Origin of the sequence: Pseudoxanthomonas kaohsiungensis, from assembly GCF_010211765.1 — a bacterium.
GTDB lineage: Bacteria > Pseudomonadota > Gammaproteobacteria > Xanthomonadales > Xanthomonadaceae > Pseudoxanthomonas > Pseudoxanthomonas kaohsiungensis.
The window spans coordinates 1-99,290 of record NZ_PDWO01000015.1 but is presented as its reverse complement, the minus strand read 5'-3'; the positions used below and the strand labels follow the sequence as shown (position 1 = coordinate 99,290).

Below are 99,290 nucleotides of genomic sequence, written 5' to 3'. Positions count from 1 at the left end.
GCACCTCCGGTGGGATCGTCACCGCTGCCTGCGCTTGCACCCCCGTCCCCGGGGTCTTCTTCCTGGCCATGGCCTGCTCCTCCTGCCTCAAGAGTAGGCCCTGCACACAAAAATCCTGACACCCTCGAAAGAAGCTCCGTTCTGTGGATAACCCGGCCTTGCAACGCAGGTTCCACGCGCCGTGGAGCCGCCGGCAGGTTCCACGGTCGCCCGTCCAAGCGTGCACGACTAGACTGGCGGCATCTTTCATCCACTCCAAGGATCCGCCCATGGCTTTCACCACCACCGCGTCCGGCCTGCAGTACGAGGACACCGTCGTCGGCACCGGCGCGGAGGCCGCGCCCGGCCGCAACGTCACCGTGCACTACACCGGCTGGCTCTACCGCGACGGCGAGCGCGGCGACAAGTTCGATTCGAGCAAGGACCGCGACGAGCCCTTCATCTTCCCGCTGGGCGCGGGCATGGTGATCAAGGGCTGGGACGAGGGCGTGCAGGGCATGAAGGTCGGCGGCACCCGCGTGCTGGTGATCCCGTCGACGCTGGGCTACGGCGCGCGCGGCGCCGGTGGCGTGATCCCGCCGAACGCGACGCTGCTGTTCGAGGTGGAACTGCTGGGAACCTGAGCGGCGCTGCCGCGCCGGACCCGCATCCGGCGCTTCCGTCGGCGTATCCGCCGTTCCGTCGCACGCCGCTGCAGCCACGCTACGGCGAAGCGGTGCCGGTGCGCTAGCCGGCGCGGCCGGCCGGCTCCTGGCCGCGGATCCCGCTGCCGCTGGCTGGCGCCGAACCCCGCGGCCGGCCTGGGCCCGGAACCTCGTGCCCGCGGTGCGCGCGAGGGGCGGCGGTATGATGGGCGTCGACCCGCGCGCAGGCACGCACCACATGGCCAAGCCCAACCCACTCCAGGAACAGCTGCTCAAGGCCGGCCTGGTCAAGAAGTCCAAGGTGGCCGAGGTCGCGCGCGAACAGGTCCGCGCCCGGCATGGCAAGGGCCCGGTGGAGCCGGGCGAGATCCAGCGCGAGGCCGAGCGGGCGCGCGCGGAAAAGGCCGAGCGCGACCGTGCGCTCGCCGCCGCGCGCAAGGCCCAGGCACGGGCGGCGGAACTGCGCGCGCAGGCGCGGCAGATCGTCGAGGACCGCAAGCTGCCGCGCTCGGGCGACGGCGAGTACCGCTTCACCGTGGATGGCGCCATCCGCAGCGTGCGGGTCGACGACGACCAGCGCAGGAAGCTGTCGGCCGGCGCCCTGGTGATCATGCGCATCGACGACCGCTTCGAGCTGCTGCCGCGCGTGGCCGCGGACAAGGTGCGCGAGCGCGACCCGGACATGGTCGTGCTCGACCATGGCCAGGGCGCGGAGGCGGAGGCGGCTGCGCCCGACTCGGCGGACGATGCCTACTACGCACAGTTCAAGGTGCCGGACGACCTGGTGTGGTGAGACCGGTCGTACCGGTGCATGGCCCCGTCACGGGGCCTTGCTGAACTCCTCGTACGCGGCCATCGCGTTGGCGGCATACATCAGCGACGGGCCACCGCCCATGTAGACGGCGACGCCGAGCATTTCCCTGAACTCCTCCGGAGTGGCGCCCAGGCGCACCAGGGCCTTGGCGTGGAAGCCCAGGCAGGCGTCGCAGCGGTTGGCCACGCCGATCGCCATGGCGATCAGTTCCTTGGTCTTCTCGTCGAGCGCCCCCGGTGCGAGCGCGGCCTTGCTCAGGGCGCCGAAGCCCTGCATGACGTCGGCGTTGTGCGTGCGCAGCGGGGTCAGGTTGCGGGAGACCTCGCGGGTGAGGTCGGTGTAGGAGGGAATGGCGGACATGGAAGTTTCCTTGGTGGGCAATGGGGCCGGTGGTGGGGCGGTCATTTCTTGGGCCGGCCCGGGCGGCGCGGCGCGCAGTAGATTCCATGCAGGGTGCGGATTACCGCTTCGGCCGGGCCTGGTGCCAGCGCGTAGAAGATCGTCTGCGCCTCGCGCCGAGTGCGCACCAGGTCTTCGTCCCGCAGCACCGCCAGGTGTTGCGACAGCGCCGACTGGCCCAGGTCGAGCAGTCCCTGCATCTCGCCGACCGAACGCTCGCCGCCCGCCAGCAGGCACAGCACCTGCAGCCGCTTCTCGTTGGCGAGCGCCTTGAGCAGCCGCGTCGCCTCGCCGGCATGGGCGTGCATCGCGTCCAGGTCGAAGGCGGGGGGCGTCTGGTTTCGGGCCATCGTCAATCCATGCTCACGGGCAGGCCCGCATTGCGCCATGCCCGGAGCCCGCCGGCAAGCGAACGTACGTCCTCGAAGCCGAGCTGGCGCAGGCTGTCGGCGGCCAGTGCGGAACGCCCGCCGGTGAGGCAGTAGAGCAGCAGCGGGAGCGACGCTGGCGCCGGTGATCCGGCGGTTCGGCATGCCACAGCCGGATGCGCCCGGATCTGGAACTCGAGCACGCCGCGCGGCAGGTTCACCGCGCCGGGAAGGTGGCCCTGGGCGAACTCGGCCGGCTCGCGCACGTCGACCACCAGCGCCTCGCCGGCGAGGCAGTCGCCCGGCTCGACCTCGCGGATGCGTGACTGGGCGGCGGCTACCAGCTCGTTGATATCCACGGGCATGGGTGTTCCCATATAAATCAGTTGACGCTAATATAAGACAATGCTAATTTAAATGCAAGCCGGTGGAATCGCCCGCTGGGCGGGCCGGCTGCCGGAGGGCCGGGACATGGCACACATCATCGTTCTGGGCGCAGGCATCGGCGGAATGAGCGCCGCCTACGAGTTGCGCGACGCGCTGGGCAAGGACCATGCGGTCACCGTCGTCGGTGACGGCGACCTGTTCTCCTTCACGCCCTCCAACCCGTGGGTCGCGGTCGGCTGGCGAAGGCCGACGGATATCCAGATCAGCGTGCCGGCGCACCTGGCCCGCCACGACATCGGCTTCGAAGGGGCCGGGGCGCAGCGGGTCGAACCGGAGCGCAACCGCGTGCTGTTGCGCGACGGCCGCGCGCGGGAGTACGACTACCTGGTCATCGCCACCGGGCCGCGCCTGGCCTTCGACGAGGTCCGGGGCCTGGGGCCGGACGGCCATACGCAATCGGTCTGCACGACCGGGCATGCCGCCAAGGCGTGGGAGGCCTACCAGGCGTTCCTGGACGCGCCGGGCCCGGTGGTGGTGGGTGCGGCGGCCGGCGCCAGCTGCTTCGGCCCGGCCTATGAATTCGCGATGATCCTCGATGCCGACCTGCGCAAGCGCAGGCTGCGCGACCGCGTGCCGATCACCTACGTCGGCCCGGAACCCTATGTCGGCCACATGGGCCTGGGTGGCGTCGGCGACTCCAGGGGCTTGCTGGAATCGGAGTTCCGCCAGCGCCACATCCGCTGGCTGGCCAACGCGAAGATCACCGGCGTGCGCGACGGCGAGATGGACGTGGCCGAGATGGACGACGACGGCCAGCCGAAGAAGCAGCACGTGCTTCCGTTCCGCTACTCGATGGTGCTGCCTGCCTTCACCGGCGTGGACGCCGTGCGCGGGATCGAAGGCCTGTGCAACCCGCGCGGCTTATCGACCGGCACCAGCGCAATCCGGCGTACCCGAACATCTACGCGCTGGGCGTGTGCGTGGCCATTCCGCCGGTGGAGGCGACGCCGGTCCCCACCGGCGCGCCCAAGACCGGCTTCATGATCGAGTCGATGGTCACGGCGGTGGCGCGCAACATCCAGGCCGACATCGCGGGCGTCCCGGCCGCCGCGGAAGCCACCTGGAACGCGATCTGCCTGGCCGACATGGGCGACACCGGCGTCGCCTTCGTGGCCTTGCCGCAGATCCCGCCGCGCAACGTCACCTGGGCGCGCAAGGGCGGGTGGGTGCACATGGCCAAGGTCGCCTTCGAAAAATACTTCCTCATGAAGATGAGGTCCGGCAACACCGAGCCGGTCTACGAGAAATACGTGCTCAAGCTGCTCGGTGTCATGCGCATCCGCTGACGCGGAACCTTCCCTCAGGAAACAGGAGAAACACCATGAACATCGACCGTGCCGTCCTCGCCTTCGCCGGCATGATGGTCCTCGCCAGCGTCGCGCTGGTGTACTTCGTCTCGCCCTGGTGGCTGCTGCTCACCGCGTTCGTCGGCCTCAACCTGCTGCAGTCCAGCGTCACCGGCTTCTGCCCGGCGGCGATGGTCTTCCGCAAGCTCGGCCTGCCCGGCGGTTGCGCGTTCAAGTGAGGCCGTTGCCGTGCGCAAAGTCGTGATGCTCCCGTTGCGCCTGCCGGTGCTGGCGTTCGCGCTGGCCGCCGCGCTGGCCGCCTGCGGCGGCGCCGGGGACATGCCGGCGCAGGCGCCCATCGCTGGCCTGGATACGCTGGTGGTGGCCGCCGCCGGTGCCGACGGCCGCGGCCGCGAATGGGATGGCGTGGTCGAGGCCGTGCGCGAGGCCGGGCTGGCCGCGCAGACCAGCGGGCGGGTGGCCGAGGTCCGGCACGACGTCAACGACCGCGTCGCCGCCGGCGAGGTGCTGGTCCGGCTGACGGCGGTCGAGCAGCAGGCCGGCGTCGATGCCGCGCGCGCGCAGCTGCAGCTGGCCGAGGCCACCTACAAGCGCATGGCGCGCCTGGCCGAGAACCAGTACGTGTCGAAGATGCAGCTCGACCAGGCCCGCGCCGAACGCGATGCGGCCCGGGCGCAACTGGCCAACGTCGGCCAGCAGAGCGCCTACACCACCATCCGCGCGCCCTATGCCGGCATCGTCAGCGCGCGCGCGGTCGAGCCCGGCGAAAGCGTGGGCATCGGCCAGCCGCTGATGACCGTGTTCGCGCCGGAGGCGCTGCGCATCGAAGTGAGCGTGCCGCAGTCGGACGCCGAGGTGATCCGTGCGAACCCGGTCGCCGAGGTCGCCTTCGGCGATGGCCGCAGCGTGGATGCCGCCGATGTGGTGGTGTTTCCCGCGGCCGATGCTGCGACCCACGCGGTCCGGGTGCGCGTGCAGCTGCCACCGCTCGACCCGGTGCCGCAGCCGGGCACGACCGCGAAGGTCGCCTTCCCGGCGGCCAGGAGCGCGGCCTTCCCGCGCGTGCCGGCCACGGCGCTGGCGCGGCGCGGCGAGGTCGATGCGGTCTACGTGCTGGCCGATGGCCGCCTGTCGCTGCGGCAGGTGCGCCTGGGCGCACGGGCGGACGGCATGGTCGATGTGATCGCCGGCCTGGCGCCGGGCGAAACCATCGCCGCCGACCCGGTCGCCGCGGTGCAGGCGCTGGTGGCCGCGCGCAAGGGCGGGAACTGACATGGCAGCGCTGGAACCCGTCCGCCTGGGCCTGTCCGGGCGCATCGCCCGCACCTTCCAGGACAATCCGCTGACGCCGATCCTGGCGCTGCTGGGCCTGCTGCTCGGCCTGGTCGCGGTCGCGATCACCCCGCGCGAGGAAGAGCCGCAGATCGACGTCACCATGGCCAACGTCATCGTGCCGTTCCCCGGCGCGGATGCCCGCCAGGTCGAGCAGCTGGTCGCCTATCCGCTGGAGCAGAAGCTGGCGGAGATCGAGCAGGTCAAGCACACCTACTCGACCAGCCGGCCCGGCATGGCGGTGCTGACGGTGGAGTTCGAAGTCGGCGTGGAGCGCCAGCCGGCGCTGGTGCGCCTGTACGACAAGGTGTTCTCCAGCCAGGACTGGATGCCGCCAGGCGTGGCGGTGGGCCCGCCCATCGTCAAGCCCAAGGGCATCGACGACGTGCCGGTGATGACCCTGGCCCTGTGGACGGACGATCCGCAGCAGGGCGCGGTCGAGCTGGCCGAGGTCGCCCGTTCCCTGGAGACCGAACTCAAGCGCATTGCCGGCACGCGCGACATCGCCACCATCGGCGCCCCCGAGCGCGCGGTGATGGTCACCCTCGATCCGGCGCGCCTGGCCAGCCACGACCTGGCGGTGTCCGACCTGGCCGCCGCGCTGCAGGCCGCCAACCTCGCGCGCCAGGCCGGTGAACGGATCGGCCCGGAAGGCGTGGTCCAGGTCGCCGCCGGCCGCTTCCTCGCCGACCGGCAGGAGGTCGCGGACCTGGTGCTGGGCGTGGCGGACGGCCAGCCGGTGCGGTTGCAGGACGTGGCCACCATCACCGACGCGGCCGACCTGCCGGTGCGCTACGTCTGGCACGGTGCGCCGCCCGGCCGCGAAGGGCCGGCCAGCGGCACGGCCCCGGCCGTGACCCTGGCCATCGCCAAGAAGCCCGGCGCCAACGCCGCCGACATCACCCGCCAGGTGCGGGAACGGCTGGACGCGCTGCAGGGGCAGGTCATTCCCGAGGGCGTGCGGGTCACCGTCACCCGCGACTACGGGCTGACCGCCAGCGACAAGGCGCAGACCCTGATCAAGAAGCTGTTCTTCGCCACCAGTTCGGTGGTGCTGCTGGTGCTGTTCGCGCTGGGCCGGCGCGAGGCGATCGTGATCGGCTCGGCGGTGGTGCTGACCCTGGCGGCGACCCTGTTCGCATCGTGGGCGATGGGCTTCACCCTCAACCGGGTCTCGCTGTTCGCGCTGATCTTCTCGATCGGCATCCTGGTCGACGACGCGATCGTGGTGGTGGAGAACATCCACCGGCACATGGCCGAAGGCGGGAAATCGCTGCGCGAAGCGATCCCGCCGGCGGTGGACGAGGTCGGCGGGCCGACCATCCTGGCCACCTTCACCGTGATCGCGGCGCTGATGCCGATGGCCTTCGTCACCGGCCTGATGGGGCCGTACATGCGGCCGATCCCGATCAATGCCTCGGTCGGCATGTTGCTGTCGCTGCTGATCGCGCTGGTGGTCACGCCGTGGCTGTCGCTGAAGCTGCTGCGCCGCCATGCACCGCCGGCCGAGGCCGATGCCGGCGGCGACCGCCACGCCGGCGGTGGCATGGCCGCGCGCCTGCACCGCCTGTTCGCGTGGCTGATGGGGCCGTTCCTGGATCCGGACCGCGGCGCGCGGCGCCGGCGCCTGCTGTTCGCCGCGATGGCCGGCCTGGTGCTGGTCGCCGCCGGCCTGGCCGGCGTCCGCCTGGTGGTGCTGAAGATGCTGCCGTTCGACAACAAGTCCGAGCTGCAGGTCGTGGTCGACCTGCCGGAAGGCCGCACCCTGGAGGACACCAGCGCGCTGCTGGCCGAGCTGGCCGCCGTGCTCGACCGCACGCCCGAGGTGCTCGACTACCAGGGCTACGCCGGCACCGCCGCGCCGATCAACTTCAACGGCCTGGTGCGGCAGTACTACCTGCGCGAGGGTGCCAACCTGGGCGACCTCCAGGTCAACCTGGTCGACCGCCACCAGCGCCGGCGCAAGAGCCACGACATCGCCGCGGCGCTGCGCCCGCAGCTGTCGCGGATCGGCGAGCGGCACGGCGCCTCGGTGAAGGTGGTGGAAGTGCCGCCCGGGCCGCCGGTGCTGGCGCCGATCGTGGCCGAGGTCTACGGCCCCGACTACGGGCGTGCACGGGCGCTGGGCCAGGCGCTGGAGCAGCGCTTCCTGGCCACCGGCGGCATCGTCGACGTGGACAGCAGCGTGGAGGCCGAGGCGGCGCGCGAAACGCTGGTGGTCGACCGCGTGCGCGCCGCACGGCTGGGCGTGTCGCAGGCGGCGATCACCGAGGCCATCGCCTCGGGACTGGGCGGGCTGGATGCCAGCTACCTGGTCGACGACGGTTCCAGGCAGCCGCGTCCGATCCGCCTGCGCCTGCCGCCGTCGGACCAGGCCACGCTGGACGGGCTGCTGGCGCTGCGCGTGCGTGGCGGCCAGGGCCAGCTGGTGCCGCTGTCCGAGCTGGTCCAGGTGCGCCGCGACGGCTGGGATGGCGACATCCACCACAAGGACCTGCTGCCGGTGGTGTACGTGACCGGCGACGAGGGCGGCAGCGCCGACAGTCCCCTGTACGGCATGTTCGACCTGGTCGGGCAGGTGTCCGGCAACGCCATCGGCGGCCAGTCACTGGAACAGTTCTTCATCCGCCAGCCGGCCGACACCGCGGCGTTCTCGGTCAAGTGGGACGGCGAGTGGCAGATCACCTACGAAACCTTCCGCGACATGGGCATCGCCTACGCGGTGGGCATGGTCCTGATCTACCTGCTGGTGGTCGCCTACTTCCGCGATTACCTGGTGCCGCTGGTGATCATGGCGCCGATCCCGCTGACCGTGATCGGGGTCATGCCCGGCCACGCGCTGATGGGCGCGCAGTTCACCGCGACCTCGATGATCGGCATGATCGCCCTGGCCGGGATCATCGTGCGCAACTCGATCCTGCTGGTGGACTTCATCAACCACCTGGTCGCGCGCGGGCACACGCCGGAGCAGGCCGTGGTCGACGCCTGCGCGGTGCGCGCGCAGCCGATCGCCCTCACCGCGCTGGCGGCGATGGCCGGCGCGATGTTCATCCTCGACGATCCGATCTTCAACGGGCTGGCGATCTCGCTGGTGTTCGGCATCCTGGTCTCGACCGTGCTGACCCTGCTGGTGATCCCGCTGCTGTACTACGCCTTGCTGGGGTACCGCAGCCGCCGCTGATTCCGCGCCACCGGCACGCGGCGGATATCCTCGCTGCCGGGCCGCCCCGGAGCCACCGCCATGCCTGCCATCGAAATGCGGATCGACTCGCTGCCCCAGTTGTTCGACTCGCTGGATCCGGCGCCCTTCCACGACCGCGCCCTGGACCGCGAAGCCGAAGCCTGGCTGCGCGAATCGGTGGACGAGGTGCCTTCCAGGGAGCCGCTGGAGCTGGTGGTGCGGGGGCCGGAGGGGCTGCGCGGCAGCCTGCCGGAGATCGAGGCGGTGGTGCACGCGCATTTCCGCCGCGCGCTCGAGCACGAGGAGTGGAAGCTGCGGCGGCGGATGCGGATCGGTCGCCTGGCCCTGCTGATCGGCCTGGCGGTGCTGGCGGTGACGCTGCTCGCCAGGCACCTGCTGCACAGCGTGCATACGCCCGGTGCCGACGTGCTCGGCGAAGGGCTGCTGATCGTGGGCTGGGTGGGCCTGTGGCGTCCGGCCGAGATGCTGCTGTTCGAACGCCTGGAGAATTCGGCGGACCGCGCGGTGTTGCGGCGGCTGTCGCGGAGCCCGGTGCGGTTCCGGGCGCAGGTCGACGCGCCGGCGATGACCGCAGGCCGCTAGCCGCCGGTGCGGTAACGCAGGGTCAGGCCCTTGAGGAAGTTGCGCAGGATCTGGTCGCCGCAGGGACGGTAGTGCTTGTGGCCGGGCTGCCGGAACAGCGCGGTCATTTCCGGCTTGCCCAGCGGGAACCCGGCCTGGGCGAAGATCTCGTGCATGTCCACGTCCTTGAGCTGGAAGGCGACGCGCAGCTTCTTCAGCACCAGGTTGTTGGTGATGCGCTTCTCCACCGGGCGCGGCGGCTGGGTGTCGTCGCGGCCGCGGTAGTAGACGATCAGGCCATCGAGGAAGCGCGCCAGCAGCGCGTCGCCGCACGGCGCCGCGCCGGCCTCGTCTTCCTTCTTCAGCAGCGCGGGGATGTCGGCCTTGTCGAGCGGGAACGCCGGGTCGACCAGGTGCACGATCTCCACCACCTTGGCGTCGCCCAGGTCGAGCATGTAGCGGATGCTGCGCAGCACGTCGTTGTTGATCATCGGGGCGGCGCTCGTTCGTTGGCCAAAGCCTCGGGGGCGCGCAGTCTAGCGCGTGGCGGCGCGGGCGTCGCCGCCACCGCCCGCCGCCGCGCGCGGCCTCAGCCGCTGCCGGGCACGTTGCCGAACAGCCACAGCACGACCGCGACCACCGCCGCGCAGCCAAGGATCAGGCCGATCATCAGGCCCATGGCCATGCGCGGCGGCTTGCCGCCGTCGTGTGGAGCGCGGGCCTCCGGCGGCGTGCCGAGGCGGGCGTCGTCTTCCGGTTGCATGGAGCCTCCCAGGATCGGATAGAGGGGCGTGAGTGGGCGCGGCCGGGTCAGCCGCCGGCGGATCAGCACCGTGCGCCGGGAATGGGCGAGGGTGGGGCGGGGCTGCATGCGGTTCATGCGGCGATCTTCCCGGTAGCGGCGTCACGGCGATGTGGATTGCAGGCACGCAGGCGGCGGCGTGCGGTGCGGTCGCCGCGACCGGCGCGCATGCCGCAAGCCAGCCCCCATTCAATCGGGGCTTGCTAGCGTGGCCGCACGTCGCCCGTCCGGCGGCTTCCGGAACCGCCTCCATGCGCCTGATCGCCATCCCTGTCTTCGCCTTGTGCCTGGCCGCCGCTCCGGCCTTCGCCAGCGATGCGGTGGCGCTGGACCTGAAGCTGCCGGAGGCCGCCTCGCCGTATGGCAACGATCCTCCGGGCACCTACTACGGCGATGCGTCCGGCGTACCGGCGCCGGCGGCCAGTTCGCGGAGCGTTCGGCGCACCCTGTGCCCGACCTCGCCCGGCGGCAGCGAGGCCAAGGTCACCGGCAGCGTCTCCACCGGGATGGGTTACTCCTCGCATCTGGGCAGCAGTACCTTCGGCGGTGCCAGCCTGAACTACTGCGACAGCTACACCACCGACAGCGGCGACGAGCGCACGATCAACATGCGCCTGGACATGAACACCTACGACGGGCCGGGCTACCCCGGCCCCGGGTACTACCCGGGCCATCCGATGGGACCGCGCGGCTTCGCGCCCGAGTCCGGGCCCGGTCCGGCGATGCGCGGCGGTCCGCGCTGATCCACCCACTGCGCGATCGACGCGCCGCCCTGTTGCGACCACCGCCAGCGGCTGACGTTCGCCACGTGCCGGCGCCACACCGATACGGCGGGCGCCGTGGCATGGCCGCGCTGCAGGCGGCCAGCCTGGCCGGCGTCGCGCATTGCCGGTTGCCCCCTGTCGAATCCGGCCCGGGTGGTCCGTCGTTCCCGGGTCTACCCCAGGAGATGCCGCCATGCCGCCTTCCACCACCGCCGTCCCGGCCATGGACCGCAACTGGTCGCTGGTCGCCGCCGGCGCGGTGCTCGGCTGCGTCGGCGTCGGCGCGCTGTTCTCGCTGGCGGTGCTGCTGCAGCCGATGGGCAGCGACACCGGCTGGTCGCGCGCGGGACTGTCGGCGGCCATGACCGTGGCCTTCCTCGCCAGCGGCTTCGCCGGATTCGGCTGGGGCGCGCTGGGCGACCGGATCGGCCCGCGACCGGTGGTGCTGGCCGGTTCGGTGCTGCTGGGCCTGGCGCTGGTGCTGGCCAGTCGCGCGACCACGTTGCTGCAGTTCCAGCTGACCTTCGGCCTGCTGCTGGGCGTGGCGGTGGCCAGCTTCTTCGCGCCGGTCATGGCCGCCACCGCGGCCGCGTTCGATCGCCGCCGCAACCTGGCCATCGCGCTGGTCTCGGCCGGCGTGGGCGTGGCGCCGATGACGATGTCGCCGCTGGTGGCCTGGCTGCTGACCCAGGTCGGCTGGCGCGAGACCCTGCTGGTACTGGGCCTGCTGTGCTGGGCGCTCACCCTGCCGGCGGCCTGGTTCGTGCGTGCCGCGCCGGTGGGCGACGCGCATGCGACCGGCGGCGTGGCCGCTCCGGGCATGACGATGGCGCAGGCGCTGCGCTCGAAGCCGTTCATCGTGCTGGCACTGGCGTTCTTCGCCTGCTGCGCGGCGCACTCCGGGCCGATCTTCCACACGGTCAGCTACGCGGTCGGCTGCGGCCTGTCGGTGACCGCGGCGGTGACCATCTACAGCATGGAAGGCGCCGCGGGCCTCGGCGGGCGCCTGCTGTTCGGCCTGCTGGGTGACCGTTATGGCGCCAAGCCGGTGCTGGTCGCGGGCCTGGCGATCCAGGCGCTGGCGGCCGTGGCATACCTGGCGGTCGAACGGCTCGGCGGGTTCTACGCGGTGGCGTTCGTGTTCGGCCTCGCCTACGGCGGCACCATGCCGCTCTACGCATCGCTGGCGCGCGAGGCGTTCCCGCCGCGCATCCTCGGCGGCGTCATCGGCGCGATGACGATGCTCTCGGGGCTGGGGATGGCGCTGGGCCCGCTGCTCGGCGGCTGGCTGTTCGACCGCTACGGCAGCTATGCATGGATGTACGTCGGCTCGCTGATGCTCGGCCTGGCAGCAGCGGCGGTCGTCACCCGGTTTCCGCGTTCGCCTTCGCGCAAGCACGAAGCGGAGCCAGGCGGGGCCGGCGTGCCGGTCGCCTGAACCTGCGTCGCGGAGGCCTGCGTCCGCCATGCGGCTGCTGGCCAGCCAGTGACGCAGCGCTGTGCCGGGGGATACCCTGCGCTCCCCAACGACAGCCAAGGTCCACGCCATGACCCATCGCTTAGCCCTGCTCGCCGCGCTGCTGTTCGCCGCTTCGGCCGCGCCCGCCGCCAGCCTCGACGGCGCCTGGCAGTTGCAGGCCGGCGAATTCGTCGATGGCGCGGGCCAGCGCGTGGACTACACCGAGGCCAGGCTGCAGGGCATCAAGGTGCTGGACGGTGGCACGTTCGCCTTCACCACCACCCGCGACGGCAAATTCTGGGCCGGCGGCGCCGGCGGCTACGAGGCCGTCGATGGCCGGTACACCGAAACGCCGCGGATGGCGTCCTTCGCGCTCGAAGGCGATGGGCAGTACCGGTTCGACTACCGCCTCGAAGGCGACACCTGGACGCTGGAGCGTCGCGACGCGCAGGGCAGGGTGGTGGAGCGCGAGGTGTGGCGGCGGATGCCCGCAGCGGCCGCGAACGCGCACGCGCATTGACGCGGCCGCCCGGCGCAGGCGCGGTGCGCGGGATTGCGCTAGGGTCGGCGGGCGTCGCCGCGACGCCCCTGCCGCTGCTCCGGAAAGCCTGATGCCCTCGACCGACCTGCTTCGACACGCGCGCCTGCTGCACCGGCTGGTGCGCGCCGTCCTCTGCGCCGGCCTGCTGCTGGGTCCCGCGCTCGCGGTGGCCGGCGAGGCGATGCCCGGCTGGTCGGTGCCGGTCGCGCAGGGCAAGCCGGCCGCCCGCCACGAGAACGGCTTCGTCGCGGTCGACGGGCGTCTCTACCTGCTGGGCGGGCGCGATGCGCGACCGCTCGACATCTTCGATCCGGCCACCGGTGCCTGGACGCGGGGCGCGCCACCGCCGCTCGAGATCCACCACATGCAGGCGGTCGAACACGACGGCCGGCTATGGGTGCTGGGTGCGTTCACCGGCGGCTTTCCCGAAGAGCAGCCGCTGACCCACGTGCTGGTCTACGACCCCGCCAGCGACCGCTGGAGCGAAGGCGCGGAAGTGCCGGCGCACCGCCGCCGCGGCGCCGCCGGCGTGGTCGTGCACGATGGGCTGGTCTACCTGGTCGGCGGGAACACGCGCGGGCACATGGCCGGCTTCGTGCCGTGGCTCGACGTGTTCGATCCGGCGACCGGACAGTGGCGCGCGCTGGCCGACGCGCCGCACGCGCGCGACCATTTCCATGCCGTGGTGATCGACGGACGGATCTACGCGGCTGGCGGTCGCCGCACCTCGCACGATACCGGCGAGACGATGTCGCTCACCATTCCCGGAGTGGACGTCTACGACATCGCCAGCGGTCGCTGGAGCATGCTGCCCGCGCCGCTGCCCACGCAGCGCGCCGGCGCCCCGGCGGTGGCGATGGACGGCAGGCTGGTGGTGCTGGGCGGCGAGAGCCCGGCGCAGGTGCCCGGCCACGGCGAGGTCGAAGCCTACGATCCGGCCACGCAGCGCTGGAGCACGCTGCCGCCGCTGCCGAAAGGCCGGCACGGCACCCAGGCGACGATGCTCGACGGTGTCCTGCATGTCGCGGCCGGCAGCGGCGATCGCGGCGGTGGTCCGGAGCTGGACGACCACCTCACCTTCGGCGCGAAACGGTCGTCGCGGAACGATTGAGGACGCCGCCGGGCGCCATCCGGTAGCGACGGGCGTCGTCGCAGCTCGCTCCCTCTGCGATGGGCAGCATGCAGCCCACGGAAGGGCTGGGGTCGGCAACGCCGACGTCCTGTCGATGCACGTTGGTCCGTCGCCGACGGATGCATGGCGGTGGCATTGCCGCCGCCTGTCCGGTTCAGGTATCCGCGCTGTGCGCCAACGGTCCGCGTCCGTTGCCTGCCCGGCATCGCGTTGCAATCGATGGCAAGGCATTCCGCCCGGGGGGAGGCCAGACCGCAGGAGCAGCGTGATGAACGAGCAACAAGCCACCCTCGACCAGGAGCGCCTGGGCCAGTTCCTCGGCATGGCGGTCGGCGACCTCGGCGCCGCGATCAGCGCCACGCTGGTGCTGGCCGGCGACCGCCTCGGGCTGTACAAGGCGCTGGCCGACGATCCGGCGACACCGGCCGAGCTGGCGCAACGCACCGGCACCCACGAACGCTACGTGCGCGAATGGCTCGGCAACCAGGCCGCCGGCGGCTACGTCCAGTACGACGCGGCCAGCGGTCGTTACAGCCTCGACCAGGTGCAGGCGCTGTGCCTGGCCGGACCCGGCGGACCGGTGGACCTGCCCGGTGCGTACTACCTGATCGAGGCGACGTTCCACGCGCTCGACCGCACCATCGACAACTTCCGCAGCGGACGCGGCATGGAATGGGGCGAGCACCACGCCTGCCTGTTCCACGGCACCGAGCGCTTTTTCCGCGCCGGCTACAACGCGCACCTGCTCGGCGAATGGCTGCCGGCGCTGGATGGCGTGGTCGCCAGGCTGCAGCAGGGCGCCAAGGTCGCCGATGTCGGTTGTGGGCATGGCGCCAGCACCGTGCTGATGGCGCAGGCCTATCCGGCCTCGGAGTTCACCGGTTACGACTACCACGCCGATTCGATCCGCGTCGCCACCGAACGCGCGGCGGCAGCCGGGGTGGAGAACGTGCGCTTCGAAGTCGCCGATGCCACCGGTTATGGGGGCAAGGGATTCGACCTGATCGCCTTCTTCGACTGCCTGCACGACATGGGCGACCCAGTCGGCGCCGCGCGCCACGCGCGCCAGGCGATCGCCGACGACGGCACCTGCCTGCTGGTCGAGCCGTTCGCCGGCGACCGGGTCGAGGACAACCTCAATCCGGTCGGCCGCGTCTACTACGGCGCCTCGTCGCAGATATGCGTGCCGGTGTCGCTGGCGCGCAACGGGCCGGCGCTCGGCGCGCAGGCCGGCGAGGCGCGCCTGCGCGAGGTGATGGCCGAAGCCGGCTTCAGCCGGTTCCGTCGCGCCACGCAGACGCCGTTCAACCTGGTGCTGGAGGCGCGGCCGTAGCGGGCCTCCGCGCTGGCCGCACCGATCCGCGGAGGGTGCGCGGCCCGGTCGGGAGGCACCATCCGGCATCGATCCATCGCTGCCGATTGGCGAGTGGCGCACGCGCCGCCGAAGCGGGATGGCGCGCCTCGTCACCGGACCTGCACGCGGCCGGTCTAGCCTGTGCACACCATCCATCGCGGAGCTGCGCCATGAAGCCTTCCTCGCTGCTGCTGCTCGCCTGCCTGTCGGCTGCGGTGCTTGCGGCCTGCAACAAGCGCGACGATGCGGACATCCCGGCCGCCACGCCGTCGGCCGATGCCGCGGCCGCGGCCACTGCCACCGAGCCCGTGCCGGCGCCGGCCGGCTCCGCCACCGCGGCCGGTGACCAGTACCCCGCCGCGCGCGACGCATGCCTGGCTGAAGTGGCGCGCCAGGCCGGCGTGGCGAAGGAGCAGCTCGGCGTCACCGAGGTGCTGTGGGCCGAGGCCGGCGTCGGCGTGACCATCCAGGTGCCGGGTGCACAGGCGCCCTGGTCGTGCCTGTCGGACGAGAACGGCAACGTGCAGGGCGCGGCCTACACCGGCTCGGAAGGAAGGCTGTAGCGCAGGCGGCCGCACGCTGGCCACCGCCGGTGGGTTGGCGGCGCCGGGTGGGCCTTGACCCTGGACCGGGGTCAAGGGTTCAAGCTATGCCCATCCCCGCACGATGCCTCCCCATGAAGATCGGCGAACTGGCCCGCAAGGCGGGCGTGAACATCGACACCGTCCGCTACTACGAGCGCCAGGGCCTGCTGCCACCGGCGCCGCGCCTGGCCTCGGGCTACCGCGTGTACGCCGGCGCCGACCTGAGCCGCCTGCGCTTCGTGCGCCGGGCCAAGGCACTGGGCTTCACCCTGGAGGACATCGGCGAGCTGCTGTCGCTGTCGAGCCGGTGCGACAACGACATGGCCGGCATGAAATCCACCGCCGCCGCGCGGCTGGCCGACGTCGACCGGCGCATCGCCGAACTGGAGCGCATCCGGACTGCGTTGCAGTCCCTGGTCGAGGCCTGCCCCGGGCATGGCAGCGTGGAGGGCTGTCCGATCCTGAAGACGCTGGCCGGAGACCCCGCATGAGCCACGGTCACGACCAGCATCCGCTGCATTCCCACGGCCAGCACGGCCCCACCAGGCCGGGCGCCTGCTGCGACGGCGGCCATGGCGCCGGCCAGGCGGCGATGGAGCGTGATCCGGTATGCGGCATGGCCGTCGACCCGGCCAATGCCAAGGGTGGATCGGCGACGCACGGGGGCCACGCCTACCACTTCTGCTCCAGCGGCTGCCGGGCGAAGTTCGAAGCCGATCCGGAACGCTACCTGCAGCCGGAGACCACGTCCGCCGCGGCACCGGCGCCCGAGGGCGCGATCTACACCTGCCCGATGCACCCGCAGATCCGCCAGGCCGGGCCCGGCACCTGTCCGCTGTGCGGCATGGCGCTGGAGCCGGAGATGCCAGGCCTGGAGGACGAGGACAACCCAGAGCTGCGCGACTTCAGCCGACGCTTCTTCTGGACCCTGCCGCTGAGCCTGGCCGTGTTCGTGCTGGCGATGTTCGGCCACCGCTTCCACGGCCTGGCCGCGCCGACGCGCACCTGGCTGGAGTTCGCGCTGGCCACGCCGGTGGTGCTGTGGGCGGCGTGGCCGTTCTTCCAGCGCTGCGTGCAGTCGATCCGCCATCGCAGCCCGAACATGTGGACGCTGATCGGCATCGGCGTGGCGTCGGCCTACGTGTACAGCGTGGTGGCCACGGTGGTGCCGGGCGTGTTCCCGGCCTCGTTCCGGGAGCATGGCCGGGTCAACGTGTACTTCGAGGCGGCGGCGGTGATCGTGTCGCTGACCCTGCTCGGCCAGCTGCTGGAACTGAAGGCGCGCTCGCGCACCTCCGCGGCGATCCGTGCGTTGCTGGGCCTGGCGCCGAAGACCGCACGGCGCATCGCCGGCGACGGCAGCGAAGCCGACATCCCGCTCGACCAGGTGCAGGTGGGCGACCGCCTGCGCGTGCGCCCGGGCGAGAAGGTGCCGGTCGACGGCACGGTGCTGGAGGGCCATTCCAGCGTCGACGAGTCGATGCTCACCGGCGAGCCCGTCCCGGTGGACAAGGCGGCCGGCGCGCGCCTGATCGGTGCCACGCTCAACGGCACCGGCAGCCTGGTGATGCGCGCCGAGCAGGTCGGTTCGGCCACGGTGCTGGCGCAGATCGTGCAACTGGTCGCGCAGGCGCAGCGCTCGAAGGCGCCGATGCAGCGCATGGCCGACCGCGTGTCGTACGGGTTCGTGCTGGTGGTGCTGGCGATCGCGCTGCTGACCTTCCTGGCCTGGGGCTTCTTCGGCCCGTCGCCCTCGTGGGTCTACGCCATCGTCAATGCGGTCTCGGTGCTGATCATCGCCTGTCCCTGCGCGCTGGGCCTGGCCACGCCGATGTCGATCATGGTCGCCACCGGCCGCGCCGCGCAGGAAGGCGTGCTGTTCAAGGACGCGGCGGCGATCGAGCAGCTGGCGAGGATCGACACGCTGGTGGTCGACAAGACCGGCACGCTGACCGAAGGCCGCCCGGCATTCCGCGCGCTGCTGGCCGCTGGCGACGCTGGCGAGGACGCGCTGCTGGCCGGGGCGGCGGCGCTGGAGCAGGGCAGCGAGCATCCGCTGGCCGCGGCGATCCTGGCCGAAGCCGCGCGCCGCACGCTGGCGTTCGCGCCGGCCACCGGCTTCGAATCGGTGACCGGGCAGGGCGTGCGCGGGCACGTGGACGGGCACGCGCTGGCGCTGGGCAACGAAGCGCTGATGGCCGAGGCGGGCGTCGACCTGGCGCTGGTGCGCGACGCGGCCGATGCGCTGCGCGGCGAGGGTGCGACCGTCATGTACCTGGCGCGGGACGGCCGCCTGGCGGGCGCGATCGCCCTGGCCGATCCGGTCAAGGCCACCACCGCCGCTGCGCTCGCGGCCCTGCGCGGCGAAGGCCTGCGCATCGTCATGGCCACCGGCGATGCGGAAGCGACCGCGCGCTCGGTCGGCCGCACGCTGGGCATCGAGGAAGTGCACGGCGGGGTGAAGCCGGCCGACAAGGTGGCGCTGGTGCAGCGCCTGCGCGCGGAAGGGCGCAAGGTGGCCATGGTCGGCGACGGCATCAACGACGCGCCGGCGCTGGCCGCCGCGGACATCGGCATCGCCATGGGCACCGGCACCGACGTAGCCATGTCCAGCGCACAGGTCACGCTGGTCAAGGGCGACCTGCGCCGGATCGTGGCGGCGCGCGCGATCTCCGCGCAGACCCTGGCCAACATGAAGCAGAACCTGGGCTTCGCCTTCCTCTACAACGCGCTGGGGGTGCCGGTCGCCGCGGGCGTGCTGTATCCGCTGACCGGTTTGCTGCTCAGCCCGATGATCGCCGCGCTGGCGATGAGCCTGAGCTCGGTGTCGGTGGTGGCCAACGCGCTGCGCCTGGCGCGCGCGCGGACGGACGTGGCGTAGGCGGCAAGGCCTTCATGCAGCCGCGGTCGCCTGGCCGACCCGGAAGACGAGGAACTCGGCGGGCTTGATCGGCGCCACCCCGACCAGGCAGACGACCCGCCCGGCGTCGAGGTCGGCCTGGCTCATCGTGCTGCGGTCGCAGCGGACGAAGAAGGCCTGTTCCGGCGTTGTCCCCTGCAACGCGCCCGTGCGCCATTCGGCGAGGAGGAAATCGCCGATCCGCTGGCGCAGGCCGGCCCACAACCGTTCGTCGTTCGGCTCGAACACCGCCCACTGCGTGCCCCGCTCGATGGAGGATTGCAGGTAGTCGAGATGGCGCCTGACCGGCACGTACTTCCATTGCGGGTCCGATGACAGCGTGCGCGCGCCCCAGACCCGGTGGCCGCGTCCTTCGAACCAGCGCAGGCAGTTCACCCCCTCCGCGTTGAGTACGTCCTGCCGGGCCCGGTTGATCGCGCGCTCGAAGCCGACGGCCGTCCGCACGACCTCGTTGGCGGGCGCCTTGTGCACGCCGCGCTCGACATCGGTGCGGGCGTAGATGCCGCAGAGGAAGCCGGAGGGTGGTAGCAGCAAGGTCTCCGGAGGGCCATCGCCCGGGTCGGCGCTGGGCCGGGCGATGGCCACCCACGGGTAGTACAGGGCCGCATGCGCGGTATCGAGGCTGCGTCGCAGCGCCCGGACCTGGGCGATGTCCAGTCCCTGCGGCGGGTCCAGCACGGCGAAGCGCCGGTTGCGCGAACCGTCGACATGGGCGACCAGGGCCTGCATGGCAACGTCGGCACCGGGTGCCGCCACCGTGGAAACCTCCTGCAGCGTTCCGGCCAGGCGCAGTGCGTGTCCGTATTCGCCGGCCGTGGGTGCGGGACCGTCGCTGCCGCCGGACAGCGGCCACTGGCAACGCGTCGTCCCTTGCGCCCCGGCAGCGGCGTTGCCGAGCAGCATCGAGCGCAGGCTGGCCGCATCGACCCGTTCGCCCACCTGCAGGAGCAGCGGATGCCAGAGGCGCCGCGCGTTGTGGGAAGACAGCACCTCGCCGGCCCAGCGCGGATGGCGACGGTCGTAGCCGAGTGCGTGCCATGCCGTTTCGCTTCCATCCGCATCGACGAAGGCGATATCCAGCGCCAGCAACCGGGGCTGCCGGGACAGCAGTGCGCCGGCGTCGTGCACGACCGCATCCGGATCCGTGCAACCGACCCACCCGTCGCCGGTTTTGAGGAAGTCCGCGCTCGTGCCGTCGCCGCCCGTGCGCAGCCAGCTGCCCGCGGGAGCCGACGCCAGCATCGCCGCAGTGGCCGGGGTCGCGGTTTCGGTGACGGTGACCGTGCCGTTGCCCGCCTCGCCCGGGAAGGCGGCATGGATGGCCAGTGCCCCTGCCGCGTCGCCGGCGGCCAACACCGCCGATGCGGCCGTCGCGCCGTCGTCGCCGGGCGCCTGCGATACGGTCGCCACGCGCGCGACATGCAGGCGCGAACCGCCTTCCTGGAAATAGGTGCGCGCCGCGTGGGCCAGGTAGTTGATTGCCTTAGCGCCGTGGAAGCGGAGCGCGGCAGGACGGCCGTAGATGCGCTCGAAATCGGCAAGACTGGTCAGCAGCGGGAAGTCGTCGGATGCTTCCCCGGCGCCGGCGACGGGACCGCTCCGGGCGGGACCCACGAACAGGGCGGTCGTCGTGCCGACGCCTTCGATCGGGCGCGCCCTGAACGCGGTCTCTTCGACGTAGGCACCGGGAGCGGTGAAGTCGGGCATGGGGGCGTGCCGGCGGGTTGCGAGGTCAGTGGTATACACGACGGCTGGTAGCGATGCCGGCCGCCCTGCAGCCGGGGGGCGCGTCGATCGATGGACCGCGCGCTAGCGGGGCGACAGCCGCAGGACGACCACGCCGTGCGCGGGGATCGACGTGGCCAGCGCAGTCGCGGTGCTGCCGGTGCCGCCGCTCCAGATGTCGCGCCAGGCGAAACGCTCGCGGCCGAAATCGATGCTGCGCCCGCTGAGGTCGTCCTTCATCCCGTGGAAGCTCCAGTCCAGCCGGTGGTTGCGGGCGAGGTCGCCGCGGTTGAGCAGCAGCACCGCGTACTCGCCGCGTTCCAGCGGCTTGACGTAGACCTCGATGTCCCCCTCGTCGAGCCACTTCATCGCCTGGATGCCGAGGGCATCCTGGTGGATCGCGATCATGTCGCGATGGGTGAGGATGCCCCGGGTCGCCTCGCTCATCGTGCGCAGGTCGTTGCCGGCGATCAGCGGCGAGGCGAGCATGGCCCACAGCGAGAAGTGCGCGCGGTCCTCGTCCTCGCTCATGCCGTTGCCGACTTCCAGCATGTCCATGTCGTTCCAGTGGCCGGGGCCGGCGTACTGGCGCAGCCCGGCCTGCTTGTCCAGGATCGGCAGCACGCCCAGCGAGGACCACGAGCCATGGCTGTGCTCGCAATTCCAGCAGGGATGGATGTCGCCGGTGGTGCGCCAGGCATGGCCGACGTCCTTTGCCCATTCCCAGGGCTTGTTGTCGCCCCATTCGCAGATGCTGAAGAGCATCGGCCGTCCGGCCCGGTGGATCGCGTCGCGCATGGTGGCGTACGCCGAGGCCGGGTCGAGGCCTTTCGTGTCGCACCAGTCGTACTTGACGTAATCGATGCCCCAGCGTGCGTAGGTGAGCGCGTCCTGGTACTCGTGGCCGCGGCTGCCGGGCCGGCCGGCGCAGGTGGTGTTGCCGGCATCGGAATAGATGCCCAGTTTCAGGCCCTTGCCATGCACGTAGTCGGCCAGCGCCTTCATCCCCGACGGGAAGGCCCTGGGATCGGCCTGGATGAAGCCGTCCGCGTCGCGCCCGCCGTGCCAGCAGTCGTCGATGTTGATGTACTCGTAGCCGGCCTCCTTCATGCCCGAGGCGACCATCGCATCGGCGATCTGCCGGATCAGCCGCTCGTCGACCTTGCAGCCGAACGTGTTCCAGCTGTTCCAGCCCATCGGCGGGGTTTCGGCGAGCCCGGCGGATTTGCGCGCCGGCGCCTCCCATGGGAAGAGCAATGCGAGGGCAAGCATCGCGGGCCACGCACGCCGGATCCGGTTCACGGCCATCCTTGTCTGCGCCCGCCCGGGACCGGCGGAACTGGCAGGCCAGCATATCGGCGCAGCGAGGCGGGCGACGCGGCCGGACTATGAAGAGTGCGGATACTTCGCCCGTCGTTCCGGAATAGTGGCGCGGCCTACGCGCCGCACCAGCGATGCCGGATGCCCGGCGCGGGTAGGGCCAAGGGCCAATTGCCCGGTCGCGGCCGCCTGCGCGACGGTACCGGCGCCCACCGCGCTGGAAACCGCCGATGAAATGGCTGCTGGTACTCGTGCCGATCGCCATCGCCCTGGAGCATTTCGCCCCGGGCAACGACCTGCTGGTCTTCGCCGTCGCCGCCGGCGGCATCGTGCCGTTGGCCTCGATCATGGCGCAGGCGACCGGTTCGCTGGCCACGCGGCTGGGCCCGGGCCTGGGCGGGCTGCTCAACGCCACCTTCGGCAACGCGGCCGAGCTGATCATCGCCCTGGCCGCGCTGCGCGCCGGACTGCACGACATGGTCAAGGCCTCGCTGGCCGGCACCATCATCGGCAACATCCTGTTCGTGCTCGGCGTGGCGATGGTGCTGGGCGGCACCCGCCATGGCGACCAGTCCTACGATGCGCGCGCCGCGCGCACGCAGGCGACCATGCTCACCCTGGCGGTGACCGCGCTGATCATCCCCGCCGCCTACCTCGCCATCGTGCCGCAGGCGCAGGTGCAGATGACCTCGATGAGCGCGCTGATCGCCGGGATCATGCTGGCCGTGTACGTGGCCAACGTGGCCTTCACCCTGGTGCGCAGCCGCGCCGACGCGGCCGCGGCCGCCGGGCAGCCCGGCCACGGCGACCTGCACCATGGCCCGCACTGGACGCCCGGCAAGGCGATGGCGGTCCTGTGCGCGGTGACGGTCGGCATCATCTGGCTCAGCGAGATCCTGGTCGGCACGGTGGAAGCGGCCAGCGAGGCGATGGGCTTCTCCGACGCGTTCACCGGCGTGTTCGTGCTGGCTGTGATCGGCGGCGCCGCGGAGCAGGCCACCGCGATCGTGGCCGCGCGCCACAACCGCATGGACCTGTCGATGTCGATCACGCTCGGCGCCAGCGTGCAGCTGGCGCTGCTGGTCGCGCCGCTGCTGGTGCTGCTGAGCTTCTTCGTCGGCCCGCACCCGATGGGGCTGGTGTTCGGTCCGGGCCTGGTCCTGACCATCCTGTTCGCGGTGATCATCGCCGGGCAGGTGGCCAGCGACGGGCGCGCCGACTGGCTGCGCGGCGTGCAGCTGCTGGCGGTGTACCTGATCCTGGCGACGGTGTTCTTCTTCGTGCCCGACGCGGCGGGGTGAGCCGGTGCAGCCGAGCCCGCTGCCGCTGCCCGGCCCGCTCACGCGCCATCGCTACGCGATCCTGTTTTCCGCCCTGCTGGCGACGATCGCGGTCGGCCCACTGCTGGAGGCGCTGGACTTCGGCCGCGTGTTCATGGAGGTGCTGCTGACCGCCAGCCTGGTGGCGGCGGTCGCGCCGATCGGCGTGCTGCAGAAGCGGCGCGCGATGTTCGCCATCCTCGGCCTGGCCCTGGCGCTGCGCTGGTACGCCTCGCATTCGGATTCGGCGAGTGGTTCGGCGGTGGCCGCGCTGCTGTGGTGCGGGGTGGCGGTGGTTGCCGCCTACGGCGCCATCCGCTACTCGCTGTCCAGCGTGCGCATCGATGCCGAGCACCTGTGCGCCGCCCTGAGTGCCTACCTGCTGGTGGGCGTGTGCTGGGGCGTGATCTACGTGGCCGTCGTGCGGTTGCAGCCCGATTCGATGCTGTTCGCCGGCGCTCCGCTCGCGCACGGACTGGGCATGGGCGATGCGATCTACTTCAGCTTCGTCACCCTGGCCACGCTGGGCTACGGCGACCTCACCCCGGCCACGCCGGTGATGCGCGGGCTGGCGGTGTTCGAGGCGATCATCGGCCAGCTCTACCTGGCGATCATGGTCGCGCGCCTGGTCGGGCTGCAGACCGCGCTGCAGTCGCGCTAGGCGGCACGCGCCGGCCGATGGCGGATCAGCGCGTCGGTCGTGGGAAGCGGTAGAACACGCTGCCCACCGCCATCGCCAGCGCGACCGCCAGCAGGTGCGCCGCGCTCGCGCTGAGCAGCATCGCCAGCGACAGGACCAGCGCGGCGACCGGTACCAGCGGCCCGCCCGGCAGGCGCCACGAACCCGGCGGGTCGCCCAGGCGCCGGCGCAGCACCAGCACGCTCGCGGCCGTGCTGATGTAGGCCAGCAGGCGGGTGACCATCGACAGCAGCGCCAGCTGCACGAACGAACCGCTCAGCGCCAGCGCCAGGGCCAGCGCGCACTGGAAGGCGATCGCGACCGCCGGCGTGTGCAGCCGCGGATGCACGCGCGCCAGCACACGCGGGCCATAGCCGTCGCTGGCCAGCGTGTGCAGGAAGCGCGGGCCCAGCAGCATGGTCGCGTTGCTGGTGCCGAGGATCGACAGCGCCGCGCCGATCGTCATCAGCCAGGCCAGGGGCTCGCCGCCGAACATCGCGGCCGCGTCGGCGACCGGCGTGGCAGATTCCGCCAGCGCGGACAGCGTGCCTTGTGCCACCAGCTGCACCGCCGCATACAGCGCGGTGACCAGGGCGATCATCGCCACCAGCGCGAACGGCACGTTGCGCCGCGGGTTGCGGTACTCGCCCGCGGCCACCGACAGGTTCTCGAAGCCGGCGTAGGCGAACAGCAGCAGCAGGGCGGCCTGGCCGGTCTGGCGCCAGTCCAGCGCGGCCGGCACCTCACCGCCGAAGGCCAGCTGCCAGTCGACATGGAACACGCCGATGCCGAGGAACAGCAGCAGCGGCACCAGCTTGCCGAACACCAGCGCCATCGACACGTTCGCCGCCCAGCGCACGCCGGCGATGTTGATGCCTGCCAGCAGCAGCAGCGAACCGGCGACCACGGCGATGCGCCCTCCGGTTTCATTGGCCAGCGGCCAGAAGCGCCCGACCGCCGCGGCCAGGCCGTTGGCCAGCGAGGCGGCCGTCGCAATGCGGGTGAGCCAGATCATCCAGCCGACCTGGAACCCGGCGAACGGGCCGAACGCTTCGCGCGCGTACAGCGCGCTGCCGCCCTGCACGTCGAAATAGCTGCCGGCCTTGGCGTAGCACAGCACCAGCAGGCTCACGGTCACGCCGGCGAGCAGCACGCCCCACACGCTCCACGGGCCGAGCAGCGCGAACGCCGCCGCCGGCAGCAGGTAAACGCCGCTGCCGACCACGCTGTTGATCGACAGCCCCAGGATCTGCCAGCGGCCGACGGCGCGCAGCAGGCCCTGCGGCGAGTGTGGACCCGGTGCCGGTGTGCTCATCGCCGCTCCGTCGCAACCCGGGCTCAGGGTAGCCGCTGCCCGCGCCGGCCGCGCATCACTCCGATACCGGCGCCCAGCGGTAGGCGCGCAGGTGGTCGTCGCGCAGCATCGGCACCAGCAGCAGCTGGCGCTCTGGCAGGTAGTGCAGGTCGGCGGTGCCGATCGACAGGGTCAGCAGCGGGTCGACGCTGCCATCCGGGCCGATGCGCAGCAGCCGGCCCGGGGTGAAATCGCTGACGACCCAGCCGCCGCGGCCGTCGGGCTCGATGCCATCGATATGGCCGATCGGCGCGTTGCCGATGCGGCCGACCGCGCCGGTGTCCAGGTCGATCGTGGTGAGGTGGCCCAACTGCTCGCCCTGCGCAGCGGGGACCTGCCAGCTGCCCAGCAGCAGGCGGTCGCCGTCGGCGCGCACGCCGTTGAACTTGCCGGTGCTGTCCGTGTCGACCTTCGCCCAGGGCGCGAAGGCGCCGCCGGACAGGCGGAACACGGTGTCCAGGCGCCCGCTGAAGGCATAGACGTTGCCGCGCGCATCGGCGGTGACGTCGTTGAACTGCGCCGGGCTGCCGTCGTCCGGCGCATGGCGGGCGACGATGCGCGCGCCGTCCAGGTCCATCTCCACCAGCGCGTCGTCGTCGCCCGCATACAAACGGCCGTTCGCCAGCGCCAGTCCCTTCGGGTTCTGCAGGCCGGTGATCCACTTCAGCTCGGTGATGTTGCCGCGCCCGTCGAGCCGGCTGATGAAGCCGTCGCCGGGGATGGCGTCGTCGCCGCGCGTGGCCATGTTGGACACGTAGAAGCGGTCGCGCGCGCGGTCGTAGACCACCGATTCCGGCGCGGAGAAGCCGCCGACGGTCCACAGCAGTTCCGGCGCCGGCTGCGCGGCGGCATGGGCGTGCGCCGCGGGCAGCAGGAACGGCAGCAGTAGCAGGGCGAGGTTTCGAGAGGAGAGGCGCATGCGGTCCGCACCGGTTGCCGGGATCGCCGGCTAGGATAGCGAAAGGGAAGGACGGGCAACGGAGAGCGGGGGCAGCCATGGAATCGCAGCGCATCGCCATCGTCGGCTACGGCAGTGCCGGACAGGCCAGTGCCGTGCTGCTGGAACGCGATGGGCACGAGGTCACCGTGTTCGAGCGGGTCACGAAGCCGGGCCCGGTGGGCGCGGGTTTCCTGCTGCAGCCCAGCGGCCTGCAGGTGCTGTGGCAGATGGGCTTGCTGGAGCCGGTGTTGCGCCACGGCGCACGCGTGGACCGGCTGTTCGGCGACACGCCCTGCGGCCGCGCGGTGATGGACATGCGCTACGCCGGGCTGGACCGGCGCCTGCATGGCGTCGGCCTGCAGCGCGGTGCCCTGTTCTCGATCCTCGATTCGGCCTGGCCCGGCCGCGCGCGCGCGCTGCACGCCGGCCGCGAGATCGTCGCCGTGGACCACGCGCGCGGCCTGCTGCGCGATGCGCAGGGCGAGGTGCACGGGCCGTACGACCTGGTCGTGGTCGCCGATGGCGCGGCCTCGCGCCTGCGCCGGGAGGTGGCCGCCCCGCGCATCGACCGGCCCTATCCGTGGGGCGCGCTGTGGTGCCTGCTCCCGGTGGGCGAGTGGCCGGCGGTGGCCGAACTGCGCCAGCGCTACGTCGCCGCCCGGCGCATGGTCGGGCTGCTGCCGGTGGGCGGCTGCCCGGGCGACCCGACCCGTCGCCTGAGCTTCTTCTGGAGCCTGCGCACCGACGACTTCGAAGCCTGGGAAAGGCGGGGACTGGATGCCTGGCACGGGGAGCTGCGGCAACTGTGGCCGGAAGCGTCGGCCGTGTTCGCCGGCATCACCCACGCCGCGCAGCTGGCACGGGCGCGCTATCGCGACACCATCGCGCGCCACTGGCACCGCGGGCGCGTCGTGCTGGCCGGGGATGCGGCGCATGCGATGAGTCCGCAGCTCGGGCAGGGCGTGAACATGGCGCTGATGGATGCGGCCGCACTGGCGCGATCGCTCCGCGAGGCGCCGTCGCTGGCGAACGCGTTCGACGCCTACCAGCGCTCGCGCCGTTCGCACGTCTGGATCTACCAGTTGTGGAGCCGCTGGCTGACGCCGCTGTTCCAGTCCGAGCGCGACACCGCGGCCCGTTTGCGCGACGTCGCCTTCCTGCCGCTGGGCAGGATGCCCGGTGGCCGCGGCCAGATGCTGCGCGTGCTCACCGGCACCCGTCGCGGCGTGTTCGGGACCCTGGCGCTGGAAGCGGCGTTCGTCGACGCGCTGGCGCCGTCACCGCCGCCGGCCGCCTGCGCCGCGGCGGCCGACTGAGCGCGCATGCCGTTCGATCCGATGATCCATGGCGGACTGTTCCTCGCCGCCTTCCTCGCCGCCACGCTGCTGCCGCTGCAGTCCGAAGCGGCGCTGGTGGCGCTGCTGCTGTCCGGCTATCCGCCATGGCTGCTGGTGCTGGTGGCGAGCGCGGGCAACGTCCTCGGTTCGACCGTGAACTGGTGGCTGGGGCGGGGACTGCTGCGCTTCCAGGACCGGCGCTGGTTCCCGGTGCCGCCCGCGGCGCTGGCGCGCGCGCAGCGCAGCTACCGGCGCTGGGGCCGCTGGTCGCTGCTGCTGAGCTGGATGCCGGTCGTCGGCGATCCGCTGACCCTGGCCGCGGGAATCATGCGCGAGCCGTTGCGCGTGTTCCTGCCGCTGGTGGCGGTGGCCAAGGCGGGCCGCTACCTCGTGCTGGCCTGGGCGACGCTGCAGTACGCCGGCTGACCCGCGTCGGGCGATGGGTCAGCGCAGGCCGGCCAGCATCGCCATGCCGACGCAGGCGGCGACCACCGCCAGCACCGGCAGCCGCCCGCTCGCCAGCAGCCCGAACGTGGCCGCGGCGATGGCGATGTCGAGCGGGCCGTCGATCGCATGCGTCCACACCGGGTCGTACAGCGCCGCGGCCAGCAGGCCCACGACCGCGGCGTTGACCCCGGCGACCGCGCGCCGCGCGCCGGGGTGGGCCGCGATCGCCGACCACGCCGGCAACACCGCCAGCAGCAGGAAGCCGGGCAGGAACACCGCCAGCAGCGCGACCGTCGCGCCGATCCAGGCAGGCGCGTCCAGCTCCACCAGCGCGCCCAGGTAGGCGGACAGGCTGAACATCGGCCCGGGCATCGCCTGGGCGGCGCCGTATCCGGCCAGGAAGGCATCCTGCGCGATCCAGCCCGGCTCGACCACGCTCTGCTGCAGCAGCGGCAGCACCACGTGGCCACCGCCGAAGACCAGCGCGCCGGCACGGTAGAACGCCGCCGCGAGCCCGGCGAGCGTCGGCGCCCCGCCGGGGGGCACCAGCAACGAGGCGACCAGGCCCGCGAGGAACAGGGCCAGGCACACGGCCGCGGTGCGCAGGCCGTAGGGCAGCACGAACGCCGCCGCCGGCGGCGCCTGCGGGGTGCGGCAGGCCCAGCGGCCTGCCAGCGCACCGAACGCGATCGCCACCAGCTGCATCCAGGCCGTGCCGCCGGCCAGGACGAGCGCGGCCGCGACGATGGCGATCGCAGCACGGGGCACGTCGTTGGCCAGCTGGCGCGCCATGCCGACCACGCCATGGGCGACCACGGCCACGGCCACCAGGGCCAGGCCGTGCAAGGCCGCCGCGCTGGCCGGCGCGTCCAGCCGCGGCGACAGCGCGGCCAGCAGTCCCATCAGCAGCGCCGACGGCAGGGTGAAGCCGGCGAACGCCTGCAGCGCGCCGCGCCCGCCATCGCGCTGCAGGCCGATCGCCAGCGCCAGCTGGCTGCTCGCCGGTCCCGGCAGGAACTGGCATACCGCCAGCAGCTGGGCGAAGCGGGATTCGTCCAGCCAGCGCCGGCGCAGGACGAAGGCCCGGCGCAGGTAACCGATATGCGCGATCGGCCCGCCGAACGCCGTCGAACCGAGGGCGAGGAAGGCGCGGAAGACCTCGCCGGCGCGGACGGGCGGGGGCGAAGGCGAGGGGCTGGAAGCTGCCAACGTGTCTGGACCGTGCGGGGGGATGGAAGATTCAACGAGGGCCGGATGTGCGCGTGCGGCGGCACGGCCTGCCCCGGAAACGCGACGGCCCGGCGCCGTGGTGGCGACGCCGGGCCGTGCGCGGTGCGCCGGGCGAGGTCAGCCCAGCGCCTTGGCCTTCAGCCGGGCGAACTCGTCGGCGTTGATCGTGCCGGCGTCCAGCAGCGCCTTCGCGTCCGCGATCTGCTCGGCCGCCGACTTGCCGGCCACGCTGCGGATGTACGCGTCGGTCTCGGCGCGCGCGTCGCGCACCGCCGCCACCTGCCGCTCGGACATGCCGCGGCCGCGGAAGATGATGTACAGCAGCGCGGTCAGGAACGGCAGGAAGACCAGGCCGATGAACCAGATCGCCTTCGAGAAGCCACCCAGCTCCTTGTCGCGGAACAGGTCCACGATGATCTGGAACAGCACGAGCAGGTAAGCGACCAGGACGAAGGTCATCAGGATCAGCCAGACGGTATCCCAGAAATTGCTCATGGCTTCGCACTCCCTTGGCGTGGACAGCAGCGACGGGTGCCCGGTCGCGACCGCCTGTTCCCGGACGGTATGTGTGTGCCGCGGCCCACCCTAGCACCGGGGCCATGACAAGTCATTGGCCCGGGGAGGGCGGCGCGGGACGCGGATGGCCGCGCTCGCGCCATGACGGAGGCGGTACCCTGTGGACCTGCCTGGAGGAGGGATGGCGATGGGGAAAACATGGCGATGGCGTGGCCGGTGCGTGCTGCTGCTGGCGTTGGCGGCGGGCGGGTGGCTGGCGGCGGAGGTGCAGGCGCAGGCATTCGCCTGGCCCGGGGGAAGGAAGGCCGCGGTCAGCCTCTCCTACGACGATGCGCTCGATTCCCAGCTCGACCACGCGATCCCCGCGCTGGACCGGCATGGCCTGAAGGGCAGCTTCTACCTGGTGCCGGCCAATGCGCCGGTGCAGCTGCGGATGGGCGAGTGGCGCGCCGCGGCGCGCAACGGCCACGAGCTCGGCAACCATTCGTTGTTCCATCCCTGTTCGGCGCGCGGCCCGGGCCGCGAGTGGGTCCAGCCGGAGCGCGACCTGGATGCGCTGAGCGTGGCCCAGGTGCGCGAGCAGGTGCTGCTGGCCAACACCTTCCTGCAGGCCATCGATGGCCGCAGCGATGGCCGCACCTTCACCGCCCCGTGCGGCGACCAGCAGGCGAAGGATGGCAACTACATCACCGCGGTCAGCGACCAGTTCCTCGGCATCAAGCTGGTCGGCGGCACGGTGGTGCCGGACATGCTGGCGCTCGATACCCAGGCCGTGCCGGTGCACGTGCCGGTCGACGCCAGTGGCGCGGCGCTGATCGCGCTGGTCGAGGAAGCCGGCCGCCAGGGCACGATGGTCAACTTCACCTTCCATGGCATCGGCGGCGACCACCTGAGCGTGTCGACCCGGGCGCACGAGGAACTGCTCGCCTTCCTCGACCGCCATCGCGACACGTACTGGACCGCGACCTTCCTCGAGCAGATGCGCTGGGTGCGCGCGCAGCAGCAACAGGCGCGGCGCTCGCCCTGACCCGGCGGCGGGATTCAGCCGCGCGGCGGCTCGGCCAGGGTGATGCGGTTGCCTTCCGGGTCCTCGAGCCGGGCGATCGCGCCGAACGGGCCGCGCACGGTCGGCTCGAAGGTTATCCCGGCCGCGGCCAGGCGTTCGCGCTCGGCTTCGATGTCGGCCACCACCACCGTGGCCACGCCGCCGCCGGCGCGGTCGGCCACGCGCATCACCTGGAAGCCGAATCCGTCCAGGTACCACTGCGCCAGGTCGGGAATCGGGCGGTCGTCGGCGGCGCGGCCGAACAGGCGCGCGTACCAGTCCAGCGCGGCGGCCAGGTCCTGGACCGGCGATACGGCGAACAGTCCGACGCAGCGCATGGCGGTGCCCCATGGATGGCGGTGTCGCCATTGAAGCATGCGCGGTGTAGCCGGTCGTTGCTTCGCGGCAGGAAGTGGCGGTGCCGGCAGGCTCGGTTTCTTGTGCGCTGCAGCGGCGATGTGCCTGACATCACCGGGCGCGACCGGCGCATCGCCACCTGGGGCCGCCTCCTGGCGGCCCGCCACACCGTGGGGCCAAAGGCCAATTGAGCGGTTCCGGCCACGGCGAGTAGCGTCTGCCCGGTCCGGCGCGCCGCCGCCACGGACCACGGCATGCGCGGTTGCAGCGGGCTTCCCGACGAGGGGGAACCGGTGCCTCCACCCGGACTGCGATGGCCCGGATCGCGTCCATCGCGGCGCCGCCGGGCATTCCGTCCGCCGCGGGCCCGCCAAGCCGTCCTGCGGATCGAGCCGATCCCTACCACCGTCACGGAGCGCAGCACATGACCCACCGCCATCCCTCCCGCGCCCGGATCGGCGGCGCGCTGCTCGCGACCCTGCTGGTCGCCTTGCCCGCCTTCGCCGCCGATGGCGACAAGACGAAGATCAAGGGCCTGGTCACCGCCGTCCACGGCGACACCATCACCGTCAAGGACGCCAACAACGTCGAGCAGACCGTCACCCTCGATGCCGGCACGAGGTACAAGAAGACCAAGGGCCTGACCGGCGCGATCCACGAGAAGGTCGAACAGGGCGCGCTGATCCCGGGCCTGCCGGTCACGGTCGACGCGGTGGCCGCCGGCGGCGGCTTCACCGCCACCGAGGTGAGCTTCAAGTCCGAGGACTTCAAGGTCGCCCAGCAGGTCCAGGCCGGGCTGGCGCCGACCAGCGCGCGGATGGACGAATTTGGCACCTACGAGGCGCTGGCCACGGTCGACGTGCTGTTCGCCAGCGGCAGCGCCGCGCTGTCGGAACAGGCCCGGTCCGACCTGCTCGCCTTCGCCGCCAAGGCCAAGGAAACCGGCGAGTACCAGGTGGTGCTGCAGGGCTTCACCGACGCCACCGGCAATGCCGAGGCCAACCAGCGGCTGAGCGCCCAGCGCGCCGACGCGGTCGCCGATTTCCTGCGCCAGCAGGCCGGCCTGGCGCCGGGCCGGGTACGCGCGGGCGCCGGGATGGGCATCTCCCCCGATGCCGGCAGCGGCAGCAACGCCGGTGCGCGCAAGGTCGTGGTCAAGCTGGTGGTCGACAAGGGCGTGCAGGCAGGCAAGGCAAAGTAACCGATCGCGGCGATCGCGCCGCGTCGTACCGGCGGGTCGAAATCGATCCGCCACTGCGTCACTGGAGGATCCCATGCGCAACCCAGCGCCCCCGATGCTCGCCGCCGCGATCCTGCTGGCGATGGTCCCTGGTCCCGGCACGACTCCAGCCTGGGCCGCCCCGCAGGCGTCCGCCTCCGCCCAGCCGGCCTCGTCGGGCACCTTCAGCGTCGAGCAGCTGGACCAGATGATGGCGCCGGTGGCGCTGTATCCGGATTCGCTGCTGGCCCAGGTGCTGATGGCCTCGACCTATCCGGGCGACGTCGCCGACGCGGTGAAGTGGTCCGCCGCGCACAAGGACGCCAAGGGCGAGGACGCGGTCAAGCAGGTCGCCGATCAGCCCTGGGACCCGAGCGTGCAGTCGCTGGTCGCCTTCCCGCAGCTGCTGGCCGTGCTCGGCCAGGACCCGGCCTGGGTGCAGAAGATGGGCGATGCCTTCCTCGCCCAGCCCGATGCGGTGATGGCCTCGGTGCAGCGCCTGCGCAAGCAGGCCGAAGCGGCCGGCAACCTCAAGTCGAACGAACAGCAGAAGGTCAGCAGCCAGCCGGCGGCGGCCACCGCCACCCAGCCGGCCACCCAGACCATCGTCATCGAATCGGCCGACCCGGAAGTGGTCTACGTGCCCAGCTACAACCCCAGCGTGGTGTACGGCAGCTGGGCCTATCCCGGCTATCCGCCGTACTACTACCCGCCGCCGGCGTACTACTACCCGGGCGGGGCGCTGCTGAGCTTCGGCATCGGCGTGGCGGTGGGCGGCGCGCTGTGGGGCGACCTGGACTGGGGCCACGGCGACATCGACATCGACATCGACCGCTACAACGAGATCAACACCAACCGCCAGATCGACCGCAGCAGCGACAAGTGGAACCACAACGCCGCCAACCGCGACGGCGTCCCATACCGCGACAACGCCAGCCGCGAGAAGTACGCGCGGCAGAACAGCGGCGCCGCCAATCGCGACGCCTATCGCGGCCGCGACGGCACGCAGGCGCGCGACGCAGACCGCGACCGCGCCCGCCAGTCAATGGAGCGCAGCGGCCTGCAGGCGCCGGCGGCCAGCAATGCGGAGGCGCGCCAGCGCGCCGGCCAGGCCTCGCGCGACATGGGGCCGGAGCAGCGCGCCCGCACCCAGGGGAGTACCGCCAACGCCCGCAGCCAGGGTGGTGCCTCCAACACGCGGGCGCAGCAGGATGCCCGGCAACGCGCGAACACCGGCACCGCCAGCCGGCAGAACAACAGCTTCTCCGGCGCCGGCAACCCGGCCCAGTCGCGCGCCGCCTCCAGCCGCGGGCACAGCAGCTACTCGGCGTCGCAGCGGCCCGCCGGCGCCCGCAGCGGCGGAGCGCCCATGAGCCGTCCGTCGCCGCCGCGTGGCGGTGGTGGTGGCCGCCGCCGTTGACCAGGAGACCTGCCATGACCCGCTCCCTTCTTCTGCTCCCGGTCCTGGGCCTGTCGCTGCTGGCCTGCCCGGCGTCCGCACAGCAGGCCTATCCCACGCCCGAGGCCGCCGCCGAGGCGCTGGTCGGCGCGCTGGGCAGCGAGCGCGCCGACCCGGCGCAGCTGGCCACGGTGCTCGGCCCCGACTGGGGTCGCTATATCCCGCTCGACAACGTCGACCGCGACGACACCGACGCGTTCATCGTCCGCTATCGCGAAAAGCACCTCATCCAGCAATCCGATCCCGGCCGGGCCGTCCTCGCCGTCGGCAAGGAAGGCTGGACGCTGCCGATACCGCTGGTGAAGGGCGCCGACGGCTGGGCCTTCGACCTGGCGGCCGGCGAACCGGAACTGCGCGCGCGCCGGATCGGTCGCAACGAACTCGATGCGATGCAGGCCGCGCTGGCCTACGTCGACGCGCAGGAGGATTACGCCCGCGAGGACCGCGACGGCGATGGCGCGCTGGAGTACGCGCGCAAGTTCGTGAGCAGCGACGGCAGCCACGACGGCCTGTTCTGGGACGACGACGGCACCGGCGAGAGCCCGCTCGGTCCGCTGTTCGGCGACGACACGCCCGACGGGGTCTGGCACGGCTACCACTACCGGATCCTGGAAGCCCAGGGACCGTCGGCACCGGGTGGCGCCTACTCCTACCTGCTCGGCGAGAACATGAGCCGCGGCTTCGCCCTGGTCGCCTGGCCGGCGCGCTACGGCGACAGCGGGGTGATGACCTTCATGGTCAGCCACGACGGCGAGGTGTTCGAGAAGGACCTCGGTCCGGACAGCGCCAGGCAGGCGGCCGCCATGGCGGTGTTCGATCCGGACAGCAGCTGGCAGGAAGTATCCGACACCGCCGCGGCCGCCGCCTCGCCCTGAGCACGGCAGCCGACGCCGGTGCCGCCGGCACGGCGATGGCGCGCGATCAGCGACCGGTGCCGCGCGTCTTCTTCGCTGCCTTCGCGGGTGTCTTCTTCGCTTTCTTGGCGGTCGGCGTGCGCGCCTTCTTCGCCGCCGGCTTCCCCGCGGCTGCCTTCCTCGCCGTGGTCTTCTTCGCGGTCGCCTTCCTCGCCGCCGGCCTGGGGGAAGTCTTGTCCGCGGCCGGCGCGGCGGTCGGGGCCTTCTTCGCCACCGGCGTGCGCGGCGCGGCGGCCTTCCCGAAGATCGCCGTCCACTGCGTGTCCACCGCCGGCACGGCCAGGCCGAAGCCGGCCTCGTCCATCGCCGCGATGGTTTCGTGCTGCCAGCGGGCCAGCGCCTCCTGCAGGTCGCGGGCGAAGCTGGACTGGGCGGCCACCGCGATCTGCGCCGCCGCCTGCTGGTCGCCGAAGCGCTGCTGCAACTGCCGCCAGAACGCGTCGGCCGGCAGCGAGGCCAGCTTCTGCCAGTCGCCGGCGGCCATCAGCTGCTGCAGCTCGGCGCCGTTCTCGACCAGGCCATCGTTGACCAGGCGCTGGCCGAACTCGAGCCAGTGCCGGCCGCTGTCCTGCAGCAGTTCGCCGATGCGCACCTGCAGGTCGAAGTTGGCCTGGTACAGGGCGAGCGGAAGATCGGTGGGGTCGTTCATGCGGGTGTCCTCGTAAGGGGGGAGGAAGGCATGGGTGGTCGCTGGCGCACGCCACGGAAACAACGCTAGCGGCTGGGTAGGCGGCGGGCAACGACCGTCCATCCGGACGCATGCGGCTCAGCCCTCGAAGGTCACCTTCACCGAGTCCGCGCTGCGCCCGGCCGGGCCGTGGTACACGGCTTCGATGTTGTTGCCGTCCGGGTCCAGCACGAAGGCGGCGTAGTAGCCGGGATGGTAGGGACGCTCGCCGGGCGCGCCGTTGTCGCGGCCGCCGTGGGCGAGCGCGGCGGCGTGGAACGCATCGACCGCGGCGCGGTCGCGGGCCTGGAAGGCGAGGTGGTGGCGGCCGGTGAGCTGGCCCTGCGCCGCCTCGCTGTCGGCGGTCGAGACGAACAGCTCGTCGGCCCAGAAGTAGCCGTCGCCGCTGCCGCCCATCGGGACGCCGAGCGCGTCCAGCACCGCCTGGTAGAAGGCCTGGCTGGCGGGCAGGTCGCGCACCACCAGTTGCAGGTGGTCGATCAGGCGGCCGCGGTGCAGTTCCTGGGTTTCCATGCTCGGGGACTCCGTGTCGGGTGCGGGGCCCCACCTTGCCGCATGCGCGGTAAGCGGGCGTGAGCGGCCGGGCGCCGATGCCATCGCCGCCATCGCCCGGGGCGGGCCGGCAATTGGCTATGCTTGGGACGCATCCTTCGCGAAGTCAAAGGAGTCGTTCCGTGAGACCACGTCCCGTGTCCGTCCGCGCCACCGCTTCGCTGCTGCTGTCCTGCATGCTCGCCGCCACCGCGGCCTGTTCCTTCTCGCCCAGTGCGGCGCGCGCGCCCGCGCCCGCCGGCCACGTCACCGTGACCACGCAGGCCTCGGTGTTGCCGGGGCAGGGCTATGCCTGGGTGCCGATGCCCGCGCCCACCGCGCCCGAGCGCGACGCGCGGGTGCAGGATGCGCAGTTCCGCGAGGCGCTGCAGGCCTCGCTCGACCGGGCGCTGCAGGCCAAGGGCTATCGCCTGGTCGATCGCGCGGACGCGGCGTTCGTGGTCGCCCACCGGGTCGGGGTGCGCGACGTCAACGAGGTGCTGGCGGTACCAGGCGAGGCCGGCGCGGTCACGCCGATGGCGGGCGTGAAGTGCTCCGGCGGCAGTTGTTCGCAGTTGATGGTCACCGGCGAGGGCACGCCGGCGCAGCGCACGCGCAGCAGCGAGCGCACCGAGGGCGGGCTGCTGGTCGAGGTGATCGAGCCGCGTAGCATCCGCGTGGTGTGGCGCGCGCTGAACACCGGCACGGTGCGGCCGGGGGAGTGGACGCAGGACCGGCTCGATGCGGTGGCGACGCAGACGCTGGCGGGGCTGCCGGCATACGGTCGTTGACAGGCGGGTTTGCGGGCGTCGGCCGGGCGGCTATTCGCGTCGGCCGCCGCAACTGCAGCGTAAGGAATGAACGCCGGGGGTTCGCGCCTCCGGCGTTCCTATTTTTCCGCTTCTGTCGAGGCGTTGGACAGGTTGACCTGCTGGAGCGCCTGCTCTCCGGGCCCGGTTGCAGCGTCCGGAAACGTGAGCTCCAGGCGGGGCCGTTGAGCGGGGAGCGCCAGCTCCGGAAGGGGCCACCGCACCCTGGCGGTATGGCCCACCCTTCGGGACGACATCCTGTCTTTACGAAGGGCCGTGGCACATCCATGTGCCACTTGGGCCATACCGCCAGGGTGCGGCGTCCTTCGTGGGCTTGGAGGTCGCGGCTTCGTTCGAAGCAGGGCGCAGCGGGCGCGGTGAACTTCGCAGCCAGCGTGGCGATGGTGTATTGGTTGCCGCGCTGGGCGCTGCGCGCCGAATCGCTCGAATCCGCATGGCCGGTGTCGTCGACTCCCGTGCTTGCGGTGATTCCTTGCAGCTCACGACACGCCAGGAGCGGCTAGCCCGGTGGCTGGGCCCGCCGAACGGTCATAAAAAAGCCGTCGAAGGTAACGGAATGATCGAAGCCATGACCGCGACTTGCTGGACGACCCCCATGGTGGCAGCACGGCGGCCCCCTCCGGAGCCAGCGCAACCTTACACGGTCGCCCCCACCGAAGCCGACCACCCTCCGCCGCTTTGCGAAGACAGCTTTCCGGCGCATAAGAAAGTCCGCCTGCAAGCAGCAGGCGGACCGTGCAGATGACCTGCAGTGCGCTGGCTTACGGTTCGGTCGTGGTCGCCGGCTCGGGGGACTTCGGGTTGGTGGTCGGCACCGGGCGGCCCTTGGCGCGGACGTCCTTCTTCTCGCCCGGGGTCATGCCGCGCTCCTTGCCCACGTCGATCTCCTCGTCGTTGACGTAGCCGTCGCCGTTGACGTCGTACTTGGCGAAGTCGTCGGCGGTCTTGTGGCCGCCGGCGGTGAACTCGCTCAGCGACAGGCGGTTGTCGCCGTCGAGGTCCATCTTCCTGACCTTGTCGGTGCTGGACATGTTGCCGTCGCCGGCGAACGCGGCGCCGGCGAACGCGAAGGCGGCGGATGCGAGGACCAGGGGAAGCTTCTTCATCGTCGGTCTCCTTGGAAGGACGGCGACAGACCGTCCGGACGTGGGTCGATCTTCCTGCCGGCGCCGTGGCAGTGGCGCGAAGGCTGCGGCTGCAGCGCGTGAAGGGCGGCGCGCTGCTCGCCGTGCGTTCAGGCGACGCAGCGCAGCGGCCCGCTGCCCAGGTCCAGCGACTCCGGGCCCGCTTCCCAGGTATGGATCTCGAAGCGCTCGAGCGTGTTGGGGCCGAAGGTGCTGCTGATCGCCACGTCCGCCGCGTCGCGCCCGCGCGCGACCAGCACCCGGCCGATCCGCGGCACGTTGTGGCGCGCGTCGAAGGTGTACCAGTCGCCATCGAGCCAGACCTCGAACCAGGCCGAGAAATCCATCGGCGCATCCACCGGCGGCACGCCGATGTCGCCGAGGTAGCCGGTGCAGTAGCGCGCCGGGATGTTCATGCAACGGCACAGGGCGATCGCGGCGTGGGCGAAGTCCCGGCACACGCCGCGGCCTTCCTCCAGCGCGCGCGCCGCGCCGCGGGTGGCATCGGCGTGCGGATAGCCGAACTCGATCGCGGCGTGGACGTGGTCGCAGATCGCCTGCACCCGCGCCCAGCCGGCGGGGACATGGCCGAAGTGGTCCCAGGCGTACTGCATCAGCGCGTCGGTCTCGCAGTAGCGGCTGCCGCGCAAGAACACCAGCGTGTCTTCCGGCAGGGCCTCCACGGGCACCTGCATCGCATCGGGTTGCTGCCGGTCCGGCTGGCCGGAATCACGGACGACCGCGTCGGCGGCCAGGACCAGCAGCCCGGCGGGCGCATGCAGGCGCACGCAGGTGTTGCCGAATTCGTCGCGGTAGCGGCGCAGCGGCACCGCCGGGTCGGTATGGAGCGGCACCGAGGCGACCACGTCGCCGCTGCGCGAGCCGTGGATGTCCAGCATCACCACCATCGGCGTCGGCTGCACGAAGCGGTAGGCGATCTCGAAGCCGAGCCTGATCAGCATCGGACGTGTCCTGCGGTGACGGGGAAGCGCACAGTGGCGCGCGCGCCTGCAAGGCACCGTGAAACCGCTGCCGTGAAGCTGTCGCGTTCAGCTGCATGGATACGCGCGGTTCACGAGGCGTTGGCGATCGTCGGCCCACGTCGCACGCGAAGGGGAAGGGCATGGAGCATCGGCGACTGCGCTTCGGCCGTGGCTTTCGCGTGCTGTTCGACCGGCGCGGCGTGCAGGCCGCGCAGATGGTGATCGCGCCCGGGGCCAGCGAAGGCGGCCCGGACAACCGCCATCGCGGCGCCGAGCAGTGGCTCTACGTGGTGGCCGGCTCGGGCGTGGCGATCGTCGCCGGCGCGCGCCGCGCGCTGGCCGCCGGCAGCCTGCTGCTGATCGAGCGCGGCGAGGCGCACGAGATCCGCAACACCGGACGCACGCCGCTGAAGACGCTCAACTTCTACTCGCCGCCGGCCTACACCCGGGACGGCGACGAGCGCCCCGCCGGGCGGCCGCCGCGACGCCGCTGACCGGCCCGCGCGCGCGGCCTAGTGGGCGATGCTGACGCGGTTGCGGCCGTCGCGCTTGGCCTGGTACATCGCGCGGTCGGCGCGGCGCAGCAGGTGGTCGCGGTCCTCGCCGAGCTGGCGCGCGGCCACGCCGGCGCTGAACGCGAACGCGATGCGCTGGCCCTCGTGCACCGCCGGTTCGGCGGCCAGCCGCTTCTGCAGGCGCTGCACCACCGCCTGCGCCTCGGCCAGCGGCGTGCCCGGCAGCAGCAGCACGAACTCCTCGCCGCCGTGGCGGCAGATCGCATCGCCAGCGCGCAGCGTGGCCTGGGCCAGGCTGACCAGGTGGCGCAGCGCCACGTCGCCCCCGGCATGCCCATGGCGCGCATTGAGCCGGCTGAACTCGTCCAGGTCGATCACCGCCAGCGACAGCGGCCGTGCCTCGCGCTCGGCGCGCAGCGATTCGCGCGCGTACTCCTCCTCGAACCCGCGCCGGTTCAGCGCGCCGGTCAGCGGGTCGCTGCGGAGCAGGTCGCCGACGTCGCGCAGGCGCGCCTCCAGCTCGCGGATCCGGTCTTCGGCCGCGTCGACCTCGGCACGCGCGGCCAGCATCTGCTCGCGCGACTGCAGCGCCTGCGCCTGCAGGCGCGCGGTGTCGTCGAGCACGTCCTCCAGGCTGTGGCCGAGGTCGGCGATGGTGCGGGCCTGCCGGATCGCGCCCATGTGCACCTCCAGGCGCGACTGGAACTCGCCGGTGCTGGCGGCCATGCCGTCCAGCCGCTCGACGAAGGACACCATCATCACCCGCATCGCGTCCTTGGACTGGTCGATGCCCCGTTTCAGCAGCCCCTGCTGGTAGGCCAGCTCGCGCAGCCCCTGGCGGGTAGCCTCCAGGGTCTGGCGGTCGGGATTGCCGGCCAGCAGTTCGCGCACCACCGCCACCTGGCCGCGCAGCCAGCTGCCGTCGTCGAGCAGTTCGAACAGGTTTTCCAGCAGCAGGTCGAACAGGCCCAGCAGCAGGGCCTGCTGCTCGCTGGTTTCGCCGGCGTGCACGCCGACCTGGTGGCACAGCTCGCGTACGCGCAGCGCCAGCGGCGCCAGGTCGCTGCCGGGCCGCCACTGCTTCAGCTCGCTGCCCAGGGCGGTGGACTCGCCGGCCAGCGCCGGCAGCGGCTGCAGCAGCGAGGCCAGGGCCACGCCCAGCGCCTGCCGCAGCAGCTCGCGCAGCTGGTCGGATTCGGCCATCGCGCCGCTGTCCAGGCTGCGGGCGAAATCCTGCAGGTACTTGTCCAGGAACTGCTGCAGCAGGCGCTGGTAGCTGCGCCAGTCCTCGCCGCGCGCGGCCGACTGCAGGCGCTTGCCCAGCCCGCCCAGTTCCCCGGGCAGGGCGGCCATGCCGTCGGCGAAGGCGGGCAGCACCGCAAGCGGCCCGGTCGCGTCCGGCGCCGGGCCGGGATCGCGCAGGGAGGCGGTAAAGCGGCGATCGATGGACATCTGGGGCTCCGGGTGGATCGGCTCGCGCGTGCGATGCGGGCGGCCGGGCGGGATCACGGGGGTCGTCGGGATAGCGGCCGCCGCGGGCCGGGGTTTAGCGGCATTGGCGCGGCGGGGGCGCGCCGGTGCCCGTGGGTCCGGTCCGCCGCGCGCGGCACTGCCCGGCCGGCGGAGGGAGGGGTAGGCTCTGCGGGGCGGCAACGGCGCCGCGAGGGGAGGAGCTCATGCAGATGCAGTCCGGGCCCGTGCGGCCCAAGGCTTACTGGTGGGTGGCGATACTGGCCCTGGTGTGGAACCTGCTGGGGCTGGCCATGTTCGGGGTCCAGGTGACCATGGACGAGGCCCGGCTGGCGACGCTGCCGGAGGTCGACCGGCAGATATTCCTGGCCACGCCGGCCTGGTTGAACGTGATGTTCGGGATCGGCGTCATCGGCGGGGTGCTCGGTGCGCTCGGCCTGCTGCTGCGCAGGCGCTGGGCCGTGCCGCTGTTCGCGGTCTCGCTGCTGGCGGTGGTGGTGCAGTTCTCCGGCGCCTACGCGCTGACCCCGGCCTGGCAGGCCTATGGTCCGGCAGGGCTGGCGATGCCGGTGCTGGTGCTGGCCTTCGCCGCCGGGTTGTGGGTGTATGCCGGGCGCTGCCGCGCGCGCGGCTGGTTGCGCTGATCCACCCGATGCGCCGGCCTGGCCGGCCGGCGCATCTTCCCGTTCCCGCCTGCGGACTCCGTCATGACCCCCACGATCTCGATGTACGGTGCGTCCATCCCCGCCTTCGTGCGCGCCCTGCGCAACCTGCGGCACGTGCTCGAACGCGGCCAGGCGCACGCGATCGAGCGCGGCTTCGATCCGGCCGTGCTGCTTCAGTCCCGGCTGGCTCCGGACATGCGGCCATTGCTCAACCAGGTGCAGATGGCCAGCGACACCGCCAAGAACGGCGCCGCGCGCCTGGCCGGGGTCGAGGCGCCGGTGTTCGCCGACGACGAGACCGACTTCGCCGGCCTCTACGCGCGCCTGGACCGCGCCATCGCCTACCTCGGCACGTTCGCGCCGGCGCAGATCGACGGCAGCGAAACCCGACCGGTGGTGCTGCGCACCCCCGGCGGCGAGCATGCCTTCGAGGGCCTGGACTACCTCACCGGCTTCGCCCTGCCCAACCTGTACTTCCACTTCGCCACCGCCTACGCGATCCTGCGCCACAACGGCGTGCCGCTGGGCAAGCTGGATTACCTGGGCCGCAGCTGACGGCCGCGGTGCGAGGATTGCCTGCAATGGCAGTCTTCGCCAGGAGCGAGGTGCGCTTGGCGTGCCTCGCGACTCAACCGGGCCGAACTGGCTTCGCCATTCGGCTCATCTCGGCCATTAGGCCGCCCGGAACGGAGGGGTGCACGTGGAGATCTCCGCGCAGGTCCGGAACGAGCCGGGGCAGAACGCTGTACATGTCTCCACTGCCGGCTCTACCAAGTCGCTGGACGTCCCCTCGAAAGAATCGGGCTTCGGCAGTTCCGTGAATGGCGGCGAGCTCCTGATGCTCGCCCTCGCCACTTGCTACTGCAATGACCTGTATCGCGAGGCCCAGCGGCTCGGCATCGCCATAACCGGGTGTGAAGTAATCGCCTCCGCGCGGTTCGGAGCTGTAGGCCTGCCTGCGGAGTCGGTCACATACTCGGCGAGGGTGGACTCTTCCGCTTCGGATGAAGAAATCGAGTTCCTGCTGTCCGAGACGGATCGGCTTGCGGAGATACACAACACACTTCGCTCGGGCTGTCGGGTGCAACGGGTCGCGTGGCATGGGCCCGCGGCCTGACGGTCAGACCAAGCCGACGCAGCGGTTCCGGTTCGGCGGATACCCTGGCCCAGCCATGGGCGTGTCTCATCCGCGCAGGTGCGTGCCGCTCGAGCGGTTTCGCGACCTGGACCGTCGGCGGCCCGCCCGCACCGGAGCGCCCCCGATCGCGAAGGCGTTAGAGTGCCCGGTATTCGAAGATTGCCAGGAGAGCTCGATGCGCGCTTACGCTGTGGCCGTGATACGGGAGACGCGGTTCGGTCCGGAGATCATGGAGTACCTGCAGAGGATCGATGGCACGCTGGCGCCGTTCTCCGGCAGGTTCCGCATCCATGGCGGCCCGTACGAGCCGGTGGAAGGTGCGTGGTCCGGCGACCTGGTGGTCATCGAGTTCCCCAGCATGGAGCAGGCGCGCGGCTGGTACGAGTCCGACGCCTACCAGGCGATCCGTCCCTTGCGTGCCGGGCATACCGAGGGCGACCTGTTGCTGGTCCAGGGCGTGCCGGACGACCACAAGGGCGTGGACCTGCTCGGCTGAAGGACGGGGTGCGCGCCGGCGACTACGCAGGGAGGCCTGGCGCGTTCCGGGAAGCCTGGCGTGCTGGCCCGGCGCCGAGGGTGTCGCTGCCTCACCGTCGACGGCGGTGCTGCGTTCCAGCGCCGCGGGTGGTGTGCATCCTTCGCCCTGTGCGAGGCTTGGCCTTTCGCACGCGAGGAGGTCGCATGGACATCGGCATGGTCGGGCTGGGACGGATGGGCGCGAACATGGCCGCGCGGCTGAAACGCGGCGGCCATCGCGTGGCCGGCTTCGATCCGGGCGCGGCCGCGCGCGAGGCGGCGCAGCAGGCGCACGGGTTGGAGACGTTCGATTCTCTCGCCGCGCTGGTGGCCGCGCTGCCGGCGCCGCGCGTGCTGTGGCTGATGGTGCCTGCCGGCGCGGCCGTGGATGCGACGCTGGACGCGCTGGGCCCGCTGCTGCGCGCGGGCGACATCGTGGTCGATGGCGGCAACTCGAACTACAAGGACAGCCAGCGTCGGGCGGCGCAGTGCCGCGGGAGCGGCATTCATTTCCTCGATTGCGGCACCAGCGGCGGCGTGTGGGGACTGGCCGAGGGCTACAGCCTGATGGTCGGCGGCGAGGAGTCGGCCTGCGAGCGGTTGCGACCGCTGCTGGAAACCCTGGCGCCGGCGCCGGACCGCGGCTGGGGCCGGGTCGGCCCGAGCGGCGCCGGCCACTTCGCCAAGATGGTCCACAACGGCATCGAGTACGGAATGATGCAGGCCTACGCCGAGGGCTTCGCGATCATGCAGCGCAAGGAATCGCTGGCGCTGGACCTGCCGCAGGTGGCGGAGATCTGGCGGCATGGCAGCGTGGTCCGTTCCTGGTTGCTGGACCTGGCCGCCGAGGCGCTGGAGGACAACCCGGCGCTGGAGGGCATCGCGCCCTACGTGGCCGACTCGGGCGAAGGCCGCTGGACGGTGGCCGAGGCGATCGAGCTGGACGTGTCGGCGCCGGTGATCACCCTGTCGCTGATGGAGCGGCTGCGCTCGCGCGACAAGGACTCCTTCGCCGACAAGATGCTCGCCGCGCTGCGCGACCGCTTCGGCGGGCATGGGGTGAAGCGCGGCTGAGCGCTGCGCCGGCGATGCGGGCGGCGACGGCTCCGGGTGTGTGTGTAGGAGCCCATCCTCATGGGCGACACGCCACCTGCCAGCGCGCAGCCGCCTTGGGGGTGCGTCGGGTCGCCCATGAGGATGGGCTCCTACCTAGAGGGCGGCGGACTTTGTAGGAGCACAGCTTGCTGGCGACATGGCGTCGGTGCGCGGTGGCATCGCCCGTGCAGCGGACTCGAGTCGCGAGTGCTTTTCCACGGACGGATGTCTGGTCCTCGCTGGACCTAGAAGGTGCGTTCGTCGGGGAACGGCACTTCGCGACGCCCGGCGTCGCTGCGCAGGCCGGCTTCGATCACCCGCATCACGGTGAGGGCCTCTTCCCCGGTCACCGGGGGCGCGGTGCCCTCGAGGATCGCGTCGCGCAGGCGCGCGTAGTACGCGGGGTAGTCGCCGGCCGGCGCGGGCGACGGCGCCTGCTGCACGCCATCGTCGCCGGCACGCAGCCACGTGCCGGGGCGCGGATCGTGGCCCCAGCCCTCGCCGCCGGGCAGCATGCCCGCGCGCAGCGCGTCCTCCTGCGGGTCGAGCCCGTGCTTGATCCAGCTGCCGCCGGTGCCGTGGACCGCAAAGCGCAGGCCGTGGGCGGGCAGCGCGGCGGCTGGCACCAGGGCGCCGGCGTGCAGCACCACGCGCAGGCGCCGGTAGCGCAGCTGCACGTGGAAGTAGTCGGTGGCCTGGGCGCCGTCGCGCTGCTGCGCCAGGTCGGCGTGCACCGCGAGCGGCGCGCCGAACAGCTGCACGGCCTGGTCGACCAGGTGCGGGCCCAGGTCGTACCACAGCCCGCTGCCGGCGCCGGCGCGGTCGCGCCAGCGATCGGGCACCTGCGGACGGAACCGGTCGAAGTGCGAGTGCAGTTCGGCGACGTCGCCCAGCGCGCCGCCATCGAGCAGGGCGCGCAGCGCGAGGAAGTCGGCATCCCAGCGTCGGTTGTGGAACACGCTGAGCACGCGGCGGGCTGACGCGGCCGCGTCGATCACGGCCTGCGCCTGGACCACGTCGAGGGCGAACGGCTTGTCCACCACCACGTGCTTGCCGGCCTCCAGCGCGGCCAGCGCCAGCGGCGCGTGGGTGTCGTTCGGCGTGGCCACGACGACGAGGTCGATGTCCGGATCGGCGAATGCAGTCGCCGGATCGCCGACCACGCTGGCGCGCGGATGCGCGGCGCGGACCTTGGCCGGATCGCGCGACACCACCGTGTGCAGGCGCAGGCCGGGCGTGCATGCCACCAGCGGGGCGTGGAAGACGCTGCCGGCCAGGCCGAAGCCGACCAGGGCGACGTTCAGTTCGCGGGCCATCGTGCACCTGCGTGGCATGGCGGGGAAGTGGCGCATTACACGCGCCATCGACGCACCCGTGCAAGTGCGCTCATCGCACTGAACACTGCACAACCTTCACGCCTGGATTCACCGTCGCTGCACGTCTTGCCGCCGACACTCGCTCCAAACCACACGGCACAGTGCCGTAACAGGAGGGACCCATGCGCAAGAGCACCACGATCCTCGCCGCCGCCCTGACCGCCGTACTGTTCTCCGGCGCAGCCATGGCCAACGACGACAAGCCGGCGAAGAAGCCCGCCGCCGAAGCGGCCTCTGCCCAGCCGGTCGACGACACCTGGATCACCACCAAGGTCAAGTCCAGCCTGCTGGCCGACACCGCCGTGGCCGGCACCAAGATCGACGTCGATACCGTCAACGGCGTGGTCTACCTGACCGGCACCGCCAGCACCCAGGCCCAGGCCGACCAGGCCAAGAAGGTCGCCGCCGGCATCCAGGGCGTGACCAAGGTCGACACGTCCAAGCTGAAGGTGATGCCATCCGGCGGCTGATCCGGATCGGTCGTTTTGCTGGCGCACCGGGGTGACGACGGTGCGCCACGGCGGCGCGGGGCCTCGCGGCTCCGCGCCGCTTTCTTGTGCGGCGGTCGCCGGCGTTACATTCCATTACATGCGTGAAGAGGGCCCCGACGACTGGTGGCGGGCCGGGGCTCCGTTAGAATCGGCCCTCCGCCGCCCAGCCGCCGACGCACGATGCCGATCGCCCACCCCGCCACCGACGCGAGAATCGAGTCCCTGCTCGCGCGCATGACCGTCGAGGAGAAGGTCGGTCAGCTCGGGGTGTTCGCCGACATGGTCCGCCCGTTCGCGCCGGACGTGAATCCGGAAGTGAACGTCAGCAATGCCGCCCAGGTGCTGGAGCAGGTGCGCGCCGGCCAGGTCGGCTGCCTGTTCAACGGCGTCGGCGCCGCCCAGGGCCGCGAGATCCAGCGGGTGGCGGTGGAGGAGAGCCGGCTGGGCATCCCGGTGCTGCTGGCCGCCGACGTGATCCATGGCATGCGTACCGTGTTCCCGATCCCGCTGGGCGAGGCGGCCAGCTTCGAGCCGCAGCTGGCCGAGCGCACCGCCCGCGCCACCGCGGTCGAGGCCACCGCCGCCGGCCTGCACTGGACCTACGCGCCGGCGGTGGATATCGCCCGCGACCAGCGCTGGGGCCGGGGCGCGGAAGGCGCGGGCGAGGACACCTTCCTCGGCTGCGCCTTCGCCGCCGCGCGCGTGCGCGGCTTCCAGGGCGAGGACCTGCGCGCGGCCGATTCGCTGCTGGCCACGCCCAAGCATTTCGTCGCCTACGGCGCCGTCGCCGGCGGCATGGACTACAACTACGTCGAGATCGCCGAGGGCACCCTGCACGACGTGCACCTGCCGCCGTTCAAGGCCGCCGTCGATGCCGGCGCGCTGACGGTGATGACCGCGTTCAACGACATCAACGGCGTGCCGGCCAGCGCCAACCACGCCATGCTCACCGGCGTGCTGCGCGATGCCTGGGGGTTCCCCGGCCTGGTGGTGTCCGACTACACCGCCGACATGGAGCTGGTCGCGCATGGCTATGCCGAGGACGCGCGCGACGCGACCCGCCGCGCGTTCCTGGCCGGCATGGACATGAGCATGCAGAGCGGGTTCTACGCCGAGCACCTGCCCGGCCTGGTGGAATCGGGCGAGGTGCCGGTGGCGCTGCTCGACGAGGCGGTGCGGCGCGTGCTGTCGGTGAAGTCGGCCATCGGCCTGCTCGACGATCCATACCGCTCGCTGGACCCGGCGCGCGAGGTGGACACCTCGCAGCGGGCCGCGCACGAGGCGCTGGCGCGCGACGCGGCGCGGCGCTCGATCGTGCTGCTGAAGAACGAGGGCGACGTGCTGCCGGTGTCGCGGCAGGCGCGGATCGCGCTCATCGGCCCGTTCGCGCGCGACGTTGACAACATCGAGGGCTGCTGGACCCTGTTCGGCGACAAGTCGCGCTACGTGACCCTGGAAGCCGGCCTGCGTGCGGCGCTGCCGGAAGGCGCGGCGCTGGACGTGGTCGATGGTTGCGCCCTGGAAGCGCCGCTGGATGGTGGCATCGAGAGCGCTGTGGCCGCGGCGCGCGGCGCCGACGTCGTGCTGCTGGCGGTGGGCGAGCCGCAGCGCTACAGCGGCGAGGCGCAATCGCGTACCCGGATCGTGCTGCCGGCGGCGCAGCAGGCGCTGGCCGAGGCGGTGGCCGCGACCGGGACGCCGGTCGTGGTGTTGCTGCGCAATGGCCGCGCGCTGGCGCTGGAAGGCGCGGTGCGCGATGCGCAGGCGATCCTGGTGACCTGGTTCCTGGGCAGCCAGACCGGGCACGCGGTGGCCGACGTGGTGTTCGGCGAGTACAGCCCGTCGGGGCGGTTGCCGGTGAGTTTCCCGCACGATTCCGGGCAGCAGCCGTTCTTCTACAACCATCCGCGCACCGGCCGCCCGGAAACGCCCGAGATGACCGAGTTCAAGGCGCGCTGGCGCGAGTATCCCAACACCGCGCTGTACCCGTTCGGCCACGGCCTGGGTTACGGCCGGATCGAGTACGGTGCCACCCGGGTCGATGCGCCGGCGCTGGAATGGGACGGCAGCCTGCAGGTGCGCGCGACCGTCGCCAACACCGGCGCGCGCGCGGCCGAAGAGGTCGTGCAGCTGTACGTGCACGACCGGGTCGGCAGCCGGGTGCGCCCGGTCCGCGAGTTGAAGGGCTTCCGCAAGTTGCGGCTGCAGCCGGGCGAATCGCGCGAGGTGGTGTTCACGCTGTCGCGCGCGCAGCTGGCCTTTACCGGCGCCGATGGCCGCTTCGCCGCCGAGCCGGGCGCGTTCGACGTCTGGATCGCCCCATCGTCCGTGGCGGGCGAGCCGGCGCGGTTCGAGCTGCTGGCGTCGCGCTGAGAAGCGACCTCGTTCCTGCGCGAGAGCCCTGTTTCCCCGTGTAGGAGCCCATCCTCATGGGCGACCCGACGTCTCCGGCCGGCGACGCGAGCATGCTGGCCAGCAGCCGCATCGGCCAAGGCGGCTCGCGTTGCCGATGAGGATGGGCTCTACAGGGGGCATTGGATTACATGCCGCGCGGCTCGCCGCGTTCCCAGGCGCGCAGCGCGGCCTGGCGCGCGCGCTGCCAGTCCAGTCGCGACAGGCCCTTGCTGGCCGCCCAGTCGCGCTGCAGCTGCTCGTCGAGGCTGTCGAAGTCGCGGCCGGGGTGCTGGTGCCGCGCCTGGTAACCCAGGCGGTAGGCGGGTTCGTAATCGTCGTAGCTGTCGCCTTCCAGGAAGTAGGGTTCGCTGCGGAACTGCTGGTTCCAGTAACCGGAATCGGGGAACGACTCGACCGGCGCGCGGCCGGGGACCTGGTAGCCGGGTTGCGGACTCATGGCGGGCTGTCTCCTGCACGTGGGGCTGGCATCCACGATAGGAGCGGAGCGGTTAATACCTGTAGCCCGCGGCGTGAGTGCGATGTTAGCCGCGGGCTGCAGCACGCGTGGCGCACTGGATGGCTCAGGGCTCGAGTGCTTGTCGGTGCGGTGCGCTCAGCTGACCGCGGTGGCCGCCTCGTACGGCAGCGGGTGCGCGCCGGCGCGGATCACCGCCTGTTCGGCTCGCGCCAGGGCCTCCTCGTCGGCGTCGACGACCAGCAGGATCCGGCCCGCCTCGATCGCCTCCTCGAACTGGCGCCGTACCGGGTCGGGCACGGTGGCGCCGACGAGCGCCGAGGACCAGGAGCCCACCAGCGCGCCGACCGCGGCCATCAGGCCGGCACCGGCGAGGGTGATACCCAGCGGCGGCACCGCCACCGCGATCAGTCCGGCGACCAGGCCGACCGCGCCGCCGCCGGCGGCACCGCGCAGCGCGGCGGGCACCATGTCGGTATGCGCCTCGCGCAGGTCGTCGGGCACCGCGTCCATCTCGATGTCGGAGCGGGCGATCAGCGACAGCGCGTCGCGCTCGATGCCGGTGTCGCGGGCGGCGGCCAGCGCCGCCTGCGCGGCGGCGAGGTTGGGCGAGGCGTAGATGCGTCGGGTCTTCATGCGGCGTGCTCCGGCGGGGGGAGGGCGGCCGGCAGGCAGGGCGCAGCGGCCGCGGAGGGGGCCACTGTCGGTCGCGCACGGTGACACGCGCGTGAGCGCGCGCCGCGGGGATTCAGCCCGCAGTCGGCGGGTCGGAGGCTTCCGGGCTCTGCCGGGCGACGATCGTCGTGGCGGTGAGGTCGCCGGTGACATTGCCGGTGGTGGCGAACACATCGGGAATGGTGTCCACAGCCAGCAGCAGGCCCAGCGGTTCCACCGGCAGGCCCATCGACTGGGTCACCGGCATGACCGTCGCCATGAAGCTGACCTGGCCGGGCAGGCCGACCGAGCCCAGGCTGATCACCACCGCCAGCGCCGCGCCGGCGGCCAGCTGCACCGCGGTCAGCTCGATGCCGTAGGCCCAGGCGACGAAGGAGGCGGCGACGATGTACTGGATCGGGCTGGTGATGCGGAACAGGGTTACCGCCATCGGCAGCACCAGCGCGGCGACGGCCCGCGGCAGGCCGAGGCGCTCGCGCGCGCTCTCCAGCATTGCCGGCAGTGAGGCCAGCGAGGACTGGGTGCTCGCCGCCACCACCTGCGCCGGCAGGATCGCGCCGGCGAACGCGGCCGGCGAGCGGCGCGCGAACACGGCGATGAGCACGTAGCAGATCGCGATCGCCCCCAGGTACATCGCGCACTGCAGCAGGATGTAGCCGGCCAGCGCGCCGACCACGCCCAGCCCCGCCTGCGCGCACACCGCCAGCATCAGCGCGAACACGCCGACCGGCGCGGCCAGCAGCACCCAGTGCACGATCACGATCATGGTGTCGGCGATGCCGTGGCACAGCCCGATCACCTGCGCGCGGCGCTCGCCGTCGATGCGGGTGAGGGCGAAGCCGAAGAACAGCGCGAACACCACCAGCGGCAGCATCGCGCCCTGTGCGGCGGCCATGATCGCGTTGGACGGGATGACATTGCCGATCCACTGCGCCAGCGACGGCGCCGCGGCGGCATCGGCGCTGGTGGCGGAGGCCTGCAGGGTGGCGGTCAGCGCCGGGCTGGCTGGCACCAGCGAGAGCAGCGCCGGCGCGACCAGCGCGGCATAGCCGGCGAAGAACGCCAGCATCGCGATGAACACCACCATCGCCCGCCGTGCCACCCGCCCGGACGCGGCGGCGTCCGAAGCGGTGGCCACGCCGAGGATCACCAGCGCCAGCACCAGCGGCACCACGGTCATCTGCAGCGCGCTGAGCCAGAGCCGGCCGATCGGCTGGGCGATGCCGGCCGCGGTCGTGGCCGCATCGGGCTGCCAGTGCGCCAGTGCGAGGCCGAGGATCGCGCCGGCGGCCAGCGCCAGCAGCACCCGCGCGGTCGCGCCGGGCCACCTCACCGTTCCGGCTCCGCCGGTGCCGGCGCCGGCAGTTGCCAGCGCGTGGCCAGGCGCGCGTATTGCGCCCGGGGCAGCAGGACGAAGCGCGGGGCCTTGTCCGCATCCAGCCATTCCAGCATCGCTTCCATGTCGGCATCGGCCATCGCGGTGCAGCCGGCGGTCGGCTCGCCGGGCGCGCGCCACAGGTGGGCGAAGATGCAGCTGCCGCCCTGCGGCACGTTGCCGGGGTTGTGTTCGATCACGAAGCCCAGGCGGTAGCTGGGGTTGCCGTCGCGGTGCAGGTCCAGCCGCATTGGCTCGCTCGAGCCGGCGACCGCATCGGCGCCGACCTGGCGGGCATCGACGATGCGGTTGTAGTGGGGCGAGGCCGGCACGTCCATGCACCAGTCGTCGCGCGTCATCGCCTGGTAGGGCAGGCCGGAGGCGACGGCGTCGGCGTAACCGAACGCGGTACCCAGCGCGAACACCCCGGCCGGGCTGCGCCCATCGCCCTCGCGCTTGCGCGGGCCGTCGTCCACGTCGGCGGCGGCATGCAGGCCGGTGCCCCAGGCGCTGCCGTGGCGGCCGATGCTGACCGGGAACGACGCCACCTCGGTCCACGGTGCCGCGTCGTCGGGACGTTCGAAGCGACGCGCCATGCCCTGGGCATCGTCCCAGCCATCGGTGGTGACCAGCACCAGCTGCTGCGCGCCGCGCAGCGGGTCGTCCGAACCGGAGGGGTTGCCGGCGGACTCGCCGGCCAGGGCGGCGATGCCCCACGCCAGTCCGAGGGCGGCCAGCAGCGGCCAGGCGAAACGGGAGGCACGGGGTGTCGCGTCGGGATTCGCGGGCATCGAGTCGGGTCGGTCAGGTATCCAGCAGGTGCCGGATGCGTTCGAGGTTGATGCCGAGCTGGCGGTGCCGGTCCGGGTTGGCCTGGCACAGCAGCACGAACAGGAAGTCGAGCAGGTACTGCAGCGAGGAACGGTACAGCAACGCCTCCACGTGCGGGGCGGGATCGTGCGCGGACACCACCAGCGAGGCGTCGGCGTGCGCGCGCAGCGGGTTGGCGGTGTGCCGGGTGATCGAGACTACCTTGCCCTCGCAGGCCTGGAACTGGCGGCTGATCTGCGACAGCTGCGGCAGCTGGCCGTACTCGGAGAACAGCAGCAGCACGTCGCCGGGCCGCGCCGCCGAGAGGTTGGCCATCATCAGGATCGGGTCGTTGTGGTGCACGGTGAGCACCCCCAGCAGCGATAGGCGCATGCCGAACTCGCGCGCGAACAGCCCGTCGTCGCCCAGTCCGCAGACGAACACCTTGCCGGCGCCGTCGACCAGGCCGACGATCCGCTCGATGCCTTCGCGCGGGTTGAGCAGGCGGGTCTCTTCCTCGGCGGCGGCCTTGCTGCGGCGCAGGCTCTCCTCCAGGCGCGTGTACTCGTCGCCGTCGGCCGCGGGCGCCGCCTGCGCCGGCGCGTCGGCGCCGTTGCGCGCCACCGCCTGGACGATGCTGTACTTCAGGTCCGGGTAGCCGCGGAAGCCGAACTTCTGGCTGAACTTGACCACGCTGGACTGGCTGATGCCCAGCGCGCTGGCCAGCTGCTGCGAAGAGTAGTCGCGCAGCAGGTGGGCGTTGTCGAGGATGAAGTCGGCGATGCGGCGTTCGATCGCCGACATGTGGTCGCGTTCGGAGCGGATCTTCACCAGGGGCGGCATGGGTGCGATCTTCATCCGGGGCGGGCGCACCTGGCAACCGCGCTCAGCGCGCGAGCAGTTCCAGGCCGCGGATCTCGCGGATGCCCAGGCCCGGCGCGTCGGTGACGGTGATCTCGGACTCGTCGAAGATCACCCCGCCCTCGACCGGGTTGAACTGGCCCAGCGAAGGTCCGTCCAGGTCGACCTTGGTGATCACGTCGGACTTGGCCACGGCCAGGTGCACGGCGGCGGCCACCGAGATCGCCGATTCGATCATGCAGCCGATCATGCACTGCACGCCGTAGATGGAGGCGATGTCGGCGATCCGGATCGCGTTGGACAGGCCGCCGGTCTTCATCAGCTTGATGTTGATGATGTCCGCGGCGCGGCGTTCGATCAGGTCGAACACCTGGGCCGGGCCGAACACGCTTTCGTCGGCCATCACCGGGGTGTGCACGCGCTCGGTGACGTACTTCAGCCCCTCGATGTCGGCGGCCTTGACCGGCTGCTCCAGCAGCTCGAGCAGTACGCCGGCATCCTCCAGCGTGCTCATCGCGTAGACCGCCTGCTTCGGGGTCCAGCCCTGGTTCGCGTCCAGCCGAAGCAGCGCCCGGCCCTCGACCGCGGCGTGGATCGCCTTGACCCGCTCGATGTCCAGGCCGATGTCCTTGCCGACCTTGATCTTCAGCGAATCGAAGCCGCGCTCCACCGCGGCGATCGAGTCGGCCACCATCTTGTCGATGTGGTCCACCGAGATGGTGATGTCGGTGGTGATCACCGGGTCGCCGCCGCCGAGCATCTTGTACAGCGGCGCGTCGTAGAGCTGGCCCCACAGGTCGTAGACGGCGATCTCCACCGCCGCCTTGGCGCTGGTGTTGCGCTCCAGCGAACCCTGGACCAGGGCGCAGATGCGGTTGAGGTTGGCGATGTCCTGGCCGATCAGGCGCGGCTTGATGAAGCGGTCGATCGCCTCGACGATCGAGCCGTGGGTGTCGCCAGTGATCACCGCGGTGGCCGGGGCCTCGCCGTGGCCGGTGTGGCCGGTGTCGGTGCGCACCAGCACCACGATGTCCTCGACCGTGTCGACGGCGCGCAGCGCGGTCTTGAACGGGGTCTTGAGCGGCACGCGCAGCATGCCCAGTTCGATGTCGGTGATCTTCATGGGGTGGCTCGCGGCCGGATCCTCTGGATGCTGGTGATGCGGTCCACGTAGGTCTCCGTGTCGCCGAACAGCATCGGCTCGAGCGGGGTGACCGACACGCCGTTGAGGCCGGCGCGCACGCGCTGGCCGTCGGCCCCGCGCCAGCTGCCGCCGTTGGTGTCGTGGATCATGAAGGCCAGGCCACGCTGGTGGCCGATGGCCATCATCACGTGGCCGGGGATGTAGACCAGGTCGCCGACCTGCAGCGCGCGTACCGCCGCCATGCGCTTTTCGCGGCTGTCGGTGGGTTCGAACGCGATCCGGTCCAGCGCCGGGCTGACCGCCTGGTCGCGGGTGTTGCGCGGGACCAAGAGGCCGAAGCTGCGGTAGATCTCCGAGACGAAACCGCTGCAGTCGCGGGCGTCGTAGCTGTGGCCCCAGCCGTAGCGCTCGCCGAGGAACTTGAACGACTGCCGCAGCAGGTTGGCCGGGGTCAGCGGCAGGTAATCGTCGGACACGTCGGCCGAGCGCGGGACCAGCGCCGGCACCAGCGCCAGGCGCCCGTCGGCATCGCGCACCGGCAGGTCGACCACGTGCGAGGCGTACGGGTGCTGGCCGTTGACCGCCTGCATCGGCGGCCAGTCCGCGCGCAGCGGCAGGCGCACGCCCATGTCCAGCTGCAGCGCCGACACGCGCGGTTCCTCCGGGGTGTAGGTGGTGCGCACGGTGGCGCCGGTGACGACCACGTAGGGCGCGCGCCGGGCATAGCCGAGCACGGTCTCGCGCGGGCCGACGGCCACGTGCGCCGCCTCGATCCACGCGGCGTAGCGCTCGCTGGCCACGAACAGCCACTGGCCGTCGCGGCTGCGGTGCAGCACCGCGACCGCGTCGCCGGGGAACAGCGCCGACTCCTGGAAGCGGTCGATGTCGGTCTCGCCGGCGCTGCTGAACACGCGCAGCGCGGTCGGGAAGGTACGCAGCGCGGCGCGATGGACCACCAGGCCGTACTGCAGGGGCTGGCTGGCGGGGATGGCGTCCAGCGCGATCGCCTGCTGCAGCGCATCCAGCGTCTTCTTCGGCACCGCCTTGCCCTGCACGTCGAACAGGGCGCGGGTCGGCGGCGCCGAAAGCGCCACGACCTGCTCGCGCACCACCGCGCGCGGCAGTGGATCGGCCAGGGTGGCGATGTCGTGGATCGAGCGGTCCTGGGCGCGCATGCGCGCGTTTTGCGCGGCGATGCCGGCACGGTCCAGGATCACCCGGTCCGGTTCGGCGAGCTGGGCGATCCAGTGCTCCGGGGTCAGGTCGGCTTGGCGAACGTCGACCACCGCGGTCGGTGCGTCGGCCTGGAACGCGGGCGCAGGCGCCGCCGCGGCCAGCAGCAGCGCCAGAAGGGCGGCGACCGCGGCGCCGTGGCGGAGGCCGTGCGCGGCGGCGTTGGTTGACGCATTGGCGGCATGCATGGGCGCCGGTCCTCCCCGGGGGCGTGTCCGGAAGAATAGTTATTCCGAATATTCGCGCCGTCAAGAATAAATTATTGACCCACTACCAGACCCGTGTTACACCAGCCATCACCACCGCACCCGGGAAGTGTCGTCGTGGATGTCCGCAGTTGCCAGCCTTCCGTTTCCAGCCTGCCGCCGCGTCCTGCGCGTCCCGGCCGCCGTGTCGCGTGGCCGGCGCTGTGCCTGCTGGCCATGGGGCTGGCAACGGCCGCGCAGGCGGACGCACGCGCGGCCGACACGGTGGGCGAGGTGGTCGCCGCCGTGGATCGCGGCGACTTCCGGCAGGCGCAATCGTCGATCGATGCCGCGCTGGCCGCGCCCGGCGTGCCGGCGGACAAGCAGCGCGCGCTGGCGTTCGAGCGCGAGCGCATGCGCCGCATCCGCCTGGACTTCACCCTCGACCGGGCCGCCGCCATGGCCCAGCTGCGCAAGTCGATCCCCGACCTCGAGGAGGCCGAATTCGACGCCTGGGACCGTGCCGGCCTGATCGAACGCATGGATATCGATGGCGAGCCGCGCTACTTCAAGCGCGCCATCCCCAACCTGTTCCGCCTCAGCGCCGAGGCGGCCGCGCGCCGCGCGCCGCCGGTCAAGCCCTTCAGCGAAGGTCCGTTCGAGCGGCTGCATCCGCACCATGCCGAGGTGCTGGCGGCCGCCGCCGGCGGCGCGACCAGCGTGGCCCCGCGACGCCTGCGCGTGACCCAGTCGCTGGTGGTCGATGCCGACGCGGTGCCCGCAGGCGAAACCGTCCGCGCGTGGATCCCGTATCCCCGCGCGATCGACGGCCAGCAGGAGGACATCCGCCTGCTCGGTACGGCACCGGCAGGGGGCCAGGTCGCGCCGGAAAGCACGATGCAGCGCACCGCCTACATGGAGCGCACCGCCGTGGCCGGCCAGCCCACCGAGTTCTCGGTGAGCTACGAACTGACCGTGTACGGGCGCCACTTCGCGATCGACCCGCGGCGCGTCACCGCCACGCCCGACGACGCGGCGCTGGCGCCGTACCTGCGCGAGCAGGCGCCGCACATCGTGTTCACGCCCGAATTGCGCGCCTTCTCGCGGCAGGTGGTCGGCGACGAGACCAACCCGTACCTGGTAGCGCGCAAGCTGTTCGAGGCGGTGGATCGCATTCCCTGGGCCGGGGCGCGCGAGTACTCGACGATCTCCAACATCAGCGACTACGCGCTCAAGACCGGCCATGCCGACTGCGGCCAGCAGACCCTGCTGCTGATGGCGCTGCTGCGGCTCAACGGGATCCCGGCGCGCTGGCAATCGGGCTGGGTGTACTCCGACGATGCGGTCGGCTACGACAACATGCACGACTGGGGCTGGCTGTACCTGGCGCCGTACGGCTGGGTGCCGATGGACGTGACCACCGGCCAGCTGGACAGCGCCGACCCGGCGCTGCGCTGGTTCTACCTCGGCGGCCTGGACGCGTACCGGATCGCCTTCAACGACGACTATTCGCGGGACTTCGTTCCGGCCAAGCAGCACTTCCGCTCCGAAACCGTGGATTCGCAACGGGGCGAAGTGGAGTGGCGCGGCGGGAACCTCTACTTCGACCAATGGGACTACCGGTTCGAATGGCAGATGCTGCCGACTGGCAATGACGCCACCAGCACGGGCGGGGACAACTTCAACACCACTGTGGGAGAGACACGGGGATGAACAGCAGGACTTTCAGGAAGGCGGCGTTGTGCGTCGCACTCGGCGCGTGCATCGGTGCAATGGCGCCGCTGGCCATGGCCCAGAGCACGACCGGCGCCATCGCCGGCCGCGCCAGCGCGGGTGACCAGCTGGTGGTGACCAGCAAGCAGACCGGCATAAGCCGCACGGTCACGGCCAGTGGCGACGGCAGCTACCGCCTCAGCCAGCTGCCGGTCGGCGACTACAGCCTCCAGGTGGTGCGCGACGGGCAGCCGGTGGGAAGCCCGGTGGCGGTCAACGTCCTGCTCGGCGGCACCACCGCGGTCAACCTCGGCGCCGACGGTGCGGTCAGCAACCTGGACGCGATCCAGGTGGTGGGGTCGCGCGTGGTCAACCGCGTCGACGTGTTCTCGATCGAGACGGCCACCAATGTCAGCCGCGAAGAGATCGCCCGGATTCCGGTGGCCCAGAACCTCGGTTCGGTGGCGATGCTGGCGCCAGGCGTCATCGGCGGCAACTCATCGCTGGGCGGCCTTTCCTTCGGCGGCTCGTCGATCGCCGAAAACTCGGTGTACATCAACGGCCTCAATGTCACCGACTTCTATCGTCGCCAGAGCTACTCCACCGCGCCTTTCGCGTTCTACGACCAGTTCCAGATCAAGACCGGCGGCTACTCGGTCGAGTTCGGGCGCAGCACCGGCGGCGTGATCAACACGGTGACCCGCCGCGGCACCAACGTGTTCCAAGGCGGCGTCCAGGCAACCTTCCTGCCGGAGGCGCTCAGCTCCAATGCCGAGGACCACCGCTACTACGACACCGACGGTGCCGGGAACCCGGTCCCGGTGGACTACCGCGCCAGCCGCGACAAGAGCAGCCTCATCAAGACCAACGTCTGGGCCTCCGGTCCGGTGATCGAGGACAAGCTGTTCCTGTTCGCGATGTACGAACAGCGCAACAGCAATTCCAGCTTCACCAATAGCTCGGGCTCGACGTGGAGCGACGCCGAATCCGACAACGGGTTCTGGGGCGCGAAGATGGACTGGGCCATCACCGACAACCACCTGCTGGAACTGCTGGCGTTCTCGGATGAAGGCGACACCGAAACCACGACCTACGCCTACAACTGGGACGCGGACGAGCGCGGCGCACTGAGCGGCATCAGCACCAACGAGAGCGGCGGCGACAGCGGCTCGATCACCTACACCGGCCGCTTCGGCGAGAACTTCGTCGCCAAGGCGATGTGGGGCACCAACCGCAGCCAGAGCGTGGTCTACTCGCCCGCGGACCAGCAGTGCGCGCAGGTCATCATCAATTCCAGCTACAACGCCGTCTACAACTCGATGGGCCGGCCGCCGGTGAGCTGCCACCCGAGCACCAGCGCCTCGGTCGTCGACCACCACGACGAGCGCGAGGTGGGGCGGCTGGATTTCGAGTGGACGCTCGGCAGCCACCAGCTGCGCTTCGGCCTGGACACCGAAACGATGACCACCGACCGGACCACGTTCTACCCCGGTCCGACCGGCCAGCGTTTCACGATCTATTCGTACGCACCGGGCGCGGTGCTGGGCAACGGCGCCACCGTGCCCGCCGGGGTCACCGCGGTGGCGATGGGTCGCGAGCGCGCCGACGGCGGCGTCTTCGATACCGAGGCCAGCGCCTGGTACATCGAGGACAACTGGAACATCACCCCATACTTCCTGCTGAACCTGGGCGTCCGCATGGACAACCTCGACTACAAGACCGCCACCGGGTCCAGCTTCATCGAACTGGACGAACTGGTGTCGCCGCGGGTCGGCTTCTCCTGGGACATGAAAGGTGACGGCAGCACCAAGCTGTTCGGCAACGCAGGCCGCTACTACCTGCCGGTCAACAACATCATCAACTACACCTTCGCCGGCGGCCTGACCGACGAGTACACCTACTACGCGCTCAGCGGCTGGACTCCGGCGACCAACCCGGTCACCGGCACGGCCTACATGCAGCCGGTGCTGGGCGCGCAGATCGGCCCGGTGGACGACAGCGGCAACATCGGCGTGGGCGACCTGCGCCAGAGCGTGGACCGCGACCTCGAGGCGATGTACCAGGACGAGTTCATCCTCGGCTTCCAGACCATGATCAACCAGGCCTGGTCGTGGGGCGTGAATGCCACCTACCGGGACATGACCCATGCGGTCGACGACATGCGCATCAACGCGCTGTGCGGCGTGCGCCACGGCAACCTCTGGCCGATCGCCAACCCGGGCGAGAAGGTCACGCTGTGGGGCACCACGGCCCAGGGCTGCGCGCAGGACGGCTGGGTGACCATCGACACGTCCAAGGAAGGCTACATCACGGCAGGCAGCAACCAGATCATCGGTTACAAGACCCCGGAGCGTACCTACAAGGCGGTGGAACTCCAGATCGACCGCGCCTGGGACGACAAGTGGGCGTTCAATGCCTCCTACCTGTGGTCGAAGCTGGAAGGCAACCACGAAGGCCCGGTCAACTCGGACACCAACTACGGCGACACCGGCATGGTCCAGCACTGGGACCACCCGGCGAACAACGAGCGCTCGGGCTACCTGTTCAACGACCATCGCCACCAGGTCAAGCTGCGTGGCAGCTACAAGCTCAACGAGCAGTGGCTCTTCGGCGCCACCGTCATGGCCCTGTCGGGCGGTCCGATCACCGCCTTCGGCGTTTCGTGGCCGGGCGAGGATTCGGTGGCCAGCTACACCAGCGAAGGCAGTGGCGGCGGCACCGGCTGGATCTGCGTGTCCAACTGCACCGCGCCCAATGCGCAGCGCGTTTACGAGTATTCGCCCCGCGGCGCGTTCGGCAACCTGCCATGGACCTATGACCTAAGCGCCAACGTGACCTGGACCCTGCCGGTGGAGGATGTGGACATGAATATCCGCTTCGCCGTCTACAACCTGCTCAACGACCAGGAGGTCATCAACATCCGCAGCCGCTACGAGAAGCAGCCGGGCGTCTATCGCACCACCTTTGCCGAGGGCACGCGCTGGCAGTCGCCGCGCTACGGCGAACTCGTGCTGACCTGGAACTTCTGACCGGCATCCGGCCGCCCGCCCCTGCCGGGGCGGCGGCCGGGGAACCATCGCCCATGCAGGGATGACCACCGAAATGCGTTTCCCCCTCCCATTTGCGGCCGCCCTTGCGGCCGCTTTTCTTTCGATACCCGCTGGCGCCCTGGGCGCTGAGACCGGCGCACCTGCCGGCCCGGCTGCAGCTAGGCAGCGCAACGGCCCCGCGACACCGCCGCCGGCCGAGCCGGTCGCGCGCACCGGCCGTGCTCCCGGGCAGCAGGCCATTGCCGACGCCATCGATGCCGCCATGGACATCTACGGCCTGCCGGGGATCGCCGTCGGCGTGATCGAAGACGGCCGTGTCGTCGCGGTGGAGACCCGCGGCGAACTGGCCGCCGGCGGCGGCGAGGCGGTCACGCCGGACACGCTGTTCAAGATCGCCTCCAACACCAAGGCGATGACCGCCGGCGTGCTGGCGCGGCTGGTCGACCAGGGCAAGCTGCGCTGGCACGACCCGGTGGTGAAGCACCTGCCGCAGTTCCGCATGCACGATCCGTGGGTCACCGCGAACATGCAGGTGCGCGACCTGCTGATCCACAACAGCGGCCTGGGCCTGGGCGCCGGCGACCTGATGCTGTGGCCGGAGCCGAACACCTTCACCCGGGCCGACATCATCGCCGGGCTGGAGCACCTGCGGCCGGTGACCAGCTTCCGTTCCGGTTACGCGTACGACAACCTGCTGTACGTCGTCGCCGGCGAGGTCGCCGCCGCGGCCGGCGGCATGCCGTTCGACGAACTGGTGCGCCGCGAGCTGTTCGGGCCGCTGGGCATGGACGGCTGCCGGGTCGGCGCCTGGCGCCTGGACGAGGCCGGCAGCGTGGCCCGGCCGCATCGGCGCGTGGATGGCCGCAACGTGCCGGTCGGCGAGCGCGTCGACGCCGGTGGCGTCGTGCCCGACATCACCTCCATGGCCGCCGGCGGCATCCGCTGCGGCGTCGACGACATGCTCAAGTGGGTCGGCATGTGGCTGGATCCGGCCGATCCCTGGCTGTCGCCGGCGCAGCGCCGCGCGGCGTGGACCGCGCACATGCCGATGCCGGTGAGCGAGCGCATGCGGCAATGGGACAACAGCCACTTCTCCGCCTACGGCTACGGCTGGCGCCTGTCGGACGTGCAGGGCGAATGGAAGGTGGCGCACACCGGCACGCTGTCGGGCATGTACTCCTCGGTGATCCTGCTGCCGGACCGCAGGACCGGCATCGTCATCCTGATCAACGGCGAGGGCGAGGCGGCGCGTACCGCGCTCGGGCAGGTATTGCTCGAGCACTACACCGCTCCCGATGCCCGGACCGACGTGGCGCACTACGCCGGCCTGCTCGACAGGGAGCGTGCGCAGCGCAGCGCGGATGAGCCGCTCCCGGACACGTCGTCGCGGCGCCCGGCCGACGCCGCGCAAGCCAGGTCGTTGCTGGGCGTGTGGCGCGACCCGTGGTTCGGCGAGGTGGCGCTCTGCCCGCGCGCCGACGGGGTCGGCTTCGCCTCGGCCCGCTCGCCGCTGATGCGCGGCCGCCTGATGCGGGTCGGCGAACGCTGGCTGGTGGACTGGGACGCGGACAGCGTCGATGCGGAAGTCTGGCTGCACCCACCTTCTCCCGCGGACGGAAACGGCGCTACCCTGACCCTCTCCCATGTCGATCCGGATGCGGACTTCAGCTACGACTATGGCGATCTCGCTTTCACGCGCCTGCGCGACTGCCCCTGAGGGATCGCGCCGGGCGGTCCGGCGACCCCTGGGCGACCACGCCACGGTGGCGGCAGCCGTCGCGCTGGCCGCGATCCTTGCGCTGGCGACCCCGGTGGCCGGCGCCGCCGAACCGCCGCGGATTTCGCCCGCAGGCGATGCCGCCGCCGCGGGCATGGTCGAAGTGCCCAGCCTGGCGCCGGATATCCAGGTCGAAATGCGCTACGCCGGTTCGGACAATTTCACCGGCGCGCCGGTGCCGGGCTACGAGGCCAACCGCTGCTACCTGCTCGAGCCGGTGGCCCGGGCCCTGGCGCGCGTGCAGGCGTCGCTGCGCGCCGAAGGCCTGGGCCTGCGCGTCTACGACTGTTACCGGCCCGTCCATTCGGTGGCCAGCTTCATGCATTGGGTCGGCGAAGCGGACGACCCGGCGCTGAAGGCGCGCTGGTATCCCAACGTGGACAAGGCCCGGCTGACCGACGGCTACATCGGCGAGGTCTCCGGGCACAGCCGCGGCGCCACCGTCGACCTGACCCTGGTGCGCTGCGATGGCGGCGGCTGCGAGCCGCTGGACATGGGCACCCCGTACGACTTCTTCGACCCCAGCGCACACACGGATGCGCCGGGCACCACGCCCGTGCATCTGGCCAACCGCCATCGCCTGCGCGACGCCATGGCCGCCCAGGGCCTGGCCGGCTACTCGATGGAGTGGTGGCATTTCACCCTCAGGCCCGAACCCGATCCGGGTACCGCCTACGATTTCCCGGTGCGCTGATGCCGCGCTGGCTCGACCTGCACTGCCCGTATTGCGGCGAGCCGATCGAGGCGGTGGTCGACGAAAGCGCCGGCGACCAGGACTACGTCGAGGACTGCCAGGTCTGCTGCCGGCCCATCGTCATGCGCGTGCGCCTGGACGACGACGGCGAGCCGCGCCTGCGCGCGCGGCGCGAGGACGAGGCCTGACCACGACGACCCGGACCCGCCGGCGTTTAGACTGGCCGCCTTGCCGCTTGCGTGCCGCCCGATGAACCTGACCCTGCATACCGGCCTGCTCGGTGCCCTGGAGGCGGGCCTGATCGCGTTCGCGATCGGCGTGCTGGTGTACGCGCTCTGGGCGTGGGTATGCCGCCGCGCGGGGCTGACCGTGGCCCATGCGATCGGCTGGGGTGCGGCGATCGCGGTGGCGGTCGCCGCCGGCCTGGACAGCTGGAACCTGTTCTACCTGGGCATCGCCAGGCTGGAGTCGCCGCTGTATGCGCGGCTGGCGCTGGCGGGTATCCACGATCCGGATTTCCTGGGGACCCGGGTGCTCCTGCAGATCATCGGCGCGCTCGCCGGCACCGTGCTGGGCTGGTGGCTGTTCAGCCACGGCTTGGCTGGCCACCATCGCGGCGACGATGGCGATCGCATCGGGAAAACGGATACATCGGCCGATTGAACCTCGCGCTAACCGGGCATCGACGACTCGCTAACCCGCGCGGTACCTGCTTCATCGAAGGCGGTGGTTAATCCGGCGTGCACGCCGCGATCGCGACCCAAAGCCGGTTCATGGCGCGGCGGTCAGGGTCGGTGCCGTGAACTGCCGATGGCATCTCACGACATTCCACCCGATGCAGGAGTACGCCATGAATACCAAGTCCCACACCAAGTCCCTCGCCACCGGCCTGCTGGTCCTGGGCATGGTCGCCGCCGCCCCGCTGGCGTTCGCGCAGACCACGCCGCCGAGCGAGCCGAAGACCGAGGCCGGCACCACCAGCCCGCCGGCGACCGGCGCGGCTGAGCAGCAGCCGGCGCAGTCGTCCGCCAGCGGCCAGGGCACGAGCTGGGCCGACCTGGACGCCGACGGCAACGGCAGCCTGAGCCTGGGCGAGGCCCGGCGCCACGGCGGCCTGGCCAGTGTGTTCGCCGAGGCCGACGCCGACGCCAACGGCGAGCTGAGCGCGGACGAGTACCGCGGCTACATCCAGAAGCAGCAGGCGGAGGCGGCCCAGGAATAGCGCCTGCGGCACGGATGGAGCGAACACCCCGTGCCGAACCCGGCAGCACTCGCGCGGCGGGCCGCCTGGCGGCCCGCCGCGCCTTTTGCCGGCCTGGCGGCCGGATGCGCACAGGGGCGCTTGCTATCCTGCGCACCCCACCTGGAGCAGCGAACCTCCATGTCCGACATCCGCCTGGTCGGCTTCGATGGCGACGATACCCTCTGGCGCAGCGAGGATTACTACCGCGCCGCCGAGAAGCAGTACGAAGAGATCATCGGCCGCTACATCGACCTGCACGATGCCCGCACCCTGCGCCACCTGCTCGAGGTGGAGCGGCGCAACCTCAAGGTGTTCGGGTACGGGGTCAAGGGCATGACCCTGTCGATGATCGAGGCGGCGATCGAACTGACCGATGGCCGCATCCAGGCACGCGACCTGCAGAAGGTGGTGGAGATCGGTCGCGACACCCTGCAGCACCCCGTGGAGCTCATCGCCGGCATCCGCGACGCGGTCGCCGAGATCGCGCGCGAGCTGCCCGTGGTGCTGGTCACCAAGGGCGACCTGTTCCACCAGGAACGGAAGGCACCCCCATGCAGAAGGCGTGCCAATATCCGTAAGCAATTGAATTTTATGAAATGTTCCTTGCGGAGGCGCCAAGGAAAGGGGCATTCATGTAGTCAGATGGGGCCGGATGTAGCGCAAAATTGCCCCGGTTTTGCCACGGTTTCGGGGGCGGCATGATCCGGATCGTGGGGTTTGACGGGGACGACACCCTATGGCGCAGTCAGGAGTTCTACGACCAGGCGCAGCTTGATTTCGAGGCGATCATCGCCCGCTACATCGACTTGGACTCCGCGGGGCTGCGAGCAACGCTACTGGCCACCGAGCGCGGCAACCTTGCCCAGTACGGCTACGGCGTGAAGGGCATGATCCTGTCGATGGTGGAAGCGGCTATCGACCTGACGGGTGGTCGGATCGAGGCCAAGGACATTCGTACGATCATGGACATGGGCAAGGACCTGCTGGTCCATCCCGTGGAGTTGTTGCCCGGAATTGCCGAGGCCGTCGAGCAGGTGGCCCAGCGCTACCGAGTTGTCCTGATCACCAAAGGGGATCTGTTTCATCAAGAGCGGAAGGTGGCGCTGTGCGGATTGACCGCGTTCCAGCGCATTGAAATCGTGTCCGAGAAGGACGTGGCCACCTACCGCCGGCTGCTGGAAGAGTTCGAGGTCCAGCCCCATGAATTCGCCATGGTGGGCAACTCCCTGAAATCGGATATCGCCCCCGTCATCGAACTGGGAGGATGGGGCGTCTACATGCCGTACCACGCCACTTGGGAGCATGAACTGCTGGAGGGCTTTGACGGGGCGGGGAGGGTCTTGGAGGTGGAAGGTGCGTCCGGGATAACCGGAGCTATCGACCGAATAGCGCGGCAACTGCGATTGCCGAGTAGTAAATAGCGCTTTCCGGCCTGCGGCGGGCATAAGTCCCTGAAAGTCTGGGCCTTCTAGGTGGGTCTCACCAGGTTGATGATTTGCCCAAAAAGCGGCAGTTTCCATGACTATACTTGGGGGCGAATAGCCGCCTATCGGGGATAGAGGGGTTCTACCCCAAGGCGGCCTGGGAATCGTTCGGAAGGGGCTCAAATGACAGATGTAGAGAAGGCCGATGCGCCCGCAACCGCGGCGCTGATTGACTTGGCTGTGGACTCCTGGAAATTCGCCAGGCTGTTTACGCGAGTCATTTCCAAGTTGGACGCCGGGGAGCAAGCCCGCTATGCCAATCAGATGCGTTTCTTTCAGAAGCGCATAGACAGTGCTGCCGAGGCAGCAGGGGCCCGGATCGTGACGATCGAAGGGCAACCCTTTGAGCCCGGCATGGCGGCCAGCCCTCTAAACCTTGAAGACTTTGGTGATGGGGATGCGCTTCTCGTCGATCAGATGCTAGAGCCCATTGTAATGGGCAATGACGGCGTGCTTCGGACAGGCACCATGATGTTGAGGAAACTGTGATGGCTTACTACGCAGGTATTGATCTGGGAACGACCAATAGCGCCATCGCCACTTGGGATGGGTCTGCCCTCAAGCTTTGGAAGAGCCCAGAACAGAACGACGTCACGCCCTCTGCCATCTACTTCGATAGGCGTGGTCGTTATGTCGGCAAGCGAGCCTATGACCTCGTGCCTCAGGATCGCAGCAAGTCGGCGACACTGTTTAAGCGTCTCATGGGCACCACCACGCCGATTAATATCAGTGGGCAGGATTCTGTGACCCCTGAGTGGTGCTCAGCCGAAATCCTGAAGACGCTGTTTGCCTACCTGCCTGAGGAAGTGCGCTCGCAAGTGCAGGGAACGGTCATCACGGTGCCCGCGGCCTTCAACCAGATGCAAAAAGACGCCACTCTGCAGGCAGCAGAAATGGCAGGCATTGGTGCAGTGACCCTGATGCAGGAACCGGTAGCCGCTGTGATGAGTGTTATGAGGGCGAGGTCCTCCAATGGCACCTTCATCATCTACGACTTGGGTGGCGGCACGCTGGATGTAGCGATTGCAGAAGGACTCAATGGGCGAGTCAGCCTGCAGGCCCATGGTGGCATCGAAATGTGCGGTGGCCGCGACTGGGATCGGGCCATCGTGGCCAACATCGTGCGTCCGTGGTTGGAGAGGACGTTCGACTTGCCGGAGGACGCACCAACCAATCCCGCCTACCGAAAGCTGTTCGCCAAGCTGGATATGGCCTCAGAGAAGGCCAAGATCGAGCTTTCCTCGCGTGGTGAAGCCGTCATCCTGTTGTCGGAAGTTGAAATTGGTCTGCAGGACCAAAATGGCGCCGAAATCTACCTGGACATTCCGCTGGGCAAGGAGCAGTTGGACCAGCTGATTGAGGACAAGTTGAAGGACTCGATTGAGTCTGTGCGCGAGACCATGTCCAAGGCACACCTTAGCTCCCAGGATGTGGATCGTGTTGTCTTCGTCGGCGGCCCGACCCAATACAAGACGGTGCGAGACAAGGTCGCCTTCGAACTTGGTTTGCCAGGCGCGTTGGACGTCAATCCCATGACCGCCGTGGCCGAGGGCGCGGCAATTTTCGCCGAGTCGGTGGATTGGGGCTCACAGCGCAAGGGTCGCAAGGCAACCCGCGGTTCGGTTTCGGCCGGGTCTGCATTGGCGATAAGTTTCAATTACATCGCACGCACACCGGACATCAAATCCAAGCTGGTAGTGAAGGCTCAGGGAACTGTAGCCGCTGGCAGTGAGTTTCAGGTCGATAGCTTAGAAACTGGTTGGAGCTCTGGCCGACAAACCCTAAAAGACGGCGCCTCTGTTGAATTGACGCTGTCCAGGCTGGGCGAGAATGAATTCAAGGTGTTCGTTTTCGACCCAAGTGGTTCGCCCATCGCTTTGGAGAATGACCGCATAACTATTGCGCGTACAGCGGCGGCGATCGATTCTATTCCGGCCTCGCATTCCATAGGCATTGCATCGCTCGAGAAGGCTGGCGGTCAACCGGTGATGTCATGGCTTGTCCGAGCTGGCGACCCATTGCCGAAGAAGGGCACCATGAATTTCCTAGCGGGCGAGGCCATCAAGGCCGGCTCCCAGAACAGCTTGGATTTCAAGATCTGGGAAGGTGAAATCGCATCGCCCGTCATGGACAACCGTTGGGTAGGCTCTCTCAGAATTCCGGGTAGTGAGCTGGAACAGGGTGTCATCGCCAAGGGGGCAGAACTGATCTGTGAATACGAGGTCAGCGACTCAGGCAACGTCATGCTCGAAGTCACCGTGCCATCAGTAGGAGGATCGTTCAAGACAGGCCACAACCTATATTCGCGGCAGGAGTCGGGTATCGATTACTCGGCCGTCGGCCAGCAAGTCCACGAAGAAGCTGAGCGACAATTGTCTCGATTGGACGAAATTGCAGAGAAGATCGACGACCCTCAAATCGATCGGGCACGCGAAAAACTGGACCAGGCGTTGGCCGCTAGTACTGATGACGGGAACCCAGAACAGTCCAAAGAAGCTATGGATCGTGTTCAGGATGCAAAGAAGCTGATCGCCAAGATCCGGGACGCCAATCTTAAGACGATTCGTCAGATGGAGTTGGACAGTGTTGTCGAGTTCTTCGATAACTACGTCCGAGAGCACGCGAAGCCCTCCGAAGAGACCCAGTTCGACAATGCAGTACGCAGTGCGAAGCGTGCCATCGACAACAACGACTCATCATTCGAAAATTACCTGTCCGACTTATGCGGAAAAAACTGGGACATCCTCTGGCGGCAAGATTCGTTCGTCATTCAGCGGTTCCAGTGGCTTTCCAAGTCGCCCCATCTGTTCACGGACAAAGCTCAGTTCAGGCAGTTGGTTGGCATAGGTCAGAAGGCAGCAGAAGACGATGACATGCACAAGTTGCGCGAAGCTGTCTTGCTGATGGATTCCATCCGTATCCACATTGGCGGGGACGATGGCATGTCCGAAGGCGCCAACATCATTGTGGCCTAATCCGATGGCGATCGATCCTTGGTTGGCGCGCGGATTTTCTCCCAAGGCCGGTACGGTCGTGCAGCGTTGTCTGTTCGCGGAGGATCGCTGGCAGATCTATGACACGTCAAATAGCGGGCGGGTGATAGTTGTTAAGGCAAGTCTGGCCGATCGATGGCTGGACGAGGGGCTGCTGACGGGATCAGAGTTGGCCGAATTTGCCTGTGGTAGCCAGCGCTATGCGTTGGTGCTGGGTGGGAGAAGTTATCGATTAGAGCCCGTGGATGAGGCGGAAGCGCCCGACGATTTCACGGATTGCCAGGCGTTCGTCGCGGCTATTTCCGAAACGCGTAAGCTCGTTCCAGATGCAGGATTTCACGACGCGCTCTATGTTGAGCGATTGTCCCGTTTGTTGCCGTGCTACACACCCGCTCCCAGTACAGACGATGCCACGCTGGTGGGTTTCTGGATCACTGGTGGGGTCAACGTCTCGATCCTGTCCACACGTCGGATGCGCTCACTAGCCCCCTGGCTGAGGGCTGGGCAATTGAATCAATTAGCCGAGGCCTTGAACCTGGCTGAGCCCGAAGTCAATGTGGCAGATGAGCCAACGCCTCAAAGCGTGTCCGCGAAAAAGCGGGCGCGCAAATCTCCAACAGTTGAGAAATCGTTGGGCGAGTTCAGCCTACCGGGACGCCCCATCCTTGAGGCCTTCTTCAATGAGCACGTCATCGACCTCGTTCGGAACGAGGCACGCTACAAGGCGTTAGGCATTACGTTTCCTGGCGCGGTACTCCTGCACGGTCCGCCGGGCTGCGGCAAGACATTCGCGGTCGAGAAGCTGGTCGAGTACTTAGATTGGCCATTTTTCGCCATCGACTCAGGGAGCATTGGAAGCCCCTTCATCCACGAGACCGGCAAGAAGATCGCTGAAGCCTTTGAGCAGGCGTCCAAGGTCTCGCCCTCCGTGGTCGTTATCGATGAGATCGACGCATTCCTAGCGGCGCGTGATAGCTCTGCAGGAGGGCAACATCGCGTCGAAGAGGTGGCGGAGTTTTTGCGCAGCATTCCCAAGGCAGCCGAGAACAAAGTATTGGTCATCGGAATGACCAATCGTCTGGACAGCTTGGACCCTGCAGTTGTGCGACGTGGGCGGTTCGATCACATCCTTGAAGTCGGCATGCCTAGTGAGGTCGAGGTGCATTCCCTGTTGACTGCCAAGCTGGCAGAGATACCCGCCGATGGCGACATCGACATTACAGAAATGGCCAAAGCGTTGGCTGGCCGGCCTTTGTCCGACGTTGGCTTCATTCTTCGAGAAGCCTGCCGTTTGGCCGCCAAGTCGGGAGCCGCCAAGGTAGGTGCCGCCCATTTCAAGACGGCTCTGGACACATCTCCATCGCGAATGCCCACCGAGCCAAAGCCCCGCAAGATAGGTTTCATCTAATGATTGCCAACGAAAATCCTTTCTCCCTCCTGAGAGCATCGACGCGGGACCGAAAAACTCACTTGAATGAGCTCGCAGAAGAGGCTGCTCTGCACGGCGATCATGACTCAGCCGTAGACGCGCGCAATATTCTCTCGAACCCACGCACGCGTCTTGCGGCCGAAGTGGCCTGGTTTCCAGGGCTGAGCCCAAAGCGGATCACGCAGACATTGGAGCACATTGCCCGGGGCGGGTCCCCTGAGCTGGACGGCTTCAATGCATTGAGCTGCGCCAACTTTCTTGTTGAAACACTGGAAGCTTGTTCCAAGGCCGGTCCGGTGGAGCTTCGGGAAGGCATCGAGGTGCTTGCATCCTATGTCGAGGAAATCGACGTCGATGACGTGCTGCAGGCGATCAACGAGGATCGCCAGGCAGCTGGATTGCCTGCCGTTGCCGATCCATCCTTGATAGAAGCGCAGATCAATGAGCGTGTGAAGCATTACGAGCGCATAGCGACGGCGCTCCTTGAAGACCTGCCGAGCATGGAGATGGTGGAGGTCTATGAAGGTCTGATCTCCGACAGCACCAATGCAGGCGAAGATGCGGGACATCGCTTAATCGACGCTCTGATTGACAGCTATGAGTTGAAGGCCAGCAGTTACCTTTCGGAAGAGGCTGCCCGGATCAAGGGGTTGATCGAAAAGGCCAAGACGGCGGCTGATAGGCATGTCGCTGAAAGGCAGGTGCGGGCAAGCGTCAATGAGATTATTGACGCACTGCGTACTTGGGACAGGGTGGCTCAACCCATACAACTTGCCTATAAGAGTCGCGGCATTGACCACGATGAAAGTCAAGATCTGGCATTCACTGCGCGCGGTCTGGGTATCCATCTTTTCAACAAGCATGACTACTTGGACGACGCGAAGCTCATGAGTGAGGCGCTTCAGGAGTTGTTTTCCGAAGTTACTGCGGTAAGCGATCGCGTCGATGAGGATATTGAGGCTCTGGAAGGCATTGTGATCGAACGGGCCCAACAGAGAAGGAGCGAAGCTGCGAGTGAGGCAGAATTTGCTAAGGAAATCACTTACGAAACCGAGTTCGGGTTCATTTTCAAGGACAAGTTCCGCATTTCACCAGCGGGGTTTGACTATAAGGGTTCGCTCATACCCCTGGACCAAATAACTGGTGTTCGATGGGGTGCAGTGAAGAAGTCCACGAACGGAATTCCCACGGGGACTGACTACTATTTCGGCTATGGTACGTCGGCTACGTCCGTGTTGTTGCAGCCGAACAGCAGTCAGTATCAAGCCATCATCCAGCGAGCGTGGCGGGCTGTCTGTATTCGCATCCTGTTGGGTTGGATGGACGATTGGAGCAAAGGGCGCAAGGTAAATATCGCGGGTGTCGAGGTTTCTGACGATGGGCTGATACTAAGGCGCAGTCGAATCTTTAAAGAAGATGAGGCAAAGTTCTTCTCATGGTTCGACGTCAGCAAGTCAGCCTACGATGGAAGCCTAAATTTTTATGGAAAACCTGAAAAGAAGTTTTCGGCCTCGTTTAGCTACAAGGACGGATGGAACGTTCATGTCCTAGACTTCGCGATTGACAGGATCTGGGAAGGAAAGGCAAGTAAATTGAGCAAAATATTCGGACAGTGATATGAACGAGTCTGAGAATAATGACCAAGCGAAGGGTTTTAAGGGGCTTAGATCTCTGGGCTCAAAGCCAGGCGACGCGTCGGAACGTCCATCAGCGCCGGAACGAAGAGTAGAAGCCCCTAAATTGCCTGCCGCCTGGTCGCAGCAAAGTGATGCATATCAGCAGTCTTCACAACCTCAAAGCACGACCGCGCCTTCACCTTGGCGTGGGTGGGCTGTTGGTCTTGGGGTCTTGGCAGCAATTGTCCTATTCTTCATATGGTTGGTAAATCAGTCACCATCGAAGCGAGCTTACCCGCCGCCCAGCATCGCAAATCAGCAACAGCCTTCAGATGCGAATGCGGGCCCAATCGTGACCCCGCCGCCGCCGAGCAACGAGCCTACTATCACGAAACCGCCTGTAGGAAGCAATCTCGTGTTTACGAGTCCTCAGATCCGATTTTGTGTTTTTGAGGATATTCGGATCAAGGCGGCAGAAAGGGTCGTAGACAACTATGATCAATGGTCTGTAGATACCTTCAACGCCATGGTGGAGGATTTCAATAGCCGCTGTGGATCCTTTAGGTACCGATCTGGGGCTCTTGCGCCCATTGAGCGTGAGGCAGAAGGACTTCGAGCCGAATTGGAGAATGAGGGAAGGGCGCGGATGAGAGGTACTCCCGTCAGAGAATCCACTTCAGATTCAACCGAAATCATGGGCATCGAAGATGACGGATCTGTCGCTGGTGCGGATCTGCCCATGGAGTTTCCAGAGAAACCGGAGTTTCAAGAAATTCCTTTGCAACCTGTCGCAACGGATAATTCGGTGATAGAGAGATCCTCATATGATTCAGAATCGAGTTCCTACTCGAACCAGGAATCACTGCGACAAGAATCTCTTTCTTATGATGAGCGCTCATCTGTTGAGCTTGCGTGCATCACCGTCAAATCACGAGGTCCAGCCGCATACGGTGGATGTGTAAGCGACCAGTTGCGGCGACTGGCTGATGCTCCGAGGACCCCAAGCACAGCTGGTCTTTCGTATGATGAGAAATCTGCTATTGAACTTGCTTGTATTACGACGAAGTCGCGTGGTCCAGCGGAGTACAATCGCTGTTTAGTTGGGCAAATTGATGCACTGGCCGACGCGCCTCGTCAACCTAGCTTGGCTGGTCTTTCCTATAACGAGAAGTCAGCCATTGAGCTAGCCTGTATCACGAAGAAGTCCCAAGGTGCCGCTACATATAACCGCTGCCAGACAGATCAGCTCAATGCCTTGGCCGGCGGACCTCGTGAGCCGAGTTTCGCTGGACTTTCATACGACGAGAAATCTTCTATTGAGCTTGCTTGTATCACGAGAAAATCGAGTGGGGCGGCTGGCTACAATCGCTGCCTTGTTGACCAGCTAAGTCAACTCGATGGCGCGCCTAGGTCACCGAACATGAGTGGGCTCAGCTATCAGGATAGATCATCTGTTGAGCTTGCTTGTATTTCTACGAAAGCTAGTGGTGCTGCGTCATATAACCGATGTTTGGCTAGGCAACTTAGTTCAATCGGGCGTTAATCTTTGCCGCCCCATTAGTTGAGGCATGTTGTTGACTTCTTGGGGGGCGGATGTCCGAACGGATGCTCGATCTTCTGATCCGGCAATGGCCCGGCGAGACTCATTTGACGGCCGAAGAAACTGCGAAGGTCTTGAAGCAGCATCCGTACACGGTGCGCGAGCGGATGCGCAACGGCGAGCTTCCCGGGGCGGAGAAACGCGATGGCATATGGAAAATGCCACTTCCAGACCTGGCAGAGCATATAGAGCCCACTCCGAAAGCTCCGCAGATCCCGCCACCACCGGTCATCGTCGGCGCTGCACGACGCCGCAAGGCGATCGTGATGAACTACCGTCGGGACCGGTTCTGGGCGCAGGTTGCCCGGGTGCTGGGCGATGTCGAGACCGCAGACGGGCTAGATCAGGCCGCCCAGGATTTGTACGACAGTGAAGTTCGGGCGTACCTCACAGCGCGAGCAGATCGTCGCCGCGCGCAGTTGGCGGCGATTGCCAGCACATCCAGGACAAGCGATGCTGAGGCTGGCCGGATCGATGACCTTTAAGAGGCCAACTAGAAGATCGGCTTCTCCCGCGCCTGTTCGCCACTGACGCCGGCTACCTTGTTCAAGCCATAACGACGAACTGCCGCTTGCAGCTCCGGGTCATAGTGGGACGCCAGCTCCTCAGCCGTTCGTCCTGCTTCGTTGACCACCCGCGTATCGGCGCCTGCTTCCAGCAACACATACGCAGTCTCCACGTGCTTGCCATGGATGGCAAACATCAACGGCGAACTGCCTTTGCTTTCTAGGGAGTTGATGTTCGCGCCTCGCGTGAGCAACAGGCGGACCGCTGCGGTCTGCCCAGACAATGCCGCCCAATGAAGCGGTGTCCATTGGTGCTGATCGGCGGTGGGGGCCTCGATGTCTGCTCCTTCGTCCAGCTCGACTTCGATGTCTTCCAGCCAGCCATGTCGGGCAGCATGGTGCAGGTGCGTCATGGGGGTCGGCTGATCGCCCTTAGCCAACGCACGACGTGCCAGAGGATGCTGTGACCAATCCGCAGAGTCAGTCATAGAGCTTCATATAGAGTGGATGGTGGTGGCTATCGCCCTTGGTATTCGTATCGAACCTTGATGCCGCTCCGGAAGGGCTTTTGCCAGTCTGCCAGATACTTCTGTTGCAAGCTGGGAAACTCTTCGGGCAGGTATCGACGGACAACGAGCCGGTAGGCGCGCAAGGCCATTTGCGCCACGCCATCCTTCACGGAATGGGCGTCTTCCAAGTGGCGGATGGCTTTCAGTGCCGCGACATCGCCCAGCACAGACCAATGCTGGGTGGGCGACTGGGCGTGCACAACCTGGCTGCCGCCCCCGTACCAAAGGTCGTATGCGGGCCCTTCCTTCAATACCTTGGCGAGCTGGCGAATGCTTCTGTGGCCCAGTAGCTCATACCAGTGGGGATCGAAGGCCTTGTTGCCGCGCTTCTTCTGGTAGGCCGCATTGATGCTAGCCAGGCTGGGTTGGACCAGTAAGGACTGAATGTGGGCGACATGCTCAACGCCCGTGGTCTTTGCTTCCTCACTGAGCGTCTGGGTGCTCATTCCGATGTGCGCGTAGTCGTGATTGAAGGAGCCTGGCGCCGTAGACGGGTCGAGCGCCCGCTGGAGGAACGCAAGCCTCCTTCGATACTCGCCCACCAGGTAAACCCGGGCCCTGTACTCAGTGTCCTCCTGCAGGATCAGTTCGAGGTAAAGCGTAGCCTCGAATGCCGAGCGAACCTGCGTCAGGGCTGTTGTCGAGTGCCCGTTTTCCAGTAGTACGACGGCGGCGTCCAGCATTCCGACGATGTGCTTCAACAGGCCGGCACACACCACCAGTCGGGACGTATCGCCTTCCCCATCACCCAGCGCCTTGATGATGAGGTGCGTTCCGTAGTTCACCAAGTCGGCCAGGAACGCGAGGGGTTCGTCCAGAACAGCGCGGGCCTGCTCCTGAGAAGCGTTGCGGTCGAGCAGGAGCGGGTCAGCTGGTTCGTACATGCCTAGATCTCAATGGGGCTGGGGAAGTCATAAACCACCTCACGCGGCCAGCAGGGGAGGGGCACTTGATTGGCGGGGTAGGAGGCTCTGAGCGAGCATAGCGGCAGATCCCGGGCAACCCGCGAATCACCCAGTGAGACACGGAGTGAAGAGACTGCGCATGGGGGCGGGATGGGCAAATAGTGTTTGCCTGAGTCGGCTAAGTGGGATGTTTCACGCGCGGCGGGCTTCTGTTCCACGGCGGTGGCGTGGGACAATCAAAATTGCCCCTTTTTGACCCTTCCGGGTCGCGCCACGAGCTGGAAATCACACTTGCATGAATGCTGTTGAGATCGAACAGGCCCTATCTGACTTGGCTGCGCAAGCCTTTGATGGCGCAGAGTTTCCTTTCCAGTTCCTGGCCGCGTTCGGCAACAAGGCAACCACCATCCAGCGGCTGCGCAAGGGCGATAGCAACGCCTCCGATGTGGCGGGTGGTGTGCTGCAGCGCAACCATATCCACGTCGCTGTGGCCGAGCCCGGCCAAGTGGGGCAAACGCTGACGGCATTGAAGGCCAGCGCCAAGACCGCCCAGGCCAAGGCCAAGTTCATTCTGGCCACCGATGGGACCACTTTGGAGGCCGAGGAACTGGCCTCCGGCGACGCTATCGCGTGCGAGTTCCCTCAGTTCCCGGACCACTTTGGCTTCTTCTTGCCGTTGGCAGGCATCTCCACGATTAAGGAGATCAAGGACAACCCCATCGACGTTCGGGCTACCGGACGCCTGAACAAGTTGTACGTCGAATTGCTGCGCGAGAACCCTGATTGGGCCACGACAGCGCGTCGACCAGACATGAACCACTTCATGGCCCGGTTGATCTTCTGTTTCTTTGCCGAAGACACCGACATCTTTCCCGGTGCGACGCTGTTCACGGCTACCGTGGACAAGATGACGCAGCCAGATGGCTCGAACGTCCACGAGGTGTTGAGCACCATCTTCCTCGCCATGAATACCAAGACGGAAGATCGGGCGGCGGCGGGCATTCCGCGCTGGGCAATTGAGTTTCCCTACGTCAATGGTGGGTTGTTCTCCGGCAATACCGATGTGCCGAAGTTCACACGCACGGCTCGCGCGTATCTGTATCAAGCCGGAAAGCTGGACTGGCGAGAGATCAATCCCGACATCTTCGGGTCGATGATCCAGGCGGTGGCCGACGACGAAGAGCGCGGCGCATTGGGCATGCATTACACGAGCGTGCCCAACATCTTGAAGGTGCTAAACCCGCTGTTCTTGGACGACCTGCGGACGCAGCTGGAAACGTCGGGGGATAACAAGATCAAGCTGTTGAACTTGCGCAAGCGCATGGCGCACATTCGTGTGTTCGATCCGGCATGCGGTAGCGGAAACTTCCTTGTCGTCGCCTACAAACAGATGCGCGAGATCGAAGCCGAGATCAACCGGCGACGTGGCGAGGTCGAGCAGCCTTCGGAAATCCCGATTAACAATTTTCGTGGAATCGAGTTGCGTGACTTCCCGGCCGAGATTGCGCGTCTGGCACTGATCATTGCGGAGTTCCAATGTGATGTGCTGTATCGCGGCCAGAAGGAAGCTTTGAAAGACGTTCTGCCGCTGGATAGCCAGAACTGGATCACCTGCGGGAATGCGCTGCGCCTGGACTGGTTGGCAATCTGTCCACCCACTGGAACCGGAGTGAAGCTGATCGGCGACGACCTGTTCAACACGCCGCAGGATCAGTCGGAAATCGACTTCCAGAACGAAGGGGGAGAGACCTATATCTGCGGTAATCCACCATATCTCGGGTCCCGTGACCAACAGGAAGAGCAAAAATCAGACTTGAAACACATATTTGACCGTAGAGTCCTGAACTGGAAGTCACTCGATTACGTATGCGGTTGGTTCCTAAAAGCTGCGGATTACACAACGCGGACTCAGTCATCTGTAGCTTTCGTGTCGACGAACTCCATCTGTCAAGGTCTGCAAATCCCAATTCTTTGGCCAGAAATATTTCGAGTTGGTTGCCAAATCGAAATGGCTCATACGTCCTTTCGGTGGGCAAACCTCGCAAGCCACAATGCGGGTGTCACTGTAATAATTGTTGGTATCTCTGTGAGGCCTCGCAGCCCCCGACGTCTTTTTTCAATAGATAAGTCAGGTGGAACAACTGAACGTCAATGTGAGCATATCAATGCGTACTTGGCGGCAGGTGGAGAAGTTATTGTAGAAAAAAGTGGAAGGCCGATCTCGGAGGTTTCCGAGATGACGTTCGGGAATATGCCCATCGATGGCGGATATCTGCTGCTTTCACGTGCGGATCGTGAGGGACTTGGCTTGTCTTGCAGTCAGCAGCGGCGATTCACTCGGCGAATTGTCGGATCAGCCGAGTTCATTCGCGGCACGATGCGCTACTGCCTGTGGATAAAAGATGATCACTTGAAAGAGGCGCTAGATATTGCGCCGATAGCGCAGCGCATTGGTGAAGTCAGAAAGCTACGGTTAACTGGTGGTAAGACGGCGAGAGATTTGGCAGATCGTCCTCATCAATTTCAAAGGACTCATGGCAGTGAGTACTCAACTCTAGTAGTCCCACGCGTCTCTTCCGAGTCCAGGGAGTTTTTGCCATGTGGATACGAGCCTGCCGATACAGTGGTGTCGGATGCCGCTTTCGCATCCTACGATGCTCCATTGTGGAACATGGCCTTGATTGCTAGTCGTTTGCACATTGTCTGGATTGCAGCTGTTTGCGGTCAGTTGGAAACCCGCATTCGCTACTCGAACACGCTCGGTTGGAACACCTTTCCAGTCCCAACTCTGACCGAGCAGAACAAAGCAGACCTAACTACTTGCGCCGAAGAGATATTGCTGGCCCGTGAAAACCACTTCCCGGCCACCATCGCAGACCTGTACGACCCGGAGAACATGCCGGAAGACCTGCGGCGGGCCCACGAAAAGAACGATGAGGTTCTGGAGCGGATCTACATCGGGCGGAAGTTCAAGAACGACACCGAACGGCTGGAAAAGCTGTTCGACCTGTACACCAAGATGACGGCAGGCCAGGCCAAGCCGAAGAAGGGGAAGCGGACATGACATCGGAAGGCACCAAGGCAGTCCCGTCAGTCTCGATTGCCACAGCCCGTACTGGCGCGTCGAGCAAGGTCAACGCGCTGGGCATGCGTCCCATGCAGGAGCGCGCCTACGCCAAGCGGGGCGAGCAGTACCTGCTGATCAAGTCGCCGCCCGCGTCGGGCAAGTCGCGCGCCCTGATGTTCATTGCGCTGGACAAGCTGCACAATCAGGGCCTCAAGCAAGCGATCATCGTGGTGCCCGAGAAGTCCATCGGTGGCAGCTTCGCTGACGAAGAGTTGACCAAGTTCGGCTTCTGGGCGGACTGGAAGGTCGAGCCGCAATGGAACCTGTGCAATGCCCCCGGCGACGACGAGGTCAAGGCCGACAAGAGCAAGGTGCGGGCCGTGGGCCGCTTCCTGGAGAGCGAGGACAAGGTGCTGGTCTGTACACATGCCACCTTCCGCTTTGCCGTGGAGGAATACGGCATTGCTGCGTTCAACGACCGACTGGTGGCAGTGGACGAGTTCCATCATGTCAGCAGCAATCCAGATAACGTGCTGGGTAGCCAGCTCACGCAACTGATTGCGGCAGGCTCCGTCCACCTGGTGGCCATGACCGGCTCTTACTTCCGGGGCGACACGGTGGCCGTGTTGGCGCCGCAGGACGAAAACCGCTTCGAGACGGTGACATACACCTACTACGAGCAGTTGAACGGCTACACGTACTTGAAGTCGCTGGAGATCGGCTACTACTTCTACACAGGCAGGTATCTGGACGCGATCACCAAGGTGCTGGATCCGGCGATGAAGACCATCGTCCACATCCCGAATGTCAACGCCCGTGAGAGCTTGAAGGACAAATACAAGGAAGTCGAAGAGGTCATGGAGTCCATCGGCACCTGGAAGGGTGTCGATCCGGCCACGGGCTTCCATCTGATCGAGCGTGCCGATGGGTCGGTGTTGAAGGTGGCCGACCTGGTGGACGACAGCGACGCTACCAAACGCGCCAAGGTGCTGAACTCACTGAAAGACCCTGCGCAGAAGAACAATCGCGATCATGTGGACATCATCATCGCGTTAGGGATGGCCAAGGAAGGGTTCGACTGGATCTGGTGCGAACACGCCCTGACCATCGGCTACCGCAGTAGTCTGACCGAAATCGTCCAGATCATCGGCCGCGCCACCCGCGATGCGCCCGGCAAGGAGCGTTCCCGGTTCACCAATCTGATCGCCGAGCCAGCCGCAGGTGAAGCGGAAGTTGTGGCAGCCGTGAACGACACACTGAAAGCCATCGCAGCGAGTCTGCTGATGGAACAGGTGCTGGCCCCGCGTTTTGAGTTCACCCCCAAGAACCAGGGCAAGCTTGAAGGCTTCGAGTACGAGGGTGGATACGTAGAGGGCGGGTCCAACGTCGGCGTGAATGTGGCCACGGGCCAAGTCCACGTCGAGATTGGCGGGCTGACCATGCCCGAAACCCAGGAAGCCAAGCGGATCTGCAAGGAGGACTTGAACGAGGTCATCACCGCGTTCGTTCAAGACAAGACGGCGATTGAGAATGGGTTGTTCAACGACAACACCCTGCCCGAAGAACTGACCCAAGTTCAGATGGGTAAGATCGTGCGCGATCGTTATCCGGAGTTGAGCGAGGCAGACCAGGAAGCCATTCGCCAACACGCTATTGCTGCGCTGAACCTCACGCAGCAGGCCAAGCAAGTCTTGGCGAAGGCCGAAGCCGAAGGCACTGCAAGCGAGCAGCAGGGCAATACTGCTCTGATCGACGGCGTGCGCAAGTTCATCAATGTCCGAGACCTGGATATCGACTTGATCGACCGGATCAATCCGTTTGAGGCGGCCTACTCGGTACTGGCCAAGGCCATGGATGAGAAGGTGCTGCGTCAGGTCCAAGCCAGCATCTCGGCAAAGCGCGTGAACATTCCGAAAGAGGAAGCGCGCGAACTGGCCAAGCGGGCGCTGGAGTTCAAGATCGAGAAGGGACGGCTGCCAGACATCAATTCGCCAGACGCCTGGGAAAAGCGAATGGCCGAAGGCGTAGCGGCCTTTGCCAAGTACCGGGCTGAAGAGAAGGCCAAGGAGGCCCAGGGCAATGGCTGACATGGACGACGATGACCTGCTGGAAGCCTTGGGAGTCGAAGCAGCGCCCAACAAGGCCAGCATGCATACGGCGCAGCAGGAGCGGCTGATCGCGGGGTTCGAGGACATCCTGCGTTTCGTGGAGGCCCATGGTCGCGCGCCCCAGCATGGCGAGGACCGCGACATCTTTGAGCGGCTGTACGCAGTGCGCCTGGATCGCCTCCGCGGTCTTCCCGAGGCGCGCGATTTACTGGCTCCCATGGATACGGCCGGGCTTTTGGACGGACAGGCGGCTGCAACCGTCAACCCGGACGAGCTGGACGAGGACGCGTTGTTGGCCGAGCTGGGGATCGATGCGCCGGCTGGGGATGATGACATCACCCAGCTGCGCCATGTGGCGTCCTTTGCCGAACGCAAGGCGGCAGAAGAGATCGCCAACCGCACGCGCTGCGAGGACTTCGAGAAGTTCCAGCCGCTTTTCGAGAGCGTGGAGAACGACCTCAAGGATGGAAGGCGGAAGACGTTGCGGTTCGGGCGTGATGCCAGCGTTTTGCAAGGGAACTTCTTCATTCTGGGCGGGCAGATGGCTTACGTCGCCGAGGTCGGCGAGCCCATTCGTGCCCCGAACGGGGAAGCCGATGCCCGCATGCGCGTCATCTACTCGAACGGGACGGAGAGCAACCTGTTGCAGCGCTCGCTGCAACGAGCGCTATACAAGGACGAAACGGGGCGACGCATTACCGACGCGGACAACGGGCCGCTGTTCGGCGATACGTTGGAGCCAGACGACATCGAAAGCGGGACCATCTACGTGCTGCAAAGCAAGTCCGATCATCCGTTCGTGGCCCAGCACCGCGAACTGATCCACAAGATCGGTGTGACGGGCGGGAAGGTCGAAACGCGTATTGCCGCGGCCAAGGACGATGCAACCTATCTGCTGGCGGGCGTGGACATCGTGGCTACCTACAAGCTGGCCCATATCAATCGCACGAAGCTGGAAAACCTCTTCCACAAGATCTTTGCGCCCGCGCAGCTGGAACTGACCATTGAAGATCGGTTTGGCAAGCCCGTAAAGCCGCGCGAGTGGTTCTTGGTGCCGTTGCAGGCTATTGACGAGGCTGTAAGCCGTATTCGGGACGGCTCGATTACCAACTATATTTACGATCCGAAATCGGCACAATTGAAAGCGCAGAAGTAGGCGCGACGAACGCAAGGGGACAAGAAATGAAGGCTCGCAGGTGGGGTGTCGAGTTGACCGAAGGGCCAGCAGCACGGTCGGGTTATGAGAATTGCCCGGTGATCCGGACTGCAAGAACGGAGCGCGCAATCAACGCCGCAGTCGATGAGGGGTTCTTCCCATTCGTCAAGGCAGTGGAGCCGAGTCCTGATGTGCACTTCATGGTGGGAGTGGATCAAGATCCGGTGACCGGGAAAGTCGAGCTTTTGGAGGATTTACGAGAATATGGTCGGAACGTGGTCATGGAGTTTCGGAATTACTACCCGTACAACTTCCCCAGACCCTTTGCGGCCTACCTGATTCCAGATGACCTAGTGCCAGGCGAAACCGTTTGGCTAGAAGATTTGATTGAGGATATCGTCGCCGTAAGGGGCAATCAGGGATATAACCCCCGCTTGGCGTGCGCACCAGCTATTTGGAATGGAGAGGATTTCGAGATCCTCTTTGATTCCGACAAAGATGCTGATTTCTGGATTGGATAGATCAAGTCATGAAGTTCAATCCAAAAACAAAGACGCTAATGACACACGATGGCCAGGTGATTAAGTCTTTGTCGTGCCATCTCAACGTGCAGCTGAATCAGCTGCAGGTAGAGCGTGATGGTCATAGGCGCTGCGACATGTGCGATCACAGGGTGTTGGATACCGAGCTCGTATCGGAGTCTCAGTTGGTAGAGCAGGTCGCTTCGGATCCGAGAGTTTGTCTGATCGTGAGGCGGGGCCAAAGAAACATCGAGATTGTTTGATCTGATCCAAGAAGGGCAGTCGTGTAGTTGCGAGGGGAGAGCCAGCTTCAACTTGTTGGCGATGATTCTATGACCTTCTGGGGAGAAGGGAGTGTCCATTCAGTTGTGCTTGTTTGATCTTGACAATACGTTGCTGCGCACTAACGACTTGGAGGGCTTCCGAGGTCGGGAGAACGTCAACAACACCAGCCGTGAGTACACACGCGGACTACTGCGTGAGTACGATCGGCGTGATGACAGGCTGCTCTATACGCCGGAGCAGTTAACTGGCCTGCAGGACGATTTCCCCGACATGCGTTGGGGCGTGTTTACCCGCGCGCCTCGCCATTACGCGAAGACCTTGCTGGAAGAGGCCTACCCTGAGGTGGAGTGGGATATCGTCGTGGCGTACGAGGACGTGCGGAACACGAAACCCAATCCAGAAGGCATCGTGCTTGCTGCACGGCAACTGGGCATTCGACGCAGAGAACAGGTTGCATTAGTTGGCGACGAGAAAACTGACGTGGTCTGTGCATATCGCTCAGGGTGCTGGGTCTTCATAGACCAAACCTCGTGGCAGCCGCGCGTGAGCGAACACTGGTATGCGCTGGAACGGGTGCCGGATGCGCTGTTTGAGGGAGCCGACGAGCTAGCACCATTGCTTGCCTCGCCGTACCTTGGGGTGCCGGAGCTGGAGTACCTAATCACTGGCGAGCGGCTGGAAGGTCGGCAGCGCCGGATCGACAAGGTCAACCACTTCTTCCCGCGGGCCATTGGTGGCCGGCCTGTGCCGGTCCACATCATGGGGCGCCTGTTCGGCGAGTACGAGGACATTCGATTTCGACGGGGTTGGCATACGCTGACCGACCAGATCATCGCCCACAAGGACGCTAACGAGTTTCCCGAAGAGTGGATTCAGGCTATCCAGCGGTTTGTGCACATGGATACGGTTGCAAATCCGGACACGGTAGTGATTGTCGTGCCGTTCAAGCCAGGTCGGACGCCACGGCTTGAACGCTTGCTGGATCAGTTCGCCGAGGCATACCAACCTCCCCGCGTGACCCTGGGGCGCCGGGCCCCGGCTGTGACCTTCCGTTCCAACGTGTTGGCCTTCCGACCCGGGGCAGTGTCCAGCCATGGCAACCACCTAGACAAGGACCAGCGGTTCGCGAATGTGGGCGAAAATCTCCACGTCGCCCGCCCTCAGGACGTCCAGGGCAAGCACGTCATTGTGATTGACGATGTCGTGACCACCGGGGCCACATTGCTGTGGTCCCACCGTTATCTCAGGGAGGCAGGCGCGCGGAGCGTGAGTTGTCTGTCCCTGGCTCAGGCCATAGGTGCAAGTTGAACGAGATCTCCCCTGCCACTGGAAAGCTGCTGGCCATGTCCTTTTTGTCGGGCGTGGGCCCGGCGACGTTGCGCCAAGCGTCCCAGGTATTTGGCTTTGACAACAAGACTGTGGAGCAGCTGGCGACGGACATTCCCAAGCTGAAATCAGCGCTGTCCGGCGGTGGATGGAGTGATGCACTGATCAAGGCTGAGGAGCAACTGGACCTGGCGGAGCGAGGCGGGTGCAGCATCCTGTCGCCCATGGATCCGGACTATCCCAAGCTCCTGGCTGCCACCAAGGACGACCCATTCCTGCTCTGGGTGCGCGGCACGTTGGCTGCCAGCCCCGAAAAATCGGTAGCCATCATCGGTACACGAGAACCCACCGAGCACGGGAAGCTGATCGCCCAGCGCATGACACGCTACTTTGTGGATCAGGGATGGAGCGTGGTAAGCGGGTTGGCTTTGGGGTGCGATGGGATAGCCCACCAAGAGGCGGTCGATGCAGGTGGCCATACCGTTGCTGTCCTGGCTCACGGCCTGCAGACCATCGCTCCCTCGAAACACCGGAAGCTGGCCGAGGACATCCTTAATGCGGGCGGCGCACTGGTCAGTCAGTACCCGATTGGCCGTGATGCGATCCCGCAGCAGTTTGTCCAACGCGATAAGACCCAGGCGGGCATGGCCCAAGGCGTGGTCATGATCCAGTCCGACCTGCAAGGCGGCAGTCTCCACGCGTCGCGAGCGTCCATCGAGTACGGGCGCTGGTTGGCCGTGCCTTACCCCACCGAGCAGGATCGAGGCAGGAACGAACCTAAGATTCAAGCCAATCTGATGTTGTCCGATGGCAGCGATGCCGAGCGGCTGGATCTGCTGCGTCGCAAAGACAACAGTGGGCTTGATCGCATTCTTGTCCTTCGGGGAAAGGAGGACTACGCGCGCTGCCTGGCGTCCACGTCGGCGCCAGTTATTGAGAATCCCGCTTCACAGGGAAGCATGTTCTAGGGGGAGTCATGACAATCGCGGTACTGGCGTTCCAACTGATGATCTTCATCAGCATGTTCATCGCCATCCTGCTGGGGCGAGGGTGGCTGAAAGTGGCAACCGGATTCTGGGTGATCTTCACGCTATTCGGCAGCATCTACACGATGGGGCTGATGGCGTTGCAACTCATCACCATCTACTTCTCCTATCAGGTGTGCATGAAGTTCTGGAACTGGCGTATGGCCCGGCGTGGCGCAACGCGTGTTTCCCGCTAGCGCTCCCGGCTATCCTGAGGTCGCATGTATTGGAGTCCCACTAGCAACGGTGCAACCTTCACAGGTTCAGGTCAGTGGTCCCTGTCCATTACAGGCGACAGCGTGTACCTGCGGGTCGCAGACGGGGAGGCGCTGACTGTCCACCTGTTGAACCTGGTCGAGTTGGAGGTGCGGCCCGGCATCATCTGGGCCACGTGCAACCTCGCCTTCCACACGCCAGCCGGCACCGTCAGGCGATCCGTCGACGGCATTCCGAACGAGAAGGCCGCTTCCATGATCGAGTCATTCGATCAAGCGAAGGCCAGGGTCATCGCCAAGCTCGTGGAAGGCTCAGTCGAGGAACTGGATGCATGGGTTGCGCGGGGTACCCGTGAACTATCAGGCCCGCAGGTAGATCGACGTAGTGCGGCGGAAGTCATGGCGAGCCTGGGGCCTCCGCCCACTCCGAGTAACGTGAGCTGGGACCAGGTGCTTGGCCATAGCGCTGTTGCCCAAGCGAGGAAGATCGCCAAGGCGTGGCCATCCTGGGAAGGGACGCCCACCAACGCTGCGGCCGACAGGGCGCATTCGCTTCGACGCGACTCGTTCAAGGTCGAAGTAGCTAACTGGGTGGGTTCGTTTAGATCCCGCTATCGCACTAATCGATGGATGCCCAAGGGCGCAATCGATCGCTATGTCCGCTCGACCCCCGCGCCCAGTTGGCGGAATGAGACTTGGGCCGGCGCAATGAAACAGCTGAGGATGCGCCCGCGGACCAAGAGTGGGTCTTCGTTGTTCGACATCCTCTCGATGCTGCCAGGCGAGATCGAAGACCTCGGGTGCGGGCTGACCCACGAGGAATGGAAGGCCATCGCGCGCGGTGAAACCGAGGCTGAGTCGCTGCGCAACATCACGACTGGCCAGAACGACGCGCACCTGGCTCACCAGCGCGAAGTGCAAAAGCACTTCTTCGAAACCGTCGAAAAGAACCCTCTGACTGACGAGCAGATCCACGCCTGCATCTGCATGGACGATGCGGTGATGGTGGTTGCTGCCGCCGGCTCGGGGAAGACCTCCACCATGGTTGCCAAAACGGGCTATGCCCTCCATGAGGGACTGGCCACACCCGAGCAAATCCTGCTACTGGCATTCAACCGTGCCACCGCCGACGAAGTAGGGGAACGTATCGCCGAGCAACTTCGGGATGTTCCGGGCGTGGACAAGGTGCGTTCCAACACCTTCCACGCGTTCGGCATCGAGGTTATTGCAAAGGCGACCGGCAAGAAGCCGTCACTGGCACCTTGGGTCGACCCCAGCAATCCGGGCGCGGATATCCGGGAGGTGGGCAACATCATCGAAACACTATGCGCCCAGGACTCGAAGTTCCGGAAGGACTGGGACCTGTTCAGAACCGTCTATGGGCGGGACGTGGGTAAATGGGGGCAGCCCCAGGAGCCGGACGCCTATTCCAATGGCAAGCGTGGCTTCCTCACGGCCAAAGGCGACATCGTCAAGAGCAAGGAAGAGCGTGTCATCGCCGATTGGCTGTTCTACTGCGGAGTGAACTATGAGTACGAGCGCACCTACGAACACGACACCGCCACCGAGCATCATCGGCAGTACTTTCCCGACTTCTATTACCCCGATGCACAGCTGTACCACGAGCACTTCGCCCTGAACGAAAAGGGCGAGGCGCCCAAGGACTTCAAGGATTACCTGAGCGGGGTGAAGTGGAAGCGGAAAATCCACGCTGAGAAGGAAACGACGTTGGTCGAAACCACGTCGCACACGCTGTCTACGGGCGAGTGGATGGATACTCTGGAAGCAGCCCTCATTGAGCGAGGCGTCCAGCCAACATTCGACCCCAATCGTCCATCCCTGGGGCTGCCGCCCGTCTCGAACCAAGACCTGGCCCGCTCATTCCGTGTTTTCCAGCAGCATGTCAAAAACAACGGACTGTCGCATGCGCAGTTGCACGCAGCACTGAGAGAGCAGTCAGAAGATGGCTTCGCCGCACGCTTGCGCATGTATCTGGCGATCTACGAGCGCATCGCCGCCGAGTGGGGGCGCCGCTTGCGTGATGGCAAGTTCATCGACTTCGAGGACATGCTCATCCTGGCCGCTGGATACGTGGAATCCGGGGCTTACACGAGCCCGTTCACCATCATCCTGGCTGATGAGTTCCAGGACAGCTCCCGCGCCCGAATCCGGTTGCTGAAGGCACTGGCTGCCAACCCGGACGTTGAGACCCACCTGTGCGTGGTCGGCGACGACTGGCAGGGCATTAACCGATTTGCCGGCTCCGATATCTCCGTCATGACGGAGTTCGAGAAGACCTTCGACCACGCCACGCGCTTGACGCTCAACACCACGTTCCGCTGTCCGCAGGATCTGTGCGACGTGTCCAGCGAGTTCATCCAGGTCAACCCCGCCCAGATCAAGAAGGCGGTGCGAACCACCAACCCGCTGACTAGGACGCCCATGCTGGCGTATGGATTCCAGCAGAAGGAAGGGATGCTGGGGCATGTCGAAGAGCAACTGGCGGGTATGCATCGCTTCGCCTGCGAGGGCAAGCTCACCCCCGCCAAGGGTAGCCACATCACCATCATGCTTTTGGGTCGCTATCGTGACGACCAGCCGCCCATGCTCTCAGCGTGGCAGCGCCAGTTCGGCGATCGATTGAAGATCGAGTTCCGGACCGCGCACGGCTCCAAGGGATTGGAGGCCGAGTACGTGTTCGTACTCAACGTGGTTCAAGGCACCCGCGGCTTCCCCAGCCAGATCCAGGACGATCCCGCACTGCAGCTGGCCATGCCAGCGCCCGACCCGTACCCCTTCGCCGAAGAGCGACGTCTGTTTTACGTGGCCATGACCCGCGCTCGGAAGCAGGTGCGCCTCTATACCACGCTGGGGCAGCCTTCCCAGTTCCTGGTCGAGCTGGTCAAGGCAGAGCACCTCAAGATCGATCCGGTCGACGGTGAAGCGATGGAGGCGTGCCCCAAGTGCGGCAATGGCGTCCTGCAACTGCGGGGTGGGCAGTACGGTGCCTTTCATGGATGCACTCGCTTTCCTGCTTGCGACTTCAAGCGGAAGGCCGAGCAAGCGGTGGGGCAACCCCGCCCCCGCGCAGCCGGATCACAGAGGATCCAGGTGCAGGTCAAGTCGGGTGATCGATGCCCTGTGTGCCGCAGCGGCACCATCCAGGAGAAGAACGGGCGCAATGGCCCATTCCTCGGTTGTTCTCGCTACCGCGAAGGATGCCGGGCGACGGCGAACATCCGTTAGTTCTCTACGTCGTCTTGAGTGGTGCCACCTGTTGCCAGTTCAGCAAGGTCGTCCGGAATGTACTTCGAGTGCGCGCGTTTCAGGTAGGCAAGTTCACTATCGGAGTCAGCCTGATAGTCGAGTTGCTGGCTGAAAAAGTTCAGCCGCGCCCGAGCGTCGTTCAGGATCTCGGACCATGTCTTGGCCCAGACGGCAATGCTCGAATCATCACTCTGGAAGACGACGCCCTCAGGCCGGTCCTTTTGTCGGCTCTTGAGCTTGGCGTACTCATCCATCTCATTGGAGACCACCATAAACGTCCACTTGGTCCGCTTCTGGTCGAAACGTGAGTCTTTGGCTACGGCAAATGCATAGCTCTCGATCTGAGTAAGGACTTCCGAGTTGATCTTCTGCTTCGGGCGCTTCAACTCAACTACCAGATACTCGTGGCTGCCTTGGGTTGGCTGGATGGAGCGTGCCAGCATCAAGTCGATCCGACCGCCCTTGTCGTCTTCGCGTAGGACTGGGTCGTCCGATTCATCGGCATCGTCCTCGCGCTTGCCGAGCTTGCCGATATGGATGGCAAGAGCGTCCTCGAGTGTCTTCTCGGATCCTGCGAGGTTGAAGTCTTCCTTGAAGATCCATGACTCCACTTCCAACGCCTTGTGCAGTTGGTCTCGTTCCAATAGCCGTTTCTTGCTTTCCTTGTTGAACAGCAGGTCACTGAGTGCTTCCACGAAGTTCAACCGATCAGCAACAATCCTGGCCGAGGTGATGATCTTAGATAGCGTCGTCTTATGAAGCAGCGTGGCCAGATCGTCCTGCTCGTCCTTTTTGAGATTCAGGACTTCATCCATGATCTTCATAACCGAGTCTGGGTTCTCTCGGATGGCTTGGGACAGCAGTCGGAACGTGAACTTCTTCGATTTGGTCGATGCCTCATCGAAAGAGGGTAGGTGATCCTCGACATTGACGGCCAGAATGTCGAAGACCTGGCGCTCGATCTGTTCGGAGGCGTTGACCTCGACTTTGTCCTCGTAGGGATAAATCTTCTCGTCTTTCCAGCGCTGGATTGTTTCGCTGCGGTGCTGGAGGATGCGTTTCCGGAAATGCTCGCGAACCTTAACCTTGACGACGCTTAGGATGTCGGCCACGTCCTGGTTGAGGTCGGACAGGACAAGGGCTCCCTCCTTGTCCAAGTCGCGAAAGTGGTCTGATTTCACGTACACCGTGAAGTTGTAGCCGGGCGCCTTGATCTGTGGGCCGATTGTGACTTCATGGAGGGAAACGCCAGCCTTGTCGCAAAGTTCGAACACGCGGTCTGTCTGGACGGACCATTCGACGATCGTGATAGACACTGGGACGCGCTTTCCACTTTGGAGTTCGACTTCTCCCAGATGGAGGTCCTCCTTGTAGTTCTGGACGGAAGACGGGTCGATCTTGTCCCCGTTGTAGTACAGCGTCAGACTCGGGCATTCCGTCAGGTAGGCAGCGAACTGTTTGGTGATTTCCAGCGTTGCCTTATCGCCCGTCAGGGACGGGAAGTTGGAGTCAAGGTTCTCGATGACGACCTCGGTGCCAAGGATCGTAGTTTCGGCATCCGTTGGTTGTGAGGCGCTGAAACCTGTCAGCTGGCTTGCGCGGCCAGTAATCGTGTAGGCCTTGAATGCTTTTCCATCAAGGTAAGTGGTCCGCCACTCGACACTCTCACCCAGGGCAAAGGCACGGAAACGACCCTTGCCGTTTTTGCCGTGGAGCGTCCGACCCTTGTAGCGGTGGGATTTGGCCTTCCACGAGTCGCCTAAGCCGCCGAATAGCGCATCGACCTTGCTTCGGTCTATGCCGTCGCCATCATCTGACACCCGAATGGCGTGGAGTCCATTGAGTTCGTTCGGTTCCAGAATGACCTTGACGTGCTGGGCGCCTGCGTCAAAACCGTTCCAGATCAGCTCCGAGACTGCCGTGATCGGGCTGACGTTGGATGCCAGCGACTTCAAGAAGTCGGGCTTGGCCTCGATCTTGATGTCCATGGATTGATTGTCGGCCATACCGTAGAGCGCTCCCCAAGTGGTAGTTCGCCGTCCTGGCCCGGACAAGCAGGCTGCGGGTATGGGGGAGGTGGCCACGGAACGGTGAACAGGCTGAGGATACCGGGTAGGGGGCATTCGGGCCATGCCCGTTCTGAGGACTCTGTGCCGGGGCTATCTCAAGGCCTGCGACCCCCGGGGCATAATAGGTTGTCAGGGGTTGCGACCGGAGTGGGGATGAAGTCGGATACGTGGACGATCGAACAGGTCTTTCAGGACCGTAAGCAGTACAAGGTGCCTTTCTACCAGAGACCCTATGTCTGGTCGGTGCGAAAGCAATGGCCCTTGCTCTGGGCGGACATCGTGGACAAGGCGGTGGAGCGCTTGGGAGGCGGTGGCCCAGCTCCCCATTTCCTGGGTGCGATTGTCGTGGAGCCACAAGACAAGTCTGGCCTGCGAGGTGTGGAGACGTACCACATCATCGATGGGCAGCAGCGGCTGACGACCCTGCAGTACATCCTGGCCGGTATCCGGCTTGCAAGCCGAGAAATGAAGGTCGACGGCGTGGACTCATTCTTGGGCGCCGTCATGGACAATCCGAACCCGTCGACGATGGATGATGCAGAGGTGGAGGTCTTCAAGGTCTGGCCGACCTACTCCGATCAGGAGGACTTCATCAAGGCGATGAAGGCCAAGAGCCGAGATGAACTGAAGGCGAAGTATCCGGCCCACTACACGAAGCACGGCACTTTCCGGGTCAACTCCATCCTTCACCCGCCTGCACTGGATGCCATCTGGTACTTCGCAGAGCAAGCGGAGAATTGGGTGCGGGCGAATGGGGGCGATGAGGCGGCCTTTGAAGCTTTAATCATGGCCGTTCTATCCGACCTCAAGGTCGTCATGATCAAGCTGGAAAAAGGCGATGACGCCCAAGTGATCTTCGAGACCTTGAATGGACGTGGTGAAGAACTCCATGCAACGGATCTCATTCGAAACTATCTATTCATGACGGTGGACCGCAAGACGGAAAGTCAGCAGGACCTGCACAAGCAAAAGTGGCAGCAATTCGAAGACGCCGAAAAGTGGAAGCAACCGGAACGGCGAGGCCGCATGACCAAGCCGCGCCTGGAATGGCTAATCTTCTCAGCTATTCGAGCCGAAACTGGCCAAGATGGTGATCTGTCGCGACTGTACGTTGATTTCAAGAACTACGGACAGGGTCGGACAGCCACACAGCAATTGGACATGCTGGACCTCTACGGCAAGCACTATTTGCAGCTGAGTACCGGCAAGGGCGCCATGCCTGTGGCCAGGTTCGGCGACCGTCTGCGGCCATTCGACACCACGACAACGCACCCATTGGCGCTGCGGGTTTCCACTGCCGACATTGACGATGCAGAGAAGACGCTGATCTTCAACGACATCGTCTCGTACATCGTGCGGCGCGCGATCTGTGGGCTCACGCCGAAGAATTACAATAACTTCTTCATGTCAGTCCTGCGCCAGTGGAGCCAGGGAAGCCAGACCCACGCGGCGATGCGCGCACTGCTGGGCCAGTCGACAGTCCCTGCTTCTGTGTGGCCGGATGACGCTGTGTTCTCGCACGCCCTACAAACGGCAGCGTTGTACGGAGGGCTTTCGACAAGCATTCTCGACGCGCCACGTTGCCGCATGATCCTGACCGAGTTGGAAGGGTGGTTGCGCCTGACGAAAAAGACCGAAGAGCCCACCATTCCAGATCTTTCCAATCTGGACATCGACCACGTCATGCCGCAATCCTGGTATGAGCATTGGCCTCTGAAGAATGGCAGCAAGGGTACGTCCACTGAGGCGTACGCAGCCAGATTGTTGGAGCAGACAGGTGGCGCGCTGTCTTCGCACCAGCAAGATGTTCAACGCCGCAGCAAGGCTATCCCCACTTTGGGGAACCTGACCTTGCTCAACCTGTCGGTCAACCGCCAGGCTCAGAACAAAGATTACACGACCAAGAAGAAGATCTTCATCGATCACACCGTGCTGCGCCTCAACGGATCCCTGATGGGGCGTGAGACGTGGGACGAGGAAGGAATAGCCGAACGCGGGAAGCTCTTGGCCGAAGCAGCTATCCTGTTGTATCCGCGCTAACAAAAGGACTCCCGGATTGCTCCGGGAGTCCACCAGACTATGAGACTTCCCCGTTCGCACAGTCTGGCAACGCGAGCAGAGGCGACGGGTTCTCCATGCAAGCAGATATGCCTCGCTTGGCAATTTCGCGTATTGCGAAACGTTTCGAGTTCTACAATCGACAGGGGTAGGAATTCTCCGACCAAACGGCGGGACGCTATCCGATGGCAGCCAATCCCGGGCTCGTGGATCCTGACCATGCCGCCTGCGTAGCCAGATCGGAACAACCACCACCGATATTCGTCTGGTGTGGCCGTGAAGCTCGCCGTCCAGGAAGGACAGGGCGGCATTCCCTAATCCGATACTCCTTGCGGCACACTCCCCCCAAAAGGGGGAACCATGGCCGACTCCAAGAACCTGCGCCAGCGAAGCAGCGATGCGTTGAAGGTCCTGCACCAGACGCGCAACACCCTGTCTGACATGGGCCATATCGGCTCTGAGCGCACGGCCACCGTTTTGCCGCTCGTGCTGGCTTCAATGGACACGGCCGAGGCTATCTATGCCTTGCTCATCAATCAGCCAGAGAAGTCCTGGGTGGCTGCGCTGATCTTGCAGCGGGCTCAGATGGAGTACGTCTTGCGGGCAGCGTTCTTCGCAAAGGCCGCCAATGACAAGGAGATCGCGCGGTTCCGCCGCAAGGGCAAGATGCCAAATCGTGGCAAAAGCCAGATCTACGTGGCCGATGTGGCCAAGGAAGCCGCCTCACACTTGGGCTGGGATGAAGAGAAGCTGCTACGGACGGTAAAGAGCCACTACAAGGACCTTTCTGGCCTGGTCCACGGCGGCAAGGAGGTGTTGGCGATCTACACCCAGCACGACGCTTGGGGCGACATCACCATTGAGTGGGACGAGCTGATACACGCAGTGGACAACATTCTGGTATTCGTCCAGCTCGCGCTTGGGTTGGCCATGTCGCTGTCACCGCTGGATCCCGAAGCCATGGATCGACTGGTGCGGCCACCCTACGAAGCGGCGCATGCGTACTTCGGAAAACTAGATCCGGAAGCCTAGTGAACTTTACTTACAACTCGCTTGGCTAAGTTGTCGATGTTCTCTGGCCAGCGATGTGCCCCAAGCGTGTTCGATGAATGAAGGCGCGCAACCAATCGTCGAAGTCGGCTTCATCAGTTGCTTCCAATTCGGGGAAGAGATCGCACAACAGCGGCATCACGTCATCCCCACTCAGTTGGTCGATATCCGAGATGTTGAAGTAGTCGGCAGTCGGGTCGTCAGGGTCGGTGATGTAATAGCCAAGCGTGTCCTCCAAATCTTCCCGATTGGTTTTGGACTCGCCTTCAAGTTCTACGTAGGTGTAGGCACCCACACCCTTGTTCAACAAGACGAGCAAACCTGCCTGGCGGCATGCCTCGTACTTCTCTTCCGGTAGCATGTCATCCCAGCCCATCAGGGTTTCAAGACGCTCAAGTAGGGGCTGATCGACCATTGGCTCTTCCCGGGCATTTAGGGTTCGACCCCATCTTAGCGATCCCGTCGGGTTCCGACACACGGCAGCACGGTCGCGTGCCCGCGCAAGGCGACGCCGCAGCCTAGGGCAGCGTCATTGGCGAACCTAAGGTTCGGCGGCGCCTGCTCCACGATGTTCCGCCCTACGGTGCCCGGTCCCATCTTCGCCCGAGCTTTGGTGGTCTCCAACCCGAAGGAGACCGCCATGAGCTTTGAATCCGAAGTTGCCCAGCTCCGTGCCAGCGCGGACACCGCCCGTATCGAACAGATCGTCCAGGCCTTCCCGGCCTCAGACGACATCGAGCCCTGGCATCAGTTGAACGCCCTGCTGTGGCCCGACCTGTCGGAGAACGAGAACAGCCGCCGCGAGCAACTGCCCGCAGCACTGGACGAGTATCAGGATGAGCTTCGACGCTACATCCGCCGCTACGACGACCTGCGCACCCGCGGGCTGGACGCGATGTCCAACTACGACATCGGCATCGCCTATCGGGCCATGGGCCCCGAGTCTGGGCTTGCGGACGCGCTGCGCGCCGTAGGCAACCACATCGGCCGTTGTAAGGCACAGATCTTGTGGCTGCTGGCCGAGCAAGACCGGCTAGCTCTGCCGCAACTGGCCCTCTTTTGAGGGTCTTACTAAACGCCAGATAAACCGAGCCTCCGGCGAGATAAGTCCCTGATCCGCATCCGATTTCGGTGTTCTCGCAGGTCCGAAAAATACATCGACCCTATTAGAGAAACGGCATCTGACCCGCCGACAGCCCCGTTCTGGTCGGGTCGGTAAACCAGCCATCGATCGGCGTAGCATTTGTCATGCAGACCCCTTGGGGAACCTGTGCGACGCATGATGTGCGCCGCGCCGACGCCGCAAGGCGGGCATGTCCGGAACCCGGTAAGGGCGGCTATGACGAGGCTCAGAAGTGCCCGGTAACGTCCGGGACAGTGCTCTAACCCAGCATACGGCTGGAAGAGATTTCCCGCGATCGCCTATCGCCCCACCGCCCTTGCGCGGTGGGTCTTATAGGCCCTCATCGTGGAGATTGCTGCTCGTCGTTTTCCCCGTTCCACCCGTCGCACCACTGCCCGCAAGGGCGGTGGTGTTTCTGTTTCCCTCACCCGCGGCGACTGCCTCGCCCAGCTGAAAAAGCTTCCGGACGCTTCCGTCGATCTGGTGCTGACCGACTTGCCCTATGGCACCACGGGCTGCAAGTGGGACACCGTCATCGACTTGGCTGCCATGTGGCGCGAGCTGTACCGCGTCGGCACGCACGAGTGCGTGTTCGTTTTCACCGCGCAGTCGCCTTTCACGTTCGTGTTGGCCCAGTCCAACCCCTACGGGTTGAAGCACCTGCGTCAAACCCTCGTGTGGGAGAAGTCAAACGGTACCAACCCGTTCCTGGCCTCGCACGGCCCTTTGAAGGCGCACGAAGACATTCTGGTCTTCTGCCGTAAGCGAGCCCGTTACAACCCGCAGATGGTGGAAGGTAAGCCCTACGTCGAACGTGGGGGCACGTACACGGGCGGCGACGCAGGCGGGATCAAGGGCAAGCGTAAGTCAGGCAAGAACAACGGGACGCGGCATCCGCGCTCAGTCCAGTTCTTTGCCTGGGAGCGTGGTTGGCACCCAACCCAGAAGCCTGTTGCCTTGATGGAGTGGTTGATCAAGTCCTACTCCAATCCGGGCCACACTGTGCTGGACCTCACTATGGGATCGGGAACCACGGGTGTGGCAGCCGCAAGGACGGGTCGTCACTTCATTGGGTTCGAGTTGAGTGCCCAGTACATGGCCATCGCGCGTCGCCGGATCCTGTGCGCGCAGAACGGCGAGCCAGAACCGCAACCAACCAAGGCCTATCAGGTCGCACGGCCACGCTTGGAGACGTTGAAGGGTGGTCGCCTACTGGTGTCGAAAGCTAAGGCTCCGGTAACGGCCCGGCGTCGCGGTGGAGGTACGTCAGCAAGGTCAAAGGTTGGCAGGGTGTGTCTGCGAAAGGCGGAGGTGCGACATGTCGCATAACAAACTGCGCAAAAAACTGGCTGACGCCATTCGCTGGCACGCGAAGATTTCACGTTTCGACCGCACGCCTACCAAAGCGATGAACACCATGATCGCAGCACTGTTCAACATCCTTGGTTGTCGCCCGTTGTCTGCTTTCCACGTCATTGATGAAAACTACTTCATCAATTTCAACGCGCCCGAACGTAAGAACGAGGTGAAGTCGATTTCGGCCATGACGACGGCATACCTCGAACTGGTGAAAGCGAACGAACCGTTCCACGACGTGTTGACCGACTTGGCCAGCGAGTTCTTGGGGCGTGATGGCAAGGACATGGGACAATTCTTTACGCCGCGAGATTTGGCGCTCTTTGTCGCGCAGCTGGCTATGGACAGACTGTTGCCGACCATGAAGGCGAAAGTGGCGGCTGGTGACATGGTGAAAGTGGCCGACCCGACGGGCTCGGGTACGGGATCGCTCTTGTTGGCCCAGCTGCATCAGTTGCGAGAACAAGCGCCGGAACTGCTTCCCTCGGTGGGTGTGTATGCCATGGATATTGATGTGGACATGGCGCGAGCAACGGCGGTTCAGATCATCTGGAACTGCCTAATCCACCAAGTTGAAGTGGCTCACGTCACTGTGTGGCATGCCAATGCGATCACGGAATACCAGGCCAAAGTACCGATGGTGGTCTTCTCACCGATGTTCATGCATACGAAAAAGGAGTATTCCAATGCGGCGTGAGGCGACAGACAAGATGGTTAGCCGGTCAGCAGCCAATCATGACATTGCTCATATCAAAAGGACCACGCTATTCTTTCTCCCCAATAGACTGTTCGAGAAGTCCATTGAGGAAAGCCTAAGTGAATGGACGGAAGGAGCGTTTCATGGTGGTCAGTGGCTGTATTTGATTGAGAATGGCGCTTGTTACTTGGCCCCTGTCGCCACGCGTCTACATCCAACATATTCCGTCAAGGACAGCTGTGGAACCCCCGTGGTCATGAGCGCACAAGCCGCGGGTCTCGCAGCGACGATCTACAACTACAATCGCATGGCTTGGGAAATGGACGAGGTTGGAGATGAAATGGGGCGGGAGAATGCACTCTTTCATTGGCGAACATTGATGGCCCACGCCTGCACGCACCCCGAGGCGGGATCAATTATGAGGCTTCTTGATTGACGAAAACGGCGCCCTTGGGCGCCGTTCTTCTTGGGTGTAGTGTCATAAGACAACGTTTGCGCTGGGCCGATTGACCTCTCCTTGCGTCTTGAATCTACTCCCGGTCTTATCTCTTTCCCTCCTCATGGCATCTGCCGCCTTTCGCTTCTCGAAAGCAGCCGCTGCCACTGCGTCTGCTGCACGCATGTCAACAGTAGTTGGGTTCTTCGTAACGTGAAGAGTGTCAAATGTCTCATCCAGCTTGAAGTCTGTAATGAGGGGACGGCTACCGCATTTCAGCTTGGCCATGGCTTTCTTCACCCTCTGCCGTAGCTGGGGAAGTTTCAGCTGTGACCCGCTGAGAGACTTGATCTCGCTGATGGAAAGCTTCGGAGGTTCCTTTTGGCTTGCATAGTAGTTGTGTAGCCAGGAGGCAAGCTGATCCTTTCCCAGGCCTGCCAGGCGCAGCATGTCGTTGCTCAATGTTTCGTTGGACATGAACTGTTTAAGGGTCCCGCTCATATGGATGTCAATCCGACCTGATGGCTTGTCTTTTGCAACTTCAAGAATGAGCGATCCGAAGTAGCTGGTGCGGGACGTACTGATCTCCACTTTGGCGCTTACCAGGTCTTTCAACAGCTCCCAGACCCTGTTGTACTGCCGCGAGTCTCCGGTAGATCGCCCACTAAGGCGAAGCAAATCAGCAGTGTTGGAGATGGCAAACTTGTCTCCATTGAGCCCAACCGTTTCTTGGGCCAGGAAGAGGCACGCCTGCCAGAGCTTCAAATGGTCCTGATTGAGGTGCGGACCCTTGTACCGGATTTCTGCCCCGGTCAGCCTGCGATCGACAGTCACCTTGGTGAAGTCCGCAACGTCATCACCTTTATCAGACACACCAAAGAGAGCGCAACGTAGAACTGAAACCGGGATCTGCGTATAGAGCGCGGGTTCGTCCGCAGACGGCTCTTGGCCGATGGGAACCTTCACAGGTGATTGAGTGAATGTCTTGGCAGTCTTCATACCCAGAAGGTAGAAGGCGAAGCCAGACTGTCAACTGTACCCTGTGATATGTCATGACGCTGATTGGTGCCTATGCGAACGGGTTCGGTGCGGACTATGTTTCCTGCTACGGCGCACTATGTTTCCTGCTATACGGGAATATGTTTCCTGTTACGCCATCTATGTTTCGTGCTACCTCGACTATGTTTCCTGCTACGCGGGTGTTCGCTAACACGTTGAATCATCAAGGCTAAACGTCCGTTCTCTAGGTTTTCAGGTTCTAGAGGTCAAGGGCCCGCTGGCGCGAGCGTGGGATCATTTAGATCTGAGAAAAGGCGAAGGGCAACAGCAACAGCGCCGGGGGCTTCGCCCCGCCGGCCAGCGGAGCGGATGTGTCTGCTTCATCCCGACGCGCCCTATGGGCGCGGACCACTGGCCTGGGGCCAGGACCATGGCCGCCATAGGCGGCCTGCCTTCGGCCTGGAAAACACGCAACGCTTCACCCCCAGCCCAAGGCGTAGCCGCGGCGCGTCAGCGCCGCCAGGGCCTTCGCCCCCTCCCAGATCACAGGCCGCCACAGGCGGCCGTCCACGGCGCGATAGCGCCGCTACCGTGCCCACTGCGTTGGCGTAAGACCGTACCAGTTCGCAGGACCCAACTTGCGGGCCAGTCAACCTGCCGCAGACTGGACGGGGCATAGAGGAACCCGTCCCATGTCTGATCCGAACTTCACCGACGACGAAATCCTGATGGCGGCCGACCGCTTTGAGGTTGTGTGCGAAAAGCACGCAACCCGCATGCAGTTGGCTGACGAATGGTTCGTGCCGGGAAAGCATCACTCGACCATCGAGACTTGCTGTAAGTACGCCAGATCCGCGTTCGAGCGAGGGTATGACGTACACATCAAGTGGAAGGTGAAAGATGGATCGACACGAGTACCAGAGGATGCAAGCCAGGAGTTTCTACGACAACCTGCGAGAAGGGATAGCCCCTCCGTTCTTTCGATGGCAAGACCCTGACACGCCACTGCCGCAGATTGGCGGGGAGCCTCGCGGTGTGTCTGGGTACTGCTTCGAAGCTGACAACGCGCTGCAGCTGGCCATGGCCGCCAAGGCGCAGGGCTTTCAGAGCCCATATTGGCTGTCCACCGAGCAGGCCAATGCGGCCGGTGGCTACATCCGCAAAGGGGAAGTTGGTACGAAGATCCTGAAATGGATCCGCAAGGATGGCCAGCTATCCGAGCGCGTACCGGCCACAGTGTTCAACGCAGACCAGATCAAGGGCTTGAACCTGCCCAAGCAGAAGGGACTGACATCCGAGCAGCAAGCCACCCGACAAGCTGGGCTTGATGCCTTGATCACGCCGCGCAAGAAGACGCCGACCATGGATCAGTACAACGCACGGCTGAAGGAGGTCATGGCCGAAAAGTTTCCGGCGCAGGATGACGTACAGGATAATGCCCGCATGGCACTGCGCCGCGAGTGCGCGGTCATGACTGGCCAGGCACGCTTGGGCCTGCCGCGAGAAGTCGAACCCGAACTCGCCCAGGAGTTGAAGCCCTTCATCGAGCACCGACCACATCCGCAAGAGGTAGTGCGGGCGCTGGATGACGCCTATGCGGCTTTGAAGGAAGTCGGCATCGAGCCACTGGTTTACGCGAACGTGCCCAGGAAGGAAATGGCGCAGCAGCCGGTCAAGCCTGCCAGCGAGCCACGTCCGAAGCGCGAGCGCACGCAAGCCAAAGCGAAAGAGAAGGGCAGAGAGCAATCCAACGACATTCCATTCTGAGGTACACCTAAGCGTTTTTGTAGAGTTTAGTAGAGAAAGCCCTCGTCATTGAGGGCTTTTTCTTTGTTCCCATCGGAATTTTTTTGTTGAGAAAGATTTCTATAGTGCTACACTTGTAAAA

General features: G+C 66.7%; 93 protein-coding genes and 1 pseudogene. 64 read left to right on the top strand and 30 right to left on the bottom strand.

The genetic code is table 11. The features are described 5' to 3' along the window. Positions 1-269: 269 nt before the first annotated feature. Positions 270-623: an FKBP-type peptidyl-prolyl cis-trans isomerase gene (locus CSC66_RS14495; RefSeq protein ID WP_162378119.1), complete on the top strand. Its 354-nt coding sequence runs from the start codon at positions 270-272 to the stop codon at positions 621-623. Between the two features lie 259 nt (positions 624-882). After that, on the top strand, positions 883-1,437 hold the full coding sequence (locus CSC66_RS14490; protein ID WP_162378118.1) for a DUF2058 domain-containing protein: 555 nt from the start codon (positions 883-885) through the stop codon (positions 1,435-1,437). A gap of 27 nt (positions 1,438-1,464) precedes the next feature. Here the strand turns inward: CSC66_RS14490 and CSC66_RS14485 are convergent, their stop codons facing one another. The 3 genes from CSC66_RS14485 to CSC66_RS14475 are packed head-to-tail and all read right to left on the bottom strand — an operon-like array spanning position 1,465 to position 2,590. Next, entirely contained in the window at positions 1,465-1,818 is a 354-nt protein-coding gene (locus CSC66_RS14485) for a carboxymuconolactone decarboxylase family protein (RefSeq protein WP_162378117.1), read from the bottom strand. A 41-nt stretch (positions 1,819-1,859) separates the two neighbouring features. After that, a complete protein-coding gene (locus tag CSC66_RS14480) occupies positions 1,860-2,207 on the bottom strand; it encodes an ArsR/SmtB family transcription factor (RefSeq protein WP_162378116.1) in 348 nt (115 codons plus the stop codon). A 2-nt stretch (positions 2,208-2,209) separates the two neighbouring features. Beyond that, a complete protein-coding gene (locus CSC66_RS14475; protein ID WP_162378115.1) occupies positions 2,210-2,590 on the bottom strand; it encodes a rhodanese-like domain-containing protein in 381 nt (126 codons plus the stop codon). A 106-nt stretch (positions 2,591-2,696) separates the two neighbouring features. Here CSC66_RS14475 and CSC66_RS14470 point away from each other — a divergent pair, with 106 nt between their 5' ends. From CSC66_RS14470 to CSC66_RS14450, 6 genes are read left to right on the top strand one after another with little or no spacing between them, the layout of a single operon-like run. After that, complete coding sequence (locus CSC66_RS14470; RefSeq protein WP_238394407.1) at positions 2,697-3,656, top strand: NAD(P)/FAD-dependent oxidoreductase; 960 nt, start codon at positions 2,697-2,699, stop codon at positions 3,654-3,656. After that, a complete protein-coding gene (locus CSC66_RS17635; protein WP_238394406.1) occupies positions 3,653-3,958 on the top strand; it encodes a hypothetical protein in 306 nt (101 codons plus the stop codon). The genes CSC66_RS14470 and CSC66_RS17635 overlap by 4 nt, the downstream gene beginning before the upstream one ends. Positions 3,959-3,993: 35 nt before the next feature. Then, positions 3,994-4,197: a YgaP family membrane protein gene (locus CSC66_RS14465; RefSeq protein ID WP_162378114.1), complete on the top strand. Its 204-nt coding sequence runs from the start codon at positions 3,994-3,996 to the stop codon at positions 4,195-4,197. Between the two features lie 25 nt (positions 4,198-4,222). After that, the gene (locus tag CSC66_RS14460; protein WP_162378113.1) at positions 4,223-5,251 is read left to right on the top strand and encodes an efflux RND transporter periplasmic adaptor subunit; all 1,029 of its coding nucleotides are present in this window, start codon (positions 4,223-4,225) and stop codon (positions 5,249-5,251) included. Between the two features lies 1 nt (position 5,252). Continuing rightward, the gene (locus CSC66_RS14455; protein ID WP_162378112.1) at positions 5,253-8,492 is read left to right on the top strand and encodes an efflux RND transporter permease subunit; all 3,240 of its coding nucleotides are present in this window, start codon (positions 5,253-5,255) and stop codon (positions 8,490-8,492) included. Positions 8,493-8,552: 60 nt separating this feature from the next. Continuing rightward, positions 8,553-9,095 carry a hypothetical protein gene (locus tag CSC66_RS14450; RefSeq protein ID WP_162378111.1) on the top strand — a complete coding sequence of 181 codons (543 nt, stop codon included), beginning with the start codon at positions 8,553-8,555 and terminating at the stop codon, positions 9,093-9,095. On the opposite strand, the gene CSC66_RS14445 is transcribed toward CSC66_RS14450, so the two are convergent. Together CSC66_RS14445 and CSC66_RS14440 are read right to left on the bottom strand one after the other, a co-directional pair. Next, complete coding sequence (locus CSC66_RS14445; RefSeq protein ID WP_162378110.1) at positions 9,092-9,565, bottom strand: YehS family protein; 474 nt, start codon at positions 9,563-9,565, stop codon at positions 9,092-9,094. The two genes, CSC66_RS14450 and CSC66_RS14445, sit on opposite strands and share 4 nt — an antisense overlap. A 98-nt stretch (positions 9,566-9,663) precedes the next feature. Then, positions 9,664-9,954, bottom strand: a complete 291-nt coding sequence (locus tag CSC66_RS14440) for a hypothetical protein (protein WP_162378109.1) — start codon at positions 9,952-9,954, stop codon at positions 9,664-9,666. 173 nt (positions 9,955-10,127) lie between these two features. On the opposite strand from CSC66_RS14440, the gene CSC66_RS14435 reads away from it, so the two are divergent. The 8 genes from CSC66_RS14435 to CSC66_RS14400 all read left to right on the top strand — a co-directional run bounded on the left by CSC66_RS14435 (position 10,128) and on the right by CSC66_RS14400 (position 18,591). Beyond that, complete coding sequence (locus CSC66_RS14435; RefSeq protein WP_162378108.1) at positions 10,128-10,619, top strand: hypothetical protein; 492 nt, start codon at positions 10,128-10,130, stop codon at positions 10,617-10,619. Positions 10,620-10,833: 214 nt separating this feature from the next. After that, the gene (locus CSC66_RS14430) at positions 10,834-12,078 is read left to right on the top strand and encodes an MFS transporter (RefSeq protein ID WP_162378107.1); all 1,245 of its coding nucleotides are present in this window, start codon (positions 10,834-10,836) and stop codon (positions 12,076-12,078) included. Between the two features lie 109 nt (positions 12,079-12,187). Further along, entirely contained in the window at positions 12,188-12,619 is a 432-nt protein-coding gene (locus tag CSC66_RS14425) for a hypothetical protein (RefSeq protein ID WP_162378106.1), read from the top strand. Between the two features lie 127 nt (positions 12,620-12,746). Then, entirely contained in the window at positions 12,747-13,751 is a 1,005-nt protein-coding gene (locus tag CSC66_RS14420; RefSeq protein WP_379655897.1) for a Kelch repeat-containing protein, read from the top strand. A 289-nt stretch (positions 13,752-14,040) separates the two neighbouring features. Continuing rightward, positions 14,041-15,105, top strand: a complete 1,065-nt coding sequence (locus tag CSC66_RS14415) for a class I SAM-dependent methyltransferase (protein ID WP_162378104.1) — start codon at positions 14,041-14,043, stop codon at positions 15,103-15,105. Between the two features lie 191 nt (positions 15,106-15,296). Beyond that, the gene (locus CSC66_RS17475; RefSeq protein ID WP_202935661.1) at positions 15,297-15,689 is read left to right on the top strand and encodes a hypothetical protein; all 393 of its coding nucleotides are present in this window, start codon (positions 15,297-15,299) and stop codon (positions 15,687-15,689) included. A gap of 113 nt (positions 15,690-15,802) precedes the next feature. Continuing rightward, complete coding sequence (locus CSC66_RS14405) at positions 15,803-16,201, top strand: heavy metal-responsive transcriptional regulator (RefSeq protein WP_162378103.1); 399 nt, start codon at positions 15,803-15,805, stop codon at positions 16,199-16,201. Beyond that, positions 16,198-18,591: a heavy metal translocating P-type ATPase gene (locus tag CSC66_RS14400; RefSeq protein ID WP_379655896.1), complete on the top strand. Its 2,394-nt coding sequence runs from the start codon at positions 16,198-16,200 to the stop codon at positions 18,589-18,591. Before CSC66_RS14405 ends, CSC66_RS14400 begins: the two co-directional genes overlap by 4 nt. A 12-nt stretch (positions 18,592-18,603) precedes the next feature. Here CSC66_RS14400 and CSC66_RS14395 read toward each other — a convergent pair whose 3' ends face one another. Both CSC66_RS14395 and aga27 read right to left on the bottom strand, forming a co-directional pair. Beyond that, entirely contained in the window at positions 18,604-20,337 is a 1,734-nt protein-coding gene (locus CSC66_RS14395) for a phage tail sheath family protein (protein ID WP_162378102.1), read from the bottom strand. 102 nt (positions 20,338-20,439) lie between these two features. Beyond that, positions 20,440-21,552 (bottom strand): alpha-galactosidase Aga27, encoded by a 1,113-nt coding sequence (gene aga27 / locus CSC66_RS14390; RefSeq protein ID WP_202935660.1) that lies wholly within the window; start codon positions 21,550-21,552, stop codon positions 20,440-20,442. Positions 21,553-21,905: 353 nt separating this feature from the next. Between aga27 and cax the strand changes: the two genes are divergently transcribed. Together cax and CSC66_RS14380 are read left to right on the top strand one after the other, a co-directional pair. Beyond that, positions 21,906-22,976 (top strand): calcium/proton exchanger, encoded by a 1,071-nt coding sequence (cax, locus tag CSC66_RS14385; RefSeq protein WP_162378100.1) that lies wholly within the window; start codon positions 21,906-21,908, stop codon positions 22,974-22,976. A 4-nt stretch (positions 22,977-22,980) separates the two neighbouring features. Next, on the top strand, positions 22,981-23,655 hold the full coding sequence (locus tag CSC66_RS14380; RefSeq protein ID WP_162378099.1) for a potassium channel family protein: 675 nt from the start codon (positions 22,981-22,983) through the stop codon (positions 23,653-23,655). A gap of 25 nt (positions 23,656-23,680) precedes the next feature. Here the strand turns inward: CSC66_RS14380 and CSC66_RS14375 are convergent, their stop codons facing one another. Beyond that, positions 23,681-24,988 carry an APC family permease gene (locus CSC66_RS14375; RefSeq protein ID WP_162378098.1) on the bottom strand — a complete coding sequence of 436 codons (1,308 nt, stop codon included), beginning with the start codon at positions 24,986-24,988 and terminating at the stop codon, positions 23,681-23,683. Positions 24,989-25,043: 55 nt separating this feature from the next. Further along, positions 25,044-25,946 carry an SMP-30/gluconolactonase/LRE family protein gene (locus CSC66_RS14370; RefSeq protein ID WP_162378097.1) on the bottom strand — a complete coding sequence of 301 codons (903 nt, stop codon included), beginning with the start codon at positions 25,944-25,946 and terminating at the stop codon, positions 25,044-25,046. A 77-nt stretch (positions 25,947-26,023) separates the two neighbouring features. Here CSC66_RS14370 and CSC66_RS14365 point away from each other — a divergent pair, with 77 nt between their 5' ends. After that, the gene (locus CSC66_RS14365; RefSeq protein ID WP_162378096.1) at positions 26,024-27,283 is read left to right on the top strand and encodes an FAD-dependent oxidoreductase; all 1,260 of its coding nucleotides are present in this window, start codon (positions 26,024-26,026) and stop codon (positions 27,281-27,283) included. Positions 27,284-27,304: 21 nt separating this feature from the next. Beyond that, positions 27,305-27,730, top strand: coding sequence for a YqaA family protein (locus tag CSC66_RS14360; protein ID WP_162378125.1), 426 nt, complete (start codon positions 27,305-27,307; stop codon positions 27,728-27,730). Positions 27,731-27,748: 18 nt separating this feature from the next. Here the strand turns inward: CSC66_RS14360 and chrA are convergent, their stop codons facing one another. Together chrA and CSC66_RS14350 are read right to left on the bottom strand one after the other, a co-directional pair. Next, complete coding sequence (gene chrA / locus CSC66_RS14355) at positions 27,749-28,960, bottom strand: chromate efflux transporter (RefSeq protein WP_162378095.1); 1,212 nt, start codon at positions 28,958-28,960, stop codon at positions 27,749-27,751. Positions 28,961-29,098: 138 nt separating this feature from the next. Further along, complete coding sequence (locus CSC66_RS14350) at positions 29,099-29,476, bottom strand: SHOCT domain-containing protein (protein WP_162378094.1); 378 nt, start codon at positions 29,474-29,476, stop codon at positions 29,099-29,101. 202 nt (positions 29,477-29,678) lie between these two features. On the opposite strand from CSC66_RS14350, the gene CSC66_RS14345 reads away from it, so the two are divergent. Next, on the top strand, positions 29,679-30,524 hold the full coding sequence (locus CSC66_RS14345; RefSeq protein ID WP_274381872.1) for a polysaccharide deacetylase family protein: 846 nt from the start codon (positions 29,679-29,681) through the stop codon (positions 30,522-30,524). Between the two features lie 14 nt (positions 30,525-30,538). On the opposite strand, the gene CSC66_RS14340 is transcribed toward CSC66_RS14345, so the two are convergent. Beyond that, positions 30,539-30,880: a VOC family protein gene (locus CSC66_RS14340; RefSeq protein WP_162378093.1), complete on the bottom strand. Its 342-nt coding sequence runs from the start codon at positions 30,878-30,880 to the stop codon at positions 30,539-30,541. 443 nt (positions 30,881-31,323) lie between these two features. On the opposite strand from CSC66_RS14340, the gene CSC66_RS14335 reads away from it, so the two are divergent. The 3 genes from CSC66_RS14335 (at position 31,324) to CSC66_RS14325 (ending at position 34,452) form a co-directional block, all read left to right on the top strand. Then, positions 31,324-32,100: an OmpA family protein gene (locus tag CSC66_RS14335; RefSeq protein ID WP_162378092.1), complete on the top strand. Its 777-nt coding sequence runs from the start codon at positions 31,324-31,326 to the stop codon at positions 32,098-32,100. A 73-nt stretch (positions 32,101-32,173) separates the two neighbouring features. Continuing rightward, complete coding sequence (locus tag CSC66_RS14330) at positions 32,174-33,538, top strand: DUF3300 domain-containing protein (RefSeq protein WP_162378091.1); 1,365 nt, start codon at positions 32,174-32,176, stop codon at positions 33,536-33,538. A 14-nt stretch (positions 33,539-33,552) separates the two neighbouring features. Then, positions 33,553-34,452 (top strand): DUF2950 domain-containing protein, encoded by a 900-nt coding sequence (locus CSC66_RS14325; protein WP_162378090.1) that lies wholly within the window; start codon positions 33,553-33,555, stop codon positions 34,450-34,452. A gap of 46 nt (positions 34,453-34,498) precedes the next feature. On the opposite strand, the gene CSC66_RS14320 is transcribed toward CSC66_RS14325, so the two are convergent. Further along, entirely contained in the window at positions 34,499-35,140 is a 642-nt protein-coding gene (locus CSC66_RS14320) for a phasin family protein (protein WP_162378089.1), read from the bottom strand. Positions 35,141-35,257: 117 nt separating this feature from the next. Continuing rightward, positions 35,258-35,692 carry a VOC family protein gene (locus CSC66_RS14315; RefSeq protein WP_162378088.1) on the bottom strand — a complete coding sequence of 145 codons (435 nt, stop codon included), beginning with the start codon at positions 35,690-35,692 and terminating at the stop codon, positions 35,258-35,260. A gap of 161 nt (positions 35,693-35,853) precedes the next feature. Between CSC66_RS14315 and CSC66_RS14310 the strand changes: the two genes are divergently transcribed. Next, positions 35,854-36,501, top strand: coding sequence for a DUF4136 domain-containing protein (locus CSC66_RS14310; RefSeq protein WP_162378087.1), 648 nt, complete (start codon positions 35,854-35,856; stop codon positions 36,499-36,501). Between the two features lie 800 nt (positions 36,502-37,301). Here the strand turns inward: CSC66_RS14310 and CSC66_RS14305 are convergent. Together CSC66_RS14305 and CSC66_RS14300 are read right to left on the bottom strand one after the other, a co-directional pair. Continuing rightward, positions 37,302-37,646 carry an EF-hand domain-containing protein gene (locus CSC66_RS14305; RefSeq protein WP_162378086.1) on the bottom strand — a complete coding sequence of 115 codons (345 nt, stop codon included), beginning with the start codon at positions 37,644-37,646 and terminating at the stop codon, positions 37,302-37,304. Between the two features lie 128 nt (positions 37,647-37,774). Continuing rightward, a complete protein-coding gene (locus CSC66_RS14300) occupies positions 37,775-38,626 on the bottom strand; it encodes a transglutaminase-like domain-containing protein (RefSeq protein ID WP_162378085.1) in 852 nt (283 codons plus the stop codon). A gap of 161 nt (positions 38,627-38,787) precedes the next feature. On the opposite strand from CSC66_RS14300, the gene CSC66_RS14295 reads away from it, so the two are divergent. Next, on the top strand, positions 38,788-39,141 hold the full coding sequence (locus CSC66_RS14295) for a cupin domain-containing protein (RefSeq protein ID WP_162378084.1): 354 nt from the start codon (positions 38,788-38,790) through the stop codon (positions 39,139-39,141). A gap of 18 nt (positions 39,142-39,159) precedes the next feature. Here the strand turns inward: CSC66_RS14295 and CSC66_RS14290 are convergent, their stop codons facing one another. Next, a complete protein-coding gene (locus CSC66_RS14290; protein ID WP_162378083.1) occupies positions 39,160-40,614 on the bottom strand; it encodes a GGDEF domain-containing protein in 1,455 nt (484 codons plus the stop codon). Between the two features lie 230 nt (positions 40,615-40,844). Between CSC66_RS14290 and CSC66_RS14285 the strand changes: the two genes are divergently transcribed. From CSC66_RS14285 to gnd, 5 genes are all read left to right on the top strand, one after another. Continuing rightward, entirely contained in the window at positions 40,845-41,276 is a 432-nt protein-coding gene (locus CSC66_RS14285; protein ID WP_162378082.1) for a hypothetical protein, read from the top strand. Positions 41,277-41,339: 63 nt separating this feature from the next. After that, positions 41,340-41,852, top strand: coding sequence for a DUF1993 domain-containing protein (locus tag CSC66_RS14280; protein WP_162378081.1), 513 nt, complete (start codon positions 41,340-41,342; stop codon positions 41,850-41,852). Positions 41,853-41,997: 145 nt separating this feature from the next. After that, on the top strand, positions 41,998-42,414 hold the full coding sequence (locus tag CSC66_RS14275) for an OsmC family protein (protein ID WP_162378080.1): 417 nt from the start codon (positions 41,998-42,000) through the stop codon (positions 42,412-42,414). A 196-nt stretch (positions 42,415-42,610) separates the two neighbouring features. Continuing rightward, a complete protein-coding gene (locus CSC66_RS14270) occupies positions 42,611-42,931 on the top strand; it encodes a DUF1330 domain-containing protein (RefSeq protein WP_162378079.1) in 321 nt (106 codons plus the stop codon). Between the two features lie 185 nt (positions 42,932-43,116). Next, positions 43,117-44,025, top strand: a complete 909-nt coding sequence (gnd, locus tag CSC66_RS14265; protein ID WP_162378078.1) for a phosphogluconate dehydrogenase (NAD(+)-dependent, decarboxylating) — start codon at positions 43,117-43,119, stop codon at positions 44,023-44,025. A 266-nt stretch (positions 44,026-44,291) separates the two neighbouring features. Here gnd and CSC66_RS14260 read toward each other — a convergent pair whose 3' ends face one another. Next, a complete protein-coding gene (locus CSC66_RS14260; protein ID WP_162378077.1) occupies positions 44,292-45,362 on the bottom strand; it encodes an oxidoreductase in 1,071 nt (356 codons plus the stop codon). Between the two features lie 182 nt (positions 45,363-45,544). On the opposite strand from CSC66_RS14260, the gene CSC66_RS14255 reads away from it, so the two are divergent. Both CSC66_RS14255 and CSC66_RS14250 read left to right on the top strand, forming a co-directional pair. Continuing rightward, the gene (locus CSC66_RS14255; protein ID WP_162378076.1) at positions 45,545-45,892 is read left to right on the top strand and encodes a BON domain-containing protein; all 348 of its coding nucleotides are present in this window, start codon (positions 45,545-45,547) and stop codon (positions 45,890-45,892) included. A 201-nt stretch (positions 45,893-46,093) separates the two neighbouring features. After that, positions 46,094-48,286 (top strand): glycoside hydrolase family 3 N-terminal domain-containing protein, encoded by a 2,193-nt coding sequence (locus tag CSC66_RS14250; protein ID WP_162378075.1) that lies wholly within the window; start codon positions 46,094-46,096, stop codon positions 48,284-48,286. Between the two features lie 166 nt (positions 48,287-48,452). Here CSC66_RS14250 and CSC66_RS14245 read toward each other — a convergent pair whose 3' ends face one another. The 7 genes from CSC66_RS14245 to CSC66_RS14215 form a co-directional block, all read right to left on the bottom strand. Beyond that, a complete protein-coding gene (locus CSC66_RS14245) occupies positions 48,453-48,764 on the bottom strand; it encodes a hypothetical protein (protein ID WP_162378074.1) in 312 nt (103 codons plus the stop codon). A gap of 156 nt (positions 48,765-48,920) precedes the next feature. Continuing rightward, a complete protein-coding gene (locus tag CSC66_RS14240; protein ID WP_162378073.1) occupies positions 48,921-49,418 on the bottom strand; it encodes a hypothetical protein in 498 nt (165 codons plus the stop codon). A gap of 112 nt (positions 49,419-49,530) precedes the next feature. Further along, positions 49,531-50,790 (bottom strand): dicarboxylate/amino acid:cation symporter, encoded by a 1,260-nt coding sequence (locus CSC66_RS14235; protein WP_238394405.1) that lies wholly within the window; start codon positions 50,788-50,790, stop codon positions 49,531-49,533. Then, positions 50,787-51,623, bottom strand: coding sequence for a L,D-transpeptidase family protein (locus tag CSC66_RS14230; RefSeq protein ID WP_162378071.1), 837 nt, complete (start codon positions 51,621-51,623; stop codon positions 50,787-50,789). The genes CSC66_RS14235 and CSC66_RS14230 overlap by 4 nt, the downstream gene beginning before the upstream one ends. 13 nt (positions 51,624-51,636) lie before the next feature. Beyond that, positions 51,637-52,485: a MurR/RpiR family transcriptional regulator gene (locus CSC66_RS14225; RefSeq protein WP_162378123.1), complete on the bottom strand. Its 849-nt coding sequence runs from the start codon at positions 52,483-52,485 to the stop codon at positions 51,637-51,639. A gap of 43 nt (positions 52,486-52,528) precedes the next feature. Further along, on the bottom strand, positions 52,529-53,626 hold the full coding sequence (locus tag CSC66_RS14220; protein WP_162378070.1) for a dipeptide epimerase: 1,098 nt from the start codon (positions 53,624-53,626) through the stop codon (positions 52,529-52,531). Then, positions 53,623-55,068 (bottom strand): C40 family peptidase, encoded by a 1,446-nt coding sequence (locus CSC66_RS14215; RefSeq protein WP_162378069.1) that lies wholly within the window; start codon positions 55,066-55,068, stop codon positions 53,623-53,625. Before CSC66_RS14215 ends, CSC66_RS14220 begins: the two co-directional genes overlap by 4 nt. Before the next feature lie 234 nt (positions 55,069-55,302). On the opposite strand from CSC66_RS14215, the gene CSC66_RS14210 reads away from it, so the two are divergent. The 15 genes and pseudogenes from CSC66_RS14210 (at position 55,303) to CSC66_RS14140 (ending at position 73,149) form a co-directional block, all read left to right on the top strand. Then, positions 55,303-56,778 carry a transglutaminase-like domain-containing protein gene (locus CSC66_RS14210; RefSeq protein ID WP_162378122.1) on the top strand — a complete coding sequence of 492 codons (1,476 nt, stop codon included), beginning with the start codon at positions 55,303-55,305 and terminating at the stop codon, positions 56,776-56,778. Beyond that, positions 56,775-59,807, top strand: coding sequence for a TonB-dependent receptor (locus CSC66_RS14205; protein WP_162378068.1), 3,033 nt, complete (start codon positions 56,775-56,777; stop codon positions 59,805-59,807). The genes CSC66_RS14210 and CSC66_RS14205 overlap by 4 nt, the downstream gene beginning before the upstream one ends. A 61-nt stretch (positions 59,808-59,868) precedes the next feature. After that, positions 59,869-61,545: a serine hydrolase domain-containing protein gene (locus tag CSC66_RS14200; RefSeq protein ID WP_379655895.1), complete on the top strand. Its 1,677-nt coding sequence runs from the start codon at positions 59,869-59,871 to the stop codon at positions 61,543-61,545. 46 nt (positions 61,546-61,591) lie between these two features. Beyond that, positions 61,592-62,299: a M15 family metallopeptidase gene (locus tag CSC66_RS14195; protein ID WP_238394403.1), complete on the top strand. Its 708-nt coding sequence runs from the start codon at positions 61,592-61,594 to the stop codon at positions 62,297-62,299. Then, positions 62,299-62,487, top strand: coding sequence for a CPXCG motif-containing cysteine-rich protein (locus CSC66_RS14190; protein ID WP_162378065.1), 189 nt, complete (start codon positions 62,299-62,301; stop codon positions 62,485-62,487). Before CSC66_RS14195 ends, CSC66_RS14190 begins: the two co-directional genes overlap by 1 nt. Positions 62,488-62,548: 61 nt before the next feature. Then, positions 62,549-62,962 (top strand): hypothetical protein, encoded by a 414-nt coding sequence (locus CSC66_RS14185; protein ID WP_238394402.1) that lies wholly within the window; start codon positions 62,549-62,551, stop codon positions 62,960-62,962. A gap of 187 nt (positions 62,963-63,149) precedes the next feature. Continuing rightward, positions 63,150-63,521, top strand: coding sequence for an EF-hand domain-containing protein (locus CSC66_RS14180; protein ID WP_162378064.1), 372 nt, complete (start codon positions 63,150-63,152; stop codon positions 63,519-63,521). A gap of 159 nt (positions 63,522-63,680) precedes the next feature. Further along, positions 63,681-64,085 (top strand): annotated as a pseudogene (locus CSC66_RS14175) (HAD family hydrolase); the annotation flags it as partial. A 155-nt stretch (positions 64,086-64,240) separates the two neighbouring features. After that, positions 64,241-64,963, top strand: a complete 723-nt coding sequence (locus CSC66_RS14170; protein WP_162378063.1) for an HAD family hydrolase — start codon at positions 64,241-64,243, stop codon at positions 64,961-64,963. A 186-nt stretch (positions 64,964-65,149) separates the two neighbouring features. Further along, the gene (locus CSC66_RS14165; RefSeq protein ID WP_162378062.1) at positions 65,150-65,515 is read left to right on the top strand and encodes a hypothetical protein; all 366 of its coding nucleotides are present in this window, start codon (positions 65,150-65,152) and stop codon (positions 65,513-65,515) included. Continuing rightward, complete coding sequence (locus tag CSC66_RS14160) at positions 65,515-68,001, top strand: Hsp70 family protein (protein ID WP_162378061.1); 2,487 nt, start codon at positions 65,515-65,517, stop codon at positions 67,999-68,001. The genes CSC66_RS14165 and CSC66_RS14160 overlap by 1 nt, the downstream gene beginning before the upstream one ends. A gap of 4 nt (positions 68,002-68,005) precedes the next feature. Continuing rightward, complete coding sequence (locus CSC66_RS14155) at positions 68,006-69,427, top strand: AAA family ATPase (RefSeq protein ID WP_202935659.1); 1,422 nt, start codon at positions 68,006-68,008, stop codon at positions 69,425-69,427. Then, positions 69,427-71,064 carry a hypothetical protein gene (locus CSC66_RS14150; protein WP_162378060.1) on the top strand — a complete coding sequence of 546 codons (1,638 nt, stop codon included), beginning with the start codon at positions 69,427-69,429 and terminating at the stop codon, positions 71,062-71,064. The genes CSC66_RS14155 and CSC66_RS14150 overlap by 1 nt, the downstream gene beginning before the upstream one ends. A gap of 1 nt (position 71,065) precedes the next feature. Beyond that, complete coding sequence (locus CSC66_RS14145) at positions 71,066-72,607, top strand: hypothetical protein (protein ID WP_162378059.1); 1,542 nt, start codon at positions 71,066-71,068, stop codon at positions 72,605-72,607. Positions 72,608-72,669: 62 nt separating this feature from the next. Continuing rightward, positions 72,670-73,149, top strand: a complete 480-nt coding sequence (locus tag CSC66_RS14140; protein WP_162378058.1) for a MerR family transcriptional regulator — start codon at positions 72,670-72,672, stop codon at positions 73,147-73,149. Between the two features lie 8 nt (positions 73,150-73,157). On the opposite strand, the gene CSC66_RS14135 is transcribed toward CSC66_RS14140, so the two are convergent. Next, positions 73,158-73,583: an ankyrin repeat domain-containing protein gene (locus CSC66_RS14135; RefSeq protein ID WP_162378057.1), complete on the bottom strand. Its 426-nt coding sequence runs from the start codon at positions 73,581-73,583 to the stop codon at positions 73,158-73,160. 104 nt (positions 73,584-73,687) lie between these two features. After that, positions 73,688-74,623 (bottom strand): DUF5677 domain-containing protein, encoded by a 936-nt coding sequence (locus tag CSC66_RS14130; protein ID WP_162378056.1) that lies wholly within the window; start codon positions 74,621-74,623, stop codon positions 73,688-73,690. A 316-nt stretch (positions 74,624-74,939) separates the two neighbouring features. On the opposite strand from CSC66_RS14130, the gene CSC66_RS14125 reads away from it, so the two are divergent. The 8 genes from CSC66_RS14125 to CSC66_RS14090 all read left to right on the top strand — a co-directional run bounded on the left by CSC66_RS14125 (position 74,940) and on the right by CSC66_RS14090 (position 87,593). Next, complete coding sequence (locus CSC66_RS14125) at positions 74,940-77,708, top strand: class I SAM-dependent DNA methyltransferase (protein WP_162378055.1); 2,769 nt, start codon at positions 74,940-74,942, stop codon at positions 77,706-77,708. Beyond that, positions 77,705-79,798 carry a DEAD/DEAH box helicase gene (locus CSC66_RS14120; RefSeq protein ID WP_162378054.1) on the top strand — a complete coding sequence of 698 codons (2,094 nt, stop codon included), beginning with the start codon at positions 77,705-77,707 and terminating at the stop codon, positions 79,796-79,798. Before CSC66_RS14125 ends, CSC66_RS14120 begins: the two co-directional genes overlap by 4 nt. Then, a complete protein-coding gene (locus tag CSC66_RS14115; RefSeq protein WP_162378053.1) occupies positions 79,791-80,975 on the top strand; it encodes a GIY-YIG nuclease family protein in 1,185 nt (394 codons plus the stop codon). The genes CSC66_RS14120 and CSC66_RS14115 overlap by 8 nt, the downstream gene beginning before the upstream one ends. Before the next feature lie 98 nt (positions 80,976-81,073). Beyond that, positions 81,074-81,496, top strand: coding sequence for a hypothetical protein (locus CSC66_RS14110; RefSeq protein ID WP_162378052.1), 423 nt, complete (start codon positions 81,074-81,076; stop codon positions 81,494-81,496). A gap of 354 nt (positions 81,497-81,850) precedes the next feature. Continuing rightward, a complete protein-coding gene (locus CSC66_RS14105) occupies positions 81,851-83,089 on the top strand; it encodes an HAD hydrolase-like protein (protein WP_162378051.1) in 1,239 nt (412 codons plus the stop codon). Then, on the top strand, positions 83,086-84,075 hold the full coding sequence (locus CSC66_RS14100; RefSeq protein ID WP_162378050.1) for a DNA-processing protein DprA: 990 nt from the start codon (positions 83,086-83,088) through the stop codon (positions 84,073-84,075). The genes CSC66_RS14105 and CSC66_RS14100 overlap by 4 nt, the downstream gene beginning before the upstream one ends. Before the next feature lie 8 nt (positions 84,076-84,083). Continuing rightward, positions 84,084-84,329 carry a hypothetical protein gene (locus CSC66_RS14095; RefSeq protein ID WP_162378049.1) on the top strand — a complete coding sequence of 82 codons (246 nt, stop codon included), beginning with the start codon at positions 84,084-84,086 and terminating at the stop codon, positions 84,327-84,329. A gap of 102 nt (positions 84,330-84,431) precedes the next feature. Continuing rightward, on the top strand, positions 84,432-87,593 hold the full coding sequence (locus tag CSC66_RS14090; protein WP_338016027.1) for a UvrD-helicase domain-containing protein: 3,162 nt from the start codon (positions 84,432-84,434) through the stop codon (positions 87,591-87,593). On the opposite strand, the gene CSC66_RS14085 is transcribed toward CSC66_RS14090, so the two are convergent. Then, positions 87,590-89,602 carry an ATP-binding protein gene (locus CSC66_RS14085; RefSeq protein ID WP_162378047.1) on the bottom strand — a complete coding sequence of 671 codons (2,013 nt, stop codon included), beginning with the start codon at positions 89,600-89,602 and terminating at the stop codon, positions 87,590-87,592. The two genes, CSC66_RS14090 and CSC66_RS14085, sit on opposite strands and share 4 nt — an antisense overlap. 234 nt (positions 89,603-89,836) lie before the next feature. Between CSC66_RS14085 and CSC66_RS14080 the strand changes: the two genes are divergently transcribed. Together CSC66_RS14080 and CSC66_RS14075 are read left to right on the top strand one after the other, a co-directional pair. Next, positions 89,837-91,723, top strand: coding sequence for a DUF262 domain-containing protein (locus tag CSC66_RS14080; RefSeq protein ID WP_162378046.1), 1,887 nt, complete (start codon positions 89,837-89,839; stop codon positions 91,721-91,723). 378 nt (positions 91,724-92,101) lie between these two features. Next, positions 92,102-92,773, top strand: a complete 672-nt coding sequence (locus CSC66_RS14075; RefSeq protein WP_162378045.1) for a hypothetical protein — start codon at positions 92,102-92,104, stop codon at positions 92,771-92,773. 25 nt (positions 92,774-92,798) lie between these two features. Here the strand turns inward: CSC66_RS14075 and CSC66_RS14070 are convergent, their stop codons facing one another. Continuing rightward, a complete protein-coding gene (locus CSC66_RS14070; RefSeq protein WP_162378044.1) occupies positions 92,799-93,206 on the bottom strand; it encodes a hypothetical protein in 408 nt (135 codons plus the stop codon). Positions 93,207-93,431: 225 nt separating this feature from the next. On the opposite strand from CSC66_RS14070, the gene CSC66_RS14065 reads away from it, so the two are divergent. The 4 genes from CSC66_RS14065 to CSC66_RS14050 all read left to right on the top strand — a co-directional run bounded on the left by CSC66_RS14065 (position 93,432) and on the right by CSC66_RS14050 (position 96,403). Further along, positions 93,432-93,854 (top strand): hypothetical protein, encoded by a 423-nt coding sequence (locus CSC66_RS14065; RefSeq protein ID WP_162378043.1) that lies wholly within the window; start codon positions 93,432-93,434, stop codon positions 93,852-93,854. Between the two features lie 405 nt (positions 93,855-94,259). Continuing rightward, positions 94,260-95,243 carry a DNA-methyltransferase gene (locus CSC66_RS14060; RefSeq protein ID WP_202935658.1) on the top strand — a complete coding sequence of 328 codons (984 nt, stop codon included), beginning with the start codon at positions 94,260-94,262 and terminating at the stop codon, positions 95,241-95,243. After that, positions 95,233-95,967 carry an N-6 DNA methylase gene (locus CSC66_RS14055; protein WP_162378042.1) on the top strand — a complete coding sequence of 245 codons (735 nt, stop codon included), beginning with the start codon at positions 95,233-95,235 and terminating at the stop codon, positions 95,965-95,967. The genes CSC66_RS14060 and CSC66_RS14055 overlap by 11 nt, the downstream gene beginning before the upstream one ends. Next, on the top strand, positions 95,957-96,403 hold the full coding sequence (locus CSC66_RS14050; RefSeq protein ID WP_162378041.1) for an antirestriction protein: 447 nt from the start codon (positions 95,957-95,959) through the stop codon (positions 96,401-96,403). The genes CSC66_RS14055 and CSC66_RS14050 overlap by 11 nt, the downstream gene beginning before the upstream one ends. A gap of 42 nt (positions 96,404-96,445) precedes the next feature. Here CSC66_RS14050 and CSC66_RS14045 read toward each other — a convergent pair whose 3' ends face one another. Then, a complete protein-coding gene (locus CSC66_RS14045; protein WP_162378040.1) occupies positions 96,446-97,402 on the bottom strand; it encodes a hypothetical protein in 957 nt (318 codons plus the stop codon). A 692-nt stretch (positions 97,403-98,094) separates the two neighbouring features. Here CSC66_RS14045 and CSC66_RS14040 point away from each other — a divergent pair. Beyond that, positions 98,095-98,400, top strand: coding sequence for a hypothetical protein (locus CSC66_RS14040; protein ID WP_162378038.1), 306 nt, complete (start codon positions 98,095-98,097; stop codon positions 98,398-98,400). After that, positions 98,303-99,169, top strand: coding sequence for an ArdC-like ssDNA-binding domain-containing protein (locus tag CSC66_RS14035; protein ID WP_162378039.1), 867 nt, complete (start codon positions 98,303-98,305; stop codon positions 99,167-99,169). The genes CSC66_RS14040 and CSC66_RS14035 overlap by 98 nt, the downstream gene beginning before the upstream one ends. Positions 99,170-99,290 lie beyond the last annotated feature (121 nt).

Bases quoted from the DNA above. Each gene is read 5' to 3' on its own strand.
- CSC66_RS14495 (WP_162378119.1), top strand. From the start codon at position 270: ATGGCTTTCACCACCACCGCGTCCGGCCTGCAGTACGAGGACACCGTC.
- CSC66_RS14490 (WP_162378118.1), top strand. From the start codon at position 883: ATGGCCAAGCCCAACCCACTCCAGGAACAGCTGCTCAAGGCCGGCCTG.
- CSC66_RS14485 (WP_162378117.1), bottom strand. From the start codon at position 1,818: ATGTCCGCCATTCCCTCCTACACCGACCTCACCCGCGAGGTCTCCCGC.
- CSC66_RS14480 (WP_162378116.1), bottom strand. From the start codon at position 2,207: ATGGCCCGAAACCAGACGCCCCCCGCCTTCGACCTGGACGCGATGCAC.
- CSC66_RS14475 (WP_162378115.1), bottom strand. From the start codon at position 2,590: ATGCCCGTGGATATCAACGAGCTGGTAGCCGCCGCCCAGTCACGCATC.
- CSC66_RS14470 (WP_238394407.1), top strand. From the start codon at position 2,697: ATGGCACACATCATCGTTCTGGGCGCAGGCATCGGCGGAATGAGCGCC.
- CSC66_RS17635 (WP_238394406.1), top strand. From the start codon at position 3,653: ATGATCGAGTCGATGGTCACGGCGGTGGCGCGCAACATCCAGGCCGAC.
- CSC66_RS14465 (WP_162378114.1), top strand. From the start codon at position 3,994: ATGAACATCGACCGTGCCGTCCTCGCCTTCGCCGGCATGATGGTCCTC.
- CSC66_RS14460 (WP_162378113.1), top strand. From the start codon at position 4,223: ATGCTCCCGTTGCGCCTGCCGGTGCTGGCGTTCGCGCTGGCCGCCGCG.
- CSC66_RS14455 (WP_162378112.1), top strand. From the start codon at position 5,253: ATGGCAGCGCTGGAACCCGTCCGCCTGGGCCTGTCCGGGCGCATCGCC.
- CSC66_RS14450 (WP_162378111.1), top strand. From the start codon at position 8,553: ATGCCTGCCATCGAAATGCGGATCGACTCGCTGCCCCAGTTGTTCGAC.
- CSC66_RS14445 (WP_162378110.1), bottom strand. From the start codon at position 9,565: ATGATCAACAACGACGTGCTGCGCAGCATCCGCTACATGCTCGACCTG.
- CSC66_RS14440 (WP_162378109.1), bottom strand. From the start codon at position 9,954: ATGAACCGCATGCAGCCCCGCCCCACCCTCGCCCATTCCCGGCGCACG.
- CSC66_RS14435 (WP_162378108.1), top strand. From the start codon at position 10,128: ATGCGCCTGATCGCCATCCCTGTCTTCGCCTTGTGCCTGGCCGCCGCT.
- CSC66_RS14430 (WP_162378107.1), top strand. From the start codon at position 10,834: ATGCCGCCTTCCACCACCGCCGTCCCGGCCATGGACCGCAACTGGTCG.
- CSC66_RS14425 (WP_162378106.1), top strand. From the start codon at position 12,188: ATGACCCATCGCTTAGCCCTGCTCGCCGCGCTGCTGTTCGCCGCTTCG.
- CSC66_RS14415 (WP_162378104.1), top strand. From the start codon at position 14,041: ATGAACGAGCAACAAGCCACCCTCGACCAGGAGCGCCTGGGCCAGTTC.
- CSC66_RS17475 (WP_202935661.1), top strand. From the start codon at position 15,297: ATGAAGCCTTCCTCGCTGCTGCTGCTCGCCTGCCTGTCGGCTGCGGTG.
- CSC66_RS14405 (WP_162378103.1), top strand. From the start codon at position 15,803: ATGAAGATCGGCGAACTGGCCCGCAAGGCGGGCGTGAACATCGACACC.
- CSC66_RS14400 (WP_379655896.1), top strand. From the start codon at position 16,198: ATGAGCCACGGTCACGACCAGCATCCGCTGCATTCCCACGGCCAGCAC.
- CSC66_RS14395 (WP_162378102.1), bottom strand. From the start codon at position 20,337: ATGCCCGACTTCACCGCTCCCGGTGCCTACGTCGAAGAGACCGCGTTC.
- aga27 (WP_202935660.1), bottom strand. From the start codon at position 21,552: ATGGGCTGGAACAGCTGGAACACGTTCGGCTGCAAGGTCGACGAGCGG.
- cax (WP_162378100.1), top strand. From the start codon at position 21,906: ATGAAATGGCTGCTGGTACTCGTGCCGATCGCCATCGCCCTGGAGCAT.
- CSC66_RS14375 (WP_162378098.1), bottom strand. From the start codon at position 24,988: ATGAGCACACCGGCACCGGGTCCACACTCGCCGCAGGGCCTGCTGCGC.
- CSC66_RS14370 (WP_162378097.1), bottom strand. From the start codon at position 25,946: ATGCGCCTCTCCTCTCGAAACCTCGCCCTGCTACTGCTGCCGTTCCTG.
- CSC66_RS14365 (WP_162378096.1), top strand. From the start codon at position 26,024: ATGGAATCGCAGCGCATCGCCATCGTCGGCTACGGCAGTGCCGGACAG.
- CSC66_RS14360 (WP_162378125.1), top strand. From the start codon at position 27,305: ATGATCCATGGCGGACTGTTCCTCGCCGCCTTCCTCGCCGCCACGCTG.
- CSC66_RS14350 (WP_162378094.1), bottom strand. From the start codon at position 29,476: ATGAGCAATTTCTGGGATACCGTCTGGCTGATCCTGATGACCTTCGTC.
- CSC66_RS14345 (WP_274381872.1), top strand. From the start codon at position 29,679: ATGGCGATGGGGAAAACATGGCGATGGCGTGGCCGGTGCGTGCTGCTG.
- CSC66_RS14340 (WP_162378093.1), bottom strand. From the start codon at position 30,880: ATGCGCTGCGTCGGACTGTTCGCCGTATCGCCGGTCCAGGACCTGGCC.
- CSC66_RS14335 (WP_162378092.1), top strand. From the start codon at position 31,324: ATGACCCACCGCCATCCCTCCCGCGCCCGGATCGGCGGCGCGCTGCTC.
- CSC66_RS14330 (WP_162378091.1), top strand. From the start codon at position 32,174: ATGCGCAACCCAGCGCCCCCGATGCTCGCCGCCGCGATCCTGCTGGCG.
- CSC66_RS14325 (WP_162378090.1), top strand. From the start codon at position 33,553: ATGACCCGCTCCCTTCTTCTGCTCCCGGTCCTGGGCCTGTCGCTGCTG.
- CSC66_RS14320 (WP_162378089.1), bottom strand. From the start codon at position 35,140: ATGAACGACCCCACCGATCTTCCGCTCGCCCTGTACCAGGCCAACTTC.
- CSC66_RS14315 (WP_162378088.1), bottom strand. From the start codon at position 35,692: ATGGAAACCCAGGAACTGCACCGCGGCCGCCTGATCGACCACCTGCAA.
- CSC66_RS14305 (WP_162378086.1), bottom strand. From the start codon at position 37,646: ATGAAGAAGCTTCCCCTGGTCCTCGCATCCGCCGCCTTCGCGTTCGCC.
- CSC66_RS14300 (WP_162378085.1), bottom strand. From the start codon at position 38,626: ATGCTGATCAGGCTCGGCTTCGAGATCGCCTACCGCTTCGTGCAGCCG.
- CSC66_RS14295 (WP_162378084.1), top strand. From the start codon at position 38,788: ATGGAGCATCGGCGACTGCGCTTCGGCCGTGGCTTTCGCGTGCTGTTC.
- CSC66_RS14290 (WP_162378083.1), bottom strand. From the start codon at position 40,614: ATGTCCATCGATCGCCGCTTTACCGCCTCCCTGCGCGATCCCGGCCCG.
- CSC66_RS14285 (WP_162378082.1), top strand. From the start codon at position 40,845: ATGCAGTCCGGGCCCGTGCGGCCCAAGGCTTACTGGTGGGTGGCGATA.
- CSC66_RS14280 (WP_162378081.1), top strand. From the start codon at position 41,340: ATGACCCCCACGATCTCGATGTACGGTGCGTCCATCCCCGCCTTCGTG.
- CSC66_RS14270 (WP_162378079.1), top strand. From the start codon at position 42,611: ATGCGCGCTTACGCTGTGGCCGTGATACGGGAGACGCGGTTCGGTCCG.
- gnd (WP_162378078.1), top strand. From the start codon at position 43,117: ATGGACATCGGCATGGTCGGGCTGGGACGGATGGGCGCGAACATGGCC.
- CSC66_RS14260 (WP_162378077.1), bottom strand. From the start codon at position 45,362: ATGGCCCGCGAACTGAACGTCGCCCTGGTCGGCTTCGGCCTGGCCGGC.
- CSC66_RS14255 (WP_162378076.1), top strand. From the start codon at position 45,545: ATGCGCAAGAGCACCACGATCCTCGCCGCCGCCCTGACCGCCGTACTG.
- CSC66_RS14250 (WP_162378075.1), top strand. From the start codon at position 46,094: ATGCCGATCGCCCACCCCGCCACCGACGCGAGAATCGAGTCCCTGCTC.
- CSC66_RS14245 (WP_162378074.1), bottom strand. From the start codon at position 48,764: ATGAGTCCGCAACCCGGCTACCAGGTCCCCGGCCGCGCGCCGGTCGAG.
- CSC66_RS14240 (WP_162378073.1), bottom strand. From the start codon at position 49,418: ATGAAGACCCGACGCATCTACGCCTCGCCCAACCTCGCCGCCGCGCAG.
- CSC66_RS14230 (WP_162378071.1), bottom strand. From the start codon at position 51,623: ATGCCCGCGAATCCCGACGCGACACCCCGTGCCTCCCGTTTCGCCTGG.
- CSC66_RS14225 (WP_162378123.1), bottom strand. From the start codon at position 52,485: ATGCCGCCCCTGGTGAAGATCCGCTCCGAACGCGACCACATGTCGGCG.
- CSC66_RS14220 (WP_162378070.1), bottom strand. From the start codon at position 53,626: ATGAAGATCACCGACATCGAACTGGGCATGCTGCGCGTGCCGCTCAAG.
- CSC66_RS14215 (WP_162378069.1), bottom strand. From the start codon at position 55,068: ATGCATGCCGCCAATGCGTCAACCAACGCCGCCGCGCACGGCCTCCGC.
- CSC66_RS14210 (WP_162378122.1), top strand. From the start codon at position 55,303: ATGGGGCTGGCAACGGCCGCGCAGGCGGACGCACGCGCGGCCGACACG.
- CSC66_RS14205 (WP_162378068.1), top strand. From the start codon at position 56,775: ATGAACAGCAGGACTTTCAGGAAGGCGGCGTTGTGCGTCGCACTCGGC.
- CSC66_RS14200 (WP_379655895.1), top strand. From the start codon at position 59,869: ATGACCACCGAAATGCGTTTCCCCCTCCCATTTGCGGCCGCCCTTGCG.
- CSC66_RS14190 (WP_162378065.1), top strand. From the start codon at position 62,299: ATGCCGCGCTGGCTCGACCTGCACTGCCCGTATTGCGGCGAGCCGATC.
- CSC66_RS14185 (WP_238394402.1), top strand. From the start codon at position 62,549: ATGAACCTGACCCTGCATACCGGCCTGCTCGGTGCCCTGGAGGCGGGC.
- CSC66_RS14180 (WP_162378064.1), top strand. From the start codon at position 63,150: ATGAATACCAAGTCCCACACCAAGTCCCTCGCCACCGGCCTGCTGGTC.
- CSC66_RS14170 (WP_162378063.1), top strand. From the start codon at position 64,241: ATGATCCGGATCGTGGGGTTTGACGGGGACGACACCCTATGGCGCAGT.
- CSC66_RS14165 (WP_162378062.1), top strand. From the start codon at position 65,150: ATGACAGATGTAGAGAAGGCCGATGCGCCCGCAACCGCGGCGCTGATT.
- CSC66_RS14160 (WP_162378061.1), top strand. From the start codon at position 65,515: ATGGCTTACTACGCAGGTATTGATCTGGGAACGACCAATAGCGCCATC.
- CSC66_RS14155 (WP_202935659.1), top strand. From the start codon at position 68,006: ATGGCGATCGATCCTTGGTTGGCGCGCGGATTTTCTCCCAAGGCCGGT.
- CSC66_RS14150 (WP_162378060.1), top strand. From the start codon at position 69,427: ATGATTGCCAACGAAAATCCTTTCTCCCTCCTGAGAGCATCGACGCGG.
- CSC66_RS14145 (WP_162378059.1), top strand. From the start codon at position 71,066: ATGAACGAGTCTGAGAATAATGACCAAGCGAAGGGTTTTAAGGGGCTT.
- CSC66_RS14140 (WP_162378058.1), top strand. From the start codon at position 72,670: ATGCTCGATCTTCTGATCCGGCAATGGCCCGGCGAGACTCATTTGACG.
- CSC66_RS14135 (WP_162378057.1), bottom strand. From the start codon at position 73,583: ATGACGCACCTGCACCATGCTGCCCGACATGGCTGGCTGGAAGACATC.
- CSC66_RS14130 (WP_162378056.1), bottom strand. From the start codon at position 74,623: ATGTACGAACCAGCTGACCCGCTCCTGCTCGACCGCAACGCTTCTCAG.
- CSC66_RS14125 (WP_162378055.1), top strand. From the start codon at position 74,940: ATGAATGCTGTTGAGATCGAACAGGCCCTATCTGACTTGGCTGCGCAA.
- CSC66_RS14120 (WP_162378054.1), top strand. From the start codon at position 77,705: ATGACATCGGAAGGCACCAAGGCAGTCCCGTCAGTCTCGATTGCCACA.
- CSC66_RS14115 (WP_162378053.1), top strand. From the start codon at position 79,791: ATGGCTGACATGGACGACGATGACCTGCTGGAAGCCTTGGGAGTCGAA.
- CSC66_RS14095 (WP_162378049.1), top strand. From the start codon at position 84,084: ATGACAATCGCGGTACTGGCGTTCCAACTGATGATCTTCATCAGCATG.
- CSC66_RS14085 (WP_162378047.1), bottom strand. From the start codon at position 89,602: ATGGACATCAAGATCGAGGCCAAGCCCGACTTCTTGAAGTCGCTGGCA.
- CSC66_RS14080 (WP_162378046.1), top strand. From the start codon at position 89,837: ATGAAGTCGGATACGTGGACGATCGAACAGGTCTTTCAGGACCGTAAG.
- CSC66_RS14075 (WP_162378045.1), top strand. From the start codon at position 92,102: ATGGCCGACTCCAAGAACCTGCGCCAGCGAAGCAGCGATGCGTTGAAG.
- CSC66_RS14070 (WP_162378044.1), bottom strand. From the start codon at position 93,206: ATGGTCGATCAGCCCCTACTTGAGCGTCTTGAAACCCTGATGGGCTGG.
- CSC66_RS14065 (WP_162378043.1), top strand. From the start codon at position 93,432: ATGAGCTTTGAATCCGAAGTTGCCCAGCTCCGTGCCAGCGCGGACACC.
- CSC66_RS14055 (WP_162378042.1), top strand. From the start codon at position 95,233: ATGTCGCATAACAAACTGCGCAAAAAACTGGCTGACGCCATTCGCTGG.
- CSC66_RS14050 (WP_162378041.1), top strand. From the start codon at position 95,957: ATGCGGCGTGAGGCGACAGACAAGATGGTTAGCCGGTCAGCAGCCAAT.
- CSC66_RS14045 (WP_162378040.1), bottom strand. From the start codon at position 97,402: ATGAAGACTGCCAAGACATTCACTCAATCACCTGTGAAGGTTCCCATC.
- CSC66_RS14040 (WP_162378038.1), top strand. From the start codon at position 98,095: ATGTCTGATCCGAACTTCACCGACGACGAAATCCTGATGGCGGCCGAC.
- CSC66_RS14035 (WP_162378039.1), top strand. From the start codon at position 98,303: ATGGATCGACACGAGTACCAGAGGATGCAAGCCAGGAGTTTCTACGAC.